Below are 112841 nucleotides of genomic sequence, written 5' to 3'. Positions count from 1 at the left end.
CTTGGCGCCCACGGCGCCGACCTCGGGGCGCAGCGCCTCGCGGGCCATGCGGGCCAGCCAGTCGGGACGGAACGCCTCGACGTCGTTGTTGACGAAGACCAGCAGCCGGCCCCGGGCCCGCGCGGCGGCGGCGTTGTTCATGGCGGCGAAGTTGAACGGCCCGGGACAGGGCACGACGTGCCCCCGCCCCTCCCCTTCCAGGGCGCGCAGGTAGGCGAGGGTTTCCGGCTCCCGGCTGTCGTTGTCGCAGACGAGGATCTCGAGGTTCGGCCAGTCGGTGCAGCGCCGGAGGCTGTCGAGGCAGGGGCGGAGCAGGTCGAGGCGGTCCCGGGTCGGGACGATCACGCTGGCGAGCGGTCGCGGATCGGGGAGCGGGCTCTCCGCCTGCAGGAGACCGCCCGCCGCGACGAGGCGTGTGTCGCGGCGGCCGGTCCGGTCGAGATGGGCGCGCACCACGCCATGGTGCTGCGCGCGCCGCCCATCCCCTGCGGGCGCCGCGGCTCGGTCCGCCCCAGATCCGCCGATCGCCAGGATCTCCGGCAGATGGCCGACGGCGCGCGGGCCGTACCGCTCGGCGATGCGGAAGGCGGCGTCGGCCGGGCTGACCGGATCGGCGCCCGCGTCGAGGGACGCGCGCCGACAGGCCAGGATGGGACCGAGATAGTCGAAGGCGACGAGGCGGTCGGCGTCGAAGACCGGCGGGAGCAGCGGCAGAACCGGGCCGCCCGGCCGCTCCCGGACCAGCGCATCGCCGTAGACGGCGTGGAGATCGGGATCGGCCGCGAAGGCCGCGGCGATCCGCTCCGGCGCGCCGGCCACGAGGGCGCCGTCGCCGATCAGGCGGATATCGCCGTCCGGTTCGCCCGTCGCCAGCGGGAAGCGGGCGAGACACCGCGCCGGCAGCGTGAGGCGGTGGTCGATCCCCACGAGGGCCGCGCACTTCTGGCGAGCCCGCAGCCGTTTGCCGGTCAGCCGCGCCCAGAGGATCGCCCCCGCCTCCCGGGGCTGTCCCACGACATGGCGCGCCGCCGCCACCAGCCCGGGCCAGGACCGCCGCGACGCGCCGAGATGCAGGTCCCGACCGGCATCCGGCCTCATTCCAGATCCTCGCCGAACGTCGTGAGCGACAGGGCGGGATGGTAGAAGGGGTCGTGGCGGATCGCGTCGCGCCAGCGCTCGGAGAACCGGGCTGCCTCCTGCTCGAAACGGGCGCGCTTCGCACCGACGGAGGGGCCGCGGCTGACGGATTCGAGATGCGCGAGCGTCGCGTCGGGGGTCCAGATCGTCTTCCAGCCGGCCGCGCCGAGCCGCAGGCAGAAATCCACGTCGTTGAAATCGACCGGAAAAGCTTCGGCATCGAAGCCGCCCACCGCCAGGTACTTCTCCCGCGACACGGCGAGGCAGGCGGCGGTCACCGCCGAGACCTCGTGCGCCACGCGCAGCCGCCCGAGATGGCCCGGCGTGTCGCCCGGGCGCCGCCGCAGGATGTGACCCGCCCGACCGCCAAGCCCGACCACGACGCCGGCGTGCTGCAGGGTTCCGTCGCCGTAGAGGAGCTTGGCGCCCACGGCTCCCACCTCCGGCCGGCACGCCTGCCGGACCATCCCCTCCAGCCAGCCGGGCTCCAGCACCGCCACGTCGTTGTTGAGCAGGACGACGATCGAGCCCGATGCCTCGGCCACACCGGCATTGACCATCGCGGCGAAGTTGAAGGGCTGTGGGTCGATGCGGATGCGCACCCGCGAGTCGCCGCGCAGCGTCTCGTAATGGGCGAGCACGCCGGGGTCCGTCGACCCGTTGTCGACGATGACCAGCTCGATCGGGGAATAGGCCGTCTCGTGCAGGACGCCGCGGCAGACGCGCGCGATCAGGTCGAGCCGGTCGCGCGAGGGGATCACGACGCTGACCGTCGGCGCCGGCTGCGGCAGGGGCCAGTCCAGCCGGACAGACCCTTGGCGCGGCACGGCGCGGACCGGAACACCGGCCTCCTCAAGCCGGCGGTTGAGCGCGTTCGCCCGCAGGCTTCCGTCGCGCGCATCATCGACGGTGCGGGCAAGGATGCGCGGCACGTGGGCAACCCGCGCGCGCGCCGCGGCGGCGGCGACCTCGACGGCGAGGATCGCCTCCGCGTGCGGACCGGGCGACCGCGGGCCCGACGCGGCGAGAAAGGCGCGCGTCACCAGCAGGGGCCGTCCCGCATAGCCCGTTGCCAGGGCGAGATCCGGGCTCCAATCCGGCTTCAGGCGCGGCCCTCCGTCCTGCCCGACGGCATCGCCGTAGGCGAGGTCCGCGCCCCGGATCGCGTGTGCCAGTTGCGCCAGGGCCTCGGGTTCCGGACGATCGCCGGCGCGGAGGAGGCAGAGGGCGTCGGCATCGGCGATCAGCGCATCCGGGGACGCGCGCTCATCCCAGGCCCGGTGAAGGGCCCGGGCGTCCGCAGCGTCCGGCGCGTCGCCGTCCCAACCGACCGAGATGGCCGTCGCGCGCTGCGTCTGCGCCGCGAGCGCGTCCAGCGTGGCGGTCAGCAGCGCCGCGTCGCCCGGTCCTGCGAGAACGAGGCAGCGGATCCGCAGCCCCGTCGGCGGGATCCGGGCCGGGCGGGCCCGCGCCGCGATCCAGGACGGGAACTGCGCCATCGGCGTCACCGCGCAGGCACCCCGCAGCGTGTCGCGGTAGCGTCGTTCCGAGCCGCGAACCCGCTCGTAAAGCGCGCCGACGAAGCGCCACGGACGTTTCACGAGGCATTGCGCGAGCACCGCGGCCTCGCGGCGAAGCCCCACCCGCTCCAGCGCGAAGTCGGGACCGGCACAGAGGCGGATCTCCCGCGCGTCGCGCGGGATGAGGCCGAGCCAGTGCCCGACGCCCTGGGACGCGCCCGGAAGGATGAAATCCTGAGGCGCAAGGTCGGAGCCGCGCAGGATGCGCAGGATCGGGCGCCGCGCGGTCGCCGAATCTCCGCCGTAGCTCAGCACGATCCAGCCGGCCGCGGCGTCCGGAAGGACGAGGCGTCGATCGAAGACCGGATCATCCGTCGGCTCCAGGCGGAAGCTGGCCGCGCGCCCGAGCCAGAGCCGGCCGCGACCGGCCGCCGTCAGGGCAATCGGTTCGCCGAGGCGCGCCGCGGCGTCACTGGGCAGCGTCGCCTCCGCCGGCGGGCGCCGCTGCCACCGCCGGCTTCCGCCGGCGCGGCTTCGCGGCGGGCTTCGCGCCCCCTTTCCGGCGCCGACGCCCACGGCGATATCGTAATCCGCCGTCATGGCGGCCGGGACGAGCAACTCGTCGGCGACGATGGTGGCGAAGCCCTGCGCCTCACCGGGCCCGACGACCACGCTGGCGCGCTCGACGCGGCTCGTCACCGTCTTGCCGTCATGCCGGATCTGGAACGTGACCGGGACATCGAACCGGCCGGGCGCTCCCGCCGGTCCCAGGAGGACGTTCACCTCGACGCCGGTCTTGACGGTAATCGACCCGTCCTGACGGCGGGTGCACTCCCGGGCGAGGCGGCCGAGGGAGAACTGCGTGCGCACGGTCTCGCCGGCGAGGGTGCGCGAGGCGGCCGCCCCCTCGGCGACCTCCACCGGCGGACAATAGGCCGGCTCCAGGCTCTCGGGCTGCGAGGGTGGCACCGTCGTGCCGCCGAACTTGAACAGGTTGGTGAAGACGTTGCCCTCCGCGGCGCGGGCCGGGACCGTCCCGAGGGCGGTGGCCAAGGCGAGGGCCGCACCGGATCGCATCAGGGCGCGCCACCGCGTCCGAGCAAACTCCAGTTGAGATCCTCCCCGACGTCCGACCATCGCGCGGCTCCCGAGCGGCATCGTCATTTCAGGCTGTCGAACCCAGCCGCGAAGCCCTTCATCGAGAGCGGGATGCCGACGCCCTCCTCGGGCGTCTGGAACACGATGAAGGTCGCCTGCGAGCCGTTCTTGAACTGTCGGATCAGGCCATCGTCCATCACCACCTCGGCCACGCATCCGGTAGTCAGGCAGCGGACAAACCCGGCGCGGCCGATGTCGGTCTGGTCGATCTTGAGACCGAGCCCCGAGGGCAGGAGCACGCCCAGCGGTGCCACCACGCGCAGCAGATAGCCGCGGTTGTCGGCGGTCTTCAGGACGATGACCACGAGCGTCAGGTTCGGGCGGTCCTCGGCGGCGAGGTACTGCACGAGGGCGCATTGCTCGGCCTTCGCGCCGGCCGGCGTCTCGCAGCGGAGCTGCCAGTCGTCGAAGGTCTTACGGACCATGCCCTGGGCCGCGGCCGGCCCCGCGGATGAGAGCGCCGACGCGACGAGAGCCACAAACACCGGCAGCGCGACGCGCCGGGCAGCGCGCCGGAAACGAACGAGCCTCGCGTGAAGCGGCACCACCGATCCCTTCGGAACGCTCCGGCCGCGGACCGGCGGGAGCCGTACAATCGGCGGTGTTCCGACCATGGCGGCCCCCAAGCTGTCAAGCGATCCGGGCGCGGTGTTGCCCATCGGCGCTATTCCTGGGCGCAATGCCGGCCTAGATAAGATTCGGTCAGTCCTCCAGAGCCGGATCCTGAAGTCGTGATGCGCCCGCTCGCCCTCTCGGCCGCCTGCTTGATGGCCACCCTCGCGCAGGCCGGGGCCCAGTCCCTGCCGGTCGGCGAGACCACCTATATCGAACGCTCGCTCAACCACACCGACACGCTGGTGATCGAGCATCCGCCGGTTGCGGCGAACCCGTACGGCCGCCGCAACGGACAGGCGGCCATCGCCGGCTACTGCCGGGACGGCGGCCTGGTCCGCCGGCGGGACGAGTTCGGCAACCCGGTGATCATCCGCCAGCGCGAGGTCTGCGACAGCGTCGCGCCGCGCACTCTGATGCCCGGTGAGGTCGATCCGCGGCCGGCTTGGCCCGCCGACGCCGTCGCACGCCAGCGGGTCCTGCGCGCCAAGGGCTGAGGGCCAAGGGCTGAGGGCCAAGGGCTGAGGGCCAGCGGTCCGGCAGGCGCGGACGGCTCAGCCGTAGCGGTGCAGGCTCGCCCCGTGCCGCTTGAGCCAGGCCTCGGCGGCGTCCACCTCCGAACAGAGCCCGTGCAGGAGCTCCCAGAACCGGGGCGAGTGGTTCATCTCGCGCAGGTGCGCCATCTCGTGGGCGACGAGGTAGTCGAGCACCATGGGTGGCGCCAGGATCAGGCGCCACGAGAAGTTCAGCTCGCGGCGCGCGGTGCAGGATCCCCAGCGGCTGCGCGTGTCGCGCAGGGTGATGCGCGTCGGCCGCTCGCCGAGACGGTCCACGTAGCGCTCGACGGCTTCCGTGAGGTCGCGCCGCGCCTCCCGGACCAGGAACTCGCGGATCCGCCGCGCCACATGGGCCGGCTCGCAGGCGACCGAAAGTACGGCGTCCTCGCCGTCGCCCTCGGCGCGCACGCCGCCGCGGGTGCCGCGCAGCTCGAGGCGGTGCGCCACGCCGCGGACGGGCACGCTGGCGCCCGGCTCGAAGACGACGCGGGCGGGCACGCGCGCCAGACGGGCGGCGATCCATCCCGAATGGCGCGCGGCGAAGAGCTGGGCGGTGTTGATGGCGGTGCGGCTCGGGAGCGTGATCACCACCTCGCCGGTGGCGGCCGACACGCGGAGCGTGATGCGCCGCGCGGTCGGGCGGCGGCGGAGCGCGATGCGGAGGCTGACCCCCGCGTGCTGGACCTCGAGGTGATCTGGATCGGGGCGACGCAGCAGCGCGAGGGGCATGGCCGAATTCTAGCCGGGCCGGGATCCCGGCTCCAGATCCCGCTCTGTGGAATCGGAGCAACACAGCGCGATCCGCGTCCCGGGTCCGAGGCCGGCCCGGGGATGCCCGCATCGCGTCACGACCAGCGGGGGGCGACGCCGTCCCCGAGCCGTACCGGGCGCGCATCGCATTCCGGTCTGCTGTCAGTACGCCCCACGGACCGGCTGACGCGACCGGCGATCGCGATCGCCGCGACGGCGATCACGGCGCCGGCCCCGACATCGACGAAGTAGTGCCCCCCGTCGATCGGCGTCGCGGCGATGAGCATCGCGTTGAGGGCGAGGCCGGGCCAGCGCGTCATCTTCGATATCCAGAAGTAGCGCATGAAGAGGACGCCGAGCGCCGCATGGAAGCTCGGGAAGGTGATGATGCCCTCGACCTGATCGAGGGAGATGACCCGCAACGTGCCGTCGCGCAGTCCGGTCAGGTGAGCGAGGTGAACGTAGGCGGCGGTCGGGTTCAGACCGGGGAAATTCTCCGGCCTCAACCCGAGGTGCACGAACATCGCCACCGCCGGCACGAGACCCGAGATCAGCACTGTGGTCAGGGCAGCGATCATGAAGGCCAGGGCGACCTGCGGCACGGCCCGCAGATGGCCGCCGAATCCGAGCACGATCACCAGCACGATCATCTGCGGCATCAGGCTCCGATAGGCCAGGGACAGGAGCAGGCTGAGCCGGGGATGGTCGTTGAAGCCGTGCAGGTAGGCCAGCCAGTCGAGGCCGAGGGACCGGTCGGCGGCCTCGAAGGTGCCGTCCCAGAGCGGGCCGCCGGTGGCGGCCACCGCGTAGGACAGGAGGGCCGCGCTGGCGCTGAACGCGATGATCTGTGCGAGGCCCGACAGGCTGACCGCGAAGCGCGGCTCGGGGCGCCGCGTGCTGTAGAACGTCGCCAGGCCTTCGAGCACTGCGCAGCTCAGAGCGGGAAGGACCGCGCTGGCGATAGCGAGGGAGAGGCCGGCCGCCCGCATCCAGACGGCCGTCAGGACGGCCATGGCCAAATTCAGCAGCCAGAGACAGGCCCGCATGCGGTTGAAATCGACCGGCATGATGAGCACCGGTCGCCCGGCAGGTCCCCCGGGGAGAAGCATCTTAGCCGGCGACGGCGCGAGTCCAGATCTCGGTCTCGGGGAGCACGAGCAACGCGGCGCCCGCGAGGGCGATCCCGTACGGAATTCCGGTCTTGGCATCGTGCAGATGCAGGGCGAAGGGCATGCGCGCGATGCGCAGCGGCAGCGGGTGTGACCGCGCGAACAGGATCGCGAGGGTCAGCGCTCCGCCGAAGATCGAGGCCACCAGCAGGTAATCGCCGAGCCCGTCCAGGCCCAGCCAGAGGGCCGTAGCGGCCGCCAGCTTGGCGTCGCCCCCGCCGATGATGCCGAAGGCGAACAGCGTGAACGTGGCCGCGAGGACCGCCGCCCCCGCTCCGAGGTGATAGCCGATCTCAACCCAGCTCATCGGCCCGGTTGCGGCAATGATGACGAACCCCGCTACGAGGGCCAGGGAGATCCGGTTCGGGATCAGCATCGTCAGCAGGTCGCTCGCCGCGGCGTAGGCCATCAGGAACGGGAACAGGACCAGCAACCCGAAGCCCGCGGGGCCGAGGCTTGCCATCCCCGAACTTGCCACGCCTGTCACGACCATGTCCGCGCCTACCCTGCCGTTGACGGATCCTGCGGGTTTGACACCGGGTTCCCCCGCTCCGGGCGGGCGGTCTCGACCCCGGCGAACGGCCGCGCCGGCCGGTCGAGGCCCCCGCCCCCTCATCGCGGGCGGGGAGACCTCGGACCTGCCGCAGATCGTGGCCGTCGGAACGTGATCAGTTCAGGTTGTTGGAGATCTGCGTGAACTTCGCGGTGAGGCTGGTGCCGACCGTCCGGAGCGTGGCGATGATGGCGACGGCGATCAGAGCGGCAATCATGCCGTACTCGATGGCGGTGGCGCCGGACTCGTCCGAGGCAAAACGCTTGACCAGGGTCTTCATGAGCAGCGATCCTTCGATCAACAAAGTGCGACTTAGACTTCCGCAATGACCGATGAAGAGTTTTCAGGTCTCGATCGGCGGCCTAGTCACAGTGCCTATTACGCCTTGAAATTCGGTTAAATCGGGTTTGGTTCGCCGACGGGCGCCGGCTGGCTGCCGGCTTGGTGAAGGTTGTCTTTCGACAATCCGGCACGGCGCGGCCCCTCACGTCATGCTTAGCGCTTCTTTCATCGGTGCCCGGTATGCCCGGCGGGAGACCGGTGCCGCGTGCGCCGTCCGCGTCCTCATGGGGATCCCCGATGCGCCGCACCTTGTCGAAGGCGGGCCGAGCCGGCCTCATCCTCCTGCTGATGGGGACTGCCGTATCGGCCGCCCAACCCGAATCGCTGCCGGTGGTGACGGTCCTGGTCGACAACGCCAAAGTCATCCGGCTGCCGGAGAAGACCTCGACCGTCATCGTCGGCAATCCGATCATCGCGGAAGTCACACCGCAGAAGAACGGCGTGCTCGTGCTCACCGGCAAGAGCTTCGGCTCGACCAATCTCATCGCCCTGGACAACGCGGGCGCGATGATCGCGGAGACGACGATCCGGGTCGAGGCGTCCCGGGATTCGACCGTCACGGTCCAGCGCGGGCTCGAGCGGGAGTCCCTCTCCTGCACGCCGAACTGCCAGCCGGCGGTCCAGCTCGGCGACGCGGCGAAGTACTTCGAAGCGAGCAGCGGCCAGGCGGATTCCCGCCGCAAGCTCGCGACGAGCGGCGGCGGAGCCATGTCGGCTGGCGAGCGCTGACCCGCCGGCGCGCGACATCGCGGCGTCGCTGAGGCAGGATCCCCGGCCCGCAGCCGGTGCCACCGTGCCGGCGCGGCAACCTTAGAAGAGAGGTCCGGGCCGATGACGACCATCACGCGCAACCCCGCGCCGCCATCCGTCGATCCCGACCTGCTGGCGGCGTTCCGCGACGTCGCGACGGCGACGATCAGCGACTGTCTCGACCGGATGCCGGTGCTGTCGGGCCTGAGGGCGTTCCATCGGCGCGGGCGCCTTCTCGGCACGGCCTTCACGGTCCGGGTGCGCGCGGGCGACAATCTCGCCATCCACCAGGCGCTGGAGGAGGTCCGTCGCGGAGACGTGATCGTCGTCGACGGCGGGGACGACACGAGCCGGGCCCTGGTCGGCGACATCATGAAGGCGATCGCCGAGAGCCGGGGCGTGGCGGGCTTCGTCATCGACGGCGCCGTTCGCGACAGCGACGCCTTCGCGGACGCGGATTTCCCCTGCTACGCCCGCGCCGCCACGCCGCGCGGGCCGTTCAAGACCGGCCCCGGCGCGATCAACGTGCCGGTCTGTGTCGGCGGCTGGACGGTGAACCCGGGCGACGTGGTGGTCGGCGACGCGGACGGGGTCGTGACCTTCGCCCCCGACATCGCCACTCCGTTGATCGAGGCGGTGCGCGCTCAGGCCGCTCGAGAAACGGAGGTGCTCGCGCTGATCCGGGCCGGCCGCTACGACGGCCGCTATGCCAGGGTCGCGAAGGCCTGAGGATCGTGCCGTCGCGGCCGAGCCGGCGTCCGGACTTTGGTCGGCCTTGCGGAGCGCGGCGGCCCGGTGGACGATGCCGCCATGGAGTCGGGACCCCTCACCTACGCCATCGGCGACATCCACGGCTGCGCCGATCTCCTCGACACGCTTCTCGAGCGGATCGCCACCCATGCGGGCGAGCGGGTGCACCGCCTCGTGTTCCTGGGCGACTACATCGATCGCGGCCCCGACAGCGCGGCGGTGCTGCGCACCGTCAGCCGTCTGAACTGGGCCGAGCCGGATCGCGTCACCTGCCTGATGGGCAACCACGAGCGCATGCTGCTCGACGCGCTCCAGACCCGGGAGGCGGCCGCCCACTGGATGTACAATGGCGGCGAGGCGACCCTGGATTCGTTCGGGGCCCGGGATTCCGGCGGCCTGCCCCGGGACACGCTCGACTGGATCGAGGCGCTGCCGACGCTCCACGACGACGCGGCCCACTGGTTCGTCCATGCCGGCCTGCGGCCCGGCACCGACGCGCCCGGTTCGGACGAGCACGACCGCCTGTGGATCCGCGAGCCGTTCCTGGAGGGCGACCACGATTTCGGCCGGCACGTGGTCCACGGCCACACGCCGCAACGGAGCGGCCGCCCGGAGCAGCGCCGGTTCCGCACCAACCTCGACACCGCGGCCGTCTACGGCGGCGCGCTCACCGCGGGGGTGTTCTCGGAGGCACAAGGGCCGGCATTGGAGTTCCTGCAGGTCCGGGCAGCGTGAGCCGCGACGCGGCCAGGCCGCCGGTCGGAACCGTCAAGCGCCGCGCCGCGCCGGCACCAGCGCGCAAAGGAACCCGACCAGCCAGCCGCCCATCAGCGCGAAGCCGCCCGTGGGGGCGGCCATCGGGAAGAGCGGGCGCTGCAGCCACGTGCGCACCCCGAGGTCGCCGCAGAACAGGATCAGCCCGAGAACCAGCAGCGCCGCCGCGACGCGGGCAAGTCCGGCCCGGACGAGGCCCGCAGCGCCTAACCCGGCCAGCGCCAGGATCGCGGGGGCGTGAAACAGCAGGAACTGCGCCGCCGTCTTGAGCGAATCGGCGCCGGGGATGTGCGCGGCGGCCGCGCTCAGCGCGACGCCGAGGAGGCCCGCAAGGCAGGCGATAGCCACCAGGGCGCGGTCGAAGCCCGAAAGCCTCACGCGCCGCGCTCCGCCAGGAGCTTCGCGATCGCCGCCCGCAGTTCCGGCACGCCGGAATCGTCCCGGCTCGAAGTGAGGATCACCTGCGGATAGGCGGCCGGGCGCTTGGCGAGGCCCGCCTCGATCCCGGCGATCCGACCCGCGACCTCGCTCTTCTTCAGGGAGTCGCCCTTGGTCAGCACGATCTGATAGCTCACCGCCGCCTTGTCGAGGCCGTCCAGCACGTCGGTGTCGATCGACTTGAAGCCGTGTCGGGCGTCGATGAGCATGAACACCCGGGCGAGGCTGGCGCGGCCCTTGAGGTAGGAATGGATCAGCCGGGTCCAGGCTTCGACCTTGGCCTTCTCCACCGCCGCGTAGCCGTAGCCCGGCATGTCCACCAGCGACAGGCGCTCGCCGATCCGGAAGAAGTTGAGCTGCTGCGTCCGCCCCGGCGTATGCGAGGTCCGCGCCAGGGTGTTCCGTCCGGTCAGCGCGTTGATCAGGCTCGACTTGCCAACGTTCGAGCGGCCCGCGAAGGCGATCTCGACGCCCTCCATGGGCGGCAGCCGGTCGAGGGTCTGGGCGGCCGCGTAGAAGTCGGCGGCGCCGGCAAAGAGACGGCGGCCGGCCTCGGTGAGGTCGGCCGCGTCGTCGTTGATCTCGGTCACGGCATCTTGCCCGTCAGCCTTTGCCCGTCAGCTCTTGGTCGCGGCCGCTTTGGTGCCGTTGCCGCGCCGGAACGTCGATCGCAGGTTGTCCCACAGCTCCACCTTCACGCCGTTGCGGCGCATGATGATGTACTGCTGGATCACCGAGAGGGTGTTGTTCCAGGCCCAGTAGATCACGAGGCCGGCGGGGAACGAGCCCAGCATGAAGGTGAACACGATCGGCATGAAGGTGAAGATCTGCGCCTGCACCGGGTCCGGCGGCGCGGGGTTCATCTTCATCTGCACGAACATGGTCACGCCCATGATCAGCGGCCAGACGCCCAGGTGGACGAAGTCGGGCGCCGTAAAGGGCAGCAGGCCGAACAGGTTCACGATGCTCGTCGGATCCGGGGCCGCGAGGTCGTGGATCCAGCCGAAGAACGGCGCGTGGCGCATCTCGATGGTGATGAACAGCACCTTGTAGAGCGCGAAGAAGACCGGGATCTGGATCAGCACCGGCCAGCAGCCGGCGACCGGGTTGATCTTCTCCTTCTTGTACAGCTCCATCGTGGCCTGCTGCTGCTTCATGCGGTCGTCCTTGTACCGCTCGCGGATGGCGGCCATCTCGGGCTGCACGGCCTTCATCTTGGCCATGGAGACGTACGACCGGTTGGCGATCGGCAGGAACAGCAGCTTCAGGCAGAAGGTCACCACAAGGATCGAGACGCCGAAATTGCCGAACAGGTGGTAGAAGAAGTCCAGCGCCCGGAACATCGGCTTGGTGATGAAGAAGAACCAGCCCCAGTCGATCATCAGATCGAAGTGCTTGATGCCGAGGTCCTTCTCGTAGTTGTTGATCAGGTTGACTTCCTTGGCGCCCGCGAACAGGCGCTGGGTGGCCGTGGCCGAGGCGCCGCCCGCGAGGTTCACGGCGTCGCCGCGCACGCTGGCCTGGTAGACGTTGGTGCTGCCGTCGGTCCGGTCCGTGAAGGCGCCGGTGTAGGGCGTCGCCTGATCGGGGATCGCGGCGGCGGCCCAGTATTTGTCGGTGATGCCCACGAAGCCGCCGGTCACGCCGGTCCAGGCCTTGCCCTTGGTGTTGGCGCCGCCGTAGGCGCCCTCCTTGGCGAGCTTGTCGTAGGTGAATTCCTGGAGACCGTCGTTGCCGAGGTAGCCGATCATGCCCTCGTGGAGCACGTAGTAGCCCTGGGTATGCGGCTTACCCCAGCGGGAGACGAGGCTGTACGGGTAGAGCGTGATCGCCCCCGAGCCCTTGTTCTCGACCTCGTCGCGGATCGTGAACATGAACTTGTCGTCGACCGCGATGATCCGCTTGAAGACCAGGCCGGCGCCGTTGTCCCAGGTCAGGGTCACGGGCATGCCCGGCGAGAGCGTCTTGCCGTCGCTGGTCCAGAGGGTGTCGTTGTTAGGCAGCGGCCCGGCATCGGCACCGACCCAGCCGAACTCGGCGTAGTAGGGCGTCTCGGTCCCGGCCGGCGAGAACAGCACGATCTCGGGGCTCTTGGGGTCGATGGTCTCGTGGTAGTTCTTGAGGGAGACGTCGTCGACGCGGCCGCCCTTGAGGGCGATCGAACCCGAGAGGGCCGGGGTCTCGATCCGGATGCGCGGCGAGCGGGCGAGCGCCGCCTCGCGGGAGACCGGGCCGCCCTGCGCGGTCGGCAGCGTGCCGGGCGCGGGCGCGGCCGGGCCGCCTTCCTTCGGGGACGGCGAGGGCACGCCGTCCGGCGTCACGCCCGGGGGCTGCTGCTGTTGCTGCGCGGCCTTGTTCTGCGCCTCGATCTGGCGCTGCTGCTCCATGCGCGGGCCGGCCACGAAGTACTGCCAGCCGAGGAGCACCAGCAGCGACAGGCCGATGGCCACGAACATGTTCGTCTTGTCATTGCCCATCAGGGACACCGCCGCGCGCGTTCGGAGTGACGTCAGGGCGGGCGCCGGTCTCGTCGGACCTGCGCGCGCCTGTGATTCGAGGACCTCTGCCGCGCCCGTACGACGCGCCGATGTCGGCTTGGCCGGACGGCACGGGCTGGCCCGCCTCGTGCGGGAGAGGTGTGGTCTTGGATGGCCGGTCGCCAAACTTGCTTGAAGATCGCTCCCCGGAGGACCGCTTGCCGCGGCCCTGGCCGGGAGGCCGGGGCGCGGCCGGGCGCGTCACCGCGGGCAATGCGCGGCGCAGATCCTCGGCGAGGGCTTCGAAGGGGGCCTCCAGCGCAGGGCGGCGGGCGATCAGCACGATGTCGGCCGACAGGCTCGCGAGGTCGCCCGGCAGATCGGCCGCGACCAGGGTCACGGCGGCGCGCAGGCGGCGGCGGATGCGGTTGCGCTCTGTCGCGTGGCCGACGCGCTTCGTGATGGTGAAGCCGAGCCGGAGGCCGGGCTGTCCGTCCGTCGTCCGGAGACGCCCCTGGGCGCTCATCCGCTCGGTGTGGAAGCGACGCCCCTCGGCTGCCGCCAGGAAGTCCGGTCGTTTCTTAAGCCGCTCGATCGTCGCCATCGATGGTTCGATCCCGGCCGATACCACTTGCCTCGCGGCGCGGATGCGCGAGGGCGTCCGCGCCCGAGAGGATCCGGCCTCAGGCCGACAGCTTCTTGCGGCCGTGGGCGCGACGGCGCGCGATGACCTTGCGGCCGCCGGCGGTGGCCATGCGCGCACGGAAGCCGTGACGGCGCTTACGGACGAGCTTGCTCGGCTGGTAGGTTCTCTTCATGGCTCAGAGCCTTCAAAGGTCGAGGCGCGCTCGCGGGCAGCTGATGCTGCACCCGACCTTCACGCGTCCTGGTTGTCTGCAAACACGAAGGGCGCCCATGCGGGGCGCCACGTCGCGAGTGGCGGGCTTATGGCGGATGGGTCGCGTGAAGTCAACGTTTTGTGGATCTTAATGCCCCTCGAACTGCATCAGCGCGCGCACCTCGACGCCCATGTCGCGCAGGCGCTGCGCGCCACCGATCTCGGGCAGGTCGATGACGAAGCAGGCTGCCACGATCTCGGCGCCGATCTTCTGGAGCAGGTTCACGGCCGCGGTGGCGGTGCCACCCGTGGCGATCAGGTCGTCGACCAGCAACACGCGGTCGCCCGGCTTCACGGCGTCGACGTGGATCTCGATCTCGTCGGTGCCGTATTCCAGGGCGTAGGCCATTGAGACGGTCGTGTGGGGGAGCTTGCCCTTCTTGCGGATCGGCACGAATCCGCAGGAGAGCTGGTGGGCGATGGCCCCGCCCAGGATGAAGCCCCGGGCCTCGATGCCGGCGACCTGGTGGATCTGCCCGCCGGCGTACGGGTGCACCAGCGCGTCCACCGCCCGCCGGAACGCCCGCGGGTCGCTGAGCAGGGTGGTGATGTCGCGGAAGATGATCCCGGGCTTCGGGTAGTCGGGAATCGAACGAATCGACTCCTTCAGCGCGACGTGGCGGCGGGCTTCCATGCGTTCGGCCTTCCGTGGAGAACCGCGGGCTTAAAGCAGAAGCCCGGTGGACTGACCAGTTCGCGGCGGCTCAGGCCGCCTGGACCTTCTTGAGGATGGCGACGAGCTCCCGGTGCAGCCCCTCGTTGCCGCAGGCCACCGAGCGGGGAGCCAAGGGTTCGGCCGCACCATCCGCCGAGGTCACGAAGCCGCCCGCCTCGCGCACTAGGATCACGCCGGCCGCGAAGTCGTAGGTCTGGAGATCGCGCTCCCAGTAGGCATCGAGGCGCCCGCAGGCCACGTAGGCCATGTCGAGGGCCGCCGAGCCCATCCGGCGGGTCCCGCCGGCCACCGCCATCACGGCGCCGAGCTCGCGCAGGAGCCGCGGATGGCTGCCGCGGCCCAGATAGGGCGTGCCGTATCCCACCAGCGCGTCCGCCATGTCCTGGCGGCCGGAGACGCGCAGGCGCCGGTTGTTGAGGTAGGCGCCCTTGCCGCGCTCGGCGACGAACAGCTCGTCCTTGATCGGATCGAAGATCACGCCGGCGACGATCTGGCCCTCGCGCTCAAGACCGACCGAGACCGCGAAGTGCGGCACGCCGTGCAGGAAGTTAGCGGTGCCGTCGAGGGGGTCGACGTGCCAGGTGTGGCTCTTGTCGGTGCCCTCGATGATCCCGTTCTCCTCCAGAACGAGGCTGTAGCCCGGGCGCGCCTTCATGAGGGCGTCGCGCAGCACCTCCTCGGCCTTGCGGTCGGCCGCCGAGACGAAGTCGCCCGGACCTTTGCGCGAGACCTGCAGGTTCTCGACCTCGCCGAAGTCGCGGCGCAGGCCGCGGGCGGCCTTGCGCACGGCGTCGACCATCACGGTCATGAGAGGTGAGGAGATCATCGGTTCGAGACTTTTCGCGAGGACGGATTGGCGCCGTCGTTACAGGGACGCGCCGGAAAAGACGAGATGGAGACAGGAGATGGCGGGGTGCGAGCTTCGGCGCGCGGGCACCGGAATCTCGCCCGCCCCGCAGAGGGGGCAGAGCCGCGGGGAGCGCCGTGCGTCCTACTCCGCCGCCTCGACGAACACGGTCCCGGCCCGCGGCAGATCCAGCGCCTCCCAGGTCTCGGCCAGGGCCGCGGCGAGCTTGGCGATGTGCGCTTCGTCGTGGAACGGCGAGGGCGTGATCCGCAGGCGCTCGGTGCCGCGGGGCACGGTCGGATAGTTGATCGGCTGGATGTAGATGGCGTGGTGCTCGAGCAGGTGGTCGGCCGCCGCCTTGCACAGCTCGGCATCGCCGACCATCACCGGCACGATATGGGTCTCGGTCTCCAGAACCGGCAGGCCCGCCTCCGTCAGCGCCGCCTTGGTGGCAGCCGCCTGGCGCTGATGCGCCTCCCGCTCGACGCTCGAACGCTTGAGGTAGCGCACGGAGGCCCGGGCCGCCGACGCCACGGCGGGCGGCAGGGCCGTCGTGAAGATGAAGCCCGGCGCGAAGCTGCGCACCGCATCGCAGATCGCCGCCGAAGCGGTGATGTAGCCGCCGACGCAGCCGAAACCCTTGGCGAGCGTCCCCTCGATCACGTCGACCCGGTGCATCACCCCGTCGCGCTCGGCGATGCCGCCGCCGCGCGGGCCGTAGAGGCCGACGGCGTGGACCTCGTCCAGGTAGGTCATCGCCCCGTAGCGGTCGGCGAGGTCGCAGATCCGGCCGATCGGCGCCACGTCGCCGTCCATCGAGTAGACGGACTCGAAGACGATCAGCTTGGGTCGGTCGCCCGCGTCCCGCAGCAGCTCCTCCAGGTGCTGGAGGTCGTTGTGCCGGAAGATCTTCTTCGCGCAGCCGGAATGGCGCACGCCCTCGATCATCGAGTTGTGGTTGAAGGCATCCGACAGGATCAGGCAATCCGGGATCAGCTTGGCGATGGTCGAGATGCCGGCCTGGTTGGACACGTAGCCGGACGTGAAGACGAGCCCGGCCTCCTTGCCGTGCAGGTCCGCGAGTTCGCGCTCAAGGTCGACCAGCGGCGAATTGTTGCCCGCGATGTTGCGGGTGCCGCCCGCGCCGACGCCGCAGCGGGCGGCGGTCTCGGTCATGGCCGCCACGACTTCCTTGTGCTGCCCCATGCCGAGATAGTCGTTCGAGCACCACACGGTGATCTCGGTGGTCTTGCCCTCGGGCTGGCGCCACTTGGCGGTGGGAAAGCGGCCGGAGATGCGCTCGATATCGGCGAAGACGCGGTAGCGCCGCTCACCGTGCAGCTGGTCCAGGGCGCCGCGGAAGTAGCGCTCGTATCCAGAGCCGGCGCGCGTCGATCCCCCTGAGGCGAGCATCGTGCTGGGCATCCGGGTGACGGTCATCGAGCGTCCTTCGCGTATTCGGCCGCGCGGGCGGCGCCGGTGGGCGCCGATGTCCCGCGATCGAGGTCCGGCCTCGGTCCAATCCTTCGCGTGAGGGGCGGAAGATACGCGCGGATCTGGAACTGGTTCAAGGTAAGGTTCCGGCATCGCTGCGTTGCATCCGTTGAGAGGGCGGCGCAAAGCCGCTAGCGTCGCCGCCGTCGAGCGGACGAACGTCCCAGCAGATCCTGTCGTCACCGATGCCCCTCCGACCGCGAACAGGCGCCAGCGCCGCTGCCGTCCCCCGCAGCCCCGACCTGGCCCTGCGGCGACGATGGGTCGCGCGATGACGGACGCGAAGGACGTGCGGGCGGCCCGCCTGAAGGCCGCGCTCAGGGAGAATCTGCGGCGGCGCAAGGCGCAGGACCGGGGACGGGCGGAGGTGCGGCCGCCCGCGGATGCGGAACCCGATCCCGAAGGCGGCGCGCGGGACGACGAAGGCGGTCCTGATTCCGACAAAACCGGGCTATAGGCCACGGCCAAGCCTGGGCGCCGCGGCGCCCGCGCACAATTCGGCCGGCCGCGCATCCCCTCGGTGCGTCGCCCGAGGACCCAGCATGGACCGCATCCACATCACCGGCGGCACGCCGCTCAACGGCGTGATCCCGATCTCAGGCGCCAAGAACGCGGCGCTGCCGCTGATGATCGCGAGCCTGCTCACCGGCGAGACGCTGGAGCTGATCAACGTGCCGCGGCTGGCCGACATCGCGGCGCTGACGCGGATCCTTGGCAATCACGGCGTCGACCACATGGTGGTCGGCAAGCGCCCCGGGCAGACCACCGAGACCGGCCAGACGATCCGGCTGACCGCCTCCAACGTCATCGACACCACCGCGCCCTACGACCTGGTCTCGACCATGCGGGCGAGCTTCTGGGTGATCGCGCCGCTGCTCGCCCGGTTCGGCGAGGCCAAGGTCTCGCTGCCCGGCGGCTGCGCCATCGGCACCCGGCCGGTGGACCTGCTGATCATGGCGCTGGAGCGGCTCGGAGCCGAGATCGAGATCGACGCCGGCTACGTCGTCGCCAAGACCAAGAACGGCCTGCGCGGCGCCGAGATCGCCTTCCCCAAGGTGACGGTCGGCGGCACCCACGTGGCGCTGATGGCCGCGGCGCTGGCCTACGGCACCACGGTGATCGAGAACGCCGCCCGCGAGCCGGAGGTGGTCGACCTCGCCGAGTGCCTGAACAAGATGGGCGCCAAGATCCGCGGCGCCGGCACGCCGCATATCGAGATCGAGGGCGTGGCGCGGCTCGGCGGCGCCCGCCACGAGGTGCTGCCGGACCGGATCGAGACCGGGACCTACGCGATGGCGGTGGCGATGGCCGGCGGCGACGTGGTCCTGAAGGACACGCGCGCCGAGCTGCTGCATTCGGCCCTCGACGTCCTGTCGACCACGGGCGCCGAGATCAGCCAGGTCGAGGGCGGGATCCGGGTCCGCCGCAACGGCGCCGGCATCGCGGCGGTCGACGTGACCACGGACCCGTTCCCGGGTTTCCCCACCGACCTGCAGGCGCAGTTCATGGCGCTGATGACCCTGGCCAAGGGCCAGTCGCACATCCGCGAGACGATCTTCGAGAACCGGTTCATGCACGTGCAGGAGCTGGCCCGCCTCGGCGCCAAGATCCGCCTGGAGGGCGACCTCGCGATCGTCGAGGGCGTCGAGCGGCTCAAGGGCGCCCCCGTGATGGCCACGGACCTGCGCGCCTCCGTCTCCCTGGTCATCGCCGGCCTCGCCGCCGAGGGCGAGACCCAGATCAACCGGGTCTACCACCTCGACCGCGGCTTCGAGGCGCTGGAAGCCAAGCTCGGCCGCTGCGGGGCGCGGATCGAGCGCGTGCGGGCGTGACGCGCTGACGCGGCGCGCCGGCCTGTCTCCTCAATCCTCGATCTGCCCGCGCTTGTAGCCGAAGCCCGGGATCTCGCAGCCGCAGGGGGCTCCGGGTGGCGCGGCGCGTGTCAGGCACGTGCCGCGGGCGGTCACGCAGACGCTGTCGTCCACAGGGTGCCGCTCGTAACGGTGGCGCCAGCGCGGGCGGGGCCGGTCGAACGCGTCGTCGGGCGGTGGAGGCGGAGGCGGTGGCCGCCAGCCGTAGCCGTCACCGGCCGGAGGCGGCGGCCGGTGACGCGGCGGGGCGTAGTCCTCGCGGTCCGGGCCCGGCCGACCGTAGATGTGGGGCCTCGCATCTGGGCCGACCTGTGCGGCGGGATCGGCGGCCGGCGATCCCAGAGCCAGCGCGGCCAGAACCGCGCGCATGACGTGCTTGCCCATCCCCGATCCCGACACGAACCGCCCGCCGAGGAGGCTACGCGGCCAGGCTGGACCGAACCTGTCCGGTCCCCCGAAGCACGATCCCGGCCTCAGCCGTTGCCCGCGTGCGGCCGCACCGCTACCTACGCCCTGCCGCCAGCCGCGCCTCCGGGTCTGGCCGGCGTCCCATTGTCCCGAGGATGTCCCCTTCATGGAGCTGCTCAGGCTCGCCGCCCTCGACGCCGAGGATCTGACCGTGATCTCCGCACATCTGCAGGACGCGATCCTGCGCCCGGAGGATCTGACCTACCTCGCCGGCGAGCGGCGCTTCCTCATGGCGGTGCGGCGCTTCGACTGGACGCCGGACGTCCCGCCCCGGCGGCGCCTCGCCGGCCTGCACGTGGAGCGCGTCCTCGGCGTGAAGAGCCGTGGGCTGAAGCCCGCCGACACCACGCCCATGAGCCTGCTCGCCCTGACGTTCGAGCCGACCGAGGCGCCCTCGGGGTTCATCGATCTCGTCTTCTCCGGCGGCGCGGCCCTGCGCCTGGAGGTCGAGTGCATCGAGGTCCGGATGAAGGATCTCGGTCCCGTCTGGGAATCGGCCAACCGCCCGGGCCACGACATCGACACGCCCGACACGACCGCCGGCACGGCGGCCTGACGCGAGACGAAAGGCTTACCCGATGGTCCGGCTCGACAGCAGCGCCCCGAATTTCGCCGCGGATTTCGCGCGCCTGCTCACGGTGAAGCGCGAGATCGCCGAGGACGTGGACGAGGCGGTGCGCGGCATCATCGCCGACGTCGTCGCCCGCGGCGACGACGCCCTGGTCGAGTACACGCGGCGGTTCGACCGTCTCGGCGCCGGCTTCTCGGCCGCCCAGCTGCGGGTCACCGAGGCGGAGATCGCCGCGGCGGTCGAGGCCTGCCCGGCGGACCTGCTGGAGGCGCTGCGGCTCGCCGCGGAGCGGATCGAGGCCTTCCACCGGACCCAGCGGCCCGCGGATCACCGGGCCACCGACGCAATCGGAGTCACCGCCGGCTGGCGCTGGACGGCGCTGGAATCGGTGGGCCTCTACGTCCCCGGCGGGACGGCGAGCTACCCGTCCTCGGTGCTGATGAACGCGATCCCGGCCCGCGTCGCCGGGGTGCCGCGGCTCGTGATGGTGGTGCCGACCCCGGACGGCCAGATGAACCCGCTGGTGCTGGCTGCCGCGCGGCTCGCCGGCGTGCACGAGGTCTACCGGGTAGGCGGCGCCCAGGCGGTGGCGGCCTTGGCCCACGGCACGGACACGATCGCGCCGGTCGCCAAGATCGTCGGACCCGGCAACGCCTGGGTGGCGGCGGCCAAGCGGCGGGTCTTCGGCCAGGTCGGGATCGACATGATCGCCGGCCCCTCCGAGGTGCTGGTTCTGGCCGACGGCCATGCCAACCCGGACTGGATCGCCGCCGACCTCCTGGCCCAGGCCGAGCACGACGTCGCCGCCCAGGCGATCCTCATCACCGACAGCGCCGAACTCGCCGACGCCGTCGAGGGCGCGGTGGAACGCGCGCTGACCACCCTCCCCCGCCAGGAGATCGCCCGGACAAGCTGGCGCGACTACGGCGCCATCGTGCGGGTGCGGGATTTCGACGAGGCCGTGCCCCTCGTCGACCGCCTCGCCCCGGAGCACCTGGAGATCGAGACGGACGACGCGGAGGCGCTCGCCGCCAGGGTGCGCAACGCCGGGGCGATCTTCCTCGGCTCGCACACGCCGGAGGCGATCGGCGACTACGTGGGCGGCCCGAACCACGTCCTGCCCACCGCCCGCTCGGCCCGGTTCTCCTCCGGACTCGGGGTGCTCGACTTCATGAAACGGACGACGATCCTCGCCTGCACGCCGGAGAGCTTGCGGGCGCTCGGTCCGGCGGCGATAAACCTCGGCCGGTCCGAGGGCCTGGAGGGGCACGCCCGCTCCGTCGCGATCCGGCTGAACCTGTGAGGTTTTGGGGATGGCGGAGAAGCAGCGCGGGCCGAACCGCCTCGCGAAGGTGAGCCTCGACGAGGCCTCCATCGCCCGCGGCAATCCGGATCAGGAGCACGAGCGGGCGATCGCCCTGTTCGACATCCTGGAGGACAATTCCTTCACCATTCCAGGCCGGGAGGGGCCCTACGCCCTGACGCTGGGCCTCGTCGAGAACAAGCTGTCCTTCGCCATCTCGTCGGTGGAGGGCGAGCCGGTGATGACGCACCTCCTGTCGCTGACCCCGTTCCGGCGCGTGATCCGCGACTACGAGATGATCTGCGAGAGCTACTACAACGCGATCCGCACCGCCTCGCCGTCGCAGATCGAGGCGATCGACATGGGCCGGCGCGGCCTGCACAACGAGGCCTCCGAGACGCTGAAGCAGCGCCTCGAGGGCAAGGTCGACCTCGACCACGACACGGCGCGCCGCCTGTTCACCCTGATCTTCGCCCTGCACTGGAAGGGCTAGGGCGCCCTCCGCGCCGACCGGCGATGGCTGAGCCCCTCCCCGAGCCCACTCCGAAGAAGCGGCGGGTCCAGTCGGTCCTGTTCATGTGCAACTACAACGCGGTGCGCTCGGTGGCCGCAGAGGCGATCGCGCGCGCCTACTTCGGCAAATCCACCTACGTGCAGTCGGCCGGCGTGCGCTCGGGCGAGCCCACCGATCCCTTCATGGTCGCGGCCCTCGACGAGGTCGGCATCGACGCGAGCCGGCACCGGCCCCGCACCATCGAGGAGCTGGAGGACTGGGAGGGGCTGAACTTCGACCTGATCATCACCCTCGCCCCGGAGGCGCACCACCGGGCCCTGGCCCTGACCCACACCCTCGCGGCCGATGTGGAATACTGGCCGACCCCCGATCCGACGCTCCTGCAGGATGCCTCCCGCGAGCAGCGCCTCGACGCCTATCGCGATGTCCGCGACGGCCTGACCCAGCGGATCAAGGCTCGCCTGAAGGGCTGACGGCACGGGGCGTCGCGGGGCCGTGCGCGGGCCGGACACGCCGGCTCCGCGCGGACGAGACAGGCCGCGCGACCAGAGGCGCCGCGTCGACGATCTTCAACACATCCGCCATCGTGCCAGACGACAAGATCCGGTAAGTTCGGGCTCTGCGCACGTTGATTCGGCGAAATCTGATGAAAACTACAGTCTTGTTGCTATTTTTATTGATGCCTTACTTGGCATCAACAACAATATCTCATGCGCAGTGGCGGCCTTCTGGTGGGTTACTCGACGTCGCGGTAACGCCGAAGTGCTCCGCGACGGGCGGAAAGGTCGCACTGGCAACACAGGACGGCGTCTACCTGTGCCCGTCGCGCGAAGCACAGATCAACGCGCAAGTCGCCGACGCGAGCCACTTCTATCTCGTCCATGCGTACGGGCACCTCGCCATCCACAACACGTCTGACAAGCTGGCCGATTGCTGGGCCGCCCACACGCTGGCGGCGGCACCGCGCGGGCCGCACTTCGTCCGACAGTGGATCAAGCACTGGCGGGCCTACGGGACGACCAATCCGACCTTCGGCACGCCCGAGCAGCGGATCGCGAACGTCCGCGGCTGTTGCGCCTGCGGCGTCTAGACCGGCGGGCGCCGGTCCGGGCCGCGGCGGCTCAGCCGCGGCTGCCGACCAGCCAGGCCCGGATGCGGCCGGCGAGGAGCGGCCGGGCCCGGGCGACGTCGTCCTCGTCGAGGAGCGGCGAGCCGGCCAGGGCGGCGAGATAGGCGTCCTCGGCGCCGCGGCAGGCCCGGAAGGCCGCGTCGGCAGCCAAGTCCCGCTCCGTCAGCGCGGCCTCGATCTGGAAGTTGCGTGTGAGGCAGTCCCGCCAGAGGGCGTGCCGGCCCTCGGTCTCGCTGGCAGCCCGCGCCGTGCCGGAGACATCCAGGACCAGCAGGGCCGCGACAATCGGGGCCGGCGACACGTGGCGGGCTCGCGGCATCGAACTGGCACTCCGTCGCACGACAGAGTGGCGCCGCAGGGTTACCAATCGGTTAAGGAGCCCGCCTGAGGGCGGTCAGCGGTTTGCGGTGGTGACGGGGGAGGTGACGCCGCCGAGGGACACCCAGGCGACGGCGTCCTGGCTCTCGCGCTTGATGAACACGTAGCCGGTCTTGTGCCAGGGCAGGATCGCGCTGGTCTTGTTGTCGAGCACGAGGTCGCCCCGGTCGGTGATCAGGGTGAGCACCGCGTGGCCCTCGCCCTTCTCGTCGATCACCACGGTCATGCGCATCGCCCGCCGCGGCAGCCCGGCCTCGGCCAGCAGGTGGCGCTTGAGCAGCTGGAAGTCCTCGCAGTCGCCGATGCCGTCCTCGGCCAGGTCCCAGCGGTCGGCCACGTGCAGGTGCTCCTGGTCTGTCATCGGCTCGACCGCCTTGTTGACCCGCCGGTTCACCGACACGATCGTCGCCCAGGTCGACGGCGTCAGGCTGATCCGCGCCGGCTCGCTGCGGTCCACCGTGCACTCGGCCGCGTAGGACTGGCAGAACGTCACCCACGCGGCGATCGGACGGGCCTCCCCCTGAACCCGCGCCCCAGCCTCGCTCGGAAGGCTCGCCAGCGTCTGAGCCTGCGCGGTGGCGACACCGGCGAAGCCGAGGGCCGCCAGGGCCAGTGCGGCCGCGGCGCGGCGGCCGCGGGAGAGCCGACGCGATGCAGAGCCGGAAACCAGTCCCTGCATCTTCGAAGCCGCGAACCGCATCGCCGTGACCCAACCGTTAAGCTCTCGTTAACGAAAGCTCTCACGCCGGAGGGCCGGCGGCAATCCGCGGATTAACAAAAGGTTAATGCTGTGCGCAACGCGGATAAGCTGAGGGGACGCGGGGGCCTGCAACCGAGCGCGCACATGGCGCGAAAACGTGAACGCGCGCCGGTGCAATCGATCCGCGGGAACACCGTTATCTCCCCGCCGCGCCACCTCCAAAAAGCTTGTGGGCGGATGGAGGAACGCTCATGCGGTGCGCGGCAGACCTATTTTCCAGCTTGATGCTCGCCGGGATCGCGGCAGGCCTCGTTGCGGCGAGTCCCGCCGCCGCGGCGACACCGCCCGCCGCGCAGCCATCGAGCGCAACCGCAGCGCCCGCGGACCTGAAGAGCGGCGGCCCGACCCAGCCCGCCAAGGTGCAGGACGGTCAGTACACGGACAAGAACGGCGATCCGACGTACCACGTGACCGACGACGGCAAGAAGGTCGACTGGTACACCATGTCGGGCTACCTGCGGTACAGTTCGAACTGCATCGTCTGCCACGGGCCCGACGGCATGGGGTCGACTTACGCGCCCTCGCTCGTCGATGCCCTGAAGGGCATGAGCTACGCGCAGTTCGCCGGCATCGTCGTCGGCGGCAAGAAGGACGTGAACGCCTCGCAGGAGCTGGTCATGCCGGCCTTCGGCGAGAACAAGAACGTCATGTGCTACATGCCCGACATCTACACCTATCTGCGGGCCCGCTCCGAGGGCGCCCTCGGCCGCAACCGGCCGGCGGAGCACGAGCCCAAGCCGGCCGCCTTCGAGAAGGCCGAGGACGCGTGCATGAAGTGAGGCCGCGGGCGCCGGATCCGCAGGTCCGGTCACGGTCCGCCGGACGGTTGCACCGATGGGTTGCGCACGACATACTCACCCCACGACGCTGAAGAGCGGGCAGCAAGCCCGCCGAGGGGGCGCCAGGGGGTAGGAAACGTGGCTCAGGGAACTGGCGTGCGCCGCCATCTGTGCGGCATCCGGACGGCCTGGACGGACGCGGCCTCGGCCGCCGACGCGGTCTCGGACGTCGCCGCCTCCGTGGCCGACGCCGCCCTGTCGCAGATCGTCGTGTTCTTCTCCGCCGATTACGACGCCGAGATCCTGGCCCGCGAGCTGGAAAGCCGCTTCCCCGGCGTGCCGGTGGCCGGCTGCTCGATGTCGGGCGGCATCGCGCCCGCCGGCGGCCTCGATCGCGGCCTCGTCGCCATCGCGTTCCCGGCGGAGCGGTTCCGCATCGTCTCGACGGTGCTGGACGCCATCGACCATCTCGACGTGGAGCGGACCGCCTCGGCGGTGCGGGCGCTACGCCGGACCCTCGATCCGCAGGAGCGGTGCCGCGAGGGCGACCCGGCCGCCACGCAGCGGCGCTTCGCGCTCTCGCTGATCGACGGGCTGACCAACGCCGAGGAGACGGTGGTCTCGGCGATCGCCTGGGCCCTCGACGGGATCCCGATCGTCGGTGGCTCGGCCGGCGACGACCTGCGGTTCCGCGACGCGGTCCTGCTCCACGGCGGCCGGATTCACCGGCAGGCGGCGGTCCTGATCCTGGTCGAGACCGATTTCTCTGTGGAGATCTTCAAGAGCGACAATTTCGAGCCGACGCAGACCAAGTTCGTGGTCACCGCCTCGGACGGCGAGCGCCGCACCGTTCACGAGCTCAACGCCGAGCCGGCGGCGCGGGAATACGCCATGGCGATCGGCCTCGATCCCGAGGGCCTGTCGCCGATGAGCTTCGCCGCCTACCCGCTCGCCGTGAAGGTCGGCGGCGAGTATTTCTGCCGCTCGATCCGGCGGATGAACGAGGACGGGTCGCTCAGCTTCTTCTGCGCGGTGGACGAGGGCGTGGTGCTCACCCTCGCCGAGCCGCGCGACATCGTCGCCTCGACCCGGGCGGAGCTGGCGCGCCTCGACGCGGCGCTGGGGGGCGTCGACCTGATCATCGGCTTCGAGTGCGTGCTGCGCCGCCTCGACGCCGAGAGCCGGCAGGTCCGCCACGGCATCGCCGACCTCTACCGCCGCTACAACGTCGTGGGGTTCGAGACCTTCGGCGAGCAGTACCGGGCGATGCACCTGAACCAGACCTTCACGGGCATCGCCATCGGCCGGTCGCTGGCGGAGGGCGGCGACCTCCCGGTGGCGTCGTGACGCTGCACCCGAACGGCCTCGAGGCCGACGCGTCCCTGCGCCGGCGCATCGAGAAGCTCGAGCGGATCAACGCGGCGCTGATGTCCCATGTCGAGCGCACCATGGACCAGCGGGGCAGCGCCTACTCGCTGTTCCAGACCGCCATCATACTGGAAGGGCGGGTCCGCACGCGCACCGAGGAGCTGACCGGGCTGATGCACCGGCTGGAGCGCTCCAACGAGGCCCTGGCGGCCGCCAAGGAGGAGGCGGAGACCGCCAACCGCTCCAAGACCCGCTTCCTGGCCGCTGCGAGCCACGACCTGCTGCAGCCGGTCAACGCCGCCCGCCTGTCGATCTCGGCGCTGGCCGACCTCGACGTGCCGCCGGAGGCCCGCACCATCGCGGGCCAGGTGGAGCGCGGGCTGCAGACGATCGAGGACCTGATCAAGACGCTCCTCGACATCTCCAAGCTCGACGCGGGCATCGTCCGGCCGCAGCTGCAGCCGGTTTTCCTGCCCGACCTGCTCGCGGAGCTGGCGGAGAGCTTCAAGCCCTTCGCCGAGCGGAAGGGCCTGCGGCTCTCGGTTCGCTGCCCCGACCTCACCGTGACCAGCGACGTGGTGCTCCTGCAGCGCATCCTGCAGAACCTCGTCTCGAACGCGGTCCGGTATACGGCCGCGGGCGGGATCATCCTGGCGGCGCGCCGCCGGGGCGGCGGCGTCCGGGTGGAGGTGACCGATACCGGCTGCGGGATCAGTGCCGAGGATCAGGACTTGGTCTTCGACGAGTTCTTCCGCGGCAGCGCCCGCACGGCCGCCGGGGAGGATCCGGGGCTCGGCCTCGGCCTCTCCATCGTCCGGCGCATGGCCCAGGCGCTCGATCACCCGCTGGCACTGCGCTCGCGGCCCGGCCACGGCACGCGGGTGACCCTGGCGCTGCCCGTCAGCGCCGTCCCGGCCGCCGCGGCGCCGCCCGCCCCGGTGGCGACCCGGCTCTCGGGGGCGCATGTCCTGGTCGTCGAGAACGACGCCTCCACCGCCGACGCCCTGGCGCGCCTCCTGCAGAACTGGGACGCCCGGGTCTCGACCTTCCGGGATCTGGCCGGGGTGCGCGCCGCCGTCGAGGCCGGCGCCCCGCCGCCGGACATACTGGTGCTCGACTACCATCTCGACGACGGCGCCTGCGGGCTCGACGTGGCGGCCTATTTTCGCAGACTGACGACCGAGCCGCTCCCGGTGATCGTCACGACCGCCGACCACACCGGCGCGGTCGAGGACCGGGTGACGGCGACCGGCGCCGAACTCGTGCGCAAGCCGATCAAGCCGGCCCAGCTTCGCTCGCTGCTGACCTACCTGCTGGCTTGAGGGACGAGCCCCGCGCGGCGCCGTTGACCTCCGCCGCGCCGCGAACGAACCCGTCCGCGCCGTGTCATTCAGCACACCGCGCCCCTCGACGGGATGCCCGGCCTGCGCGACAGGGTACGGCCTTCCCGGCGCCTTCTGCGCCCGGATCAACCCCAGCCATCGACGTCACGGACCCGACCGGGACGCCGCAGGAGCGCGCGCGCATGGCGCAGGTCCCGCCCGGTCCCGGCGCCGCCAAGGCCAGCCCTTCGGGCACCCCGCAGGACGGCTTGCCGCCGCGCGAGCGCGTGCTGGCCATGGCGGCGATCGGTCTGGCCATGACCATGGCCGTCCTCGACGGGGCGATCGTCAACGTGGCCTTGCCGGTGATGGCCAAGGACCTCGCGGTGAAGCCCGCCGACGCGATCTTCGTGGTCAACGCCTATCAGGTGGCCGTCACGGCGAGCCTGCTGCCCTTCGCGGCGCTGGGCGACATCTTCGGCTTCCGGAAGGTCTATCTGCCGGGCCTGGCGCTGTTCGTCGCCGCCTCGCTGGCCTGCGCGGTCGCGCCGAGCCTGCCGCTGCTGATCGCGGCGCGGGTCGTCCAGGGGCTCGGCGGCGCGGCGATCATGAGCGTCAATATCGGCTTCGTGCGCTTCATCTACCCGCACCGGATGATCGGCCAGGGCGTGGCCAACGTGGCGCTGGTGGTGGCCGTCGCCTCGGCGGCCGGACCCACCGTGGCGGCCGCGATCCTCTCGGTGGCGACCTGGCCCTGGCTGTTCCTGGTCAACATACCGGTGGGCTTGGCGGCCCTGGCGGTCGCCTCCCGCACCCTGCCGGTGACGCCCGCCAGCAAGCGGCCCTTCGACCTCGTCAGCGCCGTTCTCAACGCGCTGACCTTCGGCCTGCTCATCATCGGCATCGACGGCCTGGGCGACCCGGATGCCCAGCGGATCGCCGCCGCCGAGCTCGTCGGCGCCCTGGTGATCGGCGCGGTGTTCGTCCGCCGCCAGATCCGGCTGCCGGCGCCGCTCCTGCCGGTGGACCTCCTGCGGATCCCCGCCTTCGCCCTGTCGATGGCGACGTCGGTGGCGTCGTTCTGCGCCCAGATGGTCTCCTACGTGGCGCTGCCGTTCTACTTCCAGGACGTGCTGCACCTCTCCAGCACGCAGACCGGCTTCCTGCTCACCCCCTGGCCGATCGCGGTGGCCGCCATGGCGCCGGTCTCCGGGCGCCTTGCCGACCGCTACCCCCCGGGCATTCTCGGCGGGATCGGGCTCGCGATGCTGGCGGCCGGGCTCGTCAGCGTCATCCTCCTGCCCGAGGCCCCCGCGACCCTCGACATCGCCTGGCGCCTGACGCTCTGCGGCCTCGGCTTCGGCCTGTTCCAGTCGCCCAACAACAAGGTGATCGTCACCTCCGCGCCGCGCGAGCGCGCCGGCGGGGCCAGCGGGATGCAGTCGACGGCGCGGCTCACCGGCCAGTCCCTCGGTGCGGCCCTGGTGGCGGTGATCTTCGGCCTGACCCACGGCCTCGGGCCCGAGCGGGCCGTGACCCTGTCGCTCTCCTGCGCGGTGGCGCTCTCGGTGATCGGCGGCTGCGCCAGCGTCCTGCGGCGCAGTCGGAGCGGCTAGACGGCCGGTTCATGCCACCGGCCGCCACGGGTGCGCGTTGACCGCCCGTCAGACGCGCGGGAGGGTCCCATGGATCTCGATCTCACCGGCCGCAAGGCCCTCGTCACCGGCTCCACCGCCGGCATCGGCTACGCCATCGCCAAGGAACTCTGCGATCTCGGGGCCGAGGTCGGCATCAACGGCCGGACGTCCGAGCGGGTCGAGGCGGCCCTGGCCAAGCTGCGGGGCGAGGCGGGTGCCGGCCGCGCCTTCGCGGCCGTGGGCGATGTCGCCACCGCGGCGGGCGTCTCAGCCCTCGTGCAGGCCCTGCCGACGGTGGACATCCTCGTCAACAACACCGGCATCTTCGAGCCGAAGCCGTTCTTCGAGATCCCGGACGCCGACTGGCAGCGCTTCTTCGACGTCAACGTGATGAGCGGCGTGCGCCTGTCGCGGGCCTACGCGCCCGGCATGGCCGAGCGCGGCTGGGGTCGGGTGATCTTCATCTCCAGCGAGTCGGGCATCAATACGCCGACCGAGATGGTCCATTACGGGATGACCAAGACCGCGCAGCTCGCGGTCGCCCGTGGCCTCGCCCAGACGGTGGCCGGGTCCGGCGTGACCGTGAACAGCGTTCTCCCGGGCCCGACCCTGTCGGAGGGGGTCGCCGAATTCATGACGCAGATGGCCGGCGGCAAGGCCGACGCGGATCTCGACGCGATGGGCCGCGCCTTCGTGGCCGAGCACCGCCCCTCCTCGCTGATCCGGCGCCTCGCGCGGGTGGAGGAGGTGGCGAACCTCGTCGCCTACCTGTGCAGCCCGGCGGCGAGCGCCACGACCGGCGCGGCGCTCCGGGTGGATGGCGGCGTGCTGCAGGGCATTTCCTGACGCCGTGGCCGGTCGGGTGGCGACAGGGCCGAACGAGACGCGGGCCCGCTCTTCCGCACGGGCTTGCAGATTTACACATCTGCGTCGGGAAAAACGGGCCTGCGGCTCCGCGCATCCCCTTCCCCGCAGAAGGGAGGAGACGCGCTGAGCCGTCCACGATGCGTGAAACCGCAACCCGCACGGGCGCGGACGCACGTTGCCGGCTGCCTCGACCGGATGGGGCACCAGGGCCGGGAACACCGCACAGCGAAGCCCGGAATCCGAAGCGGCCGATCCCTCGCGATCGCGGCGGCCATCTCCGCCCGATCGGTCAGAACCCGCGGCTCGGGATTCCGGGCTCCCGCCTGTGGCGGACCCCGAAATGATCGTCGGCGCTCGCAGCCGACGCGCGAAGCGTCGGCACGCCAGGGCCGGGGCTCCGGACGCGAAGTCCGGCCTGGCCCTGGGGCGCGCTCAGGCCTTCAGGTGCGCGGCGAGATGCTTGTTCATCTCGAACATCGAGCACTTGTCTTTGCCGAAGACCTTCTTGAGCTTGTCGTCGGCCACGATCTCGCGCTTGTTCTGCGGGTTCTGAAGGTTGTGCTTCTTGATGTAGTCCCAAACCTTGCTGACCACCTCGCCGCGCGGGAGCGGGCTGGTGCCGACGATGGCGCCGAGTTCGGCCGAGGGCTTGAGGGGCTGCTGCAGGGCGTTCGGCTTCGTGCCGGCGGACTTGGTCGCGGCGGGCTTCGCAGCCTTGGCCGGGGCGGCCTTCGTCTCGGGCTTGGTGGTCTTGGCCGCCTTCGGTGCAGCCTTCTCGGTCTTCGTGGCCATAAACTTCCTCCGGTTCTCGGGCCGCAGGCCGGGGCATGAGCGCCCCACGGCCGAGCCAGCATAGCAGCAACTAAGCGGTGCCGCCCCCGTTCCAAGGGGAAATCGCCTTCGCGGGCCTCTCATCCACAAGGCAGGCGCGGAAATCCACACGGGAAGCTGCCGATCCGCACGGTCCGCGAAGATTATTCAACGGATCCGCACGCGCGAAACCTGCTCTTAACAATCCTGCGCCTCAAGTACAGTCATGTTCGCTCCTGCCCTCACGCTCGCGCTGCTGCTCGCCACGGCCCTGGTGACGGCGCTCGGCCTCGGCGTCAGCGCCGAGCCCGCCGCCCGCGGCGCGGAACCGGGGCGCGGTCTGGTCTGAGCCGCCTGCGGTCGCCGGGATTGCCCCGGGGACCGAGCGGGTGCACTGCCGGTCGGCATGACCAACCTGATCGTCCCCGCCACCCTGGAGAGCACCGCCCATGTCGTCCAGGTGGCGCTGAGCCCGGTCTTCCTGCTGTCCGGGATCGCGACGCTGCTCAACGTCTTCGGCACGCGCCTCGCCCGCGTGGCGGACCAGGCCGACCGCGTCTCCGGCCTCCTCGCGGGCGCGGGCGACGCGGAGCGCCTCAGCCTGGGCCGACGCCTCGACCGGCTGCACCTGCGGTCCCTGGCCCTGGACGCCGCCGTGCTGATGGCCGCCCTCGGCGGGGTCGCCACCTGCGGCTCGGTTCTGACGCTGTTCGTCGGGGCCCTGCGCGACAACACGGTGGCGACCGTCCTGTTCGGATTGTTCGGCGCGGCGATCCTGTGCACGCTGTGCGCCCTCGTCGCCTTCGGCTTTGAGATGCTGCTGGCCAGCCGCTCGGTCCGCGACCGGATCAACGAGCGGCGCGCCAGGGCAGGCGTTCCGCCCGATCTCTGAGCGCCCGGCACCCCGCCACGGGCACGCTCCCGGCCGGAGCGCGGAACCTGTGCCCGGCGACCCGCTTAGTCCGCAGGGACAACGGGATGCGGGACGGCCGCATCCGCGACCTGGGAGTGCGTATGCCGACGGACCTGCCCAACGAACGCGCCGTGCGGAAGCCCGGAACCCTGGAACTGGATCCCGCCGGCCCCGGTGTCGCCATCGACGAGACCAGCCGGCTGATCGCGTCCAACAAGGTCGAGGGCACGGATGTCTACGACCGCGGCGGGCGCCATCTCGGGGCCGTCCACAACTTCATGGTGGATAAGGTGTCGGGACAGGTCGCCTACGCGGTGCTGGCCTTCGGGGGCTTCCTGGGGCTGGGCGAGAACCACCACCCCCTCCCCTGGAAGGCGCTGACCTACAGCACCGAGTTCGGAGGCTACGTGGTCGATATCGATCCGGCCGCGCTCGCCGGCGCACCCAGTCACGGGCCGGGCGAGGACGGGTTCGCGGATCCGAGCTACGGCGGCCGGATCGAGGATTTCTACGGCCGGCGCGCGCCGACCGCGTGACCGGGGTTCTCCGGCGTCGCGACGTCGGGGGTCCGCTTCAGAACTTGCCGCCGAGGCCGACGCTGCCGCCGGGGGCCATCATCGGCCCCATCGATCCGCCGCTGCCGCCGCCCGACACGGCCCCGTTGCCGCCGTCGAGGTCCTCACGGCGGATCCGCCGCTCGCTGGCATCCGCCGTCCGCGCCCCGGCGCCGGTGCTCTTGGGCAGCGCCAGCTGCCGGGTCGGGGCTGTCTGGAGCGGGCGGCCGTCGGCGTCGACACCGGCGTTGTGGGGCTCGCGGTTGGGCAGGGCGCCGCGCAGGGACGGCGGCAGGCCGACCTGCGTATCCGGCATCACGCCGCCGCCGCCGCCGAGGGCTTGGCAACCCGCCACCAAGCCGGCCAGGGCGGTGCCGAGCACGAGCCCGCGCGCGGCGGCGCTTCTCGACGGGGGGAGGGTCGACATCGTTCAGTCCTCGCAAGGGGCCGCGGTGCTGTCCGCGGCTCGCATGAGCTTTGATCCGCTCTCTACGCTGGGGTTGCGGCGAAAACCAGACGCTAGCCAGACGCTCCCGCAACCGGCATCGGTTCCCGCCTTCGCCGCGGCCCGAACCTTGCTGCCCGGGCGGCCGGATCCATAACTTCGCCCAGGTCCTGCGGCACGACGGCCGACCGCGGGCGGTTTCCTGCCGATGAGGGCGCTGGAACCGACCGAAACGGTCGCGGTTGCGTCGGCGTATCGATTCGGCCCGGCCCATCCTCAGAGGACGAAGCGTGTTCAGAACCATCCGGATGATCGCGGCCGTCACGCTCGCCCTCTGGGCGTCGGGAGCCGCGGCGCAGGCCCAGCCCGCCGGCAGCGAGGGCGCGTCCGGCGCGGCCCAGCCGCAGGCGCCGGCCGCCACGCCGGCTCCGAACGCGCCGGCGGCTCCGCCCGCCCCCGCCGGGCCGTCCGCCGCTCCGGCGACACCGGCCCCGCCGCAGGCCCAGCAGCAGGGTACCCCGGCGACGGTCCTCGACACCCAGGACTACGAGAGCCTGCTCGGCCGCAGCGTCCGCAGCGCCGGCGGCGACGAACTCGGGCGGGTCATCGACATCATCATCGACAAGGACGGGCATCCCCGCGCCGCGATCATCGATTTCGGCGGCTTCCTCGGCGTCGGCACCCGCAAGATCGCGGTGGATTGGCGGGCCCTGCGCTTCACCCCGGATGGCGGCAAGGAGCGCAAGCTGTCCGTGGCTCTGACCCGCAATCAGGTCCGCGTCTCGCCCGAGTACAAGTCCGGTGAGCCGATCGTCGTGCTCGGCCCCGCGAGCCCGGCCGCCCCCGCCGAGGGGGAGCAGGCGGCAACGCCCGCCGCAACGCCCGCCGCACCTGCCGCCGGCACCGCACCCGCCGGCACTGTACCCGCCGGATCCCCCGCAGCGCAGCCGGCTCCCGCCGGCACGACCCCGGGCGCCCCGGTTCCGCCCGCCCCGGCCCCGGCCGCACCCGCCGCCCCGCCGGAGAAGGCTCCGGATAAATGACGGTGGCTCGATTGAAGGTCAGACCCGCCGCCTCCCCCCGCGAGCGCGAGGTGTCCCGGCAGGATCCGCGGTCCCGCGCCGTCCGCCTGAAGGATCCGGCGGCCGAGCGCCCGCGCGAGCCCGCGGCCGCGGCCGGGACCGCCCCGCCCGAGCGCGCGATCTCGGCGGCGAGCCGGTACGGCCTCGACGCCTTCGCGTTCTTCGTGGCGAACCTGCAGACCGGGTTCGGGCCGTTCCTGGCGGTGTACTTCTCGCAGGCCAAGTGGACGCAGTCCGATATCGGCTTCGCCCTGACCGTCGGCAGCCTCGTGGCGCTCCTCGGGCAGGTCCCCGGCGGCGCCTTCGTCGACGTCGTGCGCTCCAAGCGCTTCGCCGCCGCGGTGGCGGTGGTCGGCATCTCGGGCAGCGCCTTCGCCCTGGCGGTCTGGCCGAGCTTCCTCGTCGTGCTCCTGGCGATGGCGGCCCATTCCGCGGCGAGCTGCGTGCTGACGCCGGCCATCGCGGCGATCAGCATCGGCCTCGTCGGGCGGGCCCGGGCGGGCGAGCGCCTCGGCCGCAACGCCAGCTTCGCGGCGGTCGGCAACGCGCTGGGCGCGGCCGGCATGGGGGCCATCGGCTACTACCTGTCCAACGGCGCCGTGTTCTACCTGACGGCGGCCCTGGTCGTGCCGACTATTATCGCCCTGGCCCGCATCCGGGCCCAGGATATCGACCCGGCCGTGCTCCGGGAGACGCCTCCCGCCCAGGCGACTGCCGTCCTGGCGCCAGCCTCTGCCGGACCGGAGGGGATCCGGGCGCTGCTGACCAATCGCGGACTCCTGTCCTTCTCGGCCTGCATGGTGCTGTTCTTCCTCGCCAACGCCGCGATGCTGCCGCTGGTCGGCAGCGTGCTCACCCTGCGGGCGAGCGAGACTGCCACCGCGCTGGTGGCCGCCTGCATCATGGTCCCGCAGGCGGTGCTGGCCGTCAGCGCCCCAGCGGTCGGCCGAGCGGCCGAGCGGTTCGGGCGCTACCCGGTGCTGCTGTTCGGCTTCGGGGCGCTTCCCCTTCGCGGCCTGATGCTCGCCTACACGACCAACCCCTACGGCCTCGTCGCCATCCAGGTGCTCGACGGGATCTCGGCCTCGGTCCTCGGTGTGATGGTGCCGCTCGTCGTCTCGGACCTCACCCGCGGCACGGGACGCTTCAACCTCGCCCTGGGCGCCGTCGGCACCGCCATGGGGATCGGCGCCGCACTCTCGACTTCGCTGGCCGGAATCATGGCCGACCGTCTCGGCAGCCACAGCGCCTTCCTGGGCCTCGCCATCGTGGGTTTCGCGGCGTTCATGCTGGTGGCGCTGATCATGCCGGAGACGCGCCAGGCCGAGCCCGCGTCCTGACCGGCCGCGGCACCGGATTCGCATGCCTGCGCGAGCGCCGCTCAAGCGGCGTTCAGATTGTGCGGATAAAAGCGCATCGTAGCTGCGGACCGGTGCAACATATGGCAACGCTGTCGCGTTGCCGCTGCGGGTCAGACTGCGCCCGCGCTGCACTCCGCCTCAGCCCGTAAGCCAAAGCCGCGCGAATACGGAATGGTCACCGCGATGGAAGAGCTGCACCGATACGCCGACAGGCCCTTCGCCTTCGTCGGGCGGTACCTCCGCCGCCGCTGGCTGCCGCACCTGGTAATTCTGATCTCGGTGCTGGGTGCCGTCGGCTTCTCGGTCTCCACCGATTATGCCCTCAAGGGCGTGGTCGATGCCCTGACGAAGGGTCCCGGGCCCGGCAACACGGTGGTGTGGGGCGCGCTCGCAGTCCTGATCGCCTTCATCGCCGCCGACAACATGCTCTGGCGCGTGGCGGCGCTCACGGGCGCCTTCACGTTCGTGGGCATCACGGGCGACATCCGGCGCGACCTGTTCCGGCACCTCACCGGCCATTCCCCGACCTTCTTCTCCGACCGCCAGCCCGGCACCCTGGCGTCGCGCATCACGGCAACCTCGAACGCGATCTTCACGGTCGAGAACATGTTCGTGTTCAACGTGATGCCGCCGACGGTCGCGGCCTTCGGGTCGATCGCCTACATCGCCACCGTCAATCTCACCATGGCGGGAATCCTGGCGGGCGTCTTCGCCGCCGTCGTGGTGCTGATGTTCAAGATGGCCTCCGCCGGCAAGCCGCTGCACCACGACTTCGCCGCCAAGGCGGCCTCCGTCGACGGCGAGATGGTCGACCTCGTGGGCAACATGTCGCTCGTGCGCGCCTTCTCGGCGTTCAAGCGCGAGGGCCAGCGCTTCGAGGGCACCATCGCCACCGAGATGCGGGCGCGCCGCTCGTCGCTGCTCTACCTCGAGAAGCTGCGCATCGTGCACGCGGTCCTCACCGTGCTCGCGGTCTTCGGCCTGCTCTACTGGGCAATCCAGATGTGGGAGGCCGGCCAGGCGACGAACGGCCAGGTGGTCCTGGTCTGCACGCTGGGCATCCGCATCCTCGCCGCCACCCGCGACCTCGCGGTGGCGCTGGTCGATGCCACGCAACACACCGCACGCCTGTCCGAGGCGCTCCACACCCTCCTGCAACCCCACGACCTCGTGGATCATCCGGAGGCCAAGCCCCTCACCGGCCAGGGCGCGCAGATCGCCTTCGACCACGTCGCCTTCAGCTACCCGGACGGGCGCGCGGTCTTCACGGACTTCGACCTCGTTATCGAGCCGGGCCAGCGCGTCGGCCTCGTGGGCAAGTCGGGTGGCGGCAAGTCGACCCTGTTCTCGCTGATCCAGCGCTTCTACGACGTGCAGAGCGGAACGATCCGCATCAACGGCCAGGACATCGACCGGGTCACCCAGGAATCCTTGCGCGAGGCCATCACGGTGGTGCCGCAGGATGTCTCGATGTTCCACCGCTCCTTGCGCGAGAACATCCGCTACGGCCGGCCAGAGGCCACCGACGACGAGGTCTGGCAGGCGGCCGAGGCGGCGCACTGCACCGACTTCATCAAGGCGCTGCCGGAAGGCTTCGACACGATCGTGGGCGACCGCGGCGTCAAGCTCTCGGGCGGTCAGCGCCAGCGCATCGCCATCGCACGGGCGATCCTGAAGGATTCCCCGATCCTGCTCCTCGACGAGGCGACCTCGGCGCTGGACGCCGAGTCCGAGCAGGCGATCCGCCACGCGCTGGCGAACCTCATGAAGGGCCGCACCGTCATCGCCATCGCCCACCGGCTCTCGACGCTGCAGGATTTCGACCGGATCGTCGTGCTGGAGGGCGGCCGCATCGCCCAGGACGGTTCGCCCGACAAGCTGACCCATCTCGACGGCTTCTTCCGGGAGTTGATGAAGAAGGAATCCATGGGCACGGCGCTCGCCGCCGCCTAGCGACCCGGGTCGGCGCGACCTTCCGGAGCCTGGCGCCCAGCGAGTGGCCTCGCTGCCTCGTCGGGATCCCAGCCGCCGGGTGTAGCGCCGCGCCTGTTCTCCCGGCCCCGGCGCGCTGCTAGAGCATTCCGCACCCGGACCGGACCTTGCATCGCCCGAGACGTCGCCGACCGGCCCGGCAGCGACGCGCCTCGTGCCTTGAGCCTCACCCTTGCCCGACCTCGCCCACGTCATTCGGGACATCTCCGACGAGATGGCCCAGCGCGCCGACCGGGGCTCGGTCGCCGACTACATCCCCGAACTGGCCCGGGTGGATCCGAACCAGTTCGGCATCGCGGTGATCGACGCCGCCGGCCAGGTCTTCGCGGGCGGCGACTGCGAGACGCCGTTCTCGATCCAGAGCGTCTCGAAGGTCTTCACGCTCACCCTGGCGCTCGGCATGGTCGGCGACCGGCTGTGGAAGCGGGTCGGGCGCGAACCCTCCGGCAACCCGTTCAACTCCATCGTGCAGCTGGAGCGGGAGCGCGGCGTGCCGCGCAACCCGTTCATCAACGCCGGTGCGATCGCGGTGACCGATGTGATCCTCTCGGGCCACGAGCCGCGGGAGGCACTGGGTGAAATCCTGCGCTTCCTCCAGTTCCTGGCCCAGGATTCGTCCATCGCCATCGATGAGACGGTGGCGGCTTCGGAGAAGCGCACAGGTTTCCGTAACACCGCGCTCGCCAACTACATGAAGTCCTTCGGCGTCATCGACAATCCGGTGGACTATACGCTGGGCGTCTACTTCCACCACTGCGCCATCGCCATGAACTGTCGCCAGCTCGCCATGGCGGGCCGGTTCCTCGCCCATAACGGCGTGAACCCGTCGACCGGGCACTCGGTGGTGTCGGCCGAGCGGGCGCGCCGCATCAACGCCATCATGCTGACCTGCGGCCATTACGACGGCTCGGGCGAGTTCGCCTACCGGGTTGGCCTGCCGGGCAAGAGCGGCGTCGGCGGCAGCATCCTGGCGGTAGCACCGGGCAGGGCTTCCATCGCCGTGTGGTCGCCGGGGCTCGACGCCGCCGGCAATTCCCATCTCGGCCGCGTAGCCCTGGAACGGCTGACCCATCGCATGGGCTGGTCGGTGTTCGGGGCGTGAGCCGTGGAGCCCGCGATCAGCGCGGGCGCCCTTGTGGGCTCGGCCGTTCCGAGGCAGTTGCGGGCTGGGGCGGGAACGGAGCTCGGGGCGGCGCATGGCGACGATGGAAGTGCGGGCAGCCCCGGAGGGCCTTGAGACCGGCGTCCTGCTCGCCCGGCTCGACCGCCTGCCGCCGACCCGCACGATCTGGCGGCTCGTGGCGCTGCTCGGCCTCGGCTTCTTTTTCGAGCTCTACGACCTGCTGTTCACCGGCTACGTGGCGCCCGGCCTCGTCAAGGCGGGGATCCTGACCCCGACGACGCCCGGCCTGTTCGGTGCCAGCGGTGTCGCGAGCTTCGTCGCGGCCCTGTTCACCGGCCTGTTCATCGGCACCCTCCTGTGCGGCTGGCTCGCCGACCGCTTCGGGCGCCGGGCGATCTTCACGTGGTCGCTCCTGTCTTATACGGCGGCCAACGTGGTCATGGCCTGCCAGACCGAGGCCTTCGGCCTCAATCTCTGGCGGCTCATCGCGGGCATCGGCCTCGGCCTGGAGATGGTGACGATCGGCAGCTACCTCTCCGAACTGGTACCGAAGGCAATTCGCGGCCGCGCCTTCGCCCTGTGCCAGGGCATCGGCTTCACAGCCGTGCCGGCTGTGGCGTTTCTGTCGTATCTGCTCATCCCGGTCGCCCCGCTGGGCGTCGATGGCTGGCGCTGGGTGGTCCTGATCGGCGCCTCCGCGGCCCTCGTGGTCTGGTGGCTGCGCGCGGGCCTGCCGGAGAGCCCGCGCTGGCTGGTAGAGCACGGGCGCCTCGCGGAGGCGGACGCGGTTCTTCGCCGGCTTGAAGCGCAGGTGGCGGCCGAGTCCGGGCGCCCGCTGCCTGCACCCGCTGCACCAGAACCGGTGCAGCCGCGCGGCGCGTTCCGCGACCTCTGGGTGCCGCCCTACCGGCGCCGGGCGATCATGATGGCAGGCTTCAACGTCTTTCAGACGGTCGGCTTCTACGGCTTCGCGAACTGGGTCCCAACCCTGCTGGTGGCGCAGGGAATCACGGTCACGTCGAGCCTCGCCTACACGGCACTGATCGCGCTTGCTGCCCCGGTCGGCCCGCTGATCGGGCTTCTCATCGCCGACCGGTTCGAGCGCAAGCACGTCATCGTGGCGGCCGCGCTCCTCTACATCGCCTGCGGAATCGCCTTCGCACGCACCACGGACGTCAACGCGATCGTGGCGCTCGGCATCGGCCTGACGCTCGCCTCCAACGTCATGTCGTACAGCTTCCACGCCTATCAGGCCGAGCTGTTCCCGACCGGCATCCGGGCTCGGGCCGTGGGCTTCGTGTACTCATGGAGCCGCTTCTCGGCGATCTTCACCGGGTTCGTCATCGCCTTCGTGCTGCGTCAGGCAGGCACGCCGGGGGTCTTCCTGTTCATCTCGGCGGCGATGCTCATGGCGGGGCTGCTCGTCGGCCTCCTCGGTCCGCGGACGCGGGACGTGGCGCTGGAGAAGATCGTCGGGTGAGGATCCTCACCGGTCCGGCGGCGGACCAAAGCGTCCGAGGTAGCGGCGCGCCCGAGGCAGCGCATCGTGGACGAACTGTCTTGGCTCCCGGAGCCACAGCCCGCCGATGCGCCCGAACCTCCTTTCCGAGATCGGAACTTCCGGCGGCAGCGGGACCAGAGCGGCGCCCCAGCCGGGCATCCGGAGCCGCGCGCGGTCGAAGGTGCGGGCGATGCAAAGATTGCGCACGCAGTAGCCGTAATAGTCGAAGACCCAGGCCTCCGTCGCCACCACGATGTGGTTCCCGGTGGAGCCGGGCGCCGGCTTGAACCAGAGGACGGTCATCCCCGGTCTGCCGTACCGTTCGAGTAAGGCGTGGGCCAGGATGTGGCAGGCGCCGCAAGCGAAGAAGACGCGGTCTGGCAGGTTCCACCGCTTGACCGAATCGTGCTTCGCGCCGGGAGTGCTGCGCAGATACATGCCTCGACGCTCCGCGGATCCGGCTCTCAGGAGCCCGGATCCATGCTAGCCTCTCCGCATGGTCGCACAGCCGAAGCCGCGGATGAATGTCGACGAGTTCCTGGCCTGGGCCGAGGATCGGCCGGGACGCTTCGAGCTGGTCGACGGCGAGGTGTTCGCGATGTCGCCGGAACGGGCCGGGCACGCTCTCGTGAAGTACGCCGCACAGACGGCCCTGCACCGGGCGATCGCCCGCGCCGGGCTCGGCTGTCACATGATGCCCGACGGCATGACCGTCCGCGTCGACGCTAGGACGACGTTCGAGCCCGATGCGCTGGTCTATTGCGGTCCCCGAATGGATCTCGATGCCGTCGAGGTGCCCGATCCCGTCATCGTCGTCGAAGTGCAGTCGCCAGGTACTCGCGCGGTCGATTCGGGCCTCAAACTGACCCGCTATCTCAGCCTTGCGAGCGTGATGCACTACCTGATCGTGGATCCGGTGAAGCGTCTCGTCATTCATCACCGCCGCGCGCAACGCGGCCTCATCGAGACCCGGATCGCGACCGAGGGTACGTTAGACCTGACCCCGCCCGGCCTCAGCCTGCCTGTGCCGGACCTGTTCGCCGATCTGCCGCCGGCCTCCGACCACGGAGCTTGATCCGATCCGAGGCGGATGCCACAGCGGCGCGGACTCGAATCAGGACGCCCGGATGACTGCAGCCCTCGATCTCCTCGTTCTCGGCAACGCGATCGTCGACGTGATCGCCCGGACGGACGACGCGTTCCTCGACGCGCAGGGCGTCACCAAGGGCGCGATGCAGCTCATCGACGAGCCGCGGGCCGAGACCTTGTTCCAGGCCATGGGACAGGCGACGATCGTCTCGGGCGGGTCGGGGGCCAACACAGCCGTGGGCGCGGCCCTGCTCGGCGCCAGGACGAATTTCGTCGGCAAGGTCCGCGACGACGAACTCGGCGGCCTGTTCAGCCACGATCTCCAGGCCACCGGCGTGGGCTTCACGGTCCCGGCCGCGATGGACGGACCGGCGACCGCGCGGTGCCTCATCCTGGTGACGCCGGACGGCGAGCGTACCATGAGCACCTATCTCGGCGCCTGCCAGGGACTCTCGCCCGACGACGTCGACAAGGCGCTCGTGAGCTCGGCCCGGGTCGTCTACCTTGAGGGCTACCTCTGGGATCCGCCGGCCGCCAAGGACGCGTTCCGGAAGGCCGCACAGATCGCCCATCAGGCCGGCAACGCCGTCGCGCTGACCCTGTCTGACGCGTTCTGCGTCGGACGCTACCGGGACGAGTTCCTGGACCTCGTCCGAGACGGCAGCATCGACATCCTGTTCGCCAACATGGGCGAACTCCAGAGCCTCTATCAGACCGACGATCCCGAGGCCGCCGTGGCAGCCCTGCGCGACGAGCGAAACGCCCGTGGGCGGCACCTGCTCGGCCTGGTCACGCGCTCGGCCGACGGCGCCCTGGTGGTGCAGGGCGGAGAGGTCCACGCGGTCGAGGCGAGCCCGGTCGACGCGGTAGTGGACACGACCGGCGCGGGCGACCTGTTTGCGGCCGGCTTCCTGGCGGGGCACGCCCGTGGCCTCGACAACGTAACGAGCGCGCGCCTCGGGACGCTGGCGGCCGCGGAAATCATCCAGCATATCGGCGCCCGCCCGCAGGCCGATCTCGTCGGGCTCGCCAAAGCGCGCGGACTGCTCTGAAGCACCCGCCGGGACAGGCGGCCAGCGTTCGCGCAGGCCGCGCCGGGTCCCGATCAGGCCGCTCGCACCGTTCCGAGGAAGTGCGTCACCTCGCGGCCGAGGGTCTCGGCGTGGTGCGTCAGTTCGGACGCCGCCGTGAGGACCTGGTTCGCCGCGGCCCCGGTCTCCTTCGCGGCCTCCGCCACGCCGGAAATAGTGTCTGTGACCTTGCCCGCGCCCTGCGCGGCCTCTGCCACGTTGCGGACGATCTCCTGCGTGGCGGCCCCCTGCTCCTCGACCGCGGCGGCGATCCGGGTCGCGACGGCGCTGATCTCCTGGATGCGCCCGCTGATCCGGCCCATGGCCGCGACGGCGTCCCCCGTCGATCCCTGGATCCGGGCGATGTGGCTGCTGATCTCGTCGGTCGCCCGGGCGGTCTGGCCGGCCAGCGCCTTCACCTCCGCGGCGACCACGGCGAAGCCGCGGCCGGCCTCACCGGCACGCGCCGCCTCGATCGTCGCGTTGAGCGCCAGCAGGTTGGTCTGCTCGGCGATGGCCGTGATCATCGTCACCACGTCGCCGATGCGGGCCGCCGCGCCGCTCAGATCCTGCACCAGATGGGCGGTGGATTCCGCGTCCTCGACGGCCGCTTGGGTCATCGCCGTGGAGCTTGAGACCTGACGGCCGATCTCCTGGACGGAGGTTCCGAGTTCCTCGGCGGCGGCGGCCGCGGTGTTGACGTTGGATGCTGCCGTGCCGGCCGCGCTCGCCACCAGCCGCGACCGGTCGGCCGTGCCGGTCGCCGCCGTGGTCATGGTCGAGGCCGTGCTCTGAAGCGCCGCCGCCGCCGTCGACACCGTGCCGATGATCCCGCCGACGGCATTCTCGAAAGCTTCGGCGATCTGGCGCATGCCGGCCCGCCGCTGCTCCTCGGCGATGGCGCGTGCCTGGGAAGCCTCCGCCTCAAGGGTCCGATTCCGGAGCAGTCCGTCCTTGAAGACCTGGACGGACGCGGCCATGGCGCCGATCTCGTCGCGCCGCTCCGCGCCGAAGACCGGTACGGTCAGGTCGTCCGCCGCCAAGCGTCTCATCATGTCCGTCAGAGACCGGATCGGCCGCGCCACCGAGCGCCAGACCCACCAGAGCGCCGCTCCCGCGGCGATCAGGCCGATCAGCAACAACCCCAGGGAGAAGATCCAGGCCGCCTGGTAGGCGGCGTCCGCGCGGCGCGTCGCCGTCTCGGTACCCTCAGCGTTTACCTTGGCGAGGTCCGCGAGCGCGTCGAAGCTGTCAACCAGCGGCGGTCGGGCGGGCGCGATCGCGTCGCGGGCCGCGTTCCGGTCTCCCCGCGCGACCGCGGCGACGATCGGCTCGCGCACGGACAGGTACGCCTTCCAACGCTTCTCGAACGCGTCCCACAATGCAGCCTCGCGGGGGGTGCCGACGCGGGCTCTGTATTGCCGGAACTTTCCCGGGATCAAGGCGTCCATCTCGATGAATTCGTTATCGAGGTCCCGGTTCTCGCCCGCGTCGACGGCGACGACCTTGCGGATGGTCGTGGTGTGATAGCGGAGAACTAGGAACTGGAGCGCGTCCAGCTCCCTGTCCTTCCGCAGCCAGGTCTCGCGCGCCTCCCGGCCTGACGACTCGATCGTTTTGAGCTGCACCAAATTGCCAACATCACCTATAATCAAGATCAAAAGTGCGATTATGGATGATAGCGCCAGCTTGAAAGCTATATTTTGAAACCAAATCATCGTCAGCTCCATCGAGATCACACCGCGGATCTGGCAGAGCATGATGACATTTTGCCGTAAATGCTTGGTTTTTCGACGATACGTCCTATGGTTTGTCTAGTGAATTCTTGGCGCGCGGCCCTCAGGGTCGCAGCAACACCTTCCCCACCGCGGCCCTGCGGGTCAGCAGGCCGAAGGCCTCGGGGAACTCGGTCAGCGGATAGACTCCATGAACCTTCGCGGTGAGCTCGCCCTCCGCCACCCAGCCGAGGAGCTGGCGCTGGTCGGCCTGATGCGCCTCCGGCTCGCGGTCCAGAAAGGCGCCCCAGTGGACGCCCTGCACGTCGAGTTCCTTGAGGAGCATCAGGTTCAGGGGCAGCCGCGGGATCGCGCCGGCGGCGAATCCGATCACGAGGTAGCGCCCGCGCCAGCCGAGCGCCCGCAGGGCCGGCTCCGCGTAGGCGTCCCCGACCGCGTCGTAGACCACGTCCACCCCGCCGCCGCTGATTGCGCGCAGCTCGTCCTTGAGCGTCGCGGGGTCGTAGACCAGCGTCGCCTCGGCCCCGTGGGCGCGGGCGACCGCGAGCTTCTCCTCCGAGGAGGCGCAGGCGATCACCCGCGCGCCGATCAGCCGGCCGAGTTCCACCGCGGCGAGGCCGACGCCGCCGGAGGCGCCGAGGACCGCGAGCCACTCACCAGGCTGCAGCCGCGCCCGGTTCGCGAGCGCGTGGAGCGACGTCCCATACGTGATGGTGAGCCCAGCCGCCTGCTCGTCCGGAACGGCGTCCGGAACGGGCGTGAGCTTCCTGGCATCGACGGCGATCAGTTCCGCGCAGCAGCCGTGCCCAGCATGGACGATCACCCGGTCGCCCACCGCGACGCCCGAGCTTCCCTCGCCCAGGGCTTCCACCACGCCGACGCCCTCTCCGCCGGGGGAGAACGGCAGCGGCGGCTTCACCTGATAGCGGCCGGCGACGATGAGCGTATCGAAGAAGTTCAGCGCCGCGAGCCGGATCCGCACCAGGGCCTGCCCAGGGCCGGGCACCGGGTCGGGGCGCTCGGCGATCTCCAGATGCTCCGGCCCGTCGAGCCTCGTGCACAGCAGCGCCCGCATCGCGTATCTCCTCCCCGGCATTTGCCGGTCGATGAGGCCCGAACCGGCGGCGCGGTCAAGCCGTGCCGATCATCTCGCGGATGCGCGCGCCCAGCACCTCCACCACGAACGGCTTGGTGATGACCTGCATGCCGGGATCGAGCTGGCCGTTCCCGAACACGGCGTTCTCCGCGTAGCCGGTGATGAACAGCACCTTGAGCCCCGGCCTATTGACCCGACCGGCCTCGGCCATCTGGCGCCCGTTCATCCCGCCCGGGAGCCCGATATCGGTCACCAGCAGGTCGATGCGCACGTCGGATTGCAGCACCTTGAGGCCGGCGCTGCTGTCGGCGGCCTCGATGGGAGTGTAGCCGAGATCCTCCAGAACCTCGGTGATCAGCATCCGCACGGTCGGCTCGTCGTCCACCACCAGCACTGTCTCCCCTGGGGCGGCCCGCGGCGGCGCGCCGAACCCGGCGTGCGGATCCTCCTCCGCCGCCGCCCCGAGATGGCGCGGCAGGTAGAGGCACACCGTGGTGCCCTGGCCGACCTCCGAGTAGATCCGAACCTGCCCGCCCGATTGCTGCGCGAAGCCGTAGATCATCGAGAGGCCGAGACCGGTCCCCTGCCCCAGCGGCTTGGTCGTGAAGAACGGCTCGAAGACCTTGTCGACGATCTCCGGCGGCATGCCGGTGCCGCTATCGGTGACGCACAGCGACAGATACTGGCCCGCCGGCATGTCGTGGCGCCGGGCGGCGCGCTCGTCGAGCCACGCATTGGCCGTCTCGACGGTGATGCGTCCGCCCTCCGGCATCGCGTCCCGAGCGTTGATGCAGAGGTTCAGGAGCGCGTTCTCCAGCTGCGGCGGATCGACCAGGGCGGTCCAGAGACCGGCGGCGCCGACTACCTCGACGACCACCGCGGGTCCCACGGTGCGCCGGATCAACTCCTCCATGCCGGCGACCAAGCGGTTCACGTTGGTGGGCTTGGGGTCGAGGGTCTGGCGGCGCGAGAAGGCGAGCAGCCGATGAGTCAGGGACGCGGCGCGCTTGGAGGCCCCCTGCGCGGCGTTGATGTAGCGGTCCACGTCCATCATGCGGCCCTGGCTCAGCCGGGTCTGCATGAGTTCCAGGGATCCCGAGATGCCGGCCAGCAGATTGTTGAAATCGTGCGCGATGCCGCCGGTGAGTTGCCCCACCGCCTCCATCTTCTGGGATTGGCGCAGGGCCTCCTCGGCGGCCGCCAGGGCGTCGGCGCGCTCGCGCTCGGCGGTGAAGTCGCGTCCGACGGCGTTGATCACCCCCTCGCCGGGCCGGGCGGCCCAGCTGATCCAGCGGTAGCTGCCGTCCCGGTGGCGGTAGCGGTTGTCAAATCGCGCGAGACTTGTCCCCTCGGCGAGTTGCCGCGCCCCCTCGATCGTGCGGGTCAGATCGTCGGGATGGACGAGACCCATAAGGTTCGTGCCGACGAGTTCGTCCGCGTGCCAGCCGAGCACCTCGGTCCAGGCCGGGTTCACGGCGGTGATCGTCGCGTCGAACAGGCAGCGCAGCATCATGTCGGAGGAGAGCGTCCACAGGGCGTTGCGGTCGGCGGTGCGCTCCTCGACCTGACGCGCCAGGGTGGCGTTGAGGTTGCGCAGCTCCGCGAGCGCCATCTCGAGCTGAGCCTGGCTGTCCTTGAGGGCGGCGTCGGCGAGCACCCGGCCGGTGGTCTCGTTCGTGAGAATGAACAGCCCGGCGACCCTGCCCTCGGCATCGAGCACCCGCGAGTAGGAGAAGCTCCACCACGTCTCCCGAGCGCCCCGGTCGGTGTCGAGCTGCCATGGCAGATCGACGAAGCGCTCGGGCTGGCCGGCCATGGCGGCGTCGATGATCGGCTTCGCCTGCACCCAGGCATCGGCCCAGACCGCGTCGAACCGCGCGCCCATGGCCCAGGGCAGCCGGGGGCCCAGGAGCGGGAAGTAGGTGTCGTTGAAAAAGAAGTGGAGGTCGGGGCCCCAGGCCAGGATCATCGATTCCGGCGAGTTGAGCACGAGCGAGAGCGCCGCGCGCAACTCCGCCGACCACGTCTCCGGGGCACCGAGGGGATGGCCGGTCCAGTCGCGGGCGCGGATCATGGCCGCAGCTTCGCCGCCGCCGTCGAGGAAGGAGAGAAGATTGGTCACAAGCTACGAACGCGGCATGTCATGGGCGTACGGCGTATGAGCGTCGTCGGCGGCATCTCCAAGAGGCCCGCTCGCAGTTCAACGACGTCGTTTCGGAGCACCACCGTCCTCGCGAGCGGAGCGAAGCAACCCACGGCACCAGGACATTGGCAGGGGTAGCGCTGACCGGCTTGCTTCGCACCAGTTGCAAAGGGGTCGGCTTAACGTCGATCCGACCCGACCTGTCAATGCGCCTCTTGCCAGTTCCCAGCCGCCTTGGCCTCCACCACCAGCGGCACCCGCAGTGTCAGCGCGGGCGCCGGCGCCTCCTCCATCACCGAGGCGATCACCGGGATCGCTTTGTCCACCTCGTCCTCGGCAACCTCGAACACCAGCTCGTCGTGCACCTGCAGCAGCATCTGCGCCTTGAGCTTCTTGGCCGCCAGCGCCGTCTCCATCCGCGCCATGGCCCGGCGGATGATGTCGGCGGCCGAGCCTTGAATCGGCGCGTTGATCGCCTGCCGCTCGACGCTGGCGCGCTCGGACGGGTTGTTGGAGCGGATCTGCGGGTAGTGGCAGACCCGGCCGAACAGGGTCGTCACGAAGCCCTTGTCGCGGCAACTCTTCTTGGTCGTCTCGATGTAGTCTCGGATCCCCGGGAACTGCTCGAAATACTGCTTGATGAACGCCGAGGCCTCCTCGCGGCCGATCCCGAGCCGGTCGGCCAGCCCGAAGGCCGAGATGCCGTAGATGATGCCGAAATTGATGGTCTTGGCCCGCCGCCGCAGGTCAGGGGTCATGTCCTTGAGCGGCACGCCGAACATCGCCGAGGCGGTGGCCGCGTGGATGTCGATCCCGTCCTCGAAGGCCTTCCGGAGTTCCGGAATGTCGGCCATGTGGGCCAGGAGCCGCAACTCGATCTGCGAGTAGTCGGCCGAAATCAGCCGGTTGCCGGGCGCGGCCACGAAGGCGCGGCGGATGCGCCGTCCCTCCTCGGTGCGGATCGGGATGTTCTGCAGGTTCGGCTCGGAGGAGGAGAGTCGCCCCGTCGTGGTCGCCGCCAGGGAGAACGACGTGTGGACCCGCGCGGTTTCGCGATCGGCATGGGTCTGGAGGGAGTCCGTGTAGGTGGATTTCAGCTTCGAGAGCTGGCGGTACTCTAGGATCTTCTTCGGAAGTTCGTGGCCCGCCTGGGCCAGCTCCTCCAGCAGCGTGGCAGGCGTCGCCCATTGGCCGGAGGGTGTCTTCTTGGCCCCCGGCAGGCCCATCTTGCCGAACAGGATGTCGCCGATCTGCTTCGGCGAGCCGACGGAGAACTTCTCGCCGGCATCCTCCTGGATCTCCTCCTCCAGGCGGACAAGGATCTGCGAGAAGTCGCCGGAGAGCCGGCTCAGCATGTCCCGGTCGACCCGGATGCCGCGCTGCTCCATCCGGGCGATCACCGGCAGAAGGGGCCGCTCCAATGTCTCGTAGACCGCGACCCGGTGCTCCGCCACGAGGCGCGGCTTCATCATCCGCCACAGGCGTAAGGTGACGTCCGCGTCCTCGGCCGCGTAGGCGGTGGCCTTATCGATGGCGACCCGGTCGAAGGTCACCTTGTTCCGGCCGGTGCCGGCGACATCGGAAAACGTGATCGGCTGGTGGCCGAGATGGCGGCGGGCAAGCTCGTCCATGCCGTGGCCGCCCTTGCCGGCGTCGAGCACGTAGGAGATCAGCATCGTGTCGTCGAACGGCGCCACCTCGATGCCGTAGCGGGCGAGCACGACCCAGTCGTATTTCAGGTTCTGCCCGACCTTCAGGACGCCCGGATGCTCCAGGAGCGGCTTCAGCCGCGCGAGGGCCTCCTTGAGCGGGATCTGGCCCGGCACCGGCTCGACCACGTCGGAGGGCGCAGCGCCCTCGCCGAACAGGTCGGTGGCGTCGGCCTGCACCTTGGCGGCCTGGACGTGGGCGAGCGGGATGTAGCAGGCGCGGCCGGTCGCCACCGCCAGCGAGACGCCGACGAGGCCGGCCCTGTGGGCGTCGAGGGCATCGGTCTCGGTGTCGACCGCGATCACGCCGGCCTCTTCGGCCTCGGCGATCCATGCGTCGAGCTGCTCCAGGGTCGAGACCGTCTCGTAGGCCGCGGTGTCGAATGGCGCCACCGCCTCGGCGGCGCGTGCCGCCACCACGTTGCCTGGCGTCGCTTCGACGGGGGCCCGGGGCTTGGCGGGGGCGTCGGGCAGGTCGAGATCGGCGAAGGGGTCGACCTCGCCGCCCTCCGGAGGAGCCGCGCCCGGCGGGCGCTCGGCCCCGGCCGCCGCTGTCTCGGGATCCGGCGGCACGGAATCGCCGAAGAACGGCACTGCGTCGCTACCTCCCGCGCCGTTGCTGTAGGCATGCGGCCGGGCGCCCGGCAGGAGTCGCGGATCAGGCTTCACTGCCTCGGGGTCGACGTGCAGCATCTGGGCGATGCGGCGGGTGAGCGTGTTGAACTCCATCGCCTTCAGGAAGCCGACGAGCTTCTCCGGGTCGGGCTTGGGCACGCCGAGTTCGTCCAGCGGCACCGGGACCGGCACGTCCTCCATCAGTGCCACAAGCTTGCGCGAGAGCTTGGCCTGGTCGACGTTGGCCAGCAGCGTCTCGCGGCGCTTCGGCTGCTTGATCTCGCCGGCCCGCTCCAGCAGGGCCTCGAGGTTGCCGAACTCCTTGATCAGCGCCGCCGCGGTCTTGAGGCCGATGCCGGGCACGCCGGGCACGTTGTCGGAGGTGTCGCCGATCAGCGCCAGCGCGTCGCCGATCTGGTTCGGCTGCAGGCCCTCCCACTTGGCGATGATTGCCTCGACATCGAGGTTGCGCTCGGGCCGATAGCCGGGCTTGCCCTTGGCGCCCGACTCGAAATCGTAGAACCGCACCTGCGGCCCGACGAGCTGCATCAGGTCCTTGTCGGAGGAGACGATGATGACGCCCGCGCCCCGCGCCTCGGCTTGGCGGGTGTAGGTGGCGATGAGGTCGTCGGCCTCGTAGCGTTCCAGCTCCACCGCGTGCAGGCCGAAGGCGCGCACCGCGTCGCGCATCAGCGGCATCTGGCGCTTGAGGTCGTCGGGCGCGTCGGGGCGGTGGCCCTTGTAGTCCGGGAACATCTCCTTGCGGAACGAGCCCTCTGACTTGTCGAAGACGATGCCGAGATGGGTCGGCATCGTGCCGGCCGCGCCGTCTTGCAGGAACTGCGCGATCTTGGTGCAGAACAGCCGCACGGCGCCGGTGGGCAGGCCGTCGGAGGGGCGCGAATTGTACTTCTGGTCTTGATTGATCGACTGGAAATAGGCCCGGAAGATGAACGACGAGCCGTCGACCAGGATCACCTGATCGCCGGGGCCGACCTTCTTGGGACTTGCGGAGGCGGTCTCGGCAGTCATGAGGGTGAGCGTCTCGGGGTGATCAGGGGTCAGACATGCGGACCGGCGCGGCGCGGCCGGCCGCAATCAGCACAGGCAGCTCGTCGTGGACGGTGAGCCAGACGATGTCCAGCGTCACGCTATCGTAGCCGTGCCGATAGACGTTGCCCGCGCCCGCGATCTGTCGCCACGGCACGTCGGAGTACCGGGCCTTCGTCCCGGCGCTGAGCCGACGGCTTGCTTCGGAGATGATCTCCAGGCAGCGAATGACTTCGAAATGGGTCCGCTCGTCCGCCGCGAAGGTCGACGACGTGAACCCAGTGACGAAATCAACGGCCCGTTGCGCGTTGACGAGCATATCCGCGCCGGCGGCGCCGTCGCGCTCAGAAAGCGACGAGGGCATCGCACTCGGCTCGCTCCCGGATCCGCCTCTTCAGGCCTTTGCGGTTCGCAATGTCGACTCGGATCGGAAACAGATCATCGATGAACTGGCACAGCCCGACGTTGCCGTAGACACCGCCTACGACCGGTGCGCCGATCTCGATCATCACGTCGACGTCGCTCTCCGCATGCGCCTCCCCCCGGGGCGACGGATCCGAACAAGGCTGCGTGCAGCACCCCACTGCGGCGCAGTTCCGCCTCGTTGGCGCGCAGGATGTCGAGGGCGGCGAGCTTATCCATGGCAACGGGACCGGAGGGATTCGGCGCCTGCCAGCATAGCAGAACCGCGAGGTTGGAAGATCACGCCGCCAACTCCCGCCCCAGCGCCTGCACCCGGCGCAGGTCGTCCACGAAGGCCGCGTAGGCCTCCTCCTTCGCCTCGTCGGGCAGGCGCAGAAGGTAGGACGGGTGGACCGTGATGAAGCCCTGGAAGCGGTTGTCGTGCCGGTCGAACCGGAACGGGCCGCGCGCCCGGGTGATCGGGACCGCCTTGCCGGTCAGCGCCAGCACGGCCGTCGCGCCTAGAGCCACCACCAGCTTCGGGGCCACGAACTCGAGCTCCCGGTCAAGCCACCAGCGATAATGGCTCACCTCGCCAGCCGTCGGCTTCTGGTGGATGCGGCGCTTGCCGCGCTCCTCGAACTTGAAGTGCTTGACCGCATTCGTCAGGTAGCTCACCCCACGGTCGATCCCGGCCTCCGCCATGGCGCGGGACAGGAGCTGCCCGGCCGGCCCGACGAACGGGCGGCCCTGCCGGTCCTCCTGATCGCCGGGCTGCTCGCCCACGAAGGCGACCGTGGCGCCGACCGGCCCTTCACCGAGGACGGCCTGGGTCGCCCCCGGTACCAGCGGCTCAGTCCGGCGGATGATCGCGTTCAGCTCGTCGAGGGTCTTGGGATCCTGGTCGGCCATGGCGGCGACGGCGCGGGCGGGTTCGCGGCGTGTGGGCATGGTCGGCTCCCTCTCGATCATCGCTTCGGTGCGCCCGGCCGCCGCCCGGACGAGGGCGGGGATCGCGGCGGTCTCGGGCATGTTGTGCCAGTACTTCTTGGGCATCTCGGCACGCATGGCCTTCAGATTGGTGCGGGCCGGGTTGAACGTGCTCTCGTAGTAGGTCTGCCAGCCGGCCTCGAAGCCGTCGCCCTCGGGCAGTTGCGTTCGGTCGCCCGGCGGCCCGAACGTCAGGGTCTCGGTATCCCAGTGGGCCGAGCCTTCGGGCGTCAGGATCGACCAGCGCATGCCGCGGAAGCGATTGACGAAGAACGGAGCCGCCGCCTCCAGGATGTGGTGGTCCGGCTCGAACCAAGCGACGTAATGCTCGCCGCCGCTGTCCTCGGCCCGGCGGAAGCGCAGGAAAGCATGCATCTTGTGGAGGTCGCGCCCGATCGCCTTCGCCATCCGGTGCAGGCGGTGGACCAGCGGATCGCTGTCCACCTCCATCAGGTGCCGCTCGCCGTGGCAGACGCGCCAGATCAGCGCGTAGAGCAGGCCATAGCGCTCGGGATCGCGGTGGGGGATCACCTGCGGGATCAAAGCGGCGACGGGTTTCGGAAGGGTGAGCGGCGCGGCGGCAGTATGATCCGCCTCGGCGCCGAACAGGCCGGGGGCGTCCGTCACCGACCACGCCACCACCTCTGGCGGAACGCCATGTGCGACGAGGCCGCGGACGGCCTTGCGGAAGCCGTCGAAGTCGGCGCCCGGACGCAGGGTGATGGTACGCGGCGCGCGCGCCTCCCCATCCCCCTCTGCGGGGGAGGGTAGCCCTCGCGTCAGCGAGGGTCGGGCCGGGACGAAGTCCCGCAAGAGGGGAGCGAGGCTTCCGGAAAAGGCAAGCCCGGCGGGCGCGCCAGCGCCTCTTCCTGCGCCGTCGCTCCCCGCTCCCGACGCGCTTCGCGGGCCACCCTCCCCCGCAGAGGGGGAAGGGAGAGGCTTGGTTCCAGGCCTCATCAGAACAGGCTCAGCTGCGTCGCCGGCTCGACCAGCCGCGCTCGTAGATCGAGCCGGTCGGTCAGCCCGATCGGGCGGTGATCGGCTGCAACGAGGAACGGCCGCGCCCGCTTCAGGCCCGAGGTCAGCCGGGCGACGTCATCCAGGCGCAGGGTGGCGTGGCGGCGTGCCTTGACGATCTTGTCCACCGCCCGTGCGCCGAGCCCCGGCACGCGCAGCAGCCATTCCCGGTCGGCTTTGTTCACGTCCACCGGGAATTTGTCGCGATGCTTCAGTGCCCAGGCGAGCTTCGGGTCGATGTCGAGGGCGAGCATGCCGCCCTCGGAGGCGTCCGCGACCTCGTCGGGCGTGAATTCGTAATACCGCAGAAGCCAGTCGGCTTGGTACAGCCGGTGCTCCCGCTGGAGCGGCGGCGGCTTCGGCGGCAGGATCGCGGAGCCGTCCGGGATCGGGCTGAAGGCGGAATAATAGACCCGCTTCAGACCGACGCTGCCGTAGAGCAGCGCGCTCTTGCGGATCAGCGCCTCGTCGGTGGTGGAATCCGCGCCCACGATCACCTGCGTCGAGTGGCCGGCGGGGGAGAAGCGGCGCTTCTCGGCCTTGGCCTGTACGATGCGCTCGCCGATCTGTGCCATGGCGCCCTGGATCGCGGCACCGTCCTTCTCGGGGGCGAGGCGCTCAAGGCTGGCGTCGGTCGGCAGCTCGACGTTGATCGACAGGCGATCGGCGTAGAGGCCGGCCTCCTCGATCAGCCAGGGACTCGCCTCGGGGATCGACTTTAGGTGGATGTAGCCGGCGAAGCCATGGTCGCGCCGGAGCGATTTCGCCACCCGCGTCAGCAGCTCCATCGTGTGGTCGGGCGACTTGATGATGCCCGAGGAGAGAAACAATCCCTCGATGTAGTTCCGCCGGTAGAAATTCAGGGTGAGGTTGACGACTTCCTCGACCGAGAACTTCGCCCGCCTGACGTTCGAGGAGCGCCGATTGATGCAGTAGGCGCAGTCGAACAGGCACCAATTGGTCAATAGGATCTTGAGCAGCGAGACGCAGCGCCCGTCCGGCGTGTAGGCGTGGCAGATCCCGGCTCCGGTCGTGGAGCCGAGCCCGTCCTTGCCCGCAGCCCGCTTCGGCGCGGCCGAGGAGGCGCAGGAGGCATCGTACTTCGCGGCATCCGCCAGGATGCGCAACTTCTTGGCGAGAGCTTCGTCCATCGAACAGACAATGAACAACCCGGCCGAAGGTGCAAGCGCGGCCGCTCATTCACCCCGAGCCGCGATGCCGCACCCGTCACGCCGGAGCATCGCCCTCGTCGTCGACCACCCGTCGGGCGAGATCGTACGCGAAGCCGGCGCGCGCCAGGGCAGCCAGATCCCGGTCTCGATAGGCGGCCCGCTGATCCGGACGGCGGTGCGGGCCGAGCCGCCGCCGTTTGGCGTAGGCCCGGGCCGCCTGATCCTCAATCCCCTGCGCCTCCCCGTCGGCCAGGGCGTCGCGTTCCGCCTGCATGGCGGCCTCGACTACGTCGCGTGAAACGCCCTTGGCGGCGAGCTTGGCCGAGACGCCGCGGCTCGACGTGCCGCGGCGTCGCAGGGTGGCGAGGCGCATGTCGGCGAAGCGCGTGTCGTCCACGAGACCCGCCGAGACCGCCCGCGCCACGGTCGCGGTGACGAGGTCCGCGAAGGCCGCGGGGTCCTCGCCTCGGGCGCGGGCGCGCTTCTGGACGCGTCGCGCGAGGGTCCGGCGCAGCATCTCGGTCGAGGCGCTGTAGCGCTCCAGGTAATGAAGTGCTGCCCGCTCGAGCCAGGCCGGGCTCACCGGCCCCGGAGGTTTGATCTCCCGCTCACGGCGCTCTGGCGCGGATCCTGCAACGTTTGGCGGTTTCACCGGTTCTTCACGATCTCGACAGGTTTGCGTTCCATGACTCGGGTATGGAACGCGCGCAACGCGACAGGCTCGGCCATGGCCCGAACCACCGTTCTTCGTCCGGTCCCCCGCAGAACCGATGGCGGAGGCGCCTGCATGCCGCGGCGGCATCCCTGATGCGGCGCGAGTGGCTCCTGGTCCTGGTGGCCCTGGGGCTGGCCGCGGTCGCGGCCGGGATCGTCTATCTCTCGCGCCCGAATACCCTGACGGTGGCGGTCGGGCCGCAGGACGGGCCCGAGGCGGCGCTGATCGAGGCCTACGCCAACGCCCTCGACCGGGCTCGCGAAGATGTGCGCCTCAAGGTGGTGCGCTACGGCGACGTCCGCGACAGCGCCATGGCGCTCCAGCGGAACAAGGCTGACCTCGCCGTGGTGCGGCCGGACGTATTCTTGCCCGAGAACGGCCTGACGCTGGCGATCCTGCACGACGAGGCCCTGGTCATCGCGGCGCCCGAGGCGGCCGACATCGACGATGTCCCCGCACTGGCGCGCAAACGCCTCGGCATCGTGGTGCGGCACAGCGCCGACCTGTCCTTCCTGACAAACCTTCTCTCCTTCTACGACCTTGTGCCGGACACGCCCAGCGCGGATGCTGCGGAGGACGGTCAGGGGGCCAGTGAGCCCGAGGCCGCCGCGGGCCACGTCGTCGTGGTGCCCCTCAAGGTCGGCGAGGTCACGGCCGCGCTCACCGACAAGCGCGTCGACGCGGTCGCGGTGATCGCGAGCCCCGCCTCGAAGGCGGCCGCCGCCATGGTGCGGGCCGTCGAGCTCGGCGCGCCGGACCGCAAGATCGGCTTCGTCTCGATCCCGGACGGGGACGCGATCCTGCAGCGCTTCCCAGAGCTCCAAGCGGTGACCATCCCGGCCGGGACGTTCGGGGGCCGCCCGAAACGCCCCGACGAGGAGGTCAAGACCGTTGGCGCCTCGTACCGCCTGATGGCCCGCGGCACGGTGAGCCGAGTCGCGGTCGCCTCGGCGACGCAGCACCTGTTCGAGTGGCGCTCGCGGCTCGCCTCGGCGGCCCCCGTCGCAAAGCTGATGAAGGCGCCGGACTTCGACACCACGGTGGCAGCAACCTCCGCGCGCCTGCCGAACCACCCCGGCGCAGTCGACTATTTCGAGCGCGAGCAGCAGACCTTCCTCGACCGCTACGAGGATTACATCTACCTGTTCGCCTTCTTCGGCGGCACGATCGGCTCCGGCTTCGCCTGGCTCGGACAGCGGCTGGCCCGCAAGCGTCGGGAGCGTGTGGACTTCGTTCTCGACCGCCTCCTCGACATCATGCGCGAGGTGCGCGCGGCGACGAGCAGCGCCGAGCTCGACACCATCGCGGTCGAGACCGACGGGCTGGTGGCCGACGTGGTCTGCTACGCCCGGGAGCGCAGCATCGACGCCCGCACGGTGAGCGCGCTGATCCTGGCGGTCGACGGCGTCCACGCCGCCATCGCGGATGCGCGGCGGCAAATGAGCGAGGCCGAGCCGCGGGCGGCCGGCCGCAACCGGACCGCGCGGTTGCTGGCCCTCGACCTCCCGGCTGCGGAGTAGTGGTCGGCAGCCCGCGCAGCCCGCGGCGTCGGGTGCATCCTCCCGTGGCTGGCGGCGTAGGCATATCATGCTAACGGGAGCCATGTTCGATCCCGTCGCCGCCCTCGACACGGTCCTGGAGAACCTCGACCGGGAGGCCCGCGAGCCCACCAAGCTCCGGGCCGCGCTGGTGCCGCAGCTGCGCCGGGTGATCGAGGAGGGTCACCGCGCCGCTGAGGCGCAGCTCCTCGAGGACCGCAACGGGCTGCGCTGCGCCCAGACGCTCTCGGCGCTGACCGACGCCGTGGTCCGGGCGATCCACGACGCCGTGGTCTGGCGGCTCTACCCCAACGACAACCCCACCACCGGCGAGCAGCTCGCCGTGGTCGCCACCGGCGGCTACGGCCGGGGCACGATGGCGCCGGGCTCGGACATCGATCTGCTGTTCCTGCTCCCCTACAAGCAGACCGCGTGGTCGGAGAGCGTGGTCGAGGGCATGCTCTACGTCCTCTGGGACCTGAAGCTGAAGGTCGGCCACGCAACCCGCTCGGTGGAGGAGTGCCTGCGCGAGGCGCGGGCCGACATGACGATCCGCACCGCCCTCCTGGAGGCGCGGTTCCTGTTCGGCACGCGCACCCTCTACGAGGAGCTGGTGACGCGCTTCGACGCGGAGCTGGTGGTCGGCTCGGCCTCCGAGTTCGTGGACGCCAAGCTGCGCGAGCGCGACATGCGCGTCTCGAAGGCCGGTTCCTCGCGCTACCTCGTCGAACCCAACGTCAAGGACGGCAAGGGCGGTCTGCGTGACCTGAACACGCTGTTCTGGATCGCCAAGTACACCTACCGGGTGCGCGACCAGATCGAACTCGTCAGCGCCGGCCTGTTCACGCCCGAGGAATACGCGCTGTTCGAGCGCTGCGACGAGTTTCTGTGGCGGGTGCGCTGCCACATGCACTTCGCCACGAAGCGCGCGGAGGAGCGCCTGTCCTTCGGCCTGCAGCCGCGGATCGCCGAGCGCTTCGGATACGAGGCGCGGGGCGGCCTTTCCGGCGTCGAGCGCTTCATGAAGGCCTATTTCCGCATCGCCAAGGATGTCGGCGACCTGACCGCCATCGTCTGCGCGGAGCTGGAGGCGCGCCACGCCAAGCGCACGCCGGTGCTGGACCGCTGGATCGGGCGTTTCCGCGACCGCTTCCGCGCCACCGCCATGGAGGCGGAGGACTTCTGGATCGACCACGGCCGCGTGAACCTGCGCGCGGAGGACGCCTTCGAGCGCGACCCCGTCAACCTGATCCGGCTGTTCTGGCTCGCGGACCGGCACAACCTCGCGATCCACCCGGACGCCAAGCGCCTCGCCAGCCGCTCCCTGCGGCTCGTCAACCCGTCGCTGCGCGGGGACCCGGAGGCGAACCGCCTGTTCCTCGACATCCTGACTTCCCGGAACGCCCCCGAGGAGGCGCTGAGAGAGATGAACGAGGCGGGGGTGCTCGGCCGTTTCATCCCGGATTTCGGCCGCATCGTCGCGATGATGCAGTTCAACATGTACCACCACTTCACGGTGGACGAGCACCTGCTGCGCACGGTCGGCGTGCTGGCCGACATCGAATCGGGCCGCAACCAGGAGACCTATCCGCTGGTCTCGCGCCTCGTGCATTCGATCCACAACCGCACGGCGCTCTACGTGGCGATCCTGCTGCACGACATCGCCAAGGGCCGCCCGGAGGATCACTCGATCGCCGGTGCCGCCATCGCCGAGAAGCTCTGCCCGCGCTTCGGCCTCAACCAGGCCGAGACCGAGACGGTGCGCTGGCTGGTGGAGCACCACCTGCTCATGTCGATGACCGCGCAGAGCCGCGACCTATCGGACGCGAAGACGATCGAGCGCTTCGCCGCCAGCGTGCAGAGCCTGGAGCGGCTGAAGCTCCTGACCATCCTGACGGTGGCCGACATCACGGCGGTGGGCCCCGGGGTCTGGACGGCCTGGAAGGGCACCCTGGTCCGCACCCTTTACGACGAGACCGAGGTCTACCTGTCGGGGGGCCATTCCGAGATCGCCCGCACCGACAGGGTGCGCCTCGTCCAGATGAGCCTGCGCGAGCAGCTTCCGGCCTGGGCCTCCGACGAGTTCGACGCCTACGCGGCCCGGCACGGGCAGGCGTACTGGCTCAAGGTCGACGGCACGCGCCAGATCAAGAACGCCATCTTCCTGCGCGACGCGCTGCGCGACGGCCGGACCAGCGCCACCGACGTGGCCCTCGACCCGGTGCGCGGCGTCACCGAGATCACGATCTACTCGCCGGATCACCCGCGCCTGCTCGCCATCATCACCGGGGCCTGTGCGGCCGCGGGCAGCAACATCGTCGACGCGCAGATCTTCACAACCAACGATGGGTTCGCCCTCGACACGATCTTCATCTCCCGCGCGTTCGAGCGGGACGAGGACGAGCTGCGACGGACCAAGCGGGTCACGGCAGCGATCGAGCGGGCCCTCAAGGGCGAGATCCGAATCGCCGACCTCGTCGCCGACAAGCATCCGCAGACCAGCACGCGGGCCAAGACTTTCCCGGTGCCTCCGGACGTGACGATCGACAACGCCCTGTCGAGCCGGGAGACCGTCGTGGAGGTCACGGGCCTGGACCGCCCCGGCCTGCTCTACGAGCTGACCTCCGCCTTCGGCCGTCTCTCGCTCAACATCACCTCGGCCCACGTCGCGACCTTCGGCGAACGGGCCGTTGACGTCTTCTACGTCACCGATCTGACCGGCACCCGCGTCACCCAGCCCGACCGGCAGGCGGCCATCCGCAGCGCCGTCATGGAGGTCTTCGCCGGCGACGTCGCCGCCCTCAAGGCCGAGGGACTGGAAGCCCTCGTGGCGGCGCCGCCGCCGCGCGAAGCCTGACGGCCGGGTTGATTTCGCAGGCCCGCGGCCAGATATCTGCGCCGGTCCCGTCGGCCCCCGAACCACCCTGCCCTCACGACTGAATCGCGATGACGAGCAACGACATGCCCCAGGATGACCAGCGCCAGACCACGGTGGAAGCCGGCGCCGGCGCCGCGCAAGACGCCGCGCCGAACGGCCATGGCGCCGAGGCCACCGTCGATCCCGTAGCCGAGGCCCTCGCCCTGCTGACGGCCGAGCGCGACGAGTTGAAGGACCGGATGCTGCGCACGCTCGCCGAGATGGAGAACCTGCGCCGCCGGACCGAGCGCGAAGTGGCGGATGCCCGCGCCTACGCGGTCACCAACTTCGCGCGGGACGTGCTGAACGTCGCCGACAACATCCGCCGCGCCCTCGACAGCGTCCCGGCCGACGCGAAGGCGACGGCCGACGGCGCGCTGAAGGGCCTGATCGACGGGATCGAGCTCACCGAGCGCGACCTCGCCAAGACCCTGGAGCGCCACGGTGTGAAGATCGTCGAGCCCGAGGGCCAGAAGTTCGATCCGAACCGCCACCAGGCGATGTTCGAGGTGCCGAACCCGGAGGTTCCCGCCGGCACCGTCGTGCAGGTCGTCCAGGCCGGCTACGTCATCGGCGAGCGCGTCCTGCGTCCGGCCCTGGTCGGCGTGGCCAAGGGCGGCCCGAAGGCGGCGGCGAGCCCGGCCGACGCCGCCTGATAGCCCCGCGGCCTGCCCTACTGACAGGGCAGCGCCGTGGCGAAATCCGAGATGAACTGCGCCGTCTGCCGGATCTGAGCGGGCGTGCGCGGGTCGCGGGCGACGGCACCGGCCTCGACTTGGAGACGCCGGTGGCAGGCGCAACTCGTCAGGATTCCCGAGGACGGTTCGGTCGAGCAGGCATCATGGTGCGCGCAGGCGAGGTCCAGCGCGTCGATCGGCGGGTAATCGGGACCGCGACTCCCCGGTCCGCAGAAATTGCCGTAGATCAGGAGCGCCCCGCGCCCGGACGGCCCGGGCGGGACAATGTCCTGCGCCCGCGCGGGCGCCCCGCAGGCGAAGAGCGCGGCTATCAGCGTCGCGACGATGGTCAGGCTGGGAGCGTTCACGGCCGATCCTGTCGGGAATGCCTCCTGGCACCGCGCGGTGGTCCCGTGCGGGGTCCGGCATCCGCGACTCCGACCGGTGGCGGACAGCGTCCGCCGGCGGATCGAGTCCCGGAGCCGAACGACCTGCATAGCGCCCCAGCGGAGCTGAGCCGTCAAGATCTGCAGAACTCAATATTGTCTAGAATCGGTAATTCACACCCGCTCGAACCAGAGCGAATCCCGAGTCTTGTTTGCCGGCACCGTAATACGCGGGAGTGCTGGTGTTGTAGTATGTGGTTCCAGCGAATCCGCGGTCGAGGTGGAGGTACAGCGCTTCGATCTTTGCGGAGAGCTTCTCGGTGAAGGCGTACTCGATGCCGCCGCCAGCCGCGTAGCCGGTCCGGTCGGTCCCGGGCAGCGTGTAGGGGTAGGACGCGGCGTAGGACGAGCGGGAGCCGCCGCCATACGCGAAGCCGCCGGTTCCGTAGACCAGCACCCGGTCGAAGGCGTAACCGAGGCGGCCGCGCACCGTCCCGAAATAATCGAGGCTCGGACGAACGCTGTAGTACGGCGTCGAGCCGAGATAGGCGGCGTCCGCCTTGGCGAGGGAAGCGCCCTGGATGTCGGTCTCGAAGCCGACCACGAAGCCGGAGCCGGGCGTGAATTGATAATTGAACCCGATCTGGCCGCCGCCGGCGAAGCCGCCGGAGCGGCTCCCGCCCGTCACCGCGCCGTAGGTCGGGTCGGTGTAGCCGCTGCTTCCCGAGGGGAACGCGTATCCCGCGTTCAGACCGGCGTAGAAGCCCGTCCAGGTGAAGACCGGCAGCGTCGGCGGAAGCGGCGGAGGCGGCACGCGACGGGGCAAATCCGCCGCTTGGGCAACGGACGCGATCAGGCCTGCCGCGGCACCGAGGAGCACGGCCCGGTAGAATGTCGTCATGGGGGGATCTCGGGTTGGAGCGGCGGAGCCGCGGGGTCAGAGAGCCAGCAGGAGCAGGCCCACGACGGTGACGGAGAGGATGAGGCAGAGCGCCAGATCGAGGATCGGGGCGCCACCGCAGGTGGGCGCCGGCCGCGCGGAGCCGTCGCCGGCACCGAACAGGGCGATCACGCGCGCACCTCCGGCAGACTGGAGACTCCCGCGGCAGTTTTCACGGCTCGCAGGGCGCGTTTCGGCGTGACGGCACCCGAGGGTACCGCCGCCCCGTCTGAGGGGTTGACGGGAGCGGCGGTCTGCGGCGCCCTCGGTACGCCGGCGCGGTGGACCGTATCCGCATAAGCGATTCCGAGGGCGGGCAGGGCGAGGGCAGCCGCGACGCAGGAGACGCGTCGCAGCTGCAGCATGGCTTGGTGGTGTCCGGAGCAGCGGGGGCCCGAGGGCGTGGTCAGTTTGATCGGCGGCAGCGCGTCATGAACGAAGCTGCGGGTTACGAGCGTCATGCCATCGGCTCCGCTTTTGGCGTGGGAAATTTGACCACGCCTCGAAGCTACGTGTGCAAAAATCCCACGTCAATTCGGAAACTGCTCATGCGTGTGCGCCGCCGCACGTTGTGGGATTGTCTCCCACGACGCTTCCTATATCGATGAGGCCATGTCGGAGACTGCCGAAACACCGCGGGACGGCGCCAGCCTGCACGCCCCCCTGGCGCGGCTTCTGCGCCCGCTCGTACGCCTGCTGGTATCGCGCGGCATCACCTTCCCGGCCCTCACCGATCTGCTGCGCGAACTCTACGTGAACGTCGCCGAATACGACTTCGCGCTCACCGGCAAGGAGCAGACGGACAGCCGCGTCTCCCTGCTCACCGGCATTCACCGCAAGGAGGTCCGCCGGCTGCGCGGCGCGGGCGCTCCGGTCAGCGCCGTGCCGGCCGTCGTCTCGCGCACCAGCCGGATCATCGCCCGCTGGATCGCCGATCCGGCCTTCACCGATCCGCAGGGGCATCCGTTGCCGCTGCCGCGGACGGCCGAGGGTGGCGCGCCGTCGTTCGAGGCCCTGGTCTCGGGTGTCACCCGCGACCTGAGGCCCCGGGCCGTGCTCGACGAGTGGCTCGACCGCGGGCTCGCCTTCCTGGATGCCGGGGACCGGATCGTGCTGGCGGAGGCCGCCTACGTGCCCCGGGGCGACGGCGCGGAGGGGCCACAGCTCTATTATTTCGGCCGCAACCTGCACGATCACATCGCGGCCGCCGTGGGCAACATCGTCGGCGAGGCGCCGCGTTTCCTCGAACGGGCCGTCCACTACGACGGCCTGTCGAAGGAACTCGCGATCCGGCTCGAGGCGCGGGCGCGCGAGATCGCCATGGAGGCCCTGCAGCAGGCCAACCGGGAGGCGCACGCCGCCTGCCAGACCGATTCGGGCGGCGAGCATCGCTGGAACTTCGGCCTCTACGTCTACACGGAAGCCACGCCGCCGACCCGTCCCTCGGGCGAGCGCTGAGGGGCCGTCCGGTGCGATCCTCGCCAAACCGCCGGCTGGTCCTGCGCCTCCTCGCGGGCGCCGCGGCCCTGCTGCCCGATTCCGTCAGGCCCCAGGAGGCGCCGCGCGACCAGGGCATCGGCGGCACCGGCATGATGCGGACCGACGAGCCGCGGCCTCCACCCCTCGGCGAAGGCGACCGCGGCATCGGCGGCACCGGCGTGATCGGCACGATCCGCCGCTTCGGCTCGATCATCGTCAACGACCTGCGCATCGCCTACCCGCCCGAGGTGGAGGTGCGGATCGACGGCGAGCCCGCGAAGGCCACCGACCTGAAGATCGGACAGGTGGTCCACGTGGTCGCGCGGCCGGACGGCGGCCACCTCGCCACGCGCCGCATCGACGTGACGAGCGAGGTGGTCGGCCCGGTCGATTCGGTCGCGCCCGGGCGCATGGTTGTGCTCGGCCAGCGGGTTCTGACGACGGATCTCACCGGCGACTGGAAGCCGGGCGCACGGGTCGCGGTCAGCGGCCTGCGGCGGCCGGACGGCGTGATCGTGGCGAGCCTCGTCGAGGCCCGCGGGTCCGGACCGGACCGTGTCGCCGGCCCGGTCCGGCGCGGGGCGGACGGCGTCCTCGCGATCGGCGGCCTGCGGCTGACCGGGGCCGAGGCCCTGCCGGCGGGAAAGCGCGCCCTGGTCACCGGCACCGCGGCGAACGGCGCCCTCCGCGTGACCAACGCCGCGCAGATGGGCCTGCCGTTTCCGCCGGGCCTGAGGCAGGTCTCCATCGAGTCCTATATCGGCCGGGCCGGCGCCGGGCTCGACCTCGGCTCGGGCTACGCCGTGACCGGCCGCCCGAGCGCCGCGGTGCCGCGCCAGGGCAGCGTGCGCGCAGTCCTGACCGCCTCGGTCGCGCGGGACGGCGACCTGACGGTGGAGCGGCTGCGGATCGAGAACCGCATCGCGCCCGAACGGCCGCAGCCGGACGCGCCGCAGTTCCAGCGGCAGCGGGACCACCTGGACCTGCGCAACCTGCCCGACGACGTGCCCGGGCGGTTCGGCGCCGAGCCCTGGCGCCAGGGCAATGTCGGCGGTCCCGAACTCCGCGGACCGGCGGTCGATACGCGGCCGGGCGCCGGCACGGTGCCCGGAGCGGAGGCCCCCGGGCGCTTCGGGGCGCCGCGCGAGGGTTTCGGCGGCGGTCAGCCCCCGGGCCCCGGCGCCTTCCCGGTCGGTCCCGGCGGGTTCGGCGGCCCGGCCGGCGGAGCCGGAGGGCCGGGCGCCGGTCCGGGCGGCTTCGGCGGCCCTGGCGGATTCGGCGGTCCCGGGGGCGGCGGGGGGCGACGCTAGCGGGTTGCGCCTGTACGGAGCCTCGTCGGGAAATGGCCGTCCCACCCATCCCCCTCATCCTGAGGTGCGGCGAAGCCGCCTCGAAGGAGCCCTCTGGGAACCGTGCGACTTCTGGAAGGCTCCTTCGAGGCCTCCGCCGCGCTCCGGCACCTCAGGATGAGGGGGGAGGGTTGAGATCATCGGTGTCCAGATCACCAGGATCCGAACCTCTGTCTTGTCCTGTGACCCAGCGCGATCAGGAACGGCGCGACCGCGAAGCCGCGCAGGTTTATGCGCCGTCTTTGCGGGTTTCGCGGAGGGTCGGGGGACCCCGCTCCGTGGCCCTCCGAAGGCCTCAGACCTCCGCCTCGCGGTCGAGCAGGGCGCGCTTGCGGGCGACACCCCAGCGGTAACCCGACAGGGCTCCGTCCGAGCGCACCACCCGGTGACAAGGGATCGCGACCGCCAGCGCGTTGGCCCCGCAGGCCTGGGCGACGGCCCGCGTCGCGGCGGGCAGGCCGATCGCGCGGGCGATCTCGGCGTAACTCGCCGTCGATCCCACCGGGATCTTCCGCAATGCCTCCCAGACCCGCTGCTGGAAGGCAGTGCCGCGAATGTCGAGCGGCAGATCGAGCCCCTCACCGGGCGCCTCCACGAGGCCGACGATCTGCGCCATCCAGCGCTCGAAGGTCGGGTCGCCCCCCTCGAGAGCCGCGCCGGGGAAGCGATCCTGAAGGTCCCGCAGCAGGATATCCGGCCCGTCGCCGAGCAGGATGGCGCAGACGCCCCGGTCGGTCGCCGCCACGAGGATCGCCCCCAGGGAGCAGGCGCCGATCCCAAATCGGATGGCAAGGCCGGCACCGCCCTTCCGGTAGGCCGCAGGCGCCATCCCGAGGCGCGGGGCGCCCCCCGCGTAGAAGCGGCTCGCCGCGCCGTAGCCGGCCTCGTAGAGCGCTTCCGTCACCGAGGCGGCGCCCGGAAGCCGTTCGGCCAGGACGGCGGCGCGGTGGGCGGCGGCGTAGGCCTTCGGCGTCACGCCGGTGGCGGCCTTGAACACCCGGTGGAAGTGGTAGGCGCTCAGGCCGGCGGCGCCGGCGAGCTCGGCGAGCGTCGGCATCGTCTCGGCCGCCTCGATCATGCGGCAGGCGCGGGCGACCGACTCCGCCCGGCGCTGGGCCAAGCCGGGCTCGTCCGGCCGGCAGCGCCGGCACGGCCGAAAGCCCGCGGCCTCGGCCTCGGCGCAGGTCGCATGAAAGCTGACGTTCTCGGGCCGCGCCGCGCGGGAGGCACAGCTCGGCCGGCAATACACCCCCGTGGTGCGGACCGCGTACACGAAGCGGCCGTCCGCGCGCGCGTCGCGGGCGGAGAGGGCGGCCCAGCGCTCGGCGTCGTCGGGATCTGAGTGCGGGACGAAGCTCATGGCGGCGGCACTATGCGGCTTGGCGTGGGCGTTGAGGAGAGGCATGACGGGCCTGGCGGGCGGGAGGGATCGTCGCTTCATCCTGTCGTCCCGCCGCCTGACGCGCATCCCGCTCCTTGCTGTCGAATCCGCCGGGCCGGCAGAGGGGCGCGCCGCCGATCGTGCGAGTGTACCGTGGCCTCAAGCATCCCCGAGCACATCCATGTCGGACAGGACGACTGGCTCTTCCTGAAGACCGGGACGAACGACGTCCTCGGCCAGTACGAGCGGGCGGACGAGACGACGGAGCTCATCTGGCAGTGGCGCAGCCTCGTCGCGACCCGGGAGCGGCGGCTGAGGTCCATGGGCATCCTGTACCGCCACGTCGTCGCCCCGGAGAAGCTGATGATCTACGATCACCGGCTCGACGGGCTCACGATCCGGCCGGCCGCCTCGCCGGCCTACCGCCTGCTGCACAACGAGCCGCCGCTCGGCCGCGGCGGACTCCTCGCCCGCTACGCCGCTCGGCGTCGGCGGCAGCGCTGGCGGGAGACCTGCATCGATCTGGTGGCGCCGATGCGGGCGCAGCGCGACGCGGCCGACCTCTACTGCCGGACCGACACCCACTGGTCCCCCGACGGGTGCTACCTGGCCTACGCGGAGATCTGCCGGGCGCTGGGCGCCGAGCCGCGGCAGGACCTGCGGGAACGACCGTCCTTCGAGACCGATCACGACGGCGATCTGGGCAGCGCCTTCGATCCGCCCCGCCGGGCGCGCTCACGCACCGTCCTGATGCAGCGGGACGCGGTGCGGACCTACGGCAGCCCGATCGTCGAGGCGCGCGAGAAGGCCGGGCTTCTGCACACGCTCCATGTCGGCGCCCACGTGATCTACGGCAACGCCAGCGCCACCGACCCGCGCCGGCTGGTGCTGTTCGGCGATTCGTTCTCGCACGTCATGCCGTACATGCTGACGATCCTGCTGGCTGAGACGTTCCGCGAGGTGCACTTCATCTGGAGCACCTCGCTGGACTGGCCGTATATCGAGCGGGTCCGGCCCGACATCGTGCTCACCGAGGTGGCCGAGCGCTTCATGGTCCAGCTGCCCGACGACACCTTCTCGGTGGAGCGCTACGCGCAGGAGCGCTTCGGCGCGGAGCTCGCGGCGGCGGGCGGCTGAGCGCCGGTCGCAATTCTCACGACCATGTCGCGTCTCGGAGCCTGAACCCCGTCATCCCGGGACTGCGCAGCAGGGCCCGGGATCCAGAACCTCGACGCGTGCTCGGACCGGCTCTGTTGGCGGCTCTGGATTGCCCGCCTCCGGCGTGCCCCTTCGGGTCCGGGTTCGCCCTCGGCGCCCCGGAAGGTCAGGGCTCGATGGCAGGCGGGCAGCAGACATCGGAGCCGTCGCAAGTCGGGACTCCGGTGTCTTGGCCGACGCGGTGAACGCTCAGGCCTGCAGCTTGGCCACCAGCGCGTCCGACAGGGCGAAGTTCACGTAGACGTTCTGCACGTCTTCCTGATCCTCGATCACCTCCACGAGGCGGATCAGCTTCTCGCCGGTCTCGTCGTCCACATCGATCGTGTTCTGCGCCTTCCAGATCAGGCCGGTGCGGCTCGGATCGCCGAACCGGGCCTCCAGCGCCTTGGCGACCTCGCCGTAGGAATCCTGGGCGCAGATGACCTCGTGGCCGTCCTCGCCGGAGCTGACGTCGTCGGCACCGGCCTCGATGGCGGCCTCCAGCATCGTGTCGGCATCGGCCACGGAGGCCGGATAGGCGATCACCCCGACCCGGTCGAACATGAAGGCGACGGCGCCAGTCTCGGCGAGGCTGCCGCCGGACTTGGTGAAGGCCGAGCGCACGTCCGAGGCCGTGCGGTTGCGATTGTCGGTCTGCGCCTCGACGATCAGCGCGGCTCCGCCCGGACCGTAACCCTCGTAGCGGATGTCCTCGAAATTCTCGCCGTCGGCACCGGCGGCCTTCTTGATGGCGCGCTCGATGTTGTCCTTGGGCATGTTCTCGGCGCGGGCCGCCAGGATCGCGGCGCGCAGGCGCGGGTTCATCGCCGGGTCGGGCGTGCCGAGCTTGGCCGCCACCGTGATCTCGCGGGCGAGCTTGCCGAACACCTTCGAGCGGACCGCGTCCACCCGGCCCTTCCGGTGCATGATGTTCTTGAACTGCGAATGGCCTGCCATGGCGATGAGACTTTTGTTCGTTGGCGAGGGCGGATGTCCGGGACCCCGCCCCCGCGGCTGTGAGGTCGCCGCGTTATAGGCCGCCGCCTTCCGGCGAAGCAACGCGCCCGCTCACGGCGTTGGTGATCGGCGGCAGCGGAAAGATTGCCGCGTCCGGGCGTTGCCGCAGGGATTCTCTCTCAACCGGATGCCCGATGCCGAGCCGGAACGGACGCAACACGGTCATGGTGGCGGGCGCGAGCGCGGGCGTCGGCCGCGCGGTGGCGCATGAATTCGCCCGGCACGGCTGGAACGTCGGGCTCATCGCGCGGGGCGAGGTGGGGCTCCGGGGCACGATCCGCGACGTGGAGCGGGCCGGCGGCCGGGCCATGGCCTTCGCGGCCGACGTCGCCGACGCGGAGGCCGTCGCCCAGGCCGCCGACGAACTGGCGGAGCGGTTCGGCAGCATCGACGTCTGGGTCAACAACGCGATGGTGACGATCTACGCGCCGGTGCAGGAGACGAGCCCGGGCGAGTTCCGGCGCGCCACCGAGGTCACCTATCTCGGGCAGGTGCACGGCACGCTCGCGGCGCTCCGCCACATGGTCCCCCGGGACCGGGGCACGATCGTCCATATCGGTTCGGCGCTGGCGTACCGGTCGATCCCGCTCCAGGCCAGCTACTGCGCCGCCAAGGCGGCCGTGCGCGGCTTCGTCGATTCCCTGCGCAGCGAGCTGCTCCACGACGGCAGCCGGGTCCGGCTGACGATGGTGCAGCTGCCGGCCGTGAACACGCCGCAGTTCGACTGGGCGCGCTCGCGGCTGCCGCGGAGGCTCGAGCCGGTGCCGCCGATCTACCAGCCCGAGGCCATCGCCCGCCACGTGTTCCGCGCGGCGCACGACGCACCGCGGGAACTCTGGATCGGCGCCTCGGCCTGGAAGGCCATCGTCGGAAACATGCTGATCCCGGGCTGGATCGACGGCTACCTCGCCCGGCACGGCTATCGCGGGGAGATGACCAGCGTGCAGGCTCAGAAGAACCGCCCCGACAATCTCTACGATCCGGTCGACACCGATCCCGGGGCGCATGGGCGCTTCGACGGCCGGGCGACCGGGCATGTGGCGGCCGCCGACCCGCGCTGGCTGAAGCTCGGGCTCGCCGCGGCACTGGGCGTGGTGGCCGGCACGATGCTGTTCGCCACCGAGGCGCACGGGCAGACCGACGGGCGGCGCCGCGGCAGGCGTGCCGCGTCCGAGGCCATCGGTCCGGATGCAGCTACTCGATGACCTCGTCGGCCCTGGCGAGGAGCGCGGGCGGAACCTCCAGCTCAAGCGCCTTCGCGGCCACGAGGTTGATGATCATCTCGTACCGCGTCGGCAATTGAACCGGCAGCCCCGCCGGATCAGCGCCTTTCAGGATTGCGTTCACGTAGGTGGCCGCACGCTGAAGCTGGCTCGGGGCATTGACGCCGTAAGAGAGAAGGCCGCCGCTACGGGCGAAATAGGCGTCTCCGTAAACACCCGGGAGCTTGTAGCGGCTGGCGAGGCCCGTGATGAGGCTTCGGCTGCCCAGGGTCAGCGCGTGCGGTGCAACCACGACGGCATTTCCGTTCCCCGCCTCGGCGAAGCCGGTCATCAGGGTCTCGATCTCCGGTACGGTGCGGACCGGAATCCCGGTCAGCTCGAAGCCCAGACGGGGCGCCGACTCCTGCGCGGAGTGCCAGAACTCGACATGGGGCGACGCGGCCGGGTGGTACATGAAACCTACCCGCCGTGAGCCAGGGCTCACCGCCTTGAGCACCTCAAGCCACTTGCTGCCCATCGGCTGCTCGAAATTCGCGAAGCCGGTGAGGTTGCGTCCGGGTCGATTGATGGAGGCGGCATAGCGGCTCCCGACCGGATCCCCGATGAAGACGAACACGATCGGAATCGATCGGGTCTCCTGCATCGCGATCGTGACGACCTGATTGGTCCCCGCCACGATGACGTCCGGCTTGAGGGCGATCAACTCGCGAACGAAGGTGCGTGCCCGGTCCGCGTCGATCCCGGGCCACCGGTAATCGATCCGGATGGCGTGACCGTCCTCAAGACCGAGCTTCTGCAGACCTTCGGTGAAAGCCTGTACACACAGAAGCGTCTGCTGATCTTGCTCCGGAAATCCAAGTATAACGCCGATGCGCCGCTGTTCGGCTCCCGCCCAGGACCGGCGCGGCCATGTCGCGGCGGCCGCGGTCAAGAGACCCAGGAGCGCGCGCCGCCTCATCCTCAGCCCCTTCAGCCGATGCGGTTCAGATCCCACCTTAATGCAGTTCACCCGTCCCAGATTGCAACAAGGATCCGCAAAGACCAATAACCGATCGACATCAGCCTTTGGCCTAGCCGGCCGGCTGGCGATACCTTGAAAGCTGACGGCGTGGAAGGTCAGCCCAACTTCATCGCCGGGTAGATCGGTCGGACAACCTCGCCGACCGCGCGGAATCGGATATGCGGCTCCGGCCGGCCAGGAAACCTCCGACCGCGAAATCGAACGGCCTGTGCGTTTCAACGCCCCGTATCGAGGGGTGCTTCGAAAGCAGGGCCTCGCCGAGCGGGACGATGTCCCACCTGCCGCGTCGTGCTGCGGGATCCCAGGACCGGGAGAACGGGCGAGCCCCGGGTCGGCAAGCTGAACGAGACGCCGTAAGGGCTGCGGCAGCGACCGGACTGCCAAGCACCCGATCCGGATCGCCTGAAAGAACCCGCGCATGGGCGGAGCGTCAGCGACGTCCCGCGTGCCAATCCTGCAAGGCGGCCACCGTCACCACCCCGCCCGGCCATTCCAGCCCGGCGATATGCCGATGCGGTTGCCCCGGTTCGCCGAGATCCGAGACCGCCGAGAAAGCGCCGTCGAGCTGGTGGCTGTCGGTGTAGCGGCTGCGGGTCGCCAGGACCGGCAGGCCGGCGGCGCGGGCCGAGTCGATGCCGGCAGCGGAATCCTCGACGGCCACGGCCTCCCCGGGGGCGACGTTCAGGCCGGCGAGCGCCAGGAGAAACACGTCCGGCGCGGGCTTCTTGCGTTCCGCCTCGTCGCCGGCCGCGATCACGTCGAACGGGGTGGCGCCCGGCGGGAAATTCACCGCCAGGAGCTGATCGACGTTCGGCCGGCTGGTGGTGGTGGCCACGGCCAGGAGGATTCCCGCCTCCCGCGCCTCGGCGATCAGCCGCGCGATGCCGGGCCGCAGCGGCAGCCGGGTCTCCTTTACGAGGTCGCCGTAGGCTGCGGTCTTGCGGGTGTGGATCTCCGGCGCCAGAGCATGGAACGCCGCGGCCTCCGCCGCGTGCCGCGTGTCGATGTAGTGGGCGAGCCGCTCCTTGCCGCCCATGACGGTGAGCAGGTCGGCGTAGAGCGCCGGGTCCCAGTGCCACGGCAGGCCGACCTCCGCGAAGGCACGGTTGAACGCCTGCCGGTGTAGGTCCTCGGTCTCGGCGAGGGTGCCGTCGACGTCGAAGATCAGGGCCCTCAGCACGACAGGTCGCGACCGGAGGCGCCCTCCGCGCCGTCCCGGATCGCCGCGATGCGCGCGGCGTAGCCGTCCGGGCCGCTGCTGAAGACGGCGTTGCCGGCCACGAAGGTATCGGCGCCCGCCCGGCTCGCGGCCTTGACGGTCTCGGGGTCGATACCGCCGTCGACCTGGATGCGAATGTCCCGGCCGGCCACCATGGCCCGCACCCGGGCCACCGACTCCATGGCGCCCTTGATGAAGCTCTGCCCGCCGAAGCCGGGATTGACCGTCATCACCAGCACGAGGTCGACGAGGTCGAGCACCGGCTCGACCATGGCGGCCGGCGTGCCCGGATTGATCGCCACGCCGGCGCGCTTGCCGAGGTCGCGGATCGTCTGGAGCGAGCGGTGGATGTGCGGCCCGGCCTCGGCATGGACCGTGATCCCGTCGGCACCGGCCTGGGCGAAGGCCGCGAGGTACGGATCGGCCGGGGCGATCATCAGGTGCACGTCGAAGAACTTTTCCGTGTGCGGGCGCAGGGCCTTCACCACTGGCGGCCCGAAGGTGATGTTGGGCACGAAGTGGCCGTCCATCACGTCGAGGTGGATCCAGTCGGCGCCCGCCGCGTCCACGGCGCGCGTTTCCTCGGCGAGCTTCGAGAAGTCGGCGGACAGGATGGACGGGGCGATGACGGGAGGAAGCATCACAGGTCTTTCAGCAGCAGCGGGCTCTGATCACGGTCGGCCGGGGCCGGTGCAACTCTGGCCCTCATCCTGAGGTGCCGCGGGGCAGCCTCGAAGGAGGCCTCCAGGGCTCGCAGGCTGGCCGGAGGGCTCCTTCGAGGCCTCCGCTGCGCTCCGGCACCTCAGGATGAGGGTCTGATTGGGATCAACGTTTCGGATGGCGCGACGGTGCGTCTTCTCCCTTACGCCAGCCGGCGGCGGCGCTCGACGAGCTGCATGATCATCGGCGTCAGGATCAGCTGCATGGCGAGGTCGAGCTTGCCGCCCGGGATCACGATGGAATTGGCCCGGCTCATGAAGCTGTCGTGGATCATGGAGACGAGATACGAGAAGTCGATCCCCTTCGGATCCTTGAAGCGGATCACCACCATCGATTCGTCGGCGGTGGGTATCCAGCGGGCGATGAACGGGTTCGAGGTGTCGACCGTCGGCACCCGCTGGAAGTTGATATCGGTGAACGAGAATTGCGGGCAGATGGTCTGCACGTAGTCGGGCATGCGCCGCAGGATCACGTCGGTGACAGCATCCGTGGAGTAGCCGCGGAACGAGCGGTCCCGGTGCAGCTTCTGGATCCATTCGAGGTTGATCACCGGCACGACGCCGATCTTCAGGTCGGCGTAGCGGGCTATGTCGACGTCCTGATCGGCCACGCAGCCGTGCAGGCCCTCGTAGAAGAGCAGATCGGAATCCGGCGGGAAGGCCTCCCAATCCGAGAAACTGCCCTCCGGGATGCCGTACAGGCGGGCGTCGTGCTGATCGTGGGCATAGTGACGGGTACGGCCGGTACCGGACTCGGCGTAGCTGCGGAACACCGCCTCCAGCTCCGGCAGGAGATTGGCCCGCGGCGCGAAGTGCGACAGGGTCGGCTCCCGCGCCATCATGCCCCGCATCGTGTCCCGGTCGAAGGCGTGGAAGCCGTCGCCCTCGATGAACACCGCCCGCACATCCTCCCGGCGGAAGATCTGCTCGAAGGTGTTGCGCACCGAGGTGGTCCCGGCCCCCGAGGAGCCGGTAACCGAGATGATGGGGTGCCGCGCCGACATGGTTTGACGACTTCGCCGAGCGGCTACGAGCGCATCAAGCCGCGCTGGCCGAACAGCGGCGAGCGGCCGGCATCGGGCTTGCCGCCGCCGTAATAGGCGGCGACGCAGCTCACCTCCTCGGTGGAGCCGCAGACCAGCGGCGCGCGCTCGTGGATGCCGGTGGCCACCAGGTCGAGGATGCGCGTCTGGCCGTCGGTAGCGGCGCCGCCGGCCTGCTCAACCAGCATCGCCACGGGGGCGACCTCGTAGAGCAGCCGCAGGCGGCCGCGGGCGTAGTTCTTCCGGGCGTCGCCCGGGTACAGGAACACGCCGCCACGGGTGAGCACGCGCTGGATGTCGGCCACCAGGGAGGCGAGCCAGCGCATGTTGTAGTCCTTGTCGCGCGGGCCTTCGGTGCCGCGCTGGCAATCCTCGATGTAGGCCTTCACCGGAGCGTCCCAGTGCCGGGCGTTCGAGGCGTTGATGGCGAATTCCTTGGCGGAGGCCGGCACCGACATGGCCGGGCTCGTCAGGCGGAACTGCCCCTCCGCGCGGTCCAGCACGTAGGATTGCGTGCCGTCGCCGAGCGTCAGGATCAGCGCGGTGGCCGGGCCGTAGGTCACGAATCCGGCGGCGATCTGTGCCGAGCCGGGCGTCGTGAACGAGGCGAGCGGGTTAGCGGGATCCTTGATCGACGGCCGGATGCCGAAGATCATGCCCACCGCCATGTTGACGCCGATGTTGGACGAGCCGTCGAGCGGGTCGATGGCGACGGCGAGCGGCGCATCCGGGTTCAGCCGCATCACCTCCTCGGCCTCCTCGGAGGCGACTTCGGCGACGGGGGCGGCGCGCAGGGCGGCGGTCACGCTCTCGTGCGCGATGACGTCGAGCGCCTTCTGGACGTCGCCGTCACTGTTGTGCTCGCCGGCCGCCGCGAGGTCGCCGCTGAGCGCGCCGCGCCCGATCCGCTCGCTGATCTCCACCGCCGAGCGCGCCACCGCCGCGATCACCGTGGCGGCGTCCTTCAGGGCCGGGTTGGCCGACACGGCCTGCGCCAGGCAGGCCTCGAGGGGTGTCCCGATCGCCGCTGAAATTGCCATCGGCCTACTCCTCCTGCTCGGATCCCGTCCGCCGGGATCGCGCGTTCCGCGCGGGTTCTGTAACGGCCGCATCCCTGCCAAGATAGCGGTCTCTGCCCGCAGATCGACAGGAACTCGTGGCGGGGCCTTCAAGATTTCTGTGCGATCTTGTGCCATAGGACGAAAAAAACGAGACCTCCGCCGAGAAACTCGCCATGCGCAACCTCTCCCTCAAGCAGCTCCAGGCGGTCGCTGCGGTGGCCCGCCTCGGCACCATGACCCGGGCGGCGCAGGAGCTGAACGTCACCTCGGCCGCCCTCTACGCGCGCATCCGCCAGCTGGAGGAGGAGGCCGGGCTCCTGCTGTTCGACCGGACGCCCGGGGGCCTCAAGCCGACCGATGCGGGCCGCGAGATGCTCTGGGCGATCGACAGCATCAACACCGTGCTGGAGACCTGCACGGACCGGCTGCGCACCCTGCGCGGGGCCGAGGGCGGGCGCGTCGCTCTGGGCGTCGTCTCCACCGCCAAGTACTTCGCCCCGCAGGTGATCGCCGGCTTCGTCAAGAAGCATCCCGGCGTCGAGATCAGCCTGTCGGTGCGCAACCGCGGCCAGACCGTCGAGGCCCTGCGCGGCTACGAGATCGACTTCGCCCTGATGGGCCGGCCGCCCCGGGACTTCCCGATCGAGGCCGCGACCTTCGGGCCGCACCCGATCGTGCTGATCGCCCCCCCGGGGCACCCGCTGGCGGGCAAGTCCGGGCTGAATCGCGAGGATCTCGCCGACCAGCCGTTCTTCCTGCGCGAGGAGGGCTCGGGCACCCGCATGGTGTTCGAGGAATTCATGGCCGGCGTGCTGGTGAAGCGGGCGCCGCTCGACATCGACACCGGCTCGAACGAGACCATCAAGCAGGCGGTCATGGCCGGGCTCGGGATCGCGCTGCTCTCGGTCCATTCGGTGGCGGCCGAGCTGGAGAGCGGCCGTCTCGTGCTCCTCGACGTGAAGGGCCTGCCGATCCGGCGCGACTGGTACGCGGTCCGGCGCGCCGACAAGGTGCTCGGGCCGGCCGCCTCCGCGGTCTGGTCGTACCTGATGTCGGAGGGCGCGCGCAGCCTGCCCGGCGTCGCGCAGAGCGGGCTGGCCCTCGCGGGAGCCCGGGCGTGAGCACGACCGGCATCGTCGTCGCGGGCGCGGGCCAGGCAGGCTTCCAGCTCGCCGCCTCCCTCCGCGAGGGCGGATTCAGGGAGCCGATCACCCTGGTGGGCGACGAAACCGCCCTCCCCTACCAGCGGCCGCCCCTGTCGAAGGCCTACCTCGCCGGCAAGACCGATCCGGAGGGGCTGCTCCTGCGCCCGCCCGGCTTCTTCGCCGAGCACGCGATCGACCATCGGCCGGGCATCCGGGCCGTCGCCATCGACCGGGCGGAGCGCGGCCTCGAGCTCTCGGACGGCACGCGCCTGAGCTACGACCATCTCGTACTGGCCACCGGCGCCCGCAACCGGCCCCTGCCCGTCTCCGGCGCGGACCTCGACGGCGTGCGCCAGCTGCGCGGCCTCGCCGATGCCGACGCGCTCAAGGCGGCGATCGAGGCCGCCCGGGCGATCGTGGTGGTGGGCGCCGGCTTCATCGGGCTCGAATTCGCGGCCGTCGCCGCCGCGCGCGGGCTCTGCGTGACGGTGATCGAGGCGGCCGAACGGCCGATGGCCCGGGCGGTCTCGGCCGAGATGGGGGACTTCTTCCGCGCCGCCCAGGCAGCGATGGGCGTGCGCTTCCTCTTCGGAGCGGGCGTGACGGCGATCCTCGGGCGCGACGGTCGCGTCGCCGGCGTGGCCCTCGCGGACGGGCGGGAATTGCCGGCCGATCTCGTGCTCGTCGGGATCGGCGTTCTTCCGAACCGGGAGCTCGCGGTCGCGGCGGGCCTGCCGGCCGAGGACGGGGTGCGGGTCGACGCGTTCCTCGCCACGCCCGATCCGGCGATCTCGGCGATCGGCGACTGCGCCCGCTTCCCCAGCCCCTTCGCCCGCGGGCTCACGCCGGACGGCACGGTGCGCATTGAATCCGTGCAGAACGCCATCGACCAGGGACGCTGCCTCGCGGCCCGGCTCACGGGCAGGCCCGCGGCCTACGGCGCGCTGCCCTGGTTCTGGAGCGACCAGGGCCCGCACAAGCTGCAGATCGCCGGGCTGTCGGGCCCTGGCGACGCCAGCGTGGTCCGCGGCTCCGGTTCCGCCTTCTCGGTGTTCCGCTTCCGGGACGGGCGCCTGAGCGCGGTCGAATCCGTCGACCGGGCGGGCGACCACATGATCGCCCGGCGCCTGCTCGCCGCCGGGACGCCGCTCACGCCCGAACAGGCGGCCGATCCCGGCTTCGACCTCAAGGCGCTGGCGCTGCGGAAGGCCTGAGGCCGCTCAGCCCGGGAACGCCACCGGTGGCGGCTTCTGCCGCAGGGCGAGGGCGGTGCCGATGCCGAGCGCCAGGATGGTCACGGCGCATCCGGCGAGCGCCCCGAACTGGCCGAGCCGGAGGAGCGCCTGCCCGATCACCGCGACGCCGAGCGCCTGCCCGCAGAAGAACGAGAAGGCGTGGAGCGCCACCGCGGAGGCGCGGGCGGTGGGCGCAACCTCGGTGACCTGGGTCTGGTAGGTGTTGTGCAGCATGTAGAAGCCGAGGCCCATGGCGGTGAGTGCGGCGCAGTCGACCTGCCAGGAGCCGGCGAGGCCGACCACCGTGAGCGACGCGCCGCAGATCAGGCCGCCGCCGATCAGCATCCGCGGCAGGCCGAGCAGCCGCACCAGCAGCCCGACCAGCGCCGAGTAGAGCAGGCCGCCGACGGCGAACCCCGCCAGCACGAGGCCGGCCTCCCGCGGACCGCCCTCGCCCCTGGCCTCGATCAGCGGCGCGAGGTGCGGGAATACGCCGAAGATCGCGATCGCCTCGATGAACACCGCCGAGAACAGCACCCGCGCCCGGGGATTGCGCAGGATCGTGCGGTAGCGCGTCACCGCCTCGCCGAAGGCCGGGCGGCGGGCGGCGGCCCGGCCGGTCCGGTCGAAGCCGAACACGGTGGCCGCGCAGGCGAAGGCCGCCACGGCGGCGGTCACCGCGAAGACCCCGCGCCAGCCGATCGCCGCCTCGATCAGGCCCGCGAAGGTCGAGCCGGACAGCTGGCCGAGGATCACCGCCACGAGGAACCGCCCGATCGCCACTTGCCGGCTCTCCATCGGCACGCGGTCGCCGAGCAGGGCCAGCGACAGGGGGATGCAGCCCCCCGCCGCAGCGCCCGCCAGCATGCGCAGGCCGAACAGGCTGCCGATGTCGGGGGCGATGCTGCACAGGGTGAGGGCGACGGCGAGCACCGCGAGGCAGGTGCTCATCACCCGCTCCTTCCCGAGGGCGTCGCCGATCGGGCCGAGCACCGGCTGGATGAACGCGTAGGGCAGCGCGAAGGCCGTGGAGAGGAGCGCCACCGTGTGGGCGTCGCTCGCGAGGTCGCGGGCGAGAACGCCCACCAGAGGCTCGACCGAGCGCAGCGCGAAGGTGCTGCCGAAGCCCGCGCAGGCCAGCACCACGATCAGCCGCGGGATCGACGTGGCCGGGGGCGCGGCCCGGGCCGCGGCAGGCGTGAGAGCCGGCTCTGTGCTGTCGGTCATGGGGAGACGCTTCGCGACGCGGACCAAATCAGACCCGCGGCATCGCATCTCCCTTGCCGGAGCGGAACCCCGCCGCGCGACAGATCAGTGCGCGTAGAACGCAGGATCAGAATTGTCGCTCGGGTGCGCGAAGGCCCAGCGCAGGGCGGAGGACAGCGGCACGTTGTAGGTCAGGCCGCGCGGCGGCACCGGCTTCAGGAACCAGCGGTCGTAGAGCGTCATGATCTCGGGGCTCCGGTAGAGCTCGGCCGTCGCCCGGTCGACGACGGCCTTGAAGGCCGGATCGTCCCTGCGCAGCATGATCCCGTAGGGCTCCGGGTTGGACAGCGTCTCGTCGCTGACCACGTAGGCGGAGGGCTCCTTGGACTGCGCGGCCACGACGCTGAGCTGCACGTCGTCCATCACGAAGGCCGCGGCCCGGCCGGTCTCCACGAGCAGGAACGCCTCCGGCACGTCCTTGGCGGCGATCACCGTGATGCCGAGCTTCCGCTCGTTGTTGGCCTTGATCAGCATCAGGATGTTGGTCGAGCCCGCCACCGACGAGACGGTCTTGCCACGCAGGTCATCCAGGCTGGCGATGTTCTGGTCCTTCCGGGACACGAAGCGGGTCGCCGTCAGGAAATGCGTGTTGGTAAAGTCCACCTGCTTCTTGCGGTCGGCGTTGTTGGTCGTCGTCCCACATTCGAGGTCGATCGTGCCGTTGGTCATCAGCGGGATGCGGGAGGAGGAATTGACGAACTCCATCCCGATCTCCAGGCCCGGCATCTGCAACTCGCGTTTCACGGCGTCGGCGATCTTCAGGCAGATATCGACCGCGAAGCCGACCACCTTCTGGTTCTGATCCAGGTAGCTGAACGGGGTTGCGGTATCGCGCACGCCGAGGACCAGCCTGTTGTTGTCGCGGATCTTCCTGAGTGTGCCGGTGCGTTCGGCCGACTCGGCGGGAGCACCGAGGAGAAGCGCGGCGAGAAGGGGAGCGAGCAGACGCATGGGCTTGGGTGTTCCGGTCGCGCTGTGGAGGCCCACGGTGAGTCCGGCGCCTGGGAGCCCGACCGCGCGCCGGATCGGGCTCCCGGGGATCGCCTCAGCAAGAGTCCGGCCGCAATCAGGCCGATGCGGCCGCCTCGTGCGCCGCCGCCAGTTCCGCATCCGCGGCCGCGACCTTCAGGGATGCCGGCCGCGCCCGGATCCGCTCGACATAGGCGTTCAGCACCGGATGGGGCGCGACCAGTCCGAAACCCATGGTCCAGCCGAGGGCGCCCCCCCACAGGATGTCGGCGGCGCTGAAGCGCTCGCCGAGGAGGTACGGCCCCGGGGTCAGCGCCTCGGTGACGCGGGCGATGACGCTGTCGTAATCGGCGTAGGCCGACATGGCGCGCGGGCCCGGCTCCCGCTTGAGGTAGCGGTCGATCACCGCGGGCTCGTAGCAGGAGCCGTAGAACACCATCCAGCGCAGGTAGGTCGCGCGGGCGGGATCGGTCGCCGCCGGGGCGAGGCCCGCCTCCGGGAAGAGGTCGGCGAGATAGAGGTAGACGGCCGCCTGTTCGGTGACCAGAGCCTCGCCGTTGCGGATCGCCGGCACCTTCGCCATCGGGTTGATGGCCCGGTACGCGTCCTGGAGATGCTCGCCCGCGCGCATGTTGAGGGCGTGCAGCCGGTACGGCACACCCAACTCCTCGAGGAGCACACGCACTCCGGAAGAGCGCGTATTGGGTGCGTGATAGAACTCGATCTCGGGTTTGTTCGCCATACTGTCCCTGCCAGTATTGTGGAATCGCGGCGCGGCACGCTCTTACCGGGGGAAGTCCGGGTCAACCCGGGTCGCGACCGGAACATCACACGGACCGGAATCGCGGCTTGAGCGTTGGGCCATTGTGCGATGCCGCGCGTTGGGGTGCCTGCTGGCGCGACGCGGGCCGGGGGTGCGAGTGTTCGATGGCGAAGATTCTGCTGGTCGAGGATCACGAAGAGATCTGGGATTTCCTCTCCCGTCGCCTGAAGCGGCGCGGCTACGAGGTGATCCTGGCGCATGACGGCGAGGCCGGCGTCCGGCAGGCCCGGTCCGGCCAGCCGGACGTGATCCTGCTCGACATGAACCTCCCGGTCCTCGACGGCTGGTCTGTCGCGCGCGCGCTGAAATCCGGCACCGACACGCGGGCGATCCCGATCATCGCCCTCACCGCCCACGCGATGTCGGGCGACCGGGACAAGGCGATTCAGGCCGGCTGCGACGACTATCATCCGAAGCCCGTCGATTTCTCGAAGCTCCTCAGCCAGATCAGCGCCGCCCTCGGCGAGACCGCGCAGGCCGGCTGACATGGCACCGGATCGGCGCGCCGTCCTCCCCCAGGCCGCGCATGCGGTCGACACCCGATCCGATCCGAGTGGAGCATCCCGTTGAGCGAGGATCCCGTCACCGCCCAGCGCCTGCGGGAAGGCCTACCGGTCATCGTCGCGCTGGCCTCGCTCCTCCTCGTCGTGGCGACGATGGCGGCGCTCTATCTCGGCCGTGAGATCCTCGTGCCGGTGACGCTGGCGATCCTGCTCAGCTTCGTCCTCGTGCCGGCGGTCCGGATGCTGCGGCGCCTGCGGGTGCCGCGGGCGCCCGCGGTGCTCCTGGTGGTGGTGATCGTGTTCGGCGCCCTGTTCGGCATCGGCAGCCTGATCGCCAGCGAGGCATCCCAGCTCGCCGCCGACCTGCCGCGCTACACGCTGGTGATGCGGACCAAGATCAAGGACCTGCGCGGGGCGACGGCTGGCACCGGAACGCTCTCGCGGATCGCCGACATGGTGCAGGACCTGAGCGCCACCCTTCAGCCGCCGCCGGCCGCCGAGATCAAGGGCGAGCCCGGCTCGCCCACGCACCCGATCACCGTGGAACTCACCCCCGTCCGCGCCAGCGTGATCGACACGCTGCAGACCTTCGCGGGCCCCGTGCTCCACCCGTTGGCCACGACCGGCCTGATCCTGATCTTCACGATCTTCATCCTGCTCCAGCGCGAGGATCTGCGGAACCGGGCGATCAAGCTCGCCGGCGGCTCGGGCGACCTGCGCCGCACCACGGCGGCGATCGACGATGCCACGAGCCGGCTGAGCCGGTTCTTCCTGGCGCAGCTCGCCCTCAACATCGCCTTCGGCGTGGTGATCGGCTTCGGGCTCTGGATCATCGGCGTGCCGAGCCCGACGCTGTTCGGCGTGCTCGCCGCGATCCTGCGCTTCGTGCCCTATATCGGCGCCGCGATCAGCGCGCTGCTGCCGCTGATCCTCGCCGCCGCGGTCGATCCCGGCTGGAGCATGGTGATCGCCACCGCGGCCCTGTTCCTGGTGGTCGAGCCGATCTGCGGCCACGTGATCGAGCCGCTGCTCTACGGCCACTCGACCGGCCTCTCGCCGGTCGCCGTCATCCTGGCGGCGACGATCTGGACCTTCCTGTGGGGCCCGATCGGCCTCGTGCTGGCGACCCCCCTCACCGTCTGCCTCGTGGTGCTCGGACGGCACGTGCAGAGGCTCTGGTACCTCGACGTGCTGCTCGGCGACCAGCCCGCCCTGTCGCCCCCGGAGATCTTCTACCAGCGCATGCTCGCCGGCGATCCCGTGGAGGCGATCGACCAGGGCTGGCAGTTCCTGAAGGAGCGGGCCCTCGTCACCTACTACGACGAGGTCGCCCTGGCGGGCCTGCTGCTCGCGCAGGAGGATCTCTCGCGCGGGACGCTCGACCGCGAACGCCAGGCGGAGGTCGGCACAGCGATCCGTACGGTGGTGGATCGTCTGGGCACCGCCCCGGTCGCGCGGCGGCCCCGGCGGGGATCCGGACGCGGTCCCGACACCGAGACCGCCGCCGCGCTGGCTGCCGTCGGGCCTGACCGGCAGGTGGCGGGCATCGTGCTGTCGCGCGAGGATCTCGCCCCCGGCTGGCGCAGCGAGACACCGGTCCTGTGCGTGTCGAGCCGCGGCCCCTTCGACGAGGCGGCGACGCTGATGCTGAGCCAGATCTTGGCACGGCACGGGCTCGCCTCGCAGATCCTGTCGATGGCGGCGATCCGCGCCGGCGAGCGGCCCGAGAACCCCGAGGGTCTCGCGCTGATCTGCTTCTCCTACCTGGAGCCGGTAAGTCTGTCGCAGATCCGCTTCACGGTCCGGCAGGCCCGCGCCGCGGTGCCGGGGGTGCGCATCCTCGTCGGCTTCTGGCGCGAGCGCGATCCGGCGACACTCGATCGCCTGCGACGGGCGACCTCGGCCGACTTCCTGGTGACGTCGCTCAACGAGGCGCTCTCGGCGGTCCTGGGTGCCTGCCGCGAGACGGCACCCGCGCGGACCAGCCCGGCACCGGCCGCCGCGCTTCCCGGCCCGGCACGGACGGCGGCGGCGTGACGTCTCCGCGGCGCCCCGGCGCTCCCCACAGGCGCGACACCACCGACGGGACCGGGCGGTCGACATCGCGTCTCGGACCACTAGAGTCGCGCGCCGAGCTGAAGCGGCGCCGCATCGACCGCCTGCACGGCCTCAGGGTGAAGACCGCCTCGCATGTCTGAAACACCCGAAACCCCACCGGTCGGCGCAGGTCCGCAAGTCAGGGACAGCGCACCGAGCGATGTGACCGATCGCAAGAGCGACATCTTCTTCGCCGCTGTCGAGACCACGCGGATGCCGATGATCGTCACCGATCCGCGGCAGCCCGACAACCCGATCATCTTCGCCAACCGGGCGTTCCTGGCGATGACCGGCTATACGCCCGAGGAGCTGATCGGCCGCAATTGCCGCTTCCTGCAGGGTCCTGACACCGACCGGTCGACGGTGACACAGGTTCGCTCGGCGATCGCCGAGAAGCGGGAATTCGCTACCGAGATCCTGAATTACCGCAAGAACGGCTCGACTTTCTGGAACGCCCTGTTCGTCTCGCCGGTCTACAACGCCGACGGCGAGCTCGTGTACTATTTCGGCTCGCAGCTCGACGTCTCCCGGCGCCGCGACGCCGAGGAGGCGCTGGGCCAGGCCCAGAAGATGGAGGCGCTCGGCCAACTCACCGGCGGCATCGCGCACGATTTCAACAACCTGCTGCAGGTGATCGTCGGCTACGTCGACATCCTGGCCGCCGGCCTGGAGAAGCCCGACGCCGACCGGGCCCGGCTCGGCCGTGCCACCGAGAACATCCGGCAGGCGGCCGAGCGTGCCACGACCCTGACGCAGCAGCTCCTGGCCTTCGCGCGCAAGCAGCGCCTGGAGGGACGCGCCGTCAACCTGAACACCCTGGTTGAGGGCATGGGCGAGATGGTCGCCCGCTCCGTGGGCGAGGCCGTGAAGATCGAGCTCGACCTCGCCGCGGACCTCTGGAACTGCCGGGTCGATCCGACCCAGGCCGAGGTCGCCATCCTCAACGTGCTGATCAACGCCCGGGACGCGATGCCGGACGGCGGCACGGTGCGGATCACCACGGAGAACAGCGAGATCGCCGCGAGCGGCGAGGTCGGCCCGCTGCGCGACGGCCGCTACGTCAGCATCGCCATCCGGGACTCCGGCACCGGCATCCCGCCGGCGGTGCTCGCCCGGGTGATGGACCCGTTCTTCACGACCAAGGAAGAGGGCAAGGGCACCGGCCTCGGCCTGTCGATGGTCTACGGCTTCGCCAAGCAGTCGGGCGGCGCGGCGCAGATCGAGTCCGCGGTCGGCGAGGGCACGACGGTGCGCCTGTCCTTCCCGGCGACGGACGGTGACGTGAACGCCCCCGCCAAGGTCTCGCTCCGGGCCGTGGACCGGCAGGGCACCGAGACCATCCTGATCGTCGACGACCGCGAGGACGTGGCGGAACTCGCCCGGACCATCCTGCGGGACTTCGGCTACACGACGCTGACCGCGGGCAACGCCCGCGAGGCCCTGGAGATCTTGGATTCCAGCGGGCGGGTCGACCTGCTGTTCACCGACCTGATCATGCCGGGGGGGATGAACGGCGTGCTGCTCGCCCGCGAAGCGCTCCGCCGCCAGCCGCGGCTCAAGGTTCTGCTGGCAACCGGCTACGCGGAGGCGAGCCTGGAGCGAACCGATATCGGCGGCTCGGAGTTTGATCTGCTCAACAAGCCCTACCGGCGCACGGAGCTGGTCCGCCGCGTGCGCACCCTCCTCGACGGGCCGACCGGCGTGGGCTGATCTCACGGGAGACGGGCGATGTCTCAGGGCGACAAATCGAAATACACCGACAAGCAGAAACGCAAGGCTGAGCACATCGCAGAGTCCTACGAAGCCCGCGGCGTGCCGGAGAAGGAAGCCGAGGCCCGCGCCTGGGCCACCGTCAACAAGGACGATGGCGGCGGCAAGAAGCCGGGCGGCTCGGGCCGGGGCAAGGCCACCGGACATCCGGCAGCCCACAAGGGCGGCGCGACCGGGGGCAAGGCGTCCGCGGGACGGACCGCGGCCGAGCGCTCCGCCTCGGCCAAGAAGGCCGCCGCAACCCGGAAGGCGAACGCCGCGGCGCGGGCGTGAACGGCTGGGATGATGGTTTAAAGGTCCAGGAAGAATGCGATCGCGGCACTCACATCCCGCAGGACGACGTCTTCCAGGGCACCGATTGTCTGATTGATCTTCGTCGTCGGTACCGTGACGATCTTGTCGATCTGCACTTGGCTGTCGACCGTCAACCCGTTTCTCGTCGTAGGCTTCACATCCACGCGCAGCATCGATGCATGCGCGACGAGTTCCGTGGTAATCAGGCATACCGTCACGCTGTCGAGACCGGCGAACGCGCTGTTCTGTAGGATTACCCACGGCCGTGGCTTGCCGGTGTAAGCGCCTTTGGTCGCCAGAATGACGATGTCGCCGCGATCAAGCATCGTCCAGGTCCTGCACGTCCTCGATCAGCGCGAGGCTCTCTGCTGCATCCGGAGCGGCGGTCACGACGCGGGATTGTCGGGCCGCCTCGCGTCTCAGACTGTCGCGGACATACTGCTGCATGAGTTGCCGCAGGACATCGCTGGTGGTGGTGTGCTCGCGTTGCACAGCTTCGGTGAACGCGGTTCTCAGACGACTATCCGTCCTGACTTGAATGACGGTGCTGTCGCGTCCCATCGCCGCCTCCTGTGCACGACCGCGGTGTACGACAGGCCGCGAGCGCAGCAAAATCGAAGACACAAGCAGCGGGAGCCAAAAAGGGCATCGGGTTTGGGACGAAGGCAGCGGCAGGAAGCCAGCTGGCCCGGGCGGCGGCAAGTCTGCTGGGCCGTCGGTCGCGTCGTCTGGGGCAAGGCGTCCGCGGGGCGCACGGCGGCCGAGCGCTCAGCCTCGGCCAGGAAGGCCGCAGCGACCCGGAAGGCGAGCGCCGCGGCGCGGGCGTGAGCCGGATCGACGAGCAAAGGCTGGACCGCCCCGTTTTTGCGAGCAGAGCGAAGCAACCCAGGAGCGCCACGGTCGCCGACGTCGTGCTGTCCTGGGTCGCTTCGCTGCGCTCGCGATGACGGTCCGCGCCATCGGAAGCGACTCACGGCGACCTTAGCCCTTCTGCTCGACCAGCTTGACCAGCGTGTGCAGCATCCGGTTGGCCGGCGTCGGGATGCCGAGCGCCGCGCCCTTGCGCACGACATAGCCGTTGAGATGATCGATCTCGCTGGGCCGACCGCGGGCGAGGTCCTGGGCGGTGGACGAGCGCTGGTCGGCCATGGCCGTGCTCAGCGCCATGACGCTGTCGAAGATGTCGGGCGCCACCGAGACGCCCGCGGCTTCGGCGACGGTGACGCATTCCTGCACCACGTCGGTCATGGCGGCGACGACGCCCTCGCCCTGGACCAGCCGGCCGTAAGGCAGCTGCGTCAGGGCCGAGAGGGCGTTGTAGGCGCAGTTCATGATGAGCTTGCCCCACAGCGCGTCCAGGGCGCGCCCCGAGACGGTCGTGGGGGCACCGGCCGCGGTCAGGGCGGCGGCGATCCGGTCGCTCGCCTCGGAGGCGCCCAGGATCAGGTCGCCCCGGCCGTTGTGCCGGACGCGGCCCGGCCCGGCCATGGCGGTGGCGACGTAGACCGCCACGGGTACGACCGCCCGACCCAGGAGATCGGCGAGGCGCTCAGCGTTGTCGACGCCGTTCTGGAGGCTCAGGATCGTCGCGGACGGCTCGAGATGCGCCGCGATCATCGCACCCGCCGCTTCGGTGTCGCCGGACTTCACGCAGACCAGCACGAGGTCGGCTCCGGCGACCCCGTCACCATCCACGGTCGCCCGTACGGGTACGGCGGCCGTTTTCTCCGAACCTTCGAGCACGAGGCCGTCCGCGCGCACGGCCTCGACGAGGGCCGGTCGGCCGATCAGCGTCACCGCGTGGCCGGCGCGCGCCAGGAGGAATCCATAATAGCAGCCGACCGCGCCGGCCCCCACGACAGCGACGTTCATTCCGCCCTCGCTCATCGCGCCGCGGCCGCCGCCTGCTCGGGATGAAACGGCGCCGCACCCTGGCTGCCGGTGCGGACATGATCGAGGAGGGCCTGGGCCGGATGGCGCAGGCGCACACCGTCGACGAGCTTCGCTTGGCAGCGGCAGGAATAGCCGTCCGCCAGCAGAACGCAGCCCGGCGCCTCGGCCACGTGCCGCGCCCAGCTCAGGCCGTAGATCGCCTCCGACGTCGGCCGGTGGCGTGTCTCGTGGCCATAGGTGCCGGCCATCCCGCAGCAGCCGGCCGCCGGCACCTCGAGCCGCAACCCGAGATGGGCGAACAGGGCCTGCCAGTCGCGGACCGCGCCCGGCGCGTTGGTGCGCTCGGTGCAGTGGGGCAGGAGACGCAGGGTGCCGCCACGCTGGCGCGGCGCGATCCGGTCAAGCTGCGTAGCGAGCCACTCCTGCAGAAGGTGGACCTTCGGCAGGTCGAAGTCGCCGCCCAGGGCCTGCGCGTATTCGGACCGGTAGGTCAGCGTCATCGACGGGTCGATCCCGACCAGCGGCACGCCCTGGCGCGCCAGATCCCGCAACATCGCGGCGTTGGACCGGGCGACGGCGGCGAAGCGGCCCAGGAATCCGTGCACATGCAGCGGCTTGCCGTTCGGCCGATAGGGCACGAGCCAGGGCTTGAAGCCGAGGGCGATCAGGAGGGCGCAAGCATCGGCCACGACCTCGGCGTCGAAGTGGCTGGTGAAGGCGTCCTGCACCACCAGAACCGCGTTCTCCCGCGCCCGCGGGTCGAGCCCGGCCAGCGCCTGCGGGGTCGCGACGGCGACGCCGAGAGACGCCAGACGGACCTTGAGGGATACGGGCGACAGGCCCGGGATCCCGACCAATCCGGCCTTGGCCAGCAGCAGGCGCGCGACCGGGTTGGTCAGGAGCGCGTTGCTCAGCCGCGGCGCCCTGCCGGCGAGCGGCAGGAGCGGCTCCAGCGCGGCCACGAGGTGATCCTTCAGGGGCCGGGCATAGCGCGTGTGGTAGAGCGCCAGGAACTTCGCCCGGAATGTCGGCACATCGACCTTGATCGGGCAGGAGCCCGTGCAGGACTTGCAGGCGAGGCAGCCGTCCATCGCCTCCTTGACGGCGTGGGAGAAGTCCTCGGCCCCGGACCGCCGGCGGAAGCCGCTCCGCAGCGTCGCCGCCACCTCCCGCACCCATCCGGCGCGCTGCCGCGCCAGCTCCGCGGCCGGATCGATGCCGGATTCCGCCGCGCGGCGCAGCCACTCGCGCATCAGCGAGGCGCGACCCTTGGGCGAGTGTCTGCGCTCCCGCGTCGCCTTCCAGGACGGGCACATGGCCTCGTCGGCGTCGAAGCTGAAGCAGGCGCCGTTGCCGTTGCAGTGGAGCGCTTCGTCGAAATCCTGGCGGACCGGCGCCGGGATCGTCCGGTCCTGCTCCCCGCGGCGCGGCACCCCATCGATACGGGTCAGCCCCGTCCCCTTCGCTGAGGCGATCTTGCCCGGGTTCATGCGGTCGCCCGGGTCGAAGGCGCGCTTGATCGCCTCGAGGGCCGGCATCAGCGGCCCGAACGTCTCCGGCACGAACTCCGATCGAAAGCCCTTGCCGTGCTCGCCCCAGAGCAGGCCGCCATACTTGGCGGTGAGCGCCACGACACCCTCCGTCACCTCGCGGATCAGGCCGTTCTGCGCCGGGTCCTTCAAGTCGATGGCCGGCCGGACGTGCAGCACGCCGGCATCGACGTGGCCGAACATGCCGTAACGCAGGCCCTCGCCATCGAGGAGCGCCCGGAACTCGGCGATGAAGTCGGCAAGCCGCTCCGGCGGCACGGCCGTATCCTCCACGAAGGGGATCGGGCGGGCGTTCCCTTTGGCGGCACCCAGCAGGCCCACCGCCTTCTTGCGCATCGTCCAGATCCGCTCGATCGCCTCGCCCCGGGCGATGGTGAAGCCGAGGCGCTTGGTGTCGGTGCCGCGCTCGGCCTCCAGCAGGCCGGTAAGCCGCCCGAGGGCAGCCTCCACGCTCGCCTCATCGTCGCCGACGAATTCTACGAGGTTGATCCCGTCCACCGGCCGCCCCGCCGGATCGTCGGGGAAGAAGGCGCGTACCTCGGCCCAGATCGGATCCTTGCGGGCGAGCGCCAGCACCGTCGAGTCGATGGTCTCCACCGAGGCGGCGCCGAACGGCAGCAGCGCCTGGGCATCGCGGAGCGCCGCGTCGAAATCGACGTAGGAGAGCGCCACCAGGACCGCGGCCTTCGGGATCGGCAGCACATTGAGCCGCGCCTCGGCGATCAGCGCCAGCGTGCCCTCCGAGCCGCAGATCACGCTCTTCAGGTCGAACCGGCCCGCCGCATCGCGCAGGTGTGCGAGGTCGTAACCCGTGAGGCAGCGGTTGAGCTTGGGGAAGCGCTCGGCGATCAGTGCCGCGTTCGTGGTGACGACCGCGTCGACGGTCCGGTGGATCTCGCCGACCCGGTCGTTGCGGCCCTTGGCGGCTTCGAGGCCGGCCGCGTCCAGCGGCTCGGCGGTCCAGACCGTGCCGTCGGTGAACACGCAGGTCAGCGCCAGGACGTGGTCGCGGGTCTTGCCGTAGAGACACGAGCCCTGCCCGCAGGCATCGGTGGAGATCATGCCGCCGAGGGTGGCGCGGTTCGAGGTGGAGAGTTCCGGCGCGAAGAACAGGCCGTGCTTGGCCAATTCCCGGTTGAGCTGATCCTTCACCACGCCCGGCTCGACCCGGGCCGTGCGATTCGCGACGTCGATCTCCAGGATGCGGTTCATGTGGCGCGAGGTGTCGACCACGAGGCCGTGGCCCAGGGACTGGCCGTTGGTGCCGGTGGCGCCGCCCCGGGGCCGGATCACGATCTCGGAAAAGCGCGGGTCGTCCAGGAGCTTGGCGATGCGCACGAGGTCGTCACGGGTGCGGGGGAAGGCCACGGCCCCCGGCTCGACCTGATAGATCGAGTTATCGGTCGCGAAGACGGTGCGGTCGGCGTCTGACAAAGTCAGGTCGCCCTCGAAACCGCGCAGGCGCAGCTCGGCGCAGGCCGCGGCGTAGAGCGGCACGGCCTCGGTATGGCGGGTCAGGACCGGGATCATTCAAGCCTTCTACACCCGGCGTATCGCGAGGGAAGATCGGCGGTTTCGGCGAGAACGTCGCGGCCACGCGAGGGACGGGCGCGCCCCGTCCTATGCCGGCTGCATGGGGCGCGGCAGGAAGGGAAACCGGAAGGAGCGCGCATCGGACAACGCTGGCATCCGGCTTGCCAAGAAGGCGGCACCTTCGGGACGGATGCCCATGAACACGAGCGTGGAACGCGTCAGGGACGCCCTGGCCGAGCTGATCAAGGCGGCCCTCATCTCCGACGACAGTCGCAGTCTCGCCTGCCGTGACGCCGGTCGCGCGAAGCTCGGGGCGCTCGCGGATGACCCGCCCGACCCGGCGAGCCTGCGCATGGACGGCGCCTGGACGCTGGCGATCCAGGAGGCGGAGACGCCCGACCTGGCACCGCAGGAAGGACAGGTGAACCTGACCCTCCCGCGCGCCTGCCCCTTCGCCCTGGAAGCCATCCTCGCGCCCGGCTTCGACGTGGACGCGGCGGTGGATCACATCCGGAAGATCGCTTCCACCGGCTGATCGCGCCTGTTGAGGACGTTCGGCCCGGCGTTGCCGCGGAGGGGCCGGATACCCATCTTAGGATCACAGGACCGGACAGCCGGTCCGACGCCCGCACCCGGGCCCTGTCTTCCGAGAACCGTCCGGCACCCACCTTTTGGCACGACGCACCACCGCCCCGGCGGACGAGCCCGCCGCTCCCCCGCCCCTCCCCACCCGTGAGCAGATCCTCGCCTTCGTCGCCGAGTCGAAGAAGCGCGTCGGCAAGCGCGAGATCGCCCAGGCTTTCGGCATCAAGGGGGCCGCCAAGATCGACCTGAAGCGTCTGCTCAAAGAGATCGAGGAGGACGGCGCCCTCGACCGGGGCCGCAGCGGCCTCGCCCCGGTGGGTCATCTGCCGCCGGTCGTGCTTGCAGACATCCGATCGCGGGACCGCCACGGTGATTTCCTGGCGGTGCCCGCAGAATGGACCGGCACGGGCAAACCGCCGGCCATCGTGCTGACCCAGGGGCGCGGCCCCCGCAAGGGCAGCCGGCCGGCGGCGGGAATTGGCGACCGGGCCCTGATCCGCGTCGCGCGCGACGCGGAGGGCGGCTACACGGGCCGGGTCGTCAAGGTCATCGGGAAGAACCGCGCCGAGATCATCGGCGTCTACCGGACCGGCGCGCAGGGCGGCCGGATCGTGCCCGTGGAGAAGCGCTCGCAGGGGCGCGAGATCCTGATCCCGCCCGGCGAGGAAGGCGAAGCCCGCGACGGCGATCTGGTCAGCGTCTCGATGGAGCGGGAGACGCGCTTCGGCCTGCCGCGGGGCCGCGTCCGGGAGCGGCTGGGTTCGCTGGGCTCCGAGAAGGCGGTGAGCCTGATCGCGCTGCACCTGCACAACATCCCGCACGTCTTCGCGGAGGCGACTCTCGCGGAGGCCGACGCCGCCAAGCCCGCCACGCTGAAGGGCCGGGAAGACTGGCGCGACCGGCCGCTCGTCACCATCGACCCGCCGGACGCCAAGGATCACGACGACGCCGTCATGGCCGAGGCCGATCACGACCCGGCCAATCCCGGCGGCTTCGTCCTCACCGTCGCCATCGCGGACGTGGCCGCCTATGTGCGCGCGGGTTCGAGCCTCGACCGCGAGGCCCTGGAGCGGGGCAATTCGGTCTACTTCCCCGACCGGGTGGTGCCGATGCTGCCCGAGCGGATCTCCAACGACCTGTGCTCGCTCCGGGAGGGCGAGGACCGGCCGGCTCTGGCCGTACGCATGGTCATCGCTGCCGACGGCGCGAAGCGCCGCCACAGCTTCCACCGGGTGATGATGCGCTCGCGGGCCAAGCTCGCCTACGCGCAGGCGCAGGCCGCCATCGAGGGGCATCCGGACGACGCGACCGGGCCGCTCCTGGAGACGGCGCTTCGCCCCCTCTGGACGGCCTACGCGGCCCTGCGTGAGGCCCGGGACCGCCGCGGCCCGCTCGCCCTGGATCTGCCCGAGCGCAAGGTCCTGCTCTCGCCCGACGGCGCCGTCGACCGGGTGATCGTACCGGAACGCCTCGACGCGCACCGGCTAATCGAGGAGTTCATGATCCAGGCGAATGTCGCCGCCGCCGAGACCTTGGAGCACGCCCGTCAGCCGCTGATCTACCGTGTTCACGACGAGCCCGCGCTGGAGAAGATGCGGGCGCTGGGCGAGGTTCTGGCTTCGGTGGGCATCAAGCTGCCCAAGGAGGGGGCGCTGCGTCCCGCCCTGTTCAACCGGATCCTCGCCATGGCGGCCGAGACCGAGCACGGCGTCTTCCTCAACGAGGTGATCCTGCGCAGCCAGGCGCAGGCGGTCTACGCCGCCGAGAATCTGGGCCATTTCGGCCTGAACCTGCGTCGCTACGCGCATTTCACGTCGCCGATCAGGCGCTATGCGGACCTGATCGTCCACCGGGCGCTGATCACCGCCTGCAGGCTCGGTACCGACGGGCTCGCGTCCGACATCTCGGCGGGGGAACTCGCGCAGATCGGCGAGCAGATCTCGGCGGCCGAGCGTCGGGCCATGGCGGCTGAGCGCGAGACCATCGACCGGCTGATCGCCCACCACCTCGCCGATCAGGTCGGGGCCACCTTCGAGGGCCAGATCGCGGGCGTGACCCGCGCCGGCCTGTTCATCAAGCTCGACGAGACCGGGGCGGACGGCTTCGTGCCGGTCTCGCAGCTCGGCGCCGACTATTTCCGCCACGAGGAGGGCCGCCACGCCCTCGTGGGCGAACGGACCGGGGAGACGTTCCGCCTCGGCGACCGGGTCGAGGTGCGCCTCGTGGAGGCCGCGCCGGTGGCCGGCGCCCTGCGCTTCGAGCTGCTCAGCGAGGGCCGGAGCCGCTCCGGCGCGCGGAAGGCCGGCCCGGGCAAGAAGCCCGGCGGACGTCCGTTCAAGGCCGCGCCGCCCGGTCGCCCGTCCGGCATCCGCAACACCGGGTCGCGCCATCGCGGCTCGCGCCGCTGATCCGGGCGGTGTAGAGCCTGGACATGGCCGCCGACGCGATTCCCCAGCGCACCCGCCTGATCCCCGCCATGGCCCGCGGCTTCATCGGTCGCTGCCCGCATTGCGGCCAGGGCCGGATCTTCGGCCGGTTCCTCAAGGTGCGGCCGGAATGCGATGTCTGCGGCCTGGAGCTGCATCACCATCGGGCCGATGACCTGCCACCCTACGTGGTGATCTTCATCGTGGCCCACATCGTCGGCTACCTGATCCTGGAGACGGAGAGCGCCTACGAGGTGCCGCTCTGGGTGGAGATGGGCGTCTGGCCGGTCTTCACGCTCCTGTTCGCGCTCGTCCTGCTTCAGCCGGTCAAGGGCGCCGTCGTCGGGTTGCAATACGCCCTTGGCATGCACGGCTTCGCCACGTTACCGCGGAGCCGCCCCGCCCCGGGGACGAAGGAGACCCGCCTTGCCGGAGCCGCAGCAGGAGCCGCAGATCACCACAACTCCTGAGCGCAGGGCCGCAGCGGCGCGCCTGCGCCCCCGGGACGCCGCCACCATGATCGTGATCGACCGGCGCGGGCGGGGCGGCCCGAAGGTCTTGATGGGCCGGCGCAATCCGAACCTCGCTTTCATGCCGGGCAAGTTCGTCTTCCCGGGCGGCCGGATCGAGCTCGGTGACCGCCACATGCCGGTGGCCGGCGCCCTGCCCGATTACGCTGAGGCGGCGCTGACCCGGCTGGTGTCCCGGCCCCCGCACCATCTCGGGCGCGCCCTCGCCCTGGCGGCCATCCGCGAAACCTACGAGGAGACCGGCCTGCTGCTCGGCACGACCGAGCACGGCGCTCCCGAGGACGCGCCCGCGGGCTGGGAGGGCTTCACCCGGCACGGCGTGCTGCCGGACCTGGAAGCGCTTCACCTCGTCGCCCGGGCGATCACGCCGCCGAAGCGCGTGCGCCGGTTCGACACGCGCTTCTTCGCGGTCGACCACCGCATGGTGGCGGCCGAGGAACCGGGCCGGGTGCAGGCCGACGCCGAGTTCACCGAACTCGCCTGGGTCCGGCTCGACGCGGCGCGCAAGCTCGACCTGCCGTACATAACGCGCGCCATCTTGGACGACCTTGAGGCGCAGATCGCCGCCGATTTCGCGCCGCACCGGATGATCCCCTTCCACTACGAACGCTACGGCCGCCGCGAGCGGGTGGCCTTGTGAGCCGTCCAGAGGAGCGGAGGCGGGACGCGCGGCGGGGAATCAGGTCGGAGGATGTCGCGGCGATCTCGGCCGCCATCACATGCGTGACCGTCGTCGGCATCGGGTTGAGCCTGTCGATCCCGCTCCTGTCGATCGAGCTGGAGCGGCGCGGCGCGTCGAGCACCCTGATCGGGCTCAACACCGCGGTGGCCGGCCTCGCCAGTATCGGCACCGTCCCGTTCGTGCCGCGGCTCGCCGCGCGAATCGGCGTCGCCCCGCTGCTCGGGCTCGCGCTCGCGGTCGGGGCGGTCAGCCTCGCGCTGTTCCCGCTCCTGCCGGGGATCGCCCTGTGGTTCCCCCTGCGCTTCGTGTTCTCGACGACGCTCGGCGCGCTGTTCGTCCTCTCCGAGTACTGGATCAACGCCGCAGCACCACCGGAGCGACGCGGCCTCGTGATGGGCATCTACGCCACCGTCCTGGCCGCGGGCTTCGCGGTCGGCCCGCTGCTGCTGGCGCTCGTCGGAACCGAAGGGCCCGCGCCCTACGCCACGGGGGCTGTGCTGATGCTGGCCGGGGGGCTGCCGATCGTGGTCGCCCGCGGGCTGTCGCCGACGATCGAAACCGGCTCCGGCCGCGGCCTCCTCGGCTATCTACGGCTCGCCCCCGGGGCGCTGGCGGCCGCCCTCGCCTACGGGGCGGTGGAGACCGGAATCTTCGCGATCCTGCCCCTGTATGGCCTGCGCCTCGGCTACGACGCCCAGGGGGCGGCCGGGCTCGTCAGCTTGGTCGCCCTCGGCAACGTGCTGTTCCAGATCCCGTTCGGCTGGCTCGCCGACCGGCTCGACCGCGGCGCGGTGCTGCTCGGCGCCGGCCTCGCGGGCGCGGCCGGCTCGGCTCTGATTCCGCTCGCGGCCGGCAGCCCGGCGGCATTCGGCCTGCTTCTCCTCGTCTGGGGCGGGATCGCCGGCACGCTCTACACCGTCGGACTGGCGATGCTCGGCGACCGCACGCCGCCGAACGACCTCGCCGGTGCCAACGCGGCCTTCGTGGTACTCTACAATGTCGGCCTCATGCTGGGACCGCCCCTGATCGGGGGCGGGCTCGACCTCGTGCCGCCGCACGGCTTCGCCCTGGCGTTGCTGGCGCTCTTTCTGGCCTTCGCCGGATGGCTCGCCGCGACCGGGCGCGGGCGCGCCCGCTCTTGACCTGCCGGGCCCGATCGGGCATTCACCCGCCCGTATTCGGCCGGGCCCTCCCGGCCATTTGCGTTTCGCTCACGCGGAATGCCGCACCCTGCAGGAGCGCCGCGCCATGGCCAAGGCCGTCACCGTCAAGATCAAGCTCGTCTCCACCGCCGACACGGGCTACTTCTACGTCACCAAGAAGAACTCCCGGACGCAGACCGAGAAGCTGTCGATGCGCAAGTACGACCCGGTGGCGCGCAAGCACGTCGAGTTCAAAGAATCTAAGATCAAGTAATCAGCAGGACGTTACAGCTTGACGACTTGCGAAGCCGCCCCGACCGGGCGGCTTTTCTTATGCGAGATTCAGCATCGCCACGATGTCCGAGATCGCGGTCCGGCCTGAGCTGCTGCCGCAGCGAGGGCTTGGCCCGCGCTCACAGCGCGGCGTGCACGCCCTCGACGAAATGCTTGATGTCGGCGATGACCGGCGCTCGGCGCGCGAAGGGGAGGCCGATCGAAAGCAGTGTTCCACCGTGCCCGAGCCCCGGATAGATGTGCATCTCCGGGTCGTTTCCGGCCGCCTTCAACCGGTCCGCGAGTGCGATCGTGCCGGATGGCCTGACGTCCTGATCGTTCGCGCCGGTGAGCAGCAGCATGGCCGGGTGCGGCCCCGCGGCATGATTGATCGGCTGCAGGGTTGGATCGCTACCGGCGAAGACTTCCTCGTCCACGGTCTCGGTCAGGGATGACACCGTGTAGGGTCCCGAAAGCCCGATGACGCCCGCCAAGGCTGCCGGGCTTGAGCCCGCGTGCTCGAGCCACGTCCCATCGAGCCCCAGCATGGCGGCAGCCCAGGCGCCGGAGGAATGTCCGGCCACCACGACGCGCTTCGGATCGCCCCCGAAGGTCTCGGCGTGGGCGATTGTCCAGGCAACGGCGGCGGCGTTGTCGGTCAGAATGTCGGACAGGCTCCCGTTCGGGAAATGGCGGTATTCCGGGATCACCGTGACGATGCCCTGCCGCGCCAGGGCCGCGCCGAGGAAGGCGACCGCCTTCTTGGAACCGGAGCGCCACCCACCGCCGTAGAGGAAAACCACGACGGGATGGGGACCGGCCGTGTTCGGCTGATAGACGTCCGCCAGTTGCTGACCTCCGGCGGCGTAGGAGACGTCCTTATGGACGCGAACCTCGGCAGGCGCGAGGAGGTTCAGGAGCATCAGCGCCACGCCGAGGACCTTGCTGGATATATAGCTCAGCATGAGCCGCGCATCCCCGGTCAAAAGTGGGCGGCGAGGACGATACCAGATGGTAAACCGTCACGATAGGCACTTCGGCACTCGATTCACGTAATTTGAATACAGTCTATCGTGACGTGCCGCGGCACTGTCACCGAGATCTCTGCCGCGGCGGTCCGGTGCGACGGCTGACCCGGCGGCCGACGCTGCTCACATCCAGCTCGGAGCGGCGAGGCCGGTGCTCGGGACAGCGGGAAGCGCCTCCTCCGAGCGCGCCGCCGGGACCCTCTGCACGTCGCGCAGGAGTTCACGCAGCGCCCGTCCGAGTTCGAGCTGCGCCTGGACCGAGCTGAGGTTGTGATCGACGCCGGGTATGACCATGACCGGGGCGCCGAGACGCCGGTCGGCCCGGCCGGGGAAGCGCCCCAGGTGGCGGCGGGCGGCGATGAGGCCGGGATCTCCCGCACTGTAGAGCAGACGAATCTGGGCGCCCCGGCGCCGGAGACCGGCGATCCGCCGGGCCACGGAGCCGCCGGGGACACCCGGACGCCACGCCCGGCGTGCACGCCGTAGGGCCGCAGCCGCACCCCGTCGGGCCAGGGCTCCGGCGATCGCCCTGACGTGGATCTTCCCGGAGAGCAGGCGGCGCCACGTCGAACCCTGCGCGAGAAGCCCCGCATAGGTGTGGACGCTCCCGAAAGTCTGCCGGATCACGGTGTCGAGATCCTGATCCGGGTCCCAGTCGAAGCAGTAGAGATTGATCAGGAGCGCCCCGTCGATGCGCGGGTCGCGGCAGAGAGCCTGGAACGCCGCGTAGGCACCGCTGCAACCGCCGACCAATACGATCGGGCCGCCCGTGCCGGCCACGTGGTCGATCGCCGCCACGACATCGGCGAAGCCGTCCGGCGCGAAGAGGGGTCTGCTGTCGTCCGGCCGCCCCGCGCTGTCGCCGATGCCGCGGAGATCGAAGCGAGCCGAGGCGACACCTTCGGCCGCAAGGCGCCGGGCGAGATCCGTCGTCTGGCGTCCCCACCCGGAACGCACGGTCATGCCCGTCGAGACGAAGAGCACCGTCGCGGCTGCGGGATCCGCCACGCGCGGCTCGCACTGGATCCCGAAGAGGCCTGGAACGGATCGGATCGGCCTTTCCGTCCATCCCGATCCCTCCAAGTGGGCCGGCTGCAGGACCGCCGGCAGCGGCGCAGAGACCGCCATCGCCTCGGCGGCGAAGGCCGTGACGCGGCTGAAATCCGCCTCCGGCACGCTCGCGAAGATCGGATCGCCGACGAGTTGGGCGAGGCCTGGAAACGGCCCGGCGGTGACGGCACAGCCGAGGGCTTCGAGACGGGCGGCGAGGGCCTTGGCCTCCGGAGCGAGGAGCAGGATGCTACGGGCCGGCGACCGCTCGATCCGCGCGAGGTCGAGGTGCGCGAGGTCGGCGAGGAACGACGCCCCCATGCGGAACCCGCCGATGTCGAGGCTGTCCGGCTCCTGCGGCGGAACCGAGCCGTCCGGCAAGCGTCCGATCGTCTGGGCGCGCAGCCGCATCTCGCGCAGATATGCCCGTCCGCTGGCGACCGGCGCCAGCAGGACGAGGCGGTCCACCGCCTCCGCCTCTGCCGCCAGGGCCGCGAAGGCCCCGCCAAGACGCAGGCCGACGAGGGTGATCTCGGCGACCCCGGCCATCTCGCGCAGGAAGCGGATGGCCTGATGGATCGCCGCAACGCAGCCGGCGACCCGCAACTCTGCGGGATCACCGGAGTCGCCCTCACCGGGATAGTCGAAGCGCAGGGTCGGGCAGCCGGCAGCCGCGAGGTCTCCCGCCAGCGCGCGCCAGGGCCGGTGGGCCGCCATCTGCTCGAAGCCGTGGGCGCCGCAGAGGACCACGCCGCGCCGGCCCGCCGCCGGATGGAACCAGCCGAAGAGGCCGTCGAAGGTCACGGGAAACGGCTCGTCCGCCCTGGCGGAACGCGCGCCCCCGGATCCAGCCTCAATCGTCATGGCCGAATTCCGCGACCGCGTTGCCGTTGATCGCGCGAACCTGGCCGCGCGGGAGCCGGGCGCAGCCCGGGAAGGCGATGGTCCGCACCGACCCCGGCGCGAGATGGAAATAGTTATCGTCCGGAAGCGCCCCTGAGGTCTGGATCTGCACGCCGAGGGCGAGACGATCCGCGGCGATGCGCAGCCCGGGGCCCGCATCCGTCGCCACGGGTTCGGCGCGCAGGCCGATGTCCTCTCGCGCGACCGAACGACCGCCCGGGAAGTGGAAGCTCTCGGCGAGGATGGTCCCGTCCGCGCCGATCAGCCGGGCCTGCGCCAGATCGTGGACGCGCGGTCCGAACCGGTAGCTGTCGGTGGCGTCGAAGAAGCGGCCAAGCAGCTCGGCGGAGGAGAGCGTCAGGGTGGAGCGTGCCCCCACCGCGACGACCCGCTCGGCCTGGGCCGCGACCCGACCGCCGGCATCGGACAGGCTCAGCGCCAGCGTCATCTCCCGCGCCGTGTCGGTCTCGTTCAGGACATGGAGATGCAGGCCGTCGAGCCCCTCGTCACTGATCACGACCTGCACCGGCCGGAAGGCCCGCTTCAGCGCGTACCACCCGGATTTCGGCCGCTGCGTCCAGTCGATCACGCCCCAGCCCGCTCCCGGCCCGAGGTCGCGCAGCATCAGGACGAGGCCACCCGCCGTCGGCGATTGCGGCCGGCGCCACTCCGCGAAGGTCGCCTCCATCACCTCGGCCACGGCGGCGCGCCCGAGTTCGAGGTAGCGCTCCGGATCGTGCGCGCGCAGCGCGGCGGGATCGACGCCGTAGAGCACGCCGACATAGTGGTCGCGCACGGTCTCGAAATCCCAGTCGGCCCCCCGGTCGCGGGGGATTCCTGCGGCCCAGCGTGGATCATCCGGTCCCGCCGGCCCCGGGGTTCCGGGCTCGGGCGGATTGGCGAAGGCGAGGCACTCGCTGGCGAAGCCGACCTGCGCCCGACGGGCATCCTCGAGGGGGCGCCGATAGGCGCCGACGCCGAAATAATGCGTGCAGCCCTCGCGCGGCAGGAACGGCAAGGCACCCCCGGACGGCGAGTTGGGAACCACCACGAGGTCGGGGCGCAGCGTCGCCGCGAGCGCGCCGAGGCCCGTCGCGCAGAAGGCGTCGGCCCAGACGGACCGCGGCGCGCCGAGCATGGCCGCCTGCTGCCAGACCTCGCTGCCACCGCAGAGCACGCAGAGGGACGGCGCCGTCTGCGTCCGGTCGAGGAAGGCCGTAACCTCCCCGGCCAGCCGGCCGGCGAAGTCCGGATCACCGTGCGGATAGTCGAAATTCGCCAGCATCAGATCCTGCCAGACCAGGATGCCGAGTTCGTCGCACAGGTCGTAGAAGTCCGTGGCCGGGTAGAGCGTCGTGCCCGGCACGCGCAGCATGTTCATGCCGGCTTCGCGCGCGAGGGTGAGCAGGGTGCGGTCTCCCTCGGCACCGAGCCCGACGAGGTCCGGCGGCATCCAGTTGGCCCCGCGGCAGAAGACCGGCACCCCGTTGACCGCGAGCGACAGGCCCTCCTCGAACGGCCGGGTCAGCGACAGGCTCCGGAATCCCACCCGACCGAGATCGAGCAGCGCGCCGTCGACGCGCGCCGCGGCGGGGTGGAGATGCGGCGTCCCGTGGGTGTGCGGCCACCAGGGCGCGATGCCGGGCAGCACCAGTTCGCCCGCGAACAGGCCGGGCTCGATCGCGGTCAGCGGCGCTTCGCGCCCGGCGCAGACGAGCACGGCCGAGGTGGTCCCGCTGTCGAGGTGAAGGCGCGCGAAGAGGCGGCCAGTCTCCCCGTCGAAGGTCGCGCGCAGGTCGGCCGCCGCGGGTTCGGATTTCACGGCCTCCACGGTCACCGGACCGAAGGGACCGACGTGATCGATCTCCGGGCACCATCCCGGCATGAAGCCGAGGAGGCTGGTGCGCTGGTGGCGCAATGAGCCGGGCGTGATCATCCATGGCCGCCAGCGCCCGCGCCGGGCCGGACGGTCGAGGTCCGCGCGCAGCGATCGGAAGCAGATCGCGAGGTCGGCTTCCCCGCCGAGGTCGGCCTCGATGGCCTGCGGCTCGAACATCGAGCGGGACGTCAGGACCGGCACGCCGTCGAGCCAGATCTCCGCGAGCGTCGCGAGTCCCTCGAAGCGCAGGCGAACCCTCCCGGAGCCGACGAGGCGTGCGCGATACCAGACGTCGCGGTCGTGGATCGGCTCGGGCGCCGTCTCGCTCCAGCGCCCGGCGGCGCGCAGCGCCGCCGCGGCGGTCCCCGGAACGGTGGCGGGGATCCAGTCGGTCACCCCGTCGAGGTCTCCGGGGTTCGCGCAGGCGCCGGGCGGCGTCAGGGCGAGGCGCCACGGCCCGGGCGTGCCGCCGGGCACCCAGCCCTCGACGCTGCGGATGCGGGCCATGGATCGCTCTTAGGAGGCGAGAGCCCGGTCGAGGGACGCGAAGACGCGGTCGTAGGTCGCCGCGATCGGATCGAGGCGCGACGCCAGCCCCGCGGCGCTCTTCCGGTGGAAGGCGCGGGCGAGCTGGAACTGGAAGGCCTTCGCCTCGCGGCTCAGGTCGGCCGCCGCCTCGGTCGCGGGCGCGAATGCTCCGATGCCCTGGCCCTCGAGCCACGCCAGATGACTGGAGAGCATCTCGAAATTGGCGCCGAGCTGGCGGGTGGTGTTGAAGGCGTAGGCGTGGAACACACTGAGCGGCTGACACACCAGCCCGTCGGCCGTCGCGGCGAGCGCGTCGCGGAAGGCCAGGACAGGATTGTGCCGCGGCGCCCGGGCGCGATGCCGCACGAGCAGGTCGCGGGCGGCCCCGGGAAGCTCGGCCGGGTCCATGGGCGGCGCGACGGCCTTCACGAACTCGGCGTAGGGCGGCAGCGTCGCCGGGCCGAAAATCCCGGCGTAATCCGCGCCGGAGAGCCGGAAGCGGCCGGCATTGTGGAGGTAGTCGAGTTCGCCCGCCGCCGGATCGATGGCCAGGATGCCGATCGTCGTCTTGCCGTGGTCCCGGCCGTAGGTCGTTCCGCTCGTGTCGGGCAGATAGATCGCGTCGACCTCGACCAGCACGGGCCGGCCGGCCTTCGCCTGGATCACGGCATGCGCCTCGATCCCCGCGTAGACCGCGAGTTCAAGCACCTCCAGCCCGTAGAGGCGCTCGATGTCGCCCGGGGGCGGCTTGAAGAAGGTGAACTGGTCGCCCTCGAAGTCCTGGCGCAGGGTGAAGCCCAGCATGGCCTCCGGCACGAGGCCACGGCCGTGCAGCAGCTCGATCCAGAGATCCACGTAGCAGTTCGTCTCCGGCCAGTCCCGGCCGGCATCGTGGAGCGCGTGCGGGAGGTAGGGGTCCGCGAGCCCGGACCCCGACGGCAGGCGAAGGGCGGCCGTCACCGCCTCAGCCCCACAGCGTGGCGCGCACGGCCTCGGGCCATTCGGCGAGGTCGAGGCCGTGATGGCGCAGGAGCGCCAGGGTGATCCGCTCCAGTCCGAAGCCGACGCAGGCAGTGTGGGCGACGCCACCATCAGCCTGACGCAGCCCCCAGGTGGTGCCGAAATGGTCCTGGTGGTAGTTGAAGCTGAGGCAGGCGGTCGGCTTGTCGACGCTGTTGACCGGCACGTTCAGCTCGAACTTGAGGCCCTGCTCCCGCTGGTTGTTGGCCATCATCCGGCCGGCCCGTCCGAAGAACGGGTCGTTGGCCACGTCGATGGCGAGCGGGAGGTCGAGGTCGCGGATCATGGCGGTGCCGCGCTCGAGCCAGGATTCACGGAACGCCAGAACCTGCTCGGGGCTGCCCATGCGCACGTACTCGCGCATCCGGAAGAGCTGCATCCGGGTCGGCTCCAGCGAGGGCTCGCGCCGGAAGCAGTAGGATTGCAGGTCGAACAGGCGCCCTTCGGCGGGGAGCGGTCCCCGGGCGGCGGCGGCCGGGTAGAGCGGGTAGCAGGCCGCAGGCGTCAGGACGATGTCGGTCGCCTCCTGCTGGCCCGTCCAGTCGCGCCCGGCCTCGACACAGGCGAGGATCTCGGCATGGCCCGCGGAATCGCCGCAGAAGCTGTGCACCGTGCCTGCGAGGTTCGGGAAGCCCTTGAGGTAGCCGCTCCGCTCGAAGGCCGGCCGGCTCATGCCGGGCGGGAAACGCATGACCTCGGCGCCGTCCGCCGCGCCGAGGCGCGTGATCAGCCGGTCGAGGGCATCGACGACGCTCTCGAAGGCGCCGCTCCGGCCGTAGAGACCGTCGACCCCGGTGCGGATCAGCAGACCGTGGTCGAACAGGCGGTCGAGGAAGGTCGGCTCCGCGACCGGTGCCCCTTCGGCACGATCCTCGCCGTGAGAGGAGGACAGCGATTCCATCACACGCTCATGAGCTGGCCGCTGCCCTTCTGCACGAGCAGGAGCTTGGCGGTGTTGGCGAGGATACGGTCGTTGCCGATCATCAGCGGCGCCGACAGGACGTCGCGCAGTGGTCGGCCCAGGCTGAAGGGCGTGTCGTTGCGGTAGCCCGCGAGCCCGACGATCGCGAGCGCGCGCCGCACGATATCCACGGCCATGTCGGAGACCGTGACCTTCAGGTTGTTCAGCATCACCGAGAAGCCGATCGACCCGATCGTGTCGGCGTCCCCGTGCGCGTCCTCGAAGCGGCGCAGGGCCGACACGATGGTGCCGCGCATGGCCTGATGCGCGTTGGAGACCTCGGCCAGCCGCGTCGCCGTGGGCGGCACCTGACCGGGCCGGCGCCGCGCCTCGGCCTGCACGAAGGCGCGGGCGCGGTCGACCGCGTAGGTCGTGATGCCGTACCACACGCTGCTCCAGAGCAGATGGGACGAAGCCAGCATCGACTGCGCGGCGATCTCCGCGAAGGGCTTCGGCAGGATCTGCTCGAGAGGCACGTCACGGGCCTCGAGGCGGAACCCTTCGCTGCAGGTACCCCGCATGCCCAGCGTATCCCAGTCGCCGGTGCGCACGAGGGAGATCTGATCGGCGAGCAGCGCCACGAGCACCTGATCGGAGGTCGGAGCATCCGGGTTGCGGCGGGCCGTGGCCAGGATCAGGTCGGCGTGCGACCCGTAGGAGATCACCGACGCGTCCTTGCCCAGGGAGAACACATCGCCGGTCGCCTCGACCGCGCAGAGGCTGTTGCGCAGGTCGCCGCCGATGCCGGCCTCGGTGGTCGAGGACGCCACGAGCAGCTGCTCGCGGGCGATCCGCTCCATCAGCCGGCAGTGCCACGCGCTGTCGAGGCCGTGCGTGACAAGGCTCGACACCTTGATGTGGTGCATCGCGAACACCATCGCGGCCGCGCTGCAGGCATGGCCGAGGGTGCTGCACAGCTCGGCAATCTGCGTGAGCCCTGCGCCCTCGCCGCCGAACTGGCTCGGAATCTGGAGGCCGAGCAGGCGCTCGGCCTTCATGGCGGCGACGGCTTCCTCAGGGAAGCGGCCATCGCGGTCGACGGCGTCGGCGTGGCGCGCTGCCACAGCCGCCGCCCGCTCAGCGCGCGCGGTCAGAGTGCTCATGCGGCGTCCTGATGGATCAGCGTGGAGACGGCCTCGCGGATCGAGCGGATCGACGCGAAGGACTTGCGGTTCAGGAGGCTGTCGGGAAACTCGACGCTGAAGCGCTCTTCGAGCGCGAGCATCAGTTGCACCGAACCGAACGAGTCCAGACCAAGGTCGAACAGGCTGTCGTCCTCGGAGAGTTGATCGGCCTTGCCGGCGAATGCCTCGTTCGAGCCGAGGATCTCACGGATGATGTGTGTGATATTCAAGGCAGAACCCCTTCGAAGTTGTCGCAACCCTATAGAGCCGACCGACCGCGAGTCAAATACTACATTGAACAATAGTAAGCGAATTTAATCCGGGCCGTCTTGGATTCGCAATCGGAAACGTCGCCACTGTGACTGCCAAGGGTTAGGCATCCGCCCTCCCGAAGCAACGAGCATTCTCGCTAACGGCTCCGATCGCTTAATTTCAAGCGCACAGAACGCATAAATCACATAAACGTGATCTCAATCCGTGTCCAGTACTTAAACTTGGAACGACCCCTAAGAGACAGCATGTGTATTTAGGAAGAATCTGGAGATTTCGTGACTCCGCGGGTCGGGATCCGGCAGGGTACCCCGGCCACGTCTGACCTGGGCGGGCGGCCATCCCCGGACGGCACGTCATGATCTACAATCTGCAGGTTCTGCGCGCCCTCGCGTCATACGGCGTGTTCCTGACCCATTTCGGCCCCTATGCGGCGCCGATCCTGCCGAGGCCGGACCTCTTCGCCTTCGGCGCGACCGGCGTCGATGTCTTCTTCGTCCTGTCCGGCTTCATCATGTTCGTGAGCACGAGCGGGCGTGGGGAGACGGCCGGACGCTTCCTGCTGCGGCGGGCGGCGCGGGTCGTTCCGGTCTACTGGCTTGTCACAGTGGGGCTGGCTCTGATCGCCATGACCGGCTTGAAGCCCATCGGGATCATGGAATTCCGAGCGGAGTATCTGCTGCAGTCTCTGCTGTTCGTGCCGTTCTCGCGCGGCGGCTACATCGAGCCATTGGTCTCGGTCGGCTGGACGCTCAATTATGAGATGTTCTTCTACGCAGCCTTCGCCGGCCTGCTGCTGGTGCCGATGCTTGCTCAGAGAGCGCTGGCCGCAGGTGCGCTTTTCGCCGGGCTGATGCTCCTCGGCCTCCTGCCCGGCCCGGGGTTCTACTGGGCGTTCTACACGAAGCCGATCGTGGTCGAATTCGCCGCCGGGATCGGGCTCGGATACGTCTATCTGCGCCTCGGCGCGCCGAACCCGGACTTCCCGGTTCGGCGCGTGGCCGTGGCAGCCTTCGCGGCGGCCGGCCTGCTCATTCTGGGCGGACAGGTCGTCGCCGATGCCTGTGGCTACGGACCTGAAATGACCGGTTTCATGCGGCCGCTGGTCTGGGGCACCGCAGCAACCCTCATCGTCGGCGCGATGCTCCTTCTGGAGCGCGGCGGGGTCTTGGTGCGCTCGCGCTGGCTGCTCGCGCAGGGAAATGCCAGCTACTCCTTCTACCTCGTCCACAACCTCCTCTTGCACACCGCCGCGAAGGTCGTGTCGCCCATCCTGGCTCCAGGCCTTCCGCGGGTCACGCTGATCTTCCTGCTCGCGTTTGTGGCCTCGGCCGCGATCGGAGACATGCTGTACCGGCACGTCGAAGTCCCGCTGAGCGCGGCCCTGCGGCGCCGGTTCGATCGGCAGCCGGCCTCCCGCCCTGTGGCGGAGGCCGCAACCTCGTAACCGGACCTCAACTGCCAGATCGAGGCGGACGCGGCGGGCCACCCATGATGGACGCTCGCGCCGCCTGCGCGCGGCGGGATCCAGATGCCTCGCCCGAGGCCGCTTGACGTCCGACGACCACGGATATCGAGACGTCGGGCAGCCGACCCGAAATCGATATCGAACTTAATATTAAATTGCAATTAATCTTACTATCGCTCTTTCCTCACTGAACGGATGCTATTTAATCCTTGCATTCGCGGCGTTGACTTCTTTTTTATCCGCGAAAACTCTACTCCCCGTAGGCAGCACCGCATTTCCAGGGCGAGATCCGCTTGGCGGACACCCGCCCCCGACGTTCGGCGCACCGACGAGGAAGCTGCGATGCGTGTCGCGATCGTACACGACTGGTTGTATGTGGTCGGAGGTGCCGAGCGGGTCCTCGAGCAGTTGCTCAGGATCTATCCCGGCGCGGACGTCTACGCGCTGTTCGACTTCCTGCCGGAGGAGGATCGGGCCCGCCTCGGCTACGAGCAGGCGCATACCAGCTTCATCCAGCGCATGCCCTTCGCGCGCACGCGGCACCGGAACTACCTGCCTTTGATGCCCCTCGCGATCGAGCAATTCGACCTGTCGGCCTACGACCTCGTCATCTCGAGCAGCTACGCGGTGGCGAAGGGCGTCCTGACCGGACCCGACCAGCTGCACGTATCCTACATCCACTCGCCCATGCGCTACGCCTGGGACATGCAGCATACCTATCTGCGGGAGAGCGGTTGCGAGGCCGGGGTCAAGAGCCTGCTCGCCCGCCTCGTGCTGCATCGGATGCGGGTGTGGGACTTCCGAACCGCGGCCGGGCCGAACGCCATCGTGGCCAATTCGGCCTTCGTGGCCCGGCGGATCAAGAAGGTCTACGGCCGTTCCGCGGAGGTGATCCACCCGCCGATCACGCTGTCCGACCAGCGCTTCGAGGGGCCGCGCGGGAACCACTTCCTCGTCGCGAGCCGGCTCGTCCCCTACAAGAACGTCGAGGCGGTGGTGCGCGCCTTCGCGCAACTCCCGGACCTCCACCTCACCGTGGCGGGCACCGGTCCGGACGCCGCGCATCTCCGGGCGATCGCCGGACCCAACGTCTCCTTCGCCGGCTTCGTCTCCGACGCGGGGCTGCGCCACCTCATGGCCACCGCCCGCGCCTTCATCTTCGCCGCCGAGGAGGATTTCGGCATCATCGTGCTGGAGGCCTCCTCCGAGGGCACGCCCGTGCTGGCGCTCGGCCGCGGGGGCGCCCGGGAAACCGTCCAGGTGCGCGGCCCGCAGCGCACCGGCATGTTCTTCGAGACCCCCGAACCCGATGCGGTCGCGGCCTGCGTGCGGCGGTTCATCCAGCAGGAGGACCATTTCACCCGGGAGGCCTGCAGGTCCCAGGCGGAGATGTTCTCGGCCGATCTGTTCCGGGTCCGCTTCTCGCGCTTCGTGGACGAGCAGATGGCTCAGCATCGGGCGGCCTGCGAGACCCGGCCGCGCATCCTTCCGCGACTCGAAGCTGTGGGCTGAGGACGATGTCCATGTCGCTCATGACGGTCGACCTGGCGAACCGGTCTCCGGTCCGCGCCGCCCCGCCGGCGACGGAGCGCCGCGAGGGTCTCGCCGCGCCCCTCGCCCGGATCTGGCGCCGCCGCACCCTGTTCGCGGTGGTGTTCACCGCGGTCCTCGGCCTCGCCATCACAGCCCTGATGATGATCCAGCCGCAATACGTGGCGAGCGGCTCTGTCATCGTGGCGGAGGCCGAACCGGGCGCCCACAACGCCTCGATGGCCTGGATCCAGAAGATCGGCGACCCCGCCGACATCGAGAGCCAGATCCTGGTGATCCGCTCCCCGCGGCTACTGCGGCTCGCGATCGAGGACGGCCTCGCCGCCCCCGTGCTGGCCGAGTGCCGCTACGCCGCCACCGGCGGACGTCCCGCGACGATCTCGGAGAAGAAGGACGCGGCCTGCCTGAAGCTGACGACCGACCGCAACGCCCTCGTCGAGTACCTGCAGAAGCGTTACGCCGTCACCAGTTCCGGGCGGTCCCGCATCATCACCATCGGCTACAAGTCGCCGCTGCCCGAGACGGCGCAGACGATGGCCAGCGCCCTCATCAACGCCTTCCTCGAGGATCAGCGCGAGGCCCAGGCCTCCAGCCGCAAGTCCGCGGCCGACTGGCTGCACACCGAGGTCAGTCAGCTCGACGCGTCGATCCGCAGCGACGAGACCCGGATCCAGGATTTCCGGCGCCGCAAGGGGCTGCTGAAGGGGTCGAGCGCGCCGATCAGCGCCGAGCGCCTCACCAACATCAGCCATCAGCTCGCCAATGCCGAGGCCGCGAAGGCGGACGCCGCCGCGCGCCTCGGCGAGATCGAGAACCGAAGCCGCGACGGCTCCGAAAGCGCCCCCGCGGTGCTGGCCAGCCCGACCATCGTGGCGCTCAAGCAGCAGCTCAGCGGCGTCAGCGCCCAGCTCGCCAACCAGAGCACAAACCTCGGGACGAACCATCCGGCGATCCGGGCGCTGATCACCGAGCGGGCGAGCCTGCGCGCGCGCATCGATCAGGAGATCGGCACCATCGCGCAGGGATTGCGCAAGACCTACGAGGCGTCGAGCGCCCTGGCCACGTCGCTCCGCGCGCAGCTCGAGACGGCCAAGACCGAGGCGGCCGCCGCCATGGACGACGAGGCCTCGATCGAGGGCATGGTCCGCAACGCCGAGATCAAGCGCACACGCTACGCCGATCTCGTCAAGCGCACGGGCGAGCTGGAGACCGAGCGGCGCATCCTCACCGGCAGCACCCGGCTGGTCAGCCTCGCCGAACTGCCGCAGGAGCCGTTCTCGCCCAAGACCCTGCCGTTCCTGGCAGGCGGCATCGTGCTCGCGGGCGTGCTGGCCTCCGCGGCGGCGCTCCTGCGCGACGTCACCGACCGGCGGGTGCGGACCTCCGCGCAGTTGATGGCGGGGACCGGCGCCCCGGTCTTCGCCCAGCTGCCGTGGCTGGAGGCCCCCGGCTTGGTCGGGCGCCTCTCCGACCGCCATCGGGAACTCGACCTGCCCGACGCCCTGGCGCGGGCGCGGATCGACCCGACGATGCAGAACGTCCTGCGCAACCTCCACGCCCATCTGGTGCTGGTGGGCCGGAGCGCCTCGCAGGTCGTCCTGGTGACCTCGTCGAAACCCCGCGAGGGCAAGTCGTTCACCGCCTTCGCGATGGCGGGGATCGGTGCGGCGAGCGGGCGCCGGGTGCTCCTGGTCGAGTGCGACTTGCGCCGGCCGAACTTCGAGGGATCGCTCGGCCTCGGACGAAGCCCCGGGCTCGGCGGCGTTCTCCGCAACGAGATCGACCCCGCCGACGCCGTAGTCTCGACCGGCCGCTTCGACGTGATCCCGGCCGGGACCCCCACGCCGGACTCGACCGAGTTGCTGATGAGCGAACGCATGCGCGACTTCATCGCCTGGAGCCGCCGCTACGACCTCGTTCTCCTCGACACGCCGCCGACCAGCCTCCTGATGGACGCGTCGATGCTCGCCCGCCACGTGGACGGCGTGCTCTGCTGCGCGCGCTACGGCCGCTCGCAGCTCTCCGACACCGTCGAGACCGTGGCGAACCTGCGCCGGGCGGGGGGCACAGTCCTCGGCATCGCCATGACGATGGTCAGGCCGGGCCTGCAGCCGACCTACGACGTGACGCCGCTTCCCGAGCCGCGCCACGCGGAGGCGGTGTGATGAGCGGCGCCCTGCCCGCCGAGGCGCTTCCTGCCGGCCGGCCCCTCGACGGAAGCCGCGGGGTCCAGATCGCGGAGCGCAGCCGCCCCCGGGTGCTGTTCGTCAGCCATACCGGGACGATGTCGGGGGCGGAACTCGTCCTGCGCGACGTCGTGCGCCCCTGGCCCGGCTCGGCAGCCTTCCTGTTCGAGGACGGCGCCCTCGCCAGCGACCTGAGGAGCCGGGGTCTCGAGATCCGCCTGGCGCGTCGCGGCACCGGCCTGTCGGGCCTGCGCCGCGATGCCTCGCCCCTGCGCGCCCTTCCGGTGCTCGGGCGGCTCGCGGGGCTCGCGCTGGAGCTGGCCGGCGCCGCGCGCGACTGCGACGTCGTCTACGCCAATTCGCAGAAGGCCTTCCTGCTCTCGGCGCTGCCCGCCCGGTTGGCCGGTCGCCCGATCATCTGGCACCTGCACGACATCCTCGACGGCGCCCATTTCGGCCGGGCCCAGCGGATCGTGCAGGCGCGCCTCGCCAACCTCTGCGCGGCCCGGGTCGTCGTGCCGTCGCAGGCTGCGGCGGACGCCTTCGTGCGGGCCGGCGGGCGATCGCACCTGGCGACGATCGTGCCGAACGGCCTCGACCTCGACCGCGATCCCCGCCCCCCGGCGGTTCTGCGGGCCGAACTCGGCCTGCCGGTGGGGCCCCTCATCGGCGTGTTCAGCCGCCTCGCGCCCTGGAAGGGGCAGGACGTGGTGATCGAGGCGCTGGCCACGCTTCCCGGTGTCCGATGCATCGTGGTCGGCGCGCCCCTGTTCGGCGAGGACGCCTACGCCGCGCAGCTGCGCGATCTGGCGGCGGCGCGCGGCGTCGCGGACCGGGTGCTGTTCCTCGGCCAGCGCGGGGACGTGCCCACGCTGATGCAGGCGGTGGACGCGGTCGTGCACCCGTCGGTGGATCCCGAGCCGTTCGGCCGGACCCTCGTCGAGGCGATGCTGGCCGGCGTGCCGGTGGTCGCCACGGACGCGGGCGCCTCGTCCGAGATCCTCGACGGCGGCGCCGCCGGCACCCTCGTGCCGCCGCGGCGGCCCGACCGCCTCGCCGCTGCACTCGCGGAGCTGCTGGCGGCGCCGGACGCCTTCGCGCCGCGCACCCGCCTCGCCCGGGAGCGGGCGCTGTCCCGCTACGGGGCGGCCGGGATGCAGACCGCCCTCGCCGACCTCATCCGCCAGGTCGCCGCCCGCGCCTGAGCGGCCGGCGATCCTCCCAAACGATCGGAGCCGATGGAACCGACATGCCGCGCGTCCTCGTGAACATGCCGAGCCAGTTCGCCGGGCGGCCGTCCGGGGTCGCGCTCGTCGCCTTCCGGGTGATCGCCGGGTTGCTCGAGCGGGGCACCTTCTCGGTCGTGCTCCGCTCGCCTTGGACGCGCGCGCAGCTGCCCCCGGCGATCCGCGACCGGATCGAGGTGGTCACGGTCGCGCGCCCGCGCATCATGCTGCTCGACGTCCTGCGGCAGGCCTTCGCAGTCCCGAAGCTGTGCCGGACCCGGAACATCGACGTGGTTCTCAATGCCGACCCCTACGGTGCGGCCTTCGGGGGACGCGCGCGGGTCAGCGTCGTCCACGATCTCTACTTCCGGACGATGCCCGACCGCACGGGGTCGCGCGAGGCGCTGACCACGGACCCGATCTTCCGGCTGGTCCTCGGCAACAGCGCCCGGGTCGTCGCGGTCTCGGCGACGACCCGGGCCGACCTCGGGCGCCACTATCCGTTCCTGCGGGACCGGACGCAGACGATCCCCTCCGCCGCGATGCTCGATCCCGCGGCGACGGATCCGACGTTCGAAGCCCCGGCCGGGCCCTTCGTGCTGGCGGTGGGCAACGCCCTCTACAACAAGAACTTCGCGACCCTGGCCCGGGCCGTCGTCGCCCTCGGCCAGCCCGAACTCAGGATCGTCCACGTGGGCGAGGATCCGGACGAGGCGATCGCCGGCGCCCTCGGCGACGCCCCGGTGCGGCTGACGCGCCTGGCGCGGGTCGGCGAGGGCCGGCTCGCCGCCCTCTACCGGAGCGCCCTGTGCCTGTGCGTGCCGTCCTTCGCCGAGGGCTTCTGCCTGCCCGTCCTCGAGGCGCAGGCGCTGGGCTGCCCGGTGATCTGCTCGAACCGGTCCGCCACCCCCGAGATCGCCGGCGCGGGCGCGCTGACCTTCGACCCCGCCGACGCCGCGGCTCTGACGGCCTGCCTGCGCCGCCTCATCGACGAGCCCGGGCTGCGGGACGCGCTGATCGCCCGCGGTCACGACAACGCCCGCCGGTACGACTGGGCCGAGACGGCTCGCCGTTACGAGGCGCTGCTCCTCGACGCGCTCCGCGACGCCGCGCGCGCGGATCCCGCCCGGGAGGTGCCGCATGCGCATCCTGCACCTTAGCTCCCTCTACGCGCCCGAGCAGGTCGGCGGCGCGGAGCTGATGGTCGAGACGCTGGCGCGCAGCCAGGTCGGGCTGGGCCACGCCGTCGCGGTCGCGGTCGCCTGCGCCTCCCGGCAGGTGCAGGCGCCGGCGATGCAGGACGGCGTCACCGTCTACCGCACCGGCCACGGGACGCCGTTCCACATCCTCGATTGGCCGCAGCGCGGGCGCCTCGACCGCCTTCGCTACAAGCTCGCCACCCAGTGGAACCGGCCGACGCTCGCCCGGATGGCGGCCGCGGTCCGGGACTTCGCGCCGGACGTCGTCAACACGCACTCGATCTCGGAGCTGCCCCCGGCCATCTGGCCGATGCTCCGGCGGCTCGGCGTCCCGGTGGTGCATACGCTGCACGACTTCACGAGCCTCTGCACCAACGGCGCGATGGCACGGCACGGCCAAGCCTGCGCCGGCCAGCACCTGAAATGCCGGGTCTATTCGGAGCCGCACCGGCGCTGCCAGCGGGCGGTCACGGCGGTCGCCGCCGTGGGTTCGGACATCCTGGACCGGCACGTCGCGGCCGGCTTCTTCGAGACGGTGCCGGCGGCCCTGCGTCAGGTGATCTGGAACCCGATCCCGCTGGCTGACCCGCCGACCCGCGAGCCGCGATCACCGGGCGCGCCCGTGCGGTTCGGCTATCTCGGCCGCATCGAGCCGTCGAAGGGTTTCGACGTGCTGCTCGACGCCTGCCGGCGCCTGCCGCACCGGGGCTGGCACCTCGCGGTCGCCGGCCGGGCCGCGGACGGGCTCGACCGCTACCAAACCCGAGCCGAGGGGCTGCCGGTCACCTTCCTGGGCTACGCGGAGCGCGACGCCTTCCTGGACGGCATCGACTGCCTCGTCGTCCCGCCGGTCTGGCCCGAGGCTTTCGGCCGGACGGTGGCGGAAGCCTATGGCCGCGGCGTGCCGGTGATCGGGACCGCCATCGGCGGCATCGGCGAGCAGATCGGCTACGGCCCGTGGCTCGTGCCGCCCGGCGACCCCGCTGCCCTGGCCACGGCGATGGCGCGGGTCATCGACGAGCCCGGCCGGCTCGCCGACGGGCTCGCCCGCGCCGCGGCGGTCCGCGCCGGGACCGATCCGGCCGCCGTCGCGTCCGCCTACCTCGATCTCTACGCTGCGGCCCGCAGCGCTTTGCTTTCCGAACCCTCCCCGGCGCGCGCGAAGCGCCCGCACCTCAGCGAGTGCCGTCCATGACCGCCGCCGCCCTGCCCCAGGCCTACGCCCGCCTCATGCCCGGCACGCCGGCCGCCTCGGGTCGCGACGCGCGGCTCGACAGCAGTGCCCTGCGCGCCGCCACGACGCCGCTGCGGATCCTGCACCTCAGCGCGCTCTACCCGCCCTACATCGTGGGCGGCGCGGAGCGCTCGGTGGAGCACCTCGCCGAGGAACTGGTCGCGGCGGGCCACACGGTCGCGGCGGCCTGCATCGCTCGGGAGCCCGAGCCCAAGAGCGTGCGCGGTGGCGTCACCGTCTACCGCATGGCGCACCACAACGATTTCTGGCTGGAGGACTGGCCCAAGGCGAGCCGCGTCGGCCGTGCCTGGGCGAAGCTCAAGCAGCAGTGGAATTTCGCCATCGCGGCCGAGTTCGGCCGGGTCCTCGACGACTTCCGGCCCGACATCGTCAACACGCACTCGCTTCTCGACGTCTCGACCCTGGTCTGGCGCGAGGCGGCCAAGCGCGGCATCCCGATCGTCCACACGGTCTGCGAGTACGACCTGATCTGCGGCAACGCCGCCATGTTCAAGAACGGCAAGCCGTGCGAGCGCTGGCACCTCGGCTGCAAGGTGGTCAACGCGGCCAAGCAGGTCACCAACCGCGCCGTGGACGCCGTCGTGAGCGTCGGCACCGAGATCCTCAAGACCCACGTCGCCCACGGCCTGTTCACCCATCTCGCGCCGGAGCGCCGCCGGGTGATCTTCTACTCCTGCACCGTCCCGGAGGGCGACCCGGAGGCGCGGCGGCGGATCGACCGGACGGGCAAGCCGATGACCTTCGGCTATCTCGGCCGGATCAACACCGAGAAGGGCGTCGGCACGCTGATCGACGCGTTCCGCCGGATCGGGCCCGGCGACTGGCGCTGCCTCGTGGCCGGGCAGGCGATGGACGA

107 protein-coding genes (2 of these 107 cut by a window edge) are annotated in these 112841 nt (G+C 70.8%); 52 read left to right on the top strand and 55 right to left on the bottom strand.

Features of this window, described 5'->3' with window-relative positions:
* The 3 genes from MMSR116_RS30480 to MMSR116_RS30470 all read right to left on the bottom strand — a co-directional run.
* On the bottom strand, positions 1–1098 hold the 5' portion of the coding sequence (locus MMSR116_RS30480; protein ID WP_010684690.1) for a glycosyltransferase. The gene continues 510 nt to the left of window position 1, outside the view; the window shows 1098 of its 1608 coding nt (coding positions 1–1098); its start codon is at positions 1096–1098; the stop codon falls past the left edge of the window.
* On the bottom strand, positions 1095–2972 hold the full coding sequence (locus MMSR116_RS30475) for a glycosyltransferase (RefSeq protein WP_010684689.1): 1878 nt from the start codon (positions 2970–2972) through the stop codon (positions 1095–1097). Before MMSR116_RS30475 ends, MMSR116_RS30480 begins: the two co-directional genes overlap by 4 nt.
* A gap of 845 nt (positions 2973–3817) precedes the next feature.
* A complete protein-coding gene (locus tag MMSR116_RS30470) occupies positions 3818–4363 on the bottom strand; it encodes an invasion associated locus B family protein (RefSeq protein WP_432419884.1) in 546 nt (181 codons plus the stop codon).
* A gap of 186 nt (positions 4364–4549) precedes the next feature.
* Between MMSR116_RS30470 and MMSR116_RS30465 the strand changes: the two genes are divergently transcribed.
* Positions 4550–4924, top strand: a complete 375-nt coding sequence (locus tag MMSR116_RS30465) for a hypothetical protein (protein WP_039893476.1) — start codon at positions 4550–4552, stop codon at positions 4922–4924.
* Between the two features lie 57 nt (positions 4925–4981).
* Here the strand turns inward: MMSR116_RS30465 and MMSR116_RS30460 are convergent, their stop codons facing one another.
* The 4 genes from MMSR116_RS30460 to MMSR116_RS30445 all read right to left on the bottom strand — a co-directional run bounded on the left by MMSR116_RS30460 (position 4982) and on the right by MMSR116_RS30445 (position 7736).
* Positions 4982–5713, bottom strand: a complete 732-nt coding sequence (locus MMSR116_RS30460; protein WP_010684685.1) for a M48 family metallopeptidase — start codon at positions 5711–5713, stop codon at positions 4982–4984.
* A 116-nt stretch (positions 5714–5829) separates the two neighbouring features.
* Positions 5830–6801: a phosphatase PAP2 family protein gene (locus tag MMSR116_RS30455; RefSeq protein ID WP_010684684.1), complete on the bottom strand. Its 972-nt coding sequence runs from the start codon at positions 6799–6801 to the stop codon at positions 5830–5832.
* 43 nt (positions 6802–6844) lie between these two features.
* Positions 6845–7366 (bottom strand): A24 family peptidase, encoded by a 522-nt coding sequence (locus tag MMSR116_RS30450; RefSeq protein ID WP_039893473.1) that lies wholly within the window; start codon positions 7364–7366, stop codon positions 6845–6847.
* Positions 7367–7571: 205 nt separating this feature from the next.
* Positions 7572–7736 carry a Flp family type IVb pilin gene (locus MMSR116_RS30445; protein ID WP_010684682.1) on the bottom strand — a complete coding sequence of 55 codons (165 nt, stop codon included), beginning with the start codon at positions 7734–7736 and terminating at the stop codon, positions 7572–7574.
* A 299-nt stretch (positions 7737–8035) separates the two neighbouring features.
* On the opposite strand from MMSR116_RS30445, the gene MMSR116_RS30440 reads away from it, so the two are divergent.
* The 3 genes from MMSR116_RS30440 (at position 8036) to MMSR116_RS30430 (ending at position 10033) form a co-directional block, all read left to right on the top strand.
* Positions 8036–8527: a pilus assembly protein N-terminal domain-containing protein gene (locus tag MMSR116_RS30440; RefSeq protein ID WP_010684681.1), complete on the top strand. Its 492-nt coding sequence runs from the start codon at positions 8036–8038 to the stop codon at positions 8525–8527.
* 102 nt (positions 8528–8629) lie between these two features.
* Positions 8630–9277: an RraA family protein gene (locus MMSR116_RS30435; RefSeq protein ID WP_010684680.1), complete on the top strand. Its 648-nt coding sequence runs from the start codon at positions 8630–8632 to the stop codon at positions 9275–9277.
* A gap of 81 nt (positions 9278–9358) precedes the next feature.
* Positions 9359–10033 (top strand): metallophosphoesterase family protein, encoded by a 675-nt coding sequence (locus MMSR116_RS30430; protein WP_010684679.1) that lies wholly within the window; start codon positions 9359–9361, stop codon positions 10031–10033.
* A gap of 33 nt (positions 10034–10066) precedes the next feature.
* On the opposite strand, the gene MMSR116_RS30425 is transcribed toward MMSR116_RS30430, so the two are convergent.
* From MMSR116_RS30425 to hemA, 8 genes are all read right to left on the bottom strand, one after another.
* Positions 10067–10450, bottom strand: coding sequence for a DUF423 domain-containing protein (locus MMSR116_RS30425; RefSeq protein ID WP_010684678.1), 384 nt, complete (start codon positions 10448–10450; stop codon positions 10067–10069).
* Entirely contained in the window at positions 10447–11100 is a 654-nt protein-coding gene (yihA, locus tag MMSR116_RS30420; protein ID WP_010684677.1) for a ribosome biogenesis GTP-binding protein YihA/YsxC, read from the bottom strand. The genes MMSR116_RS30425 and yihA overlap by 4 nt, the downstream gene beginning before the upstream one ends.
* Positions 11101–11127: 27 nt before the next feature.
* Positions 11128–12987: a membrane protein insertase YidC gene (gene yidC / locus MMSR116_RS30415; RefSeq protein ID WP_010684676.1), complete on the bottom strand. Its 1860-nt coding sequence runs from the start codon at positions 12985–12987 to the stop codon at positions 11128–11130.
* Positions 12977–13591 carry a ribonuclease P protein component gene (gene rnpA, locus MMSR116_RS30410; protein WP_039893470.1) on the bottom strand — a complete coding sequence of 205 codons (615 nt, stop codon included), beginning with the start codon at positions 13589–13591 and terminating at the stop codon, positions 12977–12979. The genes yidC and rnpA overlap by 11 nt, the downstream gene beginning before the upstream one ends.
* 79 nt (positions 13592–13670) lie before the next feature.
* Entirely contained in the window at positions 13671–13805 is a 135-nt protein-coding gene (gene rpmH, locus MMSR116_RS30405; RefSeq protein ID WP_039893469.1) for a 50S ribosomal protein L34, read from the bottom strand.
* 168 nt (positions 13806–13973) lie between these two features.
* Positions 13974–14519 (bottom strand): adenine phosphoribosyltransferase, encoded by a 546-nt coding sequence (locus MMSR116_RS30400; protein ID WP_039893468.1) that lies wholly within the window; start codon positions 14517–14519, stop codon positions 13974–13976.
* 70 nt (positions 14520–14589) lie between these two features.
* Entirely contained in the window at positions 14590–15387 is a 798-nt protein-coding gene (locus MMSR116_RS30395) for an inositol monophosphatase family protein (RefSeq protein WP_039893467.1), read from the bottom strand.
* Positions 15388–15552: 165 nt separating this feature from the next.
* Complete coding sequence (gene hemA / locus MMSR116_RS30390) at positions 15553–16821, bottom strand: 5-aminolevulinate synthase (protein ID WP_010684673.1); 1269 nt, start codon at positions 16819–16821, stop codon at positions 15553–15555.
* 352 nt (positions 16822–17173) lie between these two features.
* Between hemA and MMSR116_RS30385 the strand changes: the two genes are divergently transcribed.
* Positions 17174–17359 (top strand): hypothetical protein, encoded by a 186-nt coding sequence (locus MMSR116_RS30385; protein ID WP_010684672.1) that lies wholly within the window; start codon positions 17174–17176, stop codon positions 17357–17359.
* A gap of 85 nt (positions 17360–17444) precedes the next feature.
* Positions 17445–18734 (top strand): UDP-N-acetylglucosamine 1-carboxyvinyltransferase, encoded by a 1290-nt coding sequence (gene murA / locus MMSR116_RS30380; RefSeq protein WP_010684671.1) that lies wholly within the window; start codon positions 17445–17447, stop codon positions 18732–18734.
* A 30-nt stretch (positions 18735–18764) separates the two neighbouring features.
* Here murA and MMSR116_RS30375 read toward each other — a convergent pair whose 3' ends face one another.
* Positions 18765–19157 carry a hypothetical protein gene (locus MMSR116_RS30375; RefSeq protein ID WP_039893463.1) on the bottom strand — a complete coding sequence of 131 codons (393 nt, stop codon included), beginning with the start codon at positions 19155–19157 and terminating at the stop codon, positions 18765–18767.
* Between the two features lie 190 nt (positions 19158–19347).
* Here MMSR116_RS30375 and MMSR116_RS30370 point away from each other — a divergent pair, with 190 nt between their 5' ends.
* The 5 genes from MMSR116_RS30370 (at position 19348) to MMSR116_RS30350 (ending at position 22719) form a co-directional block, all read left to right on the top strand.
* On the top strand, positions 19348–19797 hold the full coding sequence (locus MMSR116_RS30370) for a DUF2948 family protein (protein WP_010684669.1): 450 nt from the start codon (positions 19348–19350) through the stop codon (positions 19795–19797).
* Between the two features lie 22 nt (positions 19798–19819).
* Entirely contained in the window at positions 19820–21115 is a 1296-nt protein-coding gene (gene hisD / locus MMSR116_RS30365; RefSeq protein WP_010684668.1) for a histidinol dehydrogenase, read from the top strand.
* A 10-nt stretch (positions 21116–21125) separates the two neighbouring features.
* Positions 21126–21608: a UPF0262 family protein gene (locus MMSR116_RS30360; protein WP_010684667.1), complete on the top strand. Its 483-nt coding sequence runs from the start codon at positions 21126–21128 to the stop codon at positions 21606–21608.
* A 23-nt stretch (positions 21609–21631) separates the two neighbouring features.
* The gene (locus tag MMSR116_RS30355) at positions 21632–22102 is read left to right on the top strand and encodes a low molecular weight phosphatase family protein (RefSeq protein WP_039893462.1); all 471 of its coding nucleotides are present in this window, start codon (positions 21632–21634) and stop codon (positions 22100–22102) included.
* 173 nt (positions 22103–22275) lie between these two features.
* Positions 22276–22719 carry a hypothetical protein gene (locus MMSR116_RS30350; RefSeq protein ID WP_039893461.1) on the top strand — a complete coding sequence of 148 codons (444 nt, stop codon included), beginning with the start codon at positions 22276–22278 and terminating at the stop codon, positions 22717–22719.
* A gap of 31 nt (positions 22720–22750) precedes the next feature.
* Here the strand turns inward: MMSR116_RS30350 and MMSR116_RS30345 are convergent, their stop codons facing one another.
* Positions 22751–23077 carry a hypothetical protein gene (locus tag MMSR116_RS30345; RefSeq protein WP_039893459.1) on the bottom strand — a complete coding sequence of 109 codons (327 nt, stop codon included), beginning with the start codon at positions 23075–23077 and terminating at the stop codon, positions 22751–22753.
* Between the two features lie 75 nt (positions 23078–23152).
* The gene (locus tag MMSR116_RS30340; protein WP_010684663.1) at positions 23153–23836 is read right to left on the bottom strand and encodes a transglutaminase-like cysteine peptidase; all 684 of its coding nucleotides are present in this window, start codon (positions 23834–23836) and stop codon (positions 23153–23155) included.
* Positions 23837–24087: 251 nt separating this feature from the next.
* Between MMSR116_RS30340 and MMSR116_RS30335 the strand changes: the two genes are divergently transcribed.
* The 5 genes from MMSR116_RS30335 to MMSR116_RS30315 all read left to right on the top strand — a co-directional run bounded on the left by MMSR116_RS30335 (position 24088) and on the right by MMSR116_RS30315 (position 29848).
* A complete protein-coding gene (locus tag MMSR116_RS30335; RefSeq protein WP_010684662.1) occupies positions 24088–24675 on the top strand; it encodes a c-type cytochrome, methanol metabolism-related in 588 nt (195 codons plus the stop codon).
* Between the two features lie 138 nt (positions 24676–24813).
* Positions 24814–26022, top strand: a complete 1209-nt coding sequence (locus MMSR116_RS30330) for an FIST signal transduction protein (RefSeq protein ID WP_010684661.1) — start codon at positions 24814–24816, stop codon at positions 26020–26022.
* Entirely contained in the window at positions 26019–27365 is a 1347-nt protein-coding gene (locus MMSR116_RS30325; RefSeq protein ID WP_010684660.1) for an ATP-binding response regulator, read from the top strand. Before MMSR116_RS30330 ends, MMSR116_RS30325 begins: the two co-directional genes overlap by 4 nt.
* A gap of 203 nt (positions 27366–27568) precedes the next feature.
* On the top strand, positions 27569–28981 hold the full coding sequence (locus MMSR116_RS30320; RefSeq protein WP_010684659.1) for an MFS transporter: 1413 nt from the start codon (positions 27569–27571) through the stop codon (positions 28979–28981).
* A 69-nt stretch (positions 28982–29050) separates the two neighbouring features.
* Complete coding sequence (locus MMSR116_RS30315; RefSeq protein ID WP_010684658.1) at positions 29051–29848, top strand: SDR family NAD(P)-dependent oxidoreductase; 798 nt, start codon at positions 29051–29053, stop codon at positions 29846–29848.
* Between the two features lie 453 nt (positions 29849–30301).
* On the opposite strand, the gene MMSR116_RS30310 is transcribed toward MMSR116_RS30315, so the two are convergent.
* Positions 30302–30661, bottom strand: coding sequence for an SWIB/MDM2 domain-containing protein (locus MMSR116_RS30310; protein ID WP_010684657.1), 360 nt, complete (start codon positions 30659–30661; stop codon positions 30302–30304).
* A 244-nt stretch (positions 30662–30905) separates the two neighbouring features.
* Between MMSR116_RS30310 and MMSR116_RS32325 the strand changes: the two genes are divergently transcribed.
* The 3 genes from MMSR116_RS32325 (at position 30906) to MMSR116_RS30300 (ending at position 32128) form a co-directional block, all read left to right on the top strand.
* Positions 30906–31028, top strand: a complete 123-nt coding sequence (locus MMSR116_RS32325; protein WP_010684656.1) for a hypothetical protein — start codon at positions 30906–30908, stop codon at positions 31026–31028.
* Positions 31029–31085: 57 nt separating this feature from the next.
* The gene (locus MMSR116_RS30305; RefSeq protein ID WP_010684655.1) at positions 31086–31571 is read left to right on the top strand and encodes a DUF2721 domain-containing protein; all 486 of its coding nucleotides are present in this window, start codon (positions 31086–31088) and stop codon (positions 31569–31571) included.
* A gap of 122 nt (positions 31572–31693) precedes the next feature.
* Entirely contained in the window at positions 31694–32128 is a 435-nt protein-coding gene (locus MMSR116_RS30300; protein WP_039893641.1) for a PRC-barrel domain-containing protein, read from the top strand.
* 37 nt (positions 32129–32165) lie between these two features.
* Here MMSR116_RS30300 and MMSR116_RS30295 read toward each other — a convergent pair whose 3' ends face one another.
* Entirely contained in the window at positions 32166–32573 is a 408-nt protein-coding gene (locus tag MMSR116_RS30295; RefSeq protein WP_010684653.1) for a hypothetical protein, read from the bottom strand.
* 326 nt (positions 32574–32899) lie between these two features.
* Between MMSR116_RS30295 and MMSR116_RS30290 the strand changes: the two genes are divergently transcribed.
* The 5 genes from MMSR116_RS30290 (at position 32900) to MMSR116_RS30270 (ending at position 39629) form a co-directional block, all read left to right on the top strand.
* The gene (locus MMSR116_RS30290) at positions 32900–33634 is read left to right on the top strand and encodes a PRC-barrel domain-containing protein (protein WP_010684652.1); all 735 of its coding nucleotides are present in this window, start codon (positions 32900–32902) and stop codon (positions 33632–33634) included.
* Positions 33631–35013, top strand: a complete 1383-nt coding sequence (locus MMSR116_RS30285; RefSeq protein ID WP_010684651.1) for an MFS transporter — start codon at positions 33631–33633, stop codon at positions 35011–35013. The genes MMSR116_RS30290 and MMSR116_RS30285 overlap by 4 nt, the downstream gene beginning before the upstream one ends.
* 204 nt (positions 35014–35217) lie before the next feature.
* The gene (locus MMSR116_RS30280; protein WP_010684650.1) at positions 35218–36987 is read left to right on the top strand and encodes an ABC transporter ATP-binding protein; all 1770 of its coding nucleotides are present in this window, start codon (positions 35218–35220) and stop codon (positions 36985–36987) included.
* A 211-nt stretch (positions 36988–37198) separates the two neighbouring features.
* The gene (locus tag MMSR116_RS30275) at positions 37199–38128 is read left to right on the top strand and encodes a glutaminase (protein WP_010684649.1); all 930 of its coding nucleotides are present in this window, start codon (positions 37199–37201) and stop codon (positions 38126–38128) included.
* A gap of 94 nt (positions 38129–38222) precedes the next feature.
* On the top strand, positions 38223–39629 hold the full coding sequence (locus MMSR116_RS30270) for an MFS transporter (protein ID WP_010684648.1): 1407 nt from the start codon (positions 38223–38225) through the stop codon (positions 39627–39629).
* A 6-nt stretch (positions 39630–39635) separates the two neighbouring features.
* Here MMSR116_RS30270 and MMSR116_RS30265 read toward each other — a convergent pair whose 3' ends face one another.
* Positions 39636–40088 carry a hypothetical protein gene (locus MMSR116_RS30265; RefSeq protein ID WP_010684647.1) on the bottom strand — a complete coding sequence of 151 codons (453 nt, stop codon included), beginning with the start codon at positions 40086–40088 and terminating at the stop codon, positions 39636–39638.
* Between the two features lie 82 nt (positions 40089–40170).
* Here MMSR116_RS30265 and MMSR116_RS30260 point away from each other — a divergent pair, with 82 nt between their 5' ends.
* Together MMSR116_RS30260 and MMSR116_RS30255 are read left to right on the top strand one after the other, a co-directional pair.
* Positions 40171–40725 (top strand): Uma2 family endonuclease, encoded by a 555-nt coding sequence (locus MMSR116_RS30260; RefSeq protein ID WP_106428276.1) that lies wholly within the window; start codon positions 40171–40173, stop codon positions 40723–40725.
* A 52-nt stretch (positions 40726–40777) separates the two neighbouring features.
* Positions 40778–41791: an adenosine kinase gene (locus tag MMSR116_RS30255; RefSeq protein WP_010684645.1), complete on the top strand. Its 1014-nt coding sequence runs from the start codon at positions 40778–40780 to the stop codon at positions 41789–41791.
* Positions 41792–41844: 53 nt separating this feature from the next.
* On the opposite strand, the gene MMSR116_RS30250 is transcribed toward MMSR116_RS30255, so the two are convergent.
* From MMSR116_RS30250 to MMSR116_RS30210, 9 genes are all read right to left on the bottom strand, one after another.
* Complete coding sequence (locus MMSR116_RS30250; protein WP_432419883.1) at positions 41845–43569, bottom strand: HAMP domain-containing methyl-accepting chemotaxis protein; 1725 nt, start codon at positions 43567–43569, stop codon at positions 41845–41847.
* A gap of 79 nt (positions 43570–43648) precedes the next feature.
* Positions 43649–44620, bottom strand: coding sequence for an NADPH:quinone oxidoreductase family protein (locus MMSR116_RS30245; protein ID WP_010684643.1), 972 nt, complete (start codon positions 44618–44620; stop codon positions 43649–43651).
* Between the two features lie 55 nt (positions 44621–44675).
* Positions 44676–46763 carry a hybrid sensor histidine kinase/response regulator gene (locus tag MMSR116_RS30240; protein WP_010684642.1) on the bottom strand — a complete coding sequence of 696 codons (2088 nt, stop codon included), beginning with the start codon at positions 46761–46763 and terminating at the stop codon, positions 44676–44678.
* Between the two features lie 224 nt (positions 46764–46987).
* Positions 46988–50140, bottom strand: coding sequence for a DNA polymerase I (polA, locus tag MMSR116_RS30235; protein ID WP_010684641.1), 3153 nt, complete (start codon positions 50138–50140; stop codon positions 46988–46990).
* Between the two features lie 22 nt (positions 50141–50162).
* Entirely contained in the window at positions 50163–50522 is a 360-nt protein-coding gene (locus tag MMSR116_RS30230) for a HepT-like ribonuclease domain-containing protein (protein ID WP_010684640.1), read from the bottom strand.
* Positions 50503–50670 carry a hypothetical protein gene (locus tag MMSR116_RS32130; protein ID WP_244625565.1) on the bottom strand — a complete coding sequence of 56 codons (168 nt, stop codon included), beginning with the start codon at positions 50668–50670 and terminating at the stop codon, positions 50503–50505. The genes MMSR116_RS30230 and MMSR116_RS32130 overlap by 20 nt, the downstream gene beginning before the upstream one ends.
* 190 nt (positions 50671–50860) lie before the next feature.
* Complete coding sequence (locus tag MMSR116_RS30220; RefSeq protein ID WP_039893636.1) at positions 50861–52333, bottom strand: UdgX family uracil-DNA binding protein; 1473 nt, start codon at positions 52331–52333, stop codon at positions 50861–50863.
* 173 nt (positions 52334–52506) lie between these two features.
* A complete protein-coding gene (locus MMSR116_RS30215) occupies positions 52507–53718 on the bottom strand; it encodes a putative DNA modification/repair radical SAM protein (RefSeq protein ID WP_010684637.1) in 1212 nt (403 codons plus the stop codon).
* Between the two features lie 76 nt (positions 53719–53794).
* Entirely contained in the window at positions 53795–54322 is a 528-nt protein-coding gene (locus tag MMSR116_RS30210) for a regulatory protein RecX (protein ID WP_010684636.1), read from the bottom strand.
* A gap of 224 nt (positions 54323–54546) precedes the next feature.
* On the opposite strand from MMSR116_RS30210, the gene MMSR116_RS30205 reads away from it, so the two are divergent.
* The 3 genes from MMSR116_RS30205 to grpE all read left to right on the top strand — a co-directional run bounded on the left by MMSR116_RS30205 (position 54547) and on the right by grpE (position 59565).
* Positions 54547–55974 carry a TAXI family TRAP transporter solute-binding subunit gene (locus MMSR116_RS30205; protein WP_010684635.1) on the top strand — a complete coding sequence of 476 codons (1428 nt, stop codon included), beginning with the start codon at positions 54547–54549 and terminating at the stop codon, positions 55972–55974.
* An 82-nt stretch (positions 55975–56056) separates the two neighbouring features.
* Complete coding sequence (locus tag MMSR116_RS30200) at positions 56057–58849, top strand: [protein-PII] uridylyltransferase (protein WP_039893453.1); 2793 nt, start codon at positions 56057–56059, stop codon at positions 58847–58849.
* A 104-nt stretch (positions 58850–58953) separates the two neighbouring features.
* Entirely contained in the window at positions 58954–59565 is a 612-nt protein-coding gene (grpE, locus tag MMSR116_RS30195; RefSeq protein ID WP_010684633.1) for a nucleotide exchange factor GrpE, read from the top strand.
* 17 nt (positions 59566–59582) lie between these two features.
* On the opposite strand, the gene MMSR116_RS30190 is transcribed toward grpE, so the two are convergent.
* The 4 genes from MMSR116_RS30190 to MMSR116_RS30180 all read right to left on the bottom strand — a co-directional run bounded on the left by MMSR116_RS30190 (position 59583) and on the right by MMSR116_RS30180 (position 61373).
* A complete protein-coding gene (locus MMSR116_RS30190; protein WP_010684632.1) occupies positions 59583–59954 on the bottom strand; it encodes a hypothetical protein in 372 nt (123 codons plus the stop codon).
* Positions 59955–60132: 178 nt separating this feature from the next.
* Entirely contained in the window at positions 60133–60873 is a 741-nt protein-coding gene (locus tag MMSR116_RS30185; RefSeq protein WP_010684631.1) for an outer membrane protein, read from the bottom strand.
* Positions 60874–60909: 36 nt separating this feature from the next.
* The gene (locus MMSR116_RS32320; protein WP_010684630.1) at positions 60910–61044 is read right to left on the bottom strand and encodes a hypothetical protein; all 135 of its coding nucleotides are present in this window, start codon (positions 61042–61044) and stop codon (positions 60910–60912) included.
* Positions 61041–61373 (bottom strand): hypothetical protein, encoded by a 333-nt coding sequence (locus tag MMSR116_RS30180; RefSeq protein WP_083920246.1) that lies wholly within the window; start codon positions 61371–61373, stop codon positions 61041–61043. The genes MMSR116_RS32320 and MMSR116_RS30180 overlap by 4 nt, the downstream gene beginning before the upstream one ends.
* Before the next feature lie 151 nt (positions 61374–61524).
* Here MMSR116_RS30180 and MMSR116_RS30175 point away from each other — a divergent pair, with 151 nt between their 5' ends.
* Complete coding sequence (locus MMSR116_RS30175) at positions 61525–62370, top strand: DUF6502 family protein (RefSeq protein WP_039893451.1); 846 nt, start codon at positions 61525–61527, stop codon at positions 62368–62370.
* Positions 62371–62381: 11 nt separating this feature from the next.
* On the top strand, positions 62382–63701 hold the full coding sequence (locus tag MMSR116_RS30170; protein ID WP_010684627.1) for a DUF5666 domain-containing protein: 1320 nt from the start codon (positions 62382–62384) through the stop codon (positions 63699–63701).
* 334 nt (positions 63702–64035) lie between these two features.
* On the opposite strand, the gene ada is transcribed toward MMSR116_RS30170, so the two are convergent.
* Complete coding sequence (gene ada, locus MMSR116_RS30165; RefSeq protein ID WP_039893634.1) at positions 64036–65100, bottom strand: bifunctional DNA-binding transcriptional regulator/O6-methylguanine-DNA methyltransferase Ada; 1065 nt, start codon at positions 65098–65100, stop codon at positions 64036–64038.
* A 174-nt stretch (positions 65101–65274) separates the two neighbouring features.
* Here ada and MMSR116_RS30160 point away from each other — a divergent pair, with 174 nt between their 5' ends.
* On the top strand, positions 65275–66258 hold the full coding sequence (locus tag MMSR116_RS30160) for an alginate O-acetyltransferase AlgX-related protein (RefSeq protein ID WP_010684625.1): 984 nt from the start codon (positions 65275–65277) through the stop codon (positions 66256–66258).
* 270 nt (positions 66259–66528) lie between these two features.
* On the opposite strand, the gene MMSR116_RS30155 is transcribed toward MMSR116_RS30160, so the two are convergent.
* On the bottom strand, positions 66529–67275 hold the full coding sequence (locus MMSR116_RS30155) for a YebC/PmpR family DNA-binding transcriptional regulator (protein WP_010684624.1): 747 nt from the start codon (positions 67273–67275) through the stop codon (positions 66529–66531).
* 194 nt (positions 67276–67469) lie between these two features.
* Here MMSR116_RS30155 and MMSR116_RS30150 point away from each other — a divergent pair, with 194 nt between their 5' ends.
* Positions 67470–68540 carry an SDR family oxidoreductase gene (locus MMSR116_RS30150; protein WP_051072203.1) on the top strand — a complete coding sequence of 357 codons (1071 nt, stop codon included), beginning with the start codon at positions 67470–67472 and terminating at the stop codon, positions 68538–68540.
* Here the strand turns inward: MMSR116_RS30150 and MMSR116_RS30145 are convergent.
* From MMSR116_RS30145 to MMSR116_RS30125, 5 genes are all read right to left on the bottom strand, one after another.
* Positions 68530–69798, bottom strand: coding sequence for an ABC transporter substrate-binding protein (locus MMSR116_RS30145; protein ID WP_158169242.1), 1269 nt, complete (start codon positions 69796–69798; stop codon positions 68530–68532). The genes MMSR116_RS30150 and MMSR116_RS30145 overlap by 11 nt on opposite strands.
* A 211-nt stretch (positions 69799–70009) precedes the next feature.
* Positions 70010–70759, bottom strand: coding sequence for an HAD-IA family hydrolase (locus MMSR116_RS30140; RefSeq protein ID WP_010684620.1), 750 nt, complete (start codon positions 70757–70759; stop codon positions 70010–70012).
* Positions 70753–71439 (bottom strand): ribulose-phosphate 3-epimerase, encoded by a 687-nt coding sequence (gene rpe / locus MMSR116_RS30135; RefSeq protein WP_010684619.1) that lies wholly within the window; start codon positions 71437–71439, stop codon positions 70753–70755. The genes MMSR116_RS30140 and rpe overlap by 7 nt, the downstream gene beginning before the upstream one ends.
* 221 nt (positions 71440–71660) lie before the next feature.
* Positions 71661–72521, bottom strand: a complete 861-nt coding sequence (locus MMSR116_RS30130; protein WP_039893448.1) for a phosphoribulokinase — start codon at positions 72519–72521, stop codon at positions 71661–71663.
* A gap of 23 nt (positions 72522–72544) precedes the next feature.
* On the bottom strand, positions 72545–73600 hold the full coding sequence (locus MMSR116_RS30125; RefSeq protein ID WP_010684617.1) for a class 1 fructose-bisphosphatase: 1056 nt from the start codon (positions 73598–73600) through the stop codon (positions 72545–72547).
* Between the two features lie 194 nt (positions 73601–73794).
* Between MMSR116_RS30125 and MMSR116_RS30120 the strand changes: the two genes are divergently transcribed.
* Both MMSR116_RS30120 and MMSR116_RS30115 read left to right on the top strand, forming a co-directional pair.
* The gene (locus MMSR116_RS30120) at positions 73795–74742 is read left to right on the top strand and encodes a LysR family transcriptional regulator (protein ID WP_010684616.1); all 948 of its coding nucleotides are present in this window, start codon (positions 73795–73797) and stop codon (positions 74740–74742) included.
* A complete protein-coding gene (locus tag MMSR116_RS30115) occupies positions 74739–75980 on the top strand; it encodes an NAD(P)/FAD-dependent oxidoreductase (protein WP_010684615.1) in 1242 nt (413 codons plus the stop codon). The genes MMSR116_RS30120 and MMSR116_RS30115 overlap by 4 nt, the downstream gene beginning before the upstream one ends.
* 6 nt (positions 75981–75986) lie before the next feature.
* Here MMSR116_RS30115 and MMSR116_RS30110 read toward each other — a convergent pair whose 3' ends face one another.
* From MMSR116_RS30110 to MMSR116_RS30100, 3 genes are all read right to left on the bottom strand, one after another.
* The gene (locus MMSR116_RS30110; RefSeq protein WP_010684614.1) at positions 75987–77228 is read right to left on the bottom strand and encodes an MFS transporter; all 1242 of its coding nucleotides are present in this window, start codon (positions 77226–77228) and stop codon (positions 75987–75989) included.
* 84 nt (positions 77229–77312) lie between these two features.
* The gene (locus MMSR116_RS30105; RefSeq protein ID WP_010684613.1) at positions 77313–78218 is read right to left on the bottom strand and encodes an amino acid ABC transporter substrate-binding protein; all 906 of its coding nucleotides are present in this window, start codon (positions 78216–78218) and stop codon (positions 77313–77315) included.
* Between the two features lie 115 nt (positions 78219–78333).
* Positions 78334–78978 (bottom strand): glutathione S-transferase family protein, encoded by a 645-nt coding sequence (locus MMSR116_RS30100; RefSeq protein WP_010684612.1) that lies wholly within the window; start codon positions 78976–78978, stop codon positions 78334–78336.
* Between the two features lie 185 nt (positions 78979–79163).
* Between MMSR116_RS30100 and MMSR116_RS30095 the strand changes: the two genes are divergently transcribed.
* From MMSR116_RS30095 to MMSR116_RS30080, 4 genes are all read left to right on the top strand, one after another.
* On the top strand, positions 79164–79544 hold the full coding sequence (locus MMSR116_RS30095; RefSeq protein ID WP_010684611.1) for a response regulator: 381 nt from the start codon (positions 79164–79166) through the stop codon (positions 79542–79544).
* Positions 79545–79625: 81 nt separating this feature from the next.
* Positions 79626–81599: an AI-2E family transporter gene (locus MMSR116_RS30090; protein ID WP_010684610.1), complete on the top strand. Its 1974-nt coding sequence runs from the start codon at positions 79626–79628 to the stop codon at positions 81597–81599.
* Between the two features lie 153 nt (positions 81600–81752).
* Positions 81753–83369: a hybrid sensor histidine kinase/response regulator gene (locus tag MMSR116_RS30085; protein ID WP_010684609.1), complete on the top strand. Its 1617-nt coding sequence runs from the start codon at positions 81753–81755 to the stop codon at positions 83367–83369.
* Between the two features lie 18 nt (positions 83370–83387).
* A complete protein-coding gene (locus MMSR116_RS30080) occupies positions 83388–83702 on the top strand; it encodes a hypothetical protein (protein ID WP_010684608.1) in 315 nt (104 codons plus the stop codon).
* Between the two features lie 17 nt (positions 83703–83719).
* Here the strand turns inward: MMSR116_RS30080 and MMSR116_RS30075 are convergent, their stop codons facing one another.
* The 4 genes from MMSR116_RS30075 to ydiJ all read right to left on the bottom strand — a co-directional run bounded on the left by MMSR116_RS30075 (position 83720) and on the right by ydiJ (position 88696).
* Positions 83720–84049, bottom strand: coding sequence for a type II toxin-antitoxin system PemK/MazF family toxin (locus MMSR116_RS30075; protein WP_010684607.1), 330 nt, complete (start codon positions 84047–84049; stop codon positions 83720–83722).
* On the bottom strand, positions 84042–84284 hold the full coding sequence (locus MMSR116_RS30070; protein WP_010684606.1) for a hypothetical protein: 243 nt from the start codon (positions 84282–84284) through the stop codon (positions 84042–84044). The genes MMSR116_RS30075 and MMSR116_RS30070 overlap by 8 nt, the downstream gene beginning before the upstream one ends.
* Positions 84285–84704: 420 nt before the next feature.
* Positions 84705–85595 carry a ketopantoate reductase family protein gene (locus MMSR116_RS30060; RefSeq protein WP_010684605.1) on the bottom strand — a complete coding sequence of 297 codons (891 nt, stop codon included), beginning with the start codon at positions 85593–85595 and terminating at the stop codon, positions 84705–84707.
* A gap of 11 nt (positions 85596–85606) precedes the next feature.
* The gene (ydiJ, locus tag MMSR116_RS30055) at positions 85607–88696 is read right to left on the bottom strand and encodes a D-2-hydroxyglutarate dehydrogenase YdiJ (protein WP_010684604.1); all 3090 of its coding nucleotides are present in this window, start codon (positions 88694–88696) and stop codon (positions 85607–85609) included.
* Positions 88697–88895: 199 nt separating this feature from the next.
* Here ydiJ and MMSR116_RS30050 point away from each other — a divergent pair, with 199 nt between their 5' ends.
* The 6 genes from MMSR116_RS30050 to rpmG all read left to right on the top strand — a co-directional run bounded on the left by MMSR116_RS30050 (position 88896) and on the right by rpmG (position 94338).
* Entirely contained in the window at positions 88896–89234 is a 339-nt protein-coding gene (locus tag MMSR116_RS30050) for a hypothetical protein (protein WP_010684603.1), read from the top strand.
* A gap of 136 nt (positions 89235–89370) precedes the next feature.
* Complete coding sequence (gene rnr / locus MMSR116_RS30045; protein WP_010684602.1) at positions 89371–91692, top strand: ribonuclease R; 2322 nt, start codon at positions 89371–89373, stop codon at positions 91690–91692.
* 23 nt (positions 91693–91715) lie between these two features.
* Positions 91716–92180, top strand: a complete 465-nt coding sequence (locus MMSR116_RS30040; protein ID WP_010684601.1) for a DUF983 domain-containing protein — start codon at positions 91716–91718, stop codon at positions 92178–92180.
* Positions 92137–92880 carry an NUDIX hydrolase gene (locus tag MMSR116_RS30035; RefSeq protein ID WP_010684600.1) on the top strand — a complete coding sequence of 248 codons (744 nt, stop codon included), beginning with the start codon at positions 92137–92139 and terminating at the stop codon, positions 92878–92880. The genes MMSR116_RS30040 and MMSR116_RS30035 overlap by 44 nt, the downstream gene beginning before the upstream one ends.
* 83 nt (positions 92881–92963) lie before the next feature.
* Complete coding sequence (locus MMSR116_RS30030) at positions 92964–94064, top strand: MFS transporter (RefSeq protein WP_010684599.1); 1101 nt, start codon at positions 92964–92966, stop codon at positions 94062–94064.
* A 106-nt stretch (positions 94065–94170) separates the two neighbouring features.
* Positions 94171–94338, top strand: coding sequence for a 50S ribosomal protein L33 (gene rpmG, locus MMSR116_RS30025; protein WP_010684598.1), 168 nt, complete (start codon positions 94171–94173; stop codon positions 94336–94338).
* Between the two features lie 139 nt (positions 94339–94477).
* On the opposite strand, the gene MMSR116_RS30020 is transcribed toward rpmG, so the two are convergent.
* From MMSR116_RS30020 to MMSR116_RS29990, 7 genes are all read right to left on the bottom strand, one after another.
* Entirely contained in the window at positions 94478–95323 is an 846-nt protein-coding gene (locus MMSR116_RS30020) for an alpha/beta hydrolase (protein ID WP_244625563.1), read from the bottom strand.
* 165 nt (positions 95324–95488) lie between these two features.
* Positions 95489–97219 (bottom strand): alpha/beta fold hydrolase, encoded by a 1731-nt coding sequence (locus MMSR116_RS30015; protein ID WP_244625562.1) that lies wholly within the window; start codon positions 97217–97219, stop codon positions 95489–95491.
* A 49-nt stretch (positions 97220–97268) separates the two neighbouring features.
* The gene (locus tag MMSR116_RS30010) at positions 97269–99704 is read right to left on the bottom strand and encodes a glycosyl hydrolase 2 galactose-binding domain-containing protein (RefSeq protein ID WP_010684595.1); all 2436 of its coding nucleotides are present in this window, start codon (positions 99702–99704) and stop codon (positions 97269–97271) included.
* A 9-nt stretch (positions 99705–99713) separates the two neighbouring features.
* Positions 99714–100685: a DUF1839 family protein gene (locus MMSR116_RS30005; protein ID WP_039893445.1), complete on the bottom strand. Its 972-nt coding sequence runs from the start codon at positions 100683–100685 to the stop codon at positions 99714–99716.
* A 4-nt stretch (positions 100686–100689) separates the two neighbouring features.
* The gene (locus MMSR116_RS30000; RefSeq protein WP_010684593.1) at positions 100690–101646 is read right to left on the bottom strand and encodes an amino acid--[acyl-carrier-protein] ligase; all 957 of its coding nucleotides are present in this window, start codon (positions 101644–101646) and stop codon (positions 100690–100692) included.
* Positions 101646–102809 (bottom strand): acyl-CoA dehydrogenase family protein, encoded by a 1164-nt coding sequence (locus MMSR116_RS29995; RefSeq protein WP_010684592.1) that lies wholly within the window; start codon positions 102807–102809, stop codon positions 101646–101648. Before MMSR116_RS29995 ends, MMSR116_RS30000 begins: the two co-directional genes overlap by 1 nt.
* Positions 102806–103060, bottom strand: coding sequence for an acyl carrier protein (locus MMSR116_RS29990; RefSeq protein WP_010684591.1), 255 nt, complete (start codon positions 103058–103060; stop codon positions 102806–102808). The genes MMSR116_RS29995 and MMSR116_RS29990 overlap by 4 nt, the downstream gene beginning before the upstream one ends.
* A gap of 398 nt (positions 103061–103458) precedes the next feature.
* On the opposite strand from MMSR116_RS29990, the gene MMSR116_RS29985 reads away from it, so the two are divergent.
* The 7 genes from MMSR116_RS29985 to MMSR116_RS29955 form a co-directional block, all read left to right on the top strand.
* The gene (locus MMSR116_RS29985) at positions 103459–104547 is read left to right on the top strand and encodes an acyltransferase family protein (protein WP_010684590.1); all 1089 of its coding nucleotides are present in this window, start codon (positions 103459–103461) and stop codon (positions 104545–104547) included.
* Between the two features lie 363 nt (positions 104548–104910).
* Complete coding sequence (locus tag MMSR116_RS29980; RefSeq protein ID WP_010684589.1) at positions 104911–106080, top strand: glycosyltransferase; 1170 nt, start codon at positions 104911–104913, stop codon at positions 106078–106080.
* Between the two features lie 11 nt (positions 106081–106091).
* On the top strand, positions 106092–108284 hold the full coding sequence (locus MMSR116_RS29975; RefSeq protein ID WP_010684588.1) for a GumC family protein: 2193 nt from the start codon (positions 106092–106094) through the stop codon (positions 108282–108284).
* Entirely contained in the window at positions 108284–109510 is a 1227-nt protein-coding gene (locus tag MMSR116_RS29970) for a glycosyltransferase (protein WP_010684587.1), read from the top strand. Before MMSR116_RS29975 ends, MMSR116_RS29970 begins: the two co-directional genes overlap by 1 nt.
* 44 nt (positions 109511–109554) lie before the next feature.
* A complete protein-coding gene (locus MMSR116_RS29965) occupies positions 109555–110691 on the top strand; it encodes a glycosyltransferase family 4 protein (RefSeq protein ID WP_039893443.1) in 1137 nt (378 codons plus the stop codon).
* Positions 110672–111925, top strand: a complete 1254-nt coding sequence (locus tag MMSR116_RS29960; protein ID WP_010684585.1) for a glycosyltransferase family 4 protein — start codon at positions 110672–110674, stop codon at positions 111923–111925. The genes MMSR116_RS29965 and MMSR116_RS29960 overlap by 20 nt, the downstream gene beginning before the upstream one ends.
* 110 nt (positions 111926–112035) lie before the next feature.
* On the top strand, positions 112036–112841 hold the 5' portion of the coding sequence (locus MMSR116_RS29955) for a glycosyltransferase (protein ID WP_039893626.1). Its footprint extends 418 nt past the window's final position; 806 of the gene's 1224 nt are visible here — the first part of the coding sequence; the start codon lies at positions 112036–112038; its stop codon lies off the right edge, out of view.

The organism is Methylobacterium mesophilicum SR1.6/6, from assembly GCF_000364445.2.
Taxonomy (GTDB): Bacteria; Pseudomonadota; Alphaproteobacteria; order Rhizobiales; family Beijerinckiaceae; genus Methylobacterium; species Methylobacterium mesophilicum_A.
This window is presented reverse-complemented; position numbering and strand designations above follow the sequence as displayed.

Coding starts and splice junctions, on each gene's coding strand:
- MMSR116_RS30465 (WP_039893476.1), top strand. CDS start 4,550: ATGCGCCCGCTCGCCCTCTCGGCCGCCTGCTTGATGGCCACCCTCGCG.
- MMSR116_RS30460 (WP_010684685.1), bottom strand. CDS start 5,713: ATGCCCCTCGCGCTGCTGCGTCGCCCCGATCCAGATCACCTCGAGGTC.
- MMSR116_RS30455 (WP_010684684.1), bottom strand. CDS start 6,801: ATGCCGGTCGATTTCAACCGCATGCGGGCCTGTCTCTGGCTGCTGAAT.
- MMSR116_RS30450 (WP_039893473.1), bottom strand. CDS start 7,366: ATGGCAAGCCTCGGCCCCGCGGGCTTCGGGTTGCTGGTCCTGTTCCCG.
- MMSR116_RS30445 (WP_010684682.1), bottom strand. CDS start 7,736: ATGAAGACCCTGGTCAAGCGTTTTGCCTCGGACGAGTCCGGCGCCACC.
- MMSR116_RS30440 (WP_010684681.1), top strand. CDS start 8,036: ATGCGCCGCACCTTGTCGAAGGCGGGCCGAGCCGGCCTCATCCTCCTG.
- MMSR116_RS30435 (WP_010684680.1), top strand. CDS start 8,630: ATGACGACCATCACGCGCAACCCCGCGCCGCCATCCGTCGATCCCGAC.
- MMSR116_RS30430 (WP_010684679.1), top strand. CDS start 9,359: ATGGAGTCGGGACCCCTCACCTACGCCATCGGCGACATCCACGGCTGC.
- yidC (WP_010684676.1), bottom strand. CDS start 12,987: ATGGGCAATGACAAGACGAACATGTTCGTGGCCATCGGCCTGTCGCTG.
- rnpA (WP_039893470.1), bottom strand. CDS start 13,591: ATGGCGACGATCGAGCGGCTTAAGAAACGACCGGACTTCCTGGCGGCA.
- rpmH (WP_039893469.1), bottom strand. CDS start 13,805: ATGAAGAGAACCTACCAGCCGAGCAAGCTCGTCCGTAAGCGCCGTCAC.
- MMSR116_RS30400 (WP_039893468.1), bottom strand. CDS start 14,519: ATGGAAGCCCGCCGCCACGTCGCGCTGAAGGAGTCGATTCGTTCGATT.
- MMSR116_RS30395 (WP_039893467.1), bottom strand. CDS start 15,387: ATGATCTCCTCACCTCTCATGACCGTGATGGTCGACGCCGTGCGCAAG.
- hemA (WP_010684673.1), bottom strand. CDS start 16,821: ATGCTCGCCTCAGGGGGATCGACGCGCGCCGGCTCTGGATACGAGCGC.
- MMSR116_RS30385 (WP_010684672.1), top strand. CDS start 17,174: ATGACGGACGCGAAGGACGTGCGGGCGGCCCGCCTGAAGGCCGCGCTC.
- murA (WP_010684671.1), top strand. CDS start 17,445: ATGGACCGCATCCACATCACCGGCGGCACGCCGCTCAACGGCGTGATC.
- MMSR116_RS30375 (WP_039893463.1), bottom strand. CDS start 19,157: ATGGGCAAGCACGTCATGCGCGCGGTTCTGGCCGCGCTGGCTCTGGGA.
- MMSR116_RS30370 (WP_010684669.1), top strand. CDS start 19,348: ATGGAGCTGCTCAGGCTCGCCGCCCTCGACGCCGAGGATCTGACCGTG.
- hisD (WP_010684668.1), top strand. CDS start 19,820: ATGGTCCGGCTCGACAGCAGCGCCCCGAATTTCGCCGCGGATTTCGCG.
- MMSR116_RS30360 (WP_010684667.1), top strand. CDS start 21,126: ATGGCGGAGAAGCAGCGCGGGCCGAACCGCCTCGCGAAGGTGAGCCTC.
- MMSR116_RS30355 (WP_039893462.1), top strand. CDS start 21,632: ATGGCTGAGCCCCTCCCCGAGCCCACTCCGAAGAAGCGGCGGGTCCAG.
- MMSR116_RS30350 (WP_039893461.1), top strand. CDS start 22,276: ATGAAAACTACAGTCTTGTTGCTATTTTTATTGATGCCTTACTTGGCA.
- MMSR116_RS30345 (WP_039893459.1), bottom strand. CDS start 23,077: ATGCCGCGAGCCCGCCACGTGTCGCCGGCCCCGATTGTCGCGGCCCTG.
- MMSR116_RS30340 (WP_010684663.1), bottom strand. CDS start 23,836: ATGCGGTTCGCGGCTTCGAAGATGCAGGGACTGGTTTCCGGCTCTGCA.
- MMSR116_RS30335 (WP_010684662.1), top strand. CDS start 24,088: ATGCGGTGCGCGGCAGACCTATTTTCCAGCTTGATGCTCGCCGGGATC.
- MMSR116_RS30320 (WP_010684659.1), top strand. CDS start 27,569: ATGGCGCAGGTCCCGCCCGGTCCCGGCGCCGCCAAGGCCAGCCCTTCG.
- MMSR116_RS30315 (WP_010684658.1), top strand. CDS start 29,051: ATGGATCTCGATCTCACCGGCCGCAAGGCCCTCGTCACCGGCTCCACC.
- MMSR116_RS30310 (WP_010684657.1), bottom strand. CDS start 30,661: ATGGCCACGAAGACCGAGAAGGCTGCACCGAAGGCGGCCAAGACCACC.
- MMSR116_RS32325 (WP_010684656.1), top strand. CDS start 30,906: ATGTTCGCTCCTGCCCTCACGCTCGCGCTGCTGCTCGCCACGGCCCTG.
- MMSR116_RS30305 (WP_010684655.1), top strand. CDS start 31,086: ATGACCAACCTGATCGTCCCCGCCACCCTGGAGAGCACCGCCCATGTC.
- MMSR116_RS30300 (WP_039893641.1), top strand. CDS start 31,694: ATGCCGACGGACCTGCCCAACGAACGCGCCGTGCGGAAGCCCGGAACC.
- MMSR116_RS30295 (WP_010684653.1), bottom strand. CDS start 32,573: ATGTCGACCCTCCCCCCGTCGAGAAGCGCCGCCGCGCGCGGGCTCGTG.
- MMSR116_RS30290 (WP_010684652.1), top strand. CDS start 32,900: ATGATCGCGGCCGTCACGCTCGCCCTCTGGGCGTCGGGAGCCGCGGCG.
- MMSR116_RS30285 (WP_010684651.1), top strand. CDS start 33,631: ATGACGGTGGCTCGATTGAAGGTCAGACCCGCCGCCTCCCCCCGCGAG.
- MMSR116_RS30280 (WP_010684650.1), top strand. CDS start 35,218: ATGGAAGAGCTGCACCGATACGCCGACAGGCCCTTCGCCTTCGTCGGG.
- MMSR116_RS30270 (WP_010684648.1), top strand. CDS start 38,223: ATGGCGACGATGGAAGTGCGGGCAGCCCCGGAGGGCCTTGAGACCGGC.
- MMSR116_RS30265 (WP_010684647.1), bottom strand. CDS start 40,088: ATGTATCTGCGCAGCACTCCCGGCGCGAAGCACGATTCGGTCAAGCGG.
- MMSR116_RS30260 (WP_106428276.1), top strand. CDS start 40,171: ATGAATGTCGACGAGTTCCTGGCCTGGGCCGAGGATCGGCCGGGACGC.
- MMSR116_RS30255 (WP_010684645.1), top strand. CDS start 40,778: ATGACTGCAGCCCTCGATCTCCTCGTTCTCGGCAACGCGATCGTCGAC.
- MMSR116_RS30250 (WP_432419883.1), bottom strand. CDS start 43,569: ATGCTCTGCCAGATCCGCGGTGTGATCTCGATGGAGCTGACGATGATT.
- MMSR116_RS30245 (WP_010684643.1), bottom strand. CDS start 44,620: ATGCGGGCGCTGCTGTGCACGAGGCTCGACGGGCCGGAGCATCTGGAG.
- polA (WP_010684641.1), bottom strand. CDS start 50,140: ATGACTGCCGAGACCGCCTCCGCAAGTCCCAAGAAGGTCGGCCCCGGC.
- MMSR116_RS30230 (WP_010684640.1), bottom strand. CDS start 50,522: ATGCCCTCGTCGCTTTCTGAGCGCGACGGCGCCGCCGGCGCGGATATG.
- MMSR116_RS30215 (WP_010684637.1), bottom strand. CDS start 53,718: ATGGACGAAGCTCTCGCCAAGAAGTTGCGCATCCTGGCGGATGCCGCG.
- MMSR116_RS30205 (WP_010684635.1), top strand. CDS start 54,547: ATGCGGCGCGAGTGGCTCCTGGTCCTGGTGGCCCTGGGGCTGGCCGCG.
- MMSR116_RS30200 (WP_039893453.1), top strand. CDS start 56,057: ATGTTCGATCCCGTCGCCGCCCTCGACACGGTCCTGGAGAACCTCGAC.
- grpE (WP_010684633.1), top strand. CDS start 58,954: ATGCCCCAGGATGACCAGCGCCAGACCACGGTGGAAGCCGGCGCCGGC.
- MMSR116_RS30185 (WP_010684631.1), bottom strand. CDS start 60,873: ATGACGACATTCTACCGGGCCGTGCTCCTCGGTGCCGCGGCAGGCCTG.
- MMSR116_RS30180 (WP_083920246.1), bottom strand. CDS start 61,373: ATGACGCTCGTAACCCGCAGCTTCGTTCATGACGCGCTGCCGCCGATC.
- MMSR116_RS30175 (WP_039893451.1), top strand. CDS start 61,525: ATGTCGGAGACTGCCGAAACACCGCGGGACGGCGCCAGCCTGCACGCC.
- ada (WP_039893634.1), bottom strand. CDS start 65,100: ATGAGCTTCGTCCCGCACTCAGATCCCGACGACGCCGAGCGCTGGGCC.
- MMSR116_RS30155 (WP_010684624.1), bottom strand. CDS start 67,275: ATGGCAGGCCATTCGCAGTTCAAGAACATCATGCACCGGAAGGGCCGG.
- MMSR116_RS30150 (WP_051072203.1), top strand. CDS start 67,470: ATGCCGAGCCGGAACGGACGCAACACGGTCATGGTGGCGGGCGCGAGC.
- rpe (WP_010684619.1), bottom strand. CDS start 71,439: ATGCTTCCTCCCGTCATCGCCCCGTCCATCCTGTCCGCCGACTTCTCG.
- MMSR116_RS30130 (WP_039893448.1), bottom strand. CDS start 72,521: ATGTCGGCGCGGCACCCCATCATCTCGGTTACCGGCTCCTCGGGGGCC.
- MMSR116_RS30125 (WP_010684617.1), bottom strand. CDS start 73,600: ATGGCAATTTCAGCGGCGATCGGGACACCCCTCGAGGCCTGCCTGGCG.
- MMSR116_RS30120 (WP_010684616.1), top strand. CDS start 73,795: ATGCGCAACCTCTCCCTCAAGCAGCTCCAGGCGGTCGCTGCGGTGGCC.
- MMSR116_RS30110 (WP_010684614.1), bottom strand. CDS start 77,228: ATGACCGACAGCACAGAGCCGGCTCTCACGCCTGCCGCGGCCCGGGCC.
- MMSR116_RS30105 (WP_010684613.1), bottom strand. CDS start 78,218: ATGCGTCTGCTCGCTCCCCTTCTCGCCGCGCTTCTCCTCGGTGCTCCC.
- MMSR116_RS30100 (WP_010684612.1), bottom strand. CDS start 78,978: ATGGCGAACAAACCCGAGATCGAGTTCTATCACGCACCCAATACGCGC.
- MMSR116_RS30095 (WP_010684611.1), top strand. CDS start 79,164: ATGGCGAAGATTCTGCTGGTCGAGGATCACGAAGAGATCTGGGATTTC.
- MMSR116_RS30085 (WP_010684609.1), top strand. CDS start 81,753: ATGTCTGAAACACCCGAAACCCCACCGGTCGGCGCAGGTCCGCAAGTC.
- MMSR116_RS30080 (WP_010684608.1), top strand. CDS start 83,388: ATGTCTCAGGGCGACAAATCGAAATACACCGACAAGCAGAAACGCAAG.
- MMSR116_RS30075 (WP_010684607.1), bottom strand. CDS start 84,049: ATGCTTGATCGCGGCGACATCGTCATTCTGGCGACCAAAGGCGCTTAC.
- MMSR116_RS30070 (WP_010684606.1), bottom strand. CDS start 84,284: ATGGGACGCGACAGCACCGTCATTCAAGTCAGGACGGATAGTCGTCTG.
- MMSR116_RS30060 (WP_010684605.1), bottom strand. CDS start 85,595: ATGAACGTCGCTGTCGTGGGGGCCGGCGCGGTCGGCTGCTATTATGGA.
- ydiJ (WP_010684604.1), bottom strand. CDS start 88,696: ATGATCCCGGTCCTGACCCGCCATACCGAGGCCGTGCCGCTCTACGCC.
- MMSR116_RS30050 (WP_010684603.1), top strand. CDS start 88,896: ATGAACACGAGCGTGGAACGCGTCAGGGACGCCCTGGCCGAGCTGATC.
- MMSR116_RS30040 (WP_010684601.1), top strand. CDS start 91,716: ATGGCCGCCGACGCGATTCCCCAGCGCACCCGCCTGATCCCCGCCATG.
- rpmG (WP_010684598.1), top strand. CDS start 94,171: ATGGCCAAGGCCGTCACCGTCAAGATCAAGCTCGTCTCCACCGCCGAC.
- MMSR116_RS30010 (WP_010684595.1), bottom strand. CDS start 99,704: ATGGCCCGCATCCGCAGCGTCGAGGGCTGGGTGCCCGGCGGCACGCCC.
- MMSR116_RS30000 (WP_010684593.1), bottom strand. CDS start 101,646: ATGGAATCGCTGTCCTCCTCTCACGGCGAGGATCGTGCCGAAGGGGCA.
- MMSR116_RS29995 (WP_010684592.1), bottom strand. CDS start 102,809: ATGAGCACTCTGACCGCGCGCGCTGAGCGGGCGGCGGCTGTGGCAGCG.
- MMSR116_RS29985 (WP_010684590.1), top strand. CDS start 103,459: ATGATCTACAATCTGCAGGTTCTGCGCGCCCTCGCGTCATACGGCGTG.
- MMSR116_RS29980 (WP_010684589.1), top strand. CDS start 104,911: ATGCGTGTCGCGATCGTACACGACTGGTTGTATGTGGTCGGAGGTGCC.
- MMSR116_RS29975 (WP_010684588.1), top strand. CDS start 106,092: ATGTCGCTCATGACGGTCGACCTGGCGAACCGGTCTCCGGTCCGCGCC.
- MMSR116_RS29970 (WP_010684587.1), top strand. CDS start 108,284: ATGAGCGGCGCCCTGCCCGCCGAGGCGCTTCCTGCCGGCCGGCCCCTC.
- MMSR116_RS29965 (WP_039893443.1), top strand. CDS start 109,555: ATGCCGCGCGTCCTCGTGAACATGCCGAGCCAGTTCGCCGGGCGGCCG.
- MMSR116_RS29960 (WP_010684585.1), top strand. CDS start 110,672: ATGCGCATCCTGCACCTTAGCTCCCTCTACGCGCCCGAGCAGGTCGGC.